General features: G+C 69.1%; 102 protein-coding genes and 3 tRNA genes (2 of these 105 running past the window's edge). 59 read left to right on the forward strand and 46 right to left on the reverse strand.

Annotated elements, in window-relative coordinates:
* Positions 1-587, forward strand: partial view of a TonB-dependent receptor gene (locus tag PBN85_RS06485; RefSeq protein WP_271300498.1) — the 3' portion only. Its footprint begins 1,933 nt before the window's first position; 587 of the gene's 2,520 nt are visible here — the last part of the coding sequence; its start codon lies beyond the left edge, outside the window; its stop codon occupies positions 585-587.
* Between the two features lie 65 nt (positions 588-652).
* Here PBN85_RS06485 and rpsI read toward each other — a convergent pair whose 3' ends face one another.
* The 3 genes from rpsI to PBN85_RS06500 all read right to left on the reverse strand — a co-directional run bounded on the left by rpsI (position 653) and on the right by PBN85_RS06500 (position 2,851).
* Positions 653-1,198 (reverse strand): 30S ribosomal protein S9, encoded by a 546-nt coding sequence (rpsI, locus tag PBN85_RS06490; protein ID WP_037530471.1) that lies wholly within the window; start codon positions 1,196-1,198, stop codon positions 653-655.
* A complete protein-coding gene (gene rplM / locus PBN85_RS06495) occupies positions 1,198-1,677 on the reverse strand; it encodes a 50S ribosomal protein L13 (RefSeq protein ID WP_037530473.1) in 480 nt (159 codons plus the stop codon). The genes rpsI and rplM overlap by 1 nt, the downstream gene beginning before the upstream one ends.
* A 136-nt stretch (positions 1,678-1,813) precedes the next feature.
* Complete coding sequence (locus PBN85_RS06500) at positions 1,814-2,851, reverse strand: COX15/CtaA family protein (protein ID WP_271300499.1); 1,038 nt, start codon at positions 2,849-2,851, stop codon at positions 1,814-1,816.
* 432 nt (positions 2,852-3,283) lie between these two features.
* Here PBN85_RS06500 and PBN85_RS06505 point away from each other — a divergent pair, with 432 nt between their 5' ends.
* The 9 genes from PBN85_RS06505 (at position 3,284) to PBN85_RS06545 (ending at position 17,987) form a co-directional block, all read left to right on the forward strand.
* Complete coding sequence (locus PBN85_RS06505; protein WP_271300500.1) at positions 3,284-4,351, forward strand: NAD(P)H-dependent flavin oxidoreductase; 1,068 nt, start codon at positions 3,284-3,286, stop codon at positions 4,349-4,351.
* A 114-nt stretch (positions 4,352-4,465) separates the two neighbouring features.
* Positions 4,466-7,573, forward strand: a complete 3,108-nt coding sequence (locus PBN85_RS06510) for a TonB-dependent receptor domain-containing protein (protein ID WP_271300501.1) — start codon at positions 4,466-4,468, stop codon at positions 7,571-7,573.
* A gap of 194 nt (positions 7,574-7,767) precedes the next feature.
* A complete protein-coding gene (locus tag PBN85_RS06515; protein WP_271300502.1) occupies positions 7,768-10,257 on the forward strand; it encodes a glycoside hydrolase family 9 protein in 2,490 nt (829 codons plus the stop codon).
* Positions 10,257-12,353, forward strand: a complete 2,097-nt coding sequence (locus PBN85_RS06520) for a right-handed parallel beta-helix repeat-containing protein (RefSeq protein ID WP_271300503.1) — start codon at positions 10,257-10,259, stop codon at positions 12,351-12,353. The genes PBN85_RS06515 and PBN85_RS06520 overlap by 1 nt, the downstream gene beginning before the upstream one ends.
* Before the next feature lie 74 nt (positions 12,354-12,427).
* A complete protein-coding gene (locus PBN85_RS06525) occupies positions 12,428-13,543 on the forward strand; it encodes a Gfo/Idh/MocA family protein (RefSeq protein ID WP_271300504.1) in 1,116 nt (371 codons plus the stop codon).
* 111 nt (positions 13,544-13,654) lie between these two features.
* A complete protein-coding gene (locus tag PBN85_RS06530) occupies positions 13,655-14,299 on the forward strand; it encodes an energy transducer TonB (RefSeq protein ID WP_271300505.1) in 645 nt (214 codons plus the stop codon).
* A gap of 106 nt (positions 14,300-14,405) precedes the next feature.
* Positions 14,406-16,712, forward strand: coding sequence for a GH92 family glycosyl hydrolase (locus tag PBN85_RS06535; RefSeq protein WP_271300506.1), 2,307 nt, complete (start codon positions 14,406-14,408; stop codon positions 16,710-16,712).
* Between the two features lie 89 nt (positions 16,713-16,801).
* Complete coding sequence (locus PBN85_RS06540; RefSeq protein WP_037530485.1) at positions 16,802-17,269, forward strand: sterol desaturase family protein; 468 nt, start codon at positions 16,802-16,804, stop codon at positions 17,267-17,269.
* 7 nt (positions 17,270-17,276) lie between these two features.
* Positions 17,277-17,987 (forward strand): fatty acid desaturase, encoded by a 711-nt coding sequence (locus PBN85_RS06545; protein WP_037530486.1) that lies wholly within the window; start codon positions 17,277-17,279, stop codon positions 17,985-17,987.
* A 6-nt stretch (positions 17,988-17,993) separates the two neighbouring features.
* On the opposite strand, the gene PBN85_RS06550 is transcribed toward PBN85_RS06545, so the two are convergent.
* From PBN85_RS06550 to PBN85_RS06560, 3 genes are all read right to left on the reverse strand, one after another.
* Complete coding sequence (locus PBN85_RS06550; RefSeq protein ID WP_271300507.1) at positions 17,994-19,010, reverse strand: MlaA family lipoprotein; 1,017 nt, start codon at positions 19,008-19,010, stop codon at positions 17,994-17,996.
* Positions 19,011-19,142: 132 nt separating this feature from the next.
* Positions 19,143-19,772: a hypothetical protein gene (locus PBN85_RS06555; protein ID WP_037530488.1), complete on the reverse strand. Its 630-nt coding sequence runs from the start codon at positions 19,770-19,772 to the stop codon at positions 19,143-19,145.
* 29 nt (positions 19,773-19,801) lie between these two features.
* Positions 19,802-20,107 carry a hypothetical protein gene (locus PBN85_RS06560; protein ID WP_037530491.1) on the reverse strand — a complete coding sequence of 102 codons (306 nt, stop codon included), beginning with the start codon at positions 20,105-20,107 and terminating at the stop codon, positions 19,802-19,804.
* Positions 20,108-20,259: 152 nt separating this feature from the next.
* Between PBN85_RS06560 and PBN85_RS06565 the strand changes: the two genes are divergently transcribed.
* Complete coding sequence (locus PBN85_RS06565) at positions 20,260-21,453, forward strand: DUF2252 family protein (protein WP_271300508.1); 1,194 nt, start codon at positions 20,260-20,262, stop codon at positions 21,451-21,453.
* 3 nt (positions 21,454-21,456) lie between these two features.
* Here PBN85_RS06565 and PBN85_RS06570 read toward each other — a convergent pair whose 3' ends face one another.
* The 3 genes from PBN85_RS06570 to PBN85_RS06580 all read right to left on the reverse strand — a co-directional run bounded on the left by PBN85_RS06570 (position 21,457) and on the right by PBN85_RS06580 (position 28,256).
* Positions 21,457-21,807, reverse strand: a complete 351-nt coding sequence (locus PBN85_RS06570) for a thiol-disulfide oxidoreductase DCC family protein (RefSeq protein WP_271300509.1) — start codon at positions 21,805-21,807, stop codon at positions 21,457-21,459.
* Between the two features lie 100 nt (positions 21,808-21,907).
* Positions 21,908-24,946 (reverse strand): TonB-dependent receptor plug domain-containing protein, encoded by a 3,039-nt coding sequence (locus PBN85_RS06575; protein WP_271300510.1) that lies wholly within the window; start codon positions 24,944-24,946, stop codon positions 21,908-21,910.
* Positions 24,947-25,205: 259 nt separating this feature from the next.
* Positions 25,206-28,256 (reverse strand): glycosyl hydrolase family 28-related protein, encoded by a 3,051-nt coding sequence (locus PBN85_RS06580; protein WP_271300511.1) that lies wholly within the window; start codon positions 28,254-28,256, stop codon positions 25,206-25,208.
* Between the two features lie 212 nt (positions 28,257-28,468).
* Between PBN85_RS06580 and PBN85_RS06585 the strand changes: the two genes are divergently transcribed.
* The gene (locus PBN85_RS06585) at positions 28,469-29,005 is read left to right on the forward strand and encodes a gluconokinase (protein WP_081792822.1); all 537 of its coding nucleotides are present in this window, start codon (positions 28,469-28,471) and stop codon (positions 29,003-29,005) included.
* 98 nt (positions 29,006-29,103) lie between these two features.
* Here the strand turns inward: PBN85_RS06585 and PBN85_RS06590 are convergent, their stop codons facing one another.
* Together PBN85_RS06590 and PBN85_RS06595 are read right to left on the reverse strand one after the other, a co-directional pair.
* Complete coding sequence (locus PBN85_RS06590) at positions 29,104-29,781, reverse strand: FadR/GntR family transcriptional regulator (RefSeq protein ID WP_271300512.1); 678 nt, start codon at positions 29,779-29,781, stop codon at positions 29,104-29,106.
* A gap of 21 nt (positions 29,782-29,802) precedes the next feature.
* The gene (locus PBN85_RS06595; RefSeq protein WP_271300513.1) at positions 29,803-31,149 is read right to left on the reverse strand and encodes a GntT/GntP/DsdX family permease; all 1,347 of its coding nucleotides are present in this window, start codon (positions 31,147-31,149) and stop codon (positions 29,803-29,805) included.
* Positions 31,150-31,481: 332 nt separating this feature from the next.
* On the opposite strand from PBN85_RS06595, the gene PBN85_RS06600 reads away from it, so the two are divergent.
* The 5 genes from PBN85_RS06600 to PBN85_RS06620 all read left to right on the forward strand — a co-directional run bounded on the left by PBN85_RS06600 (position 31,482) and on the right by PBN85_RS06620 (position 37,523).
* On the forward strand, positions 31,482-31,754 hold the full coding sequence (locus PBN85_RS06600; protein WP_081792838.1) for a response regulator transcription factor: 273 nt from the start codon (positions 31,482-31,484) through the stop codon (positions 31,752-31,754).
* Positions 31,755-31,812: 58 nt separating this feature from the next.
* Positions 31,813-34,812, forward strand: coding sequence for a glycosyl hydrolase family 28-related protein (locus tag PBN85_RS06605; RefSeq protein ID WP_271300514.1), 3,000 nt, complete (start codon positions 31,813-31,815; stop codon positions 34,810-34,812).
* A gap of 193 nt (positions 34,813-35,005) precedes the next feature.
* On the forward strand, positions 35,006-36,088 hold the full coding sequence (locus PBN85_RS06610; protein WP_271300515.1) for a catalase family protein: 1,083 nt from the start codon (positions 35,006-35,008) through the stop codon (positions 36,086-36,088).
* Positions 36,089-36,192: 104 nt separating this feature from the next.
* Complete coding sequence (locus tag PBN85_RS06615; protein WP_271300516.1) at positions 36,193-36,762, forward strand: type 1 glutamine amidotransferase domain-containing protein; 570 nt, start codon at positions 36,193-36,195, stop codon at positions 36,760-36,762.
* Positions 36,762-37,523 (forward strand): SDR family NAD(P)-dependent oxidoreductase, encoded by a 762-nt coding sequence (locus PBN85_RS06620; RefSeq protein WP_271300517.1) that lies wholly within the window; start codon positions 36,762-36,764, stop codon positions 37,521-37,523. Before PBN85_RS06615 ends, PBN85_RS06620 begins: the two co-directional genes overlap by 1 nt.
* Before the next feature lie 29 nt (positions 37,524-37,552).
* Here PBN85_RS06620 and PBN85_RS06625 read toward each other — a convergent pair.
* A tRNA-Glu gene (locus tag PBN85_RS06625) sits at positions 37,553-37,627 on the reverse strand.
* A 71-nt stretch (positions 37,628-37,698) separates the two neighbouring features.
* On the reverse strand, positions 37,699-39,072 hold the full coding sequence (locus PBN85_RS06630) for a class II 3-deoxy-7-phosphoheptulonate synthase (RefSeq protein ID WP_271300518.1): 1,374 nt from the start codon (positions 39,070-39,072) through the stop codon (positions 37,699-37,701).
* A 168-nt stretch (positions 39,073-39,240) separates the two neighbouring features.
* On the opposite strand from PBN85_RS06630, the gene PBN85_RS06635 reads away from it, so the two are divergent.
* Both PBN85_RS06635 and PBN85_RS06640 read left to right on the forward strand, forming a co-directional pair.
* Positions 39,241-40,251 carry a hypothetical protein gene (locus tag PBN85_RS06635; protein WP_271300519.1) on the forward strand — a complete coding sequence of 337 codons (1,011 nt, stop codon included), beginning with the start codon at positions 39,241-39,243 and terminating at the stop codon, positions 40,249-40,251.
* Positions 40,252-40,298: 47 nt separating this feature from the next.
* Positions 40,299-41,279, forward strand: a complete 981-nt coding sequence (locus PBN85_RS06640) for a M48 family metallopeptidase (protein WP_271300520.1) — start codon at positions 40,299-40,301, stop codon at positions 41,277-41,279.
* Here the strand turns inward: PBN85_RS06640 and cysS are convergent.
* Together cysS and PBN85_RS06650 are read right to left on the reverse strand one after the other, a co-directional pair.
* On the reverse strand, positions 41,276-42,715 hold the full coding sequence (cysS, locus tag PBN85_RS06645) for a cysteine--tRNA ligase (RefSeq protein ID WP_271300521.1): 1,440 nt from the start codon (positions 42,713-42,715) through the stop codon (positions 41,276-41,278). The two genes, PBN85_RS06640 and cysS, sit on opposite strands and share 4 nt — an antisense overlap.
* A 43-nt stretch (positions 42,716-42,758) precedes the next feature.
* Positions 42,759-44,195 (reverse strand): hypothetical protein, encoded by a 1,437-nt coding sequence (locus PBN85_RS06650; protein ID WP_271300522.1) that lies wholly within the window; start codon positions 44,193-44,195, stop codon positions 42,759-42,761.
* A 285-nt stretch (positions 44,196-44,480) separates the two neighbouring features.
* Between PBN85_RS06650 and PBN85_RS06655 the strand changes: the two genes are divergently transcribed.
* The 6 genes from PBN85_RS06655 to PBN85_RS06680 all read left to right on the forward strand — a co-directional run bounded on the left by PBN85_RS06655 (position 44,481) and on the right by PBN85_RS06680 (position 50,456).
* The gene (locus PBN85_RS06655) at positions 44,481-45,359 is read left to right on the forward strand and encodes a glycosyltransferase family 2 protein (protein WP_081792827.1); all 879 of its coding nucleotides are present in this window, start codon (positions 44,481-44,483) and stop codon (positions 45,357-45,359) included.
* Positions 45,352-46,155 (forward strand): ChbG/HpnK family deacetylase, encoded by an 804-nt coding sequence (locus PBN85_RS06660; RefSeq protein WP_037530601.1) that lies wholly within the window; start codon positions 45,352-45,354, stop codon positions 46,153-46,155. Before PBN85_RS06655 ends, PBN85_RS06660 begins: the two co-directional genes overlap by 8 nt.
* Positions 46,156-46,218: 63 nt before the next feature.
* Complete coding sequence (locus PBN85_RS06665; RefSeq protein WP_271300852.1) at positions 46,219-46,725, forward strand: RNA polymerase sigma factor; 507 nt, start codon at positions 46,219-46,221, stop codon at positions 46,723-46,725.
* A complete protein-coding gene (locus PBN85_RS06670; RefSeq protein WP_037530604.1) occupies positions 46,722-47,675 on the forward strand; it encodes a FecR family protein in 954 nt (317 codons plus the stop codon). The genes PBN85_RS06665 and PBN85_RS06670 overlap by 4 nt, the downstream gene beginning before the upstream one ends.
* Positions 47,629-50,010, forward strand: a complete 2,382-nt coding sequence (locus tag PBN85_RS06675; protein WP_271300523.1) for a TonB-dependent receptor domain-containing protein — start codon at positions 47,629-47,631, stop codon at positions 50,008-50,010. The genes PBN85_RS06670 and PBN85_RS06675 overlap by 47 nt, the downstream gene beginning before the upstream one ends.
* Before the next feature lie 134 nt (positions 50,011-50,144).
* The gene (locus PBN85_RS06680) at positions 50,145-50,456 is read left to right on the forward strand and encodes a (R)-mandelonitrile lyase (RefSeq protein WP_271300524.1); all 312 of its coding nucleotides are present in this window, start codon (positions 50,145-50,147) and stop codon (positions 50,454-50,456) included.
* A gap of 39 nt (positions 50,457-50,495) precedes the next feature.
* Here PBN85_RS06680 and PBN85_RS06685 read toward each other — a convergent pair whose 3' ends face one another.
* From PBN85_RS06685 to PBN85_RS06735, 11 genes are all read right to left on the reverse strand, one after another.
* Complete coding sequence (locus PBN85_RS06685) at positions 50,496-51,356, reverse strand: HpcH/HpaI aldolase/citrate lyase family protein (protein WP_037530605.1); 861 nt, start codon at positions 51,354-51,356, stop codon at positions 50,496-50,498.
* Positions 51,353-51,805, reverse strand: coding sequence for a MaoC family dehydratase (locus PBN85_RS06690; protein WP_037530607.1), 453 nt, complete (start codon positions 51,803-51,805; stop codon positions 51,353-51,355). The genes PBN85_RS06685 and PBN85_RS06690 overlap by 4 nt, the downstream gene beginning before the upstream one ends.
* Positions 51,805-53,652 carry an acetyl/propionyl/methylcrotonyl-CoA carboxylase subunit alpha gene (locus PBN85_RS06695; RefSeq protein WP_271300853.1) on the reverse strand — a complete coding sequence of 616 codons (1,848 nt, stop codon included), beginning with the start codon at positions 53,650-53,652 and terminating at the stop codon, positions 51,805-51,807. Before PBN85_RS06695 ends, PBN85_RS06690 begins: the two co-directional genes overlap by 1 nt.
* 5 nt (positions 53,653-53,657) lie before the next feature.
* A complete protein-coding gene (locus PBN85_RS06700) occupies positions 53,658-55,253 on the reverse strand; it encodes a carboxyl transferase domain-containing protein (protein WP_271300525.1) in 1,596 nt (531 codons plus the stop codon).
* Entirely contained in the window at positions 55,250-56,419 is a 1,170-nt protein-coding gene (locus tag PBN85_RS06705) for an acyl-CoA dehydrogenase family protein (RefSeq protein ID WP_037530609.1), read from the reverse strand. Before PBN85_RS06705 ends, PBN85_RS06700 begins: the two co-directional genes overlap by 4 nt.
* Before the next feature lie 131 nt (positions 56,420-56,550).
* Entirely contained in the window at positions 56,551-57,426 is an 876-nt protein-coding gene (locus PBN85_RS06710; protein ID WP_037530610.1) for an SDR family oxidoreductase, read from the reverse strand.
* A 66-nt stretch (positions 57,427-57,492) separates the two neighbouring features.
* Positions 57,493-58,917 carry an efflux transporter outer membrane subunit gene (locus PBN85_RS06715; RefSeq protein WP_037530611.1) on the reverse strand — a complete coding sequence of 475 codons (1,425 nt, stop codon included), beginning with the start codon at positions 58,915-58,917 and terminating at the stop codon, positions 57,493-57,495.
* Positions 58,914-59,813 (reverse strand): efflux RND transporter periplasmic adaptor subunit, encoded by a 900-nt coding sequence (locus PBN85_RS06720; RefSeq protein WP_271300526.1) that lies wholly within the window; start codon positions 59,811-59,813, stop codon positions 58,914-58,916. The genes PBN85_RS06715 and PBN85_RS06720 overlap by 4 nt, the downstream gene beginning before the upstream one ends.
* A 7-nt stretch (positions 59,814-59,820) precedes the next feature.
* Entirely contained in the window at positions 59,821-60,060 is a 240-nt protein-coding gene (locus PBN85_RS06725) for a DUF1656 domain-containing protein (RefSeq protein WP_037530614.1), read from the reverse strand.
* On the reverse strand, positions 60,057-62,036 hold the full coding sequence (locus PBN85_RS06730; protein ID WP_271300527.1) for an FUSC family protein: 1,980 nt from the start codon (positions 62,034-62,036) through the stop codon (positions 60,057-60,059). The genes PBN85_RS06725 and PBN85_RS06730 overlap by 4 nt, the downstream gene beginning before the upstream one ends.
* 9 nt (positions 62,037-62,045) lie before the next feature.
* Entirely contained in the window at positions 62,046-62,501 is a 456-nt protein-coding gene (locus tag PBN85_RS06735; RefSeq protein WP_037530616.1) for a MarR family winged helix-turn-helix transcriptional regulator, read from the reverse strand.
* Positions 62,502-62,608: 107 nt separating this feature from the next.
* Between PBN85_RS06735 and PBN85_RS06740 the strand changes: the two genes are divergently transcribed.
* The gene (locus tag PBN85_RS06740) at positions 62,609-64,231 is read left to right on the forward strand and encodes an alkaline phosphatase D family protein (RefSeq protein ID WP_271300528.1); all 1,623 of its coding nucleotides are present in this window, start codon (positions 62,609-62,611) and stop codon (positions 64,229-64,231) included.
* Between the two features lie 253 nt (positions 64,232-64,484).
* Positions 64,485-66,779 (forward strand): TonB-dependent receptor, encoded by a 2,295-nt coding sequence (locus tag PBN85_RS06745; protein ID WP_271300529.1) that lies wholly within the window; start codon positions 64,485-64,487, stop codon positions 66,777-66,779.
* Positions 66,780-66,812: 33 nt separating this feature from the next.
* Here the strand turns inward: PBN85_RS06745 and PBN85_RS06750 are convergent, their stop codons facing one another.
* The 6 genes from PBN85_RS06750 to PBN85_RS06775 form a co-directional block, all read right to left on the reverse strand.
* The gene (locus PBN85_RS06750) at positions 66,813-68,282 is read right to left on the reverse strand and encodes a phospholipase D-like domain-containing protein (protein ID WP_271300530.1); all 1,470 of its coding nucleotides are present in this window, start codon (positions 68,280-68,282) and stop codon (positions 66,813-66,815) included.
* A gap of 19 nt (positions 68,283-68,301) precedes the next feature.
* Positions 68,302-69,279 (reverse strand): Gfo/Idh/MocA family protein, encoded by a 978-nt coding sequence (locus PBN85_RS06755; protein WP_271300531.1) that lies wholly within the window; start codon positions 69,277-69,279, stop codon positions 68,302-68,304.
* A 211-nt stretch (positions 69,280-69,490) separates the two neighbouring features.
* Complete coding sequence (locus tag PBN85_RS06760; protein WP_271300532.1) at positions 69,491-70,462, reverse strand: MDR/zinc-dependent alcohol dehydrogenase-like family protein; 972 nt, start codon at positions 70,460-70,462, stop codon at positions 69,491-69,493.
* Between the two features lie 133 nt (positions 70,463-70,595).
* Positions 70,596-71,513, reverse strand: coding sequence for a glycosyl hydrolase (locus PBN85_RS06765; protein WP_037530622.1), 918 nt, complete (start codon positions 71,511-71,513; stop codon positions 70,596-70,598).
* Complete coding sequence (locus tag PBN85_RS06770) at positions 71,510-72,295, reverse strand: TIGR04290 family methyltransferase (protein WP_037530623.1); 786 nt, start codon at positions 72,293-72,295, stop codon at positions 71,510-71,512. The genes PBN85_RS06765 and PBN85_RS06770 overlap by 4 nt, the downstream gene beginning before the upstream one ends.
* The gene (locus tag PBN85_RS06775; protein WP_271300533.1) at positions 72,292-72,903 is read right to left on the reverse strand and encodes a histidine phosphatase family protein; all 612 of its coding nucleotides are present in this window, start codon (positions 72,901-72,903) and stop codon (positions 72,292-72,294) included. The genes PBN85_RS06770 and PBN85_RS06775 overlap by 4 nt, the downstream gene beginning before the upstream one ends.
* Positions 72,904-73,120: 217 nt before the next feature.
* Between PBN85_RS06775 and PBN85_RS06780 the strand changes: the two genes are divergently transcribed.
* The 10 genes from PBN85_RS06780 to PBN85_RS06825 all read left to right on the forward strand — a co-directional run bounded on the left by PBN85_RS06780 (position 73,121) and on the right by PBN85_RS06825 (position 84,197).
* The gene (locus tag PBN85_RS06780; protein ID WP_037530626.1) at positions 73,121-74,236 is read left to right on the forward strand and encodes an NAD-dependent epimerase/dehydratase family protein; all 1,116 of its coding nucleotides are present in this window, start codon (positions 73,121-73,123) and stop codon (positions 74,234-74,236) included.
* A 42-nt stretch (positions 74,237-74,278) separates the two neighbouring features.
* Positions 74,279-75,346 (forward strand): SDR family NAD(P)-dependent oxidoreductase, encoded by a 1,068-nt coding sequence (locus PBN85_RS06785; RefSeq protein ID WP_271300534.1) that lies wholly within the window; start codon positions 74,279-74,281, stop codon positions 75,344-75,346.
* A complete protein-coding gene (locus PBN85_RS06790; RefSeq protein WP_271300535.1) occupies positions 75,343-76,443 on the forward strand; it encodes a glycosyltransferase family 4 protein in 1,101 nt (366 codons plus the stop codon). Before PBN85_RS06785 ends, PBN85_RS06790 begins: the two co-directional genes overlap by 4 nt.
* Positions 76,440-77,546 (forward strand): CgeB family protein, encoded by a 1,107-nt coding sequence (locus tag PBN85_RS06795; protein WP_271300536.1) that lies wholly within the window; start codon positions 76,440-76,442, stop codon positions 77,544-77,546. The genes PBN85_RS06790 and PBN85_RS06795 overlap by 4 nt, the downstream gene beginning before the upstream one ends.
* Positions 77,543-78,625 carry a CgeB family protein gene (locus PBN85_RS06800; protein ID WP_271300537.1) on the forward strand — a complete coding sequence of 361 codons (1,083 nt, stop codon included), beginning with the start codon at positions 77,543-77,545 and terminating at the stop codon, positions 78,623-78,625. Before PBN85_RS06795 ends, PBN85_RS06800 begins: the two co-directional genes overlap by 4 nt.
* A complete protein-coding gene (locus PBN85_RS06805) occupies positions 78,622-79,683 on the forward strand; it encodes a CgeB family protein (protein ID WP_271300538.1) in 1,062 nt (353 codons plus the stop codon). Before PBN85_RS06800 ends, PBN85_RS06805 begins: the two co-directional genes overlap by 4 nt.
* Positions 79,684-79,768: 85 nt before the next feature.
* On the forward strand, positions 79,769-80,551 hold the full coding sequence (locus tag PBN85_RS06810; RefSeq protein WP_037530645.1) for a Crp/Fnr family transcriptional regulator: 783 nt from the start codon (positions 79,769-79,771) through the stop codon (positions 80,549-80,551).
* A 2-nt stretch (positions 80,552-80,553) separates the two neighbouring features.
* Positions 80,554-80,736 (forward strand): hypothetical protein, encoded by a 183-nt coding sequence (locus tag PBN85_RS06815; RefSeq protein WP_271300539.1) that lies wholly within the window; start codon positions 80,554-80,556, stop codon positions 80,734-80,736.
* A gap of 51 nt (positions 80,737-80,787) precedes the next feature.
* Complete coding sequence (locus PBN85_RS06820) at positions 80,788-82,920, forward strand: M3 family metallopeptidase (protein WP_271300540.1); 2,133 nt, start codon at positions 80,788-80,790, stop codon at positions 82,918-82,920.
* Positions 82,917-84,197, forward strand: coding sequence for an MFS transporter (locus PBN85_RS06825; RefSeq protein ID WP_271300541.1), 1,281 nt, complete (start codon positions 82,917-82,919; stop codon positions 84,195-84,197). Before PBN85_RS06820 ends, PBN85_RS06825 begins: the two co-directional genes overlap by 4 nt.
* A 3-nt stretch (positions 84,198-84,200) precedes the next feature.
* On the opposite strand, the gene PBN85_RS06830 is transcribed toward PBN85_RS06825, so the two are convergent.
* The 4 genes from PBN85_RS06830 to PBN85_RS06845 all read right to left on the reverse strand — a co-directional run bounded on the left by PBN85_RS06830 (position 84,201) and on the right by PBN85_RS06845 (position 88,233).
* Positions 84,201-85,535, reverse strand: coding sequence for a sensor histidine kinase (locus PBN85_RS06830; RefSeq protein ID WP_271300854.1), 1,335 nt, complete (start codon positions 85,533-85,535; stop codon positions 84,201-84,203).
* Between the two features lie 29 nt (positions 85,536-85,564).
* Positions 85,565-86,284 (reverse strand): response regulator, encoded by a 720-nt coding sequence (locus PBN85_RS06835; RefSeq protein WP_037530652.1) that lies wholly within the window; start codon positions 86,282-86,284, stop codon positions 85,565-85,567.
* Between the two features lie 72 nt (positions 86,285-86,356).
* Positions 86,357-86,857, reverse strand: coding sequence for a hypothetical protein (locus tag PBN85_RS06840; RefSeq protein WP_271300542.1), 501 nt, complete (start codon positions 86,855-86,857; stop codon positions 86,357-86,359).
* Positions 86,858-86,976: 119 nt separating this feature from the next.
* Positions 86,977-88,233, reverse strand: coding sequence for a TetR/AcrR family transcriptional regulator (locus PBN85_RS06845; RefSeq protein WP_037530653.1), 1,257 nt, complete (start codon positions 88,231-88,233; stop codon positions 86,977-86,979).
* Positions 88,234-88,385: 152 nt separating this feature from the next.
* Here PBN85_RS06845 and PBN85_RS06850 point away from each other — a divergent pair, with 152 nt between their 5' ends.
* The 5 genes from PBN85_RS06850 to PBN85_RS06870 are packed head-to-tail and all read left to right on the forward strand — an operon-like array spanning position 88,386 to position 93,732.
* Positions 88,386-89,651 carry an acyl-CoA dehydrogenase family protein gene (locus tag PBN85_RS06850; protein ID WP_271300543.1) on the forward strand — a complete coding sequence of 422 codons (1,266 nt, stop codon included), beginning with the start codon at positions 88,386-88,388 and terminating at the stop codon, positions 89,649-89,651.
* Positions 89,648-90,730 carry a Zn-dependent alcohol dehydrogenase gene (locus PBN85_RS06855; RefSeq protein ID WP_037530656.1) on the forward strand — a complete coding sequence of 361 codons (1,083 nt, stop codon included), beginning with the start codon at positions 89,648-89,650 and terminating at the stop codon, positions 90,728-90,730. Before PBN85_RS06850 ends, PBN85_RS06855 begins: the two co-directional genes overlap by 4 nt.
* Positions 90,727-91,770 carry a phosphotransferase family protein gene (locus tag PBN85_RS06860; protein WP_271300544.1) on the forward strand — a complete coding sequence of 348 codons (1,044 nt, stop codon included), beginning with the start codon at positions 90,727-90,729 and terminating at the stop codon, positions 91,768-91,770. The genes PBN85_RS06855 and PBN85_RS06860 overlap by 4 nt, the downstream gene beginning before the upstream one ends.
* 14 nt (positions 91,771-91,784) lie before the next feature.
* Positions 91,785-92,585 (forward strand): SDR family NAD(P)-dependent oxidoreductase, encoded by an 801-nt coding sequence (locus PBN85_RS06865; protein WP_271300545.1) that lies wholly within the window; start codon positions 91,785-91,787, stop codon positions 92,583-92,585.
* A 55-nt stretch (positions 92,586-92,640) separates the two neighbouring features.
* On the forward strand, positions 92,641-93,732 hold the full coding sequence (locus PBN85_RS06870) for an energy transducer TonB (RefSeq protein ID WP_271300546.1): 1,092 nt from the start codon (positions 92,641-92,643) through the stop codon (positions 93,730-93,732).
* On the opposite strand, the gene PBN85_RS06875 is transcribed toward PBN85_RS06870, so the two are convergent.
* From PBN85_RS06875 to PBN85_RS06895, 5 genes are all read right to left on the reverse strand, one after another.
* Complete coding sequence (locus tag PBN85_RS06875) at positions 93,729-94,571, reverse strand: acyl-CoA thioesterase (protein WP_235199459.1); 843 nt, start codon at positions 94,569-94,571, stop codon at positions 93,729-93,731. The genes PBN85_RS06870 and PBN85_RS06875 overlap by 4 nt on opposite strands.
* 62 nt (positions 94,572-94,633) lie before the next feature.
* Complete coding sequence (locus PBN85_RS06880; RefSeq protein ID WP_037530665.1) at positions 94,634-95,761, reverse strand: acyl-CoA dehydrogenase family protein; 1,128 nt, start codon at positions 95,759-95,761, stop codon at positions 94,634-94,636.
* 99 nt (positions 95,762-95,860) lie between these two features.
* Positions 95,861-97,051 (reverse strand): acyl-CoA dehydrogenase family protein, encoded by a 1,191-nt coding sequence (locus PBN85_RS06885; RefSeq protein ID WP_271300855.1) that lies wholly within the window; start codon positions 97,049-97,051, stop codon positions 95,861-95,863.
* A 37-nt stretch (positions 97,052-97,088) separates the two neighbouring features.
* Entirely contained in the window at positions 97,089-99,101 is a 2,013-nt protein-coding gene (locus PBN85_RS06890) for a 3-hydroxyacyl-CoA dehydrogenase NAD-binding domain-containing protein (RefSeq protein WP_271300547.1), read from the reverse strand.
* 20 nt (positions 99,102-99,121) lie between these two features.
* Positions 99,122-100,342, reverse strand: a complete 1,221-nt coding sequence (locus tag PBN85_RS06895) for a serine hydrolase domain-containing protein (protein ID WP_271300548.1) — start codon at positions 100,340-100,342, stop codon at positions 99,122-99,124.
* Between the two features lie 126 nt (positions 100,343-100,468).
* Here PBN85_RS06895 and PBN85_RS06900 point away from each other — a divergent pair, with 126 nt between their 5' ends.
* The 4 genes from PBN85_RS06900 (at position 100,469) to PBN85_RS06915 (ending at position 103,787) form a co-directional block, all read left to right on the forward strand.
* On the forward strand, positions 100,469-102,199 hold the full coding sequence (locus PBN85_RS06900) for a class I adenylate-forming enzyme family protein (protein WP_271300549.1): 1,731 nt from the start codon (positions 100,469-100,471) through the stop codon (positions 102,197-102,199).
* A gap of 53 nt (positions 102,200-102,252) precedes the next feature.
* Positions 102,253-103,488, forward strand: coding sequence for an AI-2E family transporter (locus PBN85_RS06905; RefSeq protein ID WP_037530671.1), 1,236 nt, complete (start codon positions 102,253-102,255; stop codon positions 103,486-103,488).
* 52 nt (positions 103,489-103,540) lie between these two features.
* Positions 103,541-103,617, forward strand: a tRNA-Asp gene (locus tag PBN85_RS06910).
* A gap of 93 nt (positions 103,618-103,710) precedes the next feature.
* A tRNA-Asp gene (locus PBN85_RS06915) sits at positions 103,711-103,787 on the forward strand.
* A 32-nt stretch (positions 103,788-103,819) separates the two neighbouring features.
* Here the strand turns inward: PBN85_RS06915 and PBN85_RS06920 are convergent.
* The 4 genes from PBN85_RS06920 to PBN85_RS06935 all read right to left on the reverse strand — a co-directional run bounded on the left by PBN85_RS06920 (position 103,820) and on the right by PBN85_RS06935 (position 105,289).
* On the reverse strand, positions 103,820-104,026 hold the full coding sequence (locus tag PBN85_RS06920) for a DUF2842 domain-containing protein (RefSeq protein ID WP_037530672.1): 207 nt from the start codon (positions 104,024-104,026) through the stop codon (positions 103,820-103,822).
* Entirely contained in the window at positions 104,023-104,559 is a 537-nt protein-coding gene (locus tag PBN85_RS06925) for a 5-formyltetrahydrofolate cyclo-ligase (RefSeq protein WP_271300550.1), read from the reverse strand. The genes PBN85_RS06920 and PBN85_RS06925 overlap by 4 nt, the downstream gene beginning before the upstream one ends.
* Positions 104,560-104,798: 239 nt before the next feature.
* Positions 104,799-105,107 carry a cell division protein ZapA gene (locus PBN85_RS06930; protein ID WP_037530676.1) on the reverse strand — a complete coding sequence of 103 codons (309 nt, stop codon included), beginning with the start codon at positions 105,105-105,107 and terminating at the stop codon, positions 104,799-104,801.
* Positions 105,107-105,289, reverse strand: coding sequence for a hypothetical protein (locus PBN85_RS06935; RefSeq protein ID WP_037530911.1), 183 nt, complete (start codon positions 105,287-105,289; stop codon positions 105,107-105,109). Before PBN85_RS06935 ends, PBN85_RS06930 begins: the two co-directional genes overlap by 1 nt.
* 176 nt (positions 105,290-105,465) lie before the next feature.
* On the opposite strand from PBN85_RS06935, the gene gap reads away from it, so the two are divergent.
* The 3 genes from gap to PBN85_RS06950 are packed head-to-tail and all read left to right on the forward strand — an operon-like array spanning position 105,466 to position 108,177.
* On the forward strand, positions 105,466-106,476 hold the full coding sequence (gap, locus tag PBN85_RS06940; protein WP_271300551.1) for a type I glyceraldehyde-3-phosphate dehydrogenase: 1,011 nt from the start codon (positions 105,466-105,468) through the stop codon (positions 106,474-106,476).
* 4 nt (positions 106,477-106,480) lie between these two features.
* Positions 106,481-106,954 carry an MOSC domain-containing protein gene (locus tag PBN85_RS06945; RefSeq protein ID WP_271300552.1) on the forward strand — a complete coding sequence of 158 codons (474 nt, stop codon included), beginning with the start codon at positions 106,481-106,483 and terminating at the stop codon, positions 106,952-106,954.
* A gap of 29 nt (positions 106,955-106,983) precedes the next feature.
* The gene (locus PBN85_RS06950) at positions 106,984-108,177 is read left to right on the forward strand and encodes a phosphoglycerate kinase (protein WP_271300553.1); all 1,194 of its coding nucleotides are present in this window, start codon (positions 106,984-106,986) and stop codon (positions 108,175-108,177) included.
* Positions 108,178-108,193: 16 nt separating this feature from the next.
* On the opposite strand, the gene PBN85_RS06955 is transcribed toward PBN85_RS06950, so the two are convergent.
* Positions 108,194-108,700: a TlpA family protein disulfide reductase gene (locus PBN85_RS06955; protein ID WP_037530686.1), complete on the reverse strand. Its 507-nt coding sequence runs from the start codon at positions 108,698-108,700 to the stop codon at positions 108,194-108,196.
* A 121-nt stretch (positions 108,701-108,821) separates the two neighbouring features.
* Here PBN85_RS06955 and PBN85_RS06960 point away from each other — a divergent pair, with 121 nt between their 5' ends.
* From PBN85_RS06960 to PBN85_RS07005, 10 genes are all read left to right on the forward strand, one after another.
* A complete protein-coding gene (locus tag PBN85_RS06960; RefSeq protein ID WP_271300554.1) occupies positions 108,822-109,046 on the forward strand; it encodes a ribbon-helix-helix protein, CopG family in 225 nt (74 codons plus the stop codon).
* Positions 109,037-109,363 carry a type II toxin-antitoxin system PemK/MazF family toxin gene (locus PBN85_RS06965; RefSeq protein ID WP_235199461.1) on the forward strand — a complete coding sequence of 109 codons (327 nt, stop codon included), beginning with the start codon at positions 109,037-109,039 and terminating at the stop codon, positions 109,361-109,363. The genes PBN85_RS06960 and PBN85_RS06965 overlap by 10 nt, the downstream gene beginning before the upstream one ends.
* A 26-nt stretch (positions 109,364-109,389) precedes the next feature.
* Entirely contained in the window at positions 109,390-110,313 is a 924-nt protein-coding gene (locus tag PBN85_RS06970; protein ID WP_037530689.1) for a class I fructose-bisphosphate aldolase, read from the forward strand.
* A gap of 4 nt (positions 110,314-110,317) precedes the next feature.
* Entirely contained in the window at positions 110,318-110,860 is a 543-nt protein-coding gene (locus tag PBN85_RS06975; protein WP_051583178.1) for a hypothetical protein, read from the forward strand.
* A complete protein-coding gene (thiE, locus tag PBN85_RS06980) occupies positions 110,857-111,540 on the forward strand; it encodes a thiamine phosphate synthase (RefSeq protein WP_037530690.1) in 684 nt (227 codons plus the stop codon). The genes PBN85_RS06975 and thiE overlap by 4 nt, the downstream gene beginning before the upstream one ends.
* Positions 111,541-111,685: 145 nt before the next feature.
* The gene (locus PBN85_RS06985) at positions 111,686-111,985 is read left to right on the forward strand and encodes a hypothetical protein (protein ID WP_271300555.1); all 300 of its coding nucleotides are present in this window, start codon (positions 111,686-111,688) and stop codon (positions 111,983-111,985) included.
* 77 nt (positions 111,986-112,062) lie between these two features.
* Positions 112,063-113,067, forward strand: a complete 1,005-nt coding sequence (locus PBN85_RS06990; RefSeq protein WP_443026782.1) for a L,D-transpeptidase family protein — start codon at positions 112,063-112,065, stop codon at positions 113,065-113,067.
* A 157-nt stretch (positions 113,068-113,224) separates the two neighbouring features.
* Positions 113,225-113,818 (forward strand): M23 family metallopeptidase, encoded by a 594-nt coding sequence (locus tag PBN85_RS06995; protein WP_271300557.1) that lies wholly within the window; start codon positions 113,225-113,227, stop codon positions 113,816-113,818.
* 63 nt (positions 113,819-113,881) lie between these two features.
* Entirely contained in the window at positions 113,882-114,445 is a 564-nt protein-coding gene (efp, locus tag PBN85_RS07000; protein WP_037530700.1) for an elongation factor P, read from the forward strand.
* A gap of 207 nt (positions 114,446-114,652) precedes the next feature.
* Positions 114,653-114,822, forward strand: partial view of an inositol monophosphatase family protein gene (locus tag PBN85_RS07005; protein WP_037530702.1) — the 5' end (the start) only. Its footprint extends 643 nt past the window's final position; only the first 170 of its 813 coding nucleotides appear in the window; its start codon is at positions 114,653-114,655; its stop codon lies off the right edge, out of view.

The following is a 114,822-nucleotide window of genomic DNA, read 5'->3' on the forward strand; positions in this document are numbered from 1 at the left end:
GCGAGCGCGAGCGCAAGCTGCAGGCGCGCGTCTCGCTGTGGACGATGCTTGGGGCGAAGCCGCCCGAGCCACCGCCGCCCGCCAAGGAAGCGCCACCGCCTCCGCCGCCCAAGCCGCGACCGTCGCTCTATACGTTCGTCACTGCCACCGCCCGGATCGATGATCGCCTACTGCCCCGGGTGGGACAGCCTGAGCTCGATCTGCTCGCGGGGGAGTCGGTCACCGGCAACGGCGGACGAACGCGCTACGAGGTGCAGGGCACGCTCGGTGGCTCGGTGGGTGCGGTCAACGGCGGCGTGTTCGGCATGTGGCAGGGGGCGACGCGCATCCGCAGCCCGATCGCCGCGTCGGACCTGTCCTTTTCGGGACGGACCTTCCTGGCCCTCTACAGCACGATCGATGCGCAGAAGATCGCGAACGGCGCGGCCTGGGCGAAGAGCCTGAGCTTCCAGTTCAACGTCAACAACCTGCTCAACACGCGCACCGTCGTGCGCGATCGCAACGGCATGACGCCCTATCGCTATCAGCGCGCCTTCCTCGATCCCTATGGCCGGATGGTCAAGCTGACGGTGCGCAAGCTGTTCTGAGCGGCCACGAAAAAGGGCGGCCCGTTGCCGGACCGCCCCCTTCGAACCCCAAAGGGCCGGATCGCTTAGCGCTTCGAGAACTGGAAGCTGCGACGCGCCTTGGCGCGGCCGTACTTCTTGCGCTCGACGGTGCGGCTGTCGCGGGTCAGGAAGCCTGCCGCCTTGACCGGCGCACGCAGCACCGGTTCGAAGCGGGTCAGCGCCTGGCTGATGCCGTGCTTGACCGCGCCGGCCTGGCCCGACAGGCCGCCGCCCTTGACGGTGCAGACCACGTCATACTGGCCCTCGCGCTCGGTGATGCCGAACACCTGGTTGATGACGAGGCGCAGCGTCGGCCGTGCGAAATAGACCTCCTGATCGCGACCGTTGATCGTGATCTTGCCCGAACCCGGCTTGAGCCAGACACGTGCGACGGCGTCCTTGCGGCGGCCGGTCGCATAGGCGCGGCCGTATTTGTCGAGCATCTGCTCACGCAGCGGCGTGACGGGCAGCACCTGCGTCGGCGCGGCGGGGGCGTCGCCCTCAGCAGCGGCGGCGGGCGCACCGGTGGTCGCCGGAGCGGCCTGGGTCAGCGACGCGAGGTCGGAAAGCGACTGGCGATTGTCGGTCATTACGCGCCCACCTTGTTCTTGCGGTTCATGCCCGCGATATCGAGAACGTCCGGGTTCTGAGCTTCGTGCGGATGCTCGCTGCCCTTGAAGATGCGCAGGTTGCGCATCTGCTCACGGCCGAGCGGGCCGCGCGGGATCATGCGCTCGACGGCCTTTTCGAGCACGCGCTCCGGGAAGCGGCCGTCGAGGACCTTGGCGGCGGTGACGCCCTTGATGCCGCCGGCATAGCCGGTGTGCTTGTAATAGACCTTCTTCGCGGCCTTGTTGCCGGTGAAGCGGATCTTGTCGGCGTTGATGACGATGACATTGTCACCGCAGTCGACGTGCGGGGTGAACGACGTCTTGTGCTTGCCGCGCAGGACGTTGGCGATGATCGTCGCCGCGCGACCGACCACCAGGCCGTCGGCATCGACGATATGCCACTTCTTCTCCACCTCGTGCGGCTTGGCCGACTTGGTGGTCTTCATGAGCGCCTTCATGGCGTTGGACCTTTCGGTTTGAAACGAGGCACGCCGCCCGTCGCCGGGCGGCGTGATTGGTCGCGCTACTGCTGGAACGACCCCCAAAAGTCAAGCAAAGCGCGGCTTTGCTGACGGGTAAAATGATACCTGAGGGTCAGGCGGGGCGGCGGCCGACCGCGTGGGCGGCGCAGACGGTGGCGATCAGCAGCAGTGCGGCATTGGCCTGATGCGCGACGGCGAGGTCGATCTGCACGCCGCTGAGCAGGGTCGCGATGCCGAGCCCGATCTGCAACGCGACGAGGCCGATCACCCAGCGTCCCGCACCCGCGCCCATCCGGATCGCGCGCACCGCGAGCCAGACCAGCCCGGCGGCGGCAGCGAACGCCCACCAGCGATGGATGAACTGGACGACGACCGGATTGTCGACCGCGTTGCGCCAGCCGGGATCGACCATCGGCACGCCGGCCGGGAACAGCGCGTCGCCCATCAGCGGCCAGCTTGCGAAGGCATAGCCGGCGTCGAGCCCGGCGGTGAAGGCGCCGTAGATCAGCTGGACGACGAGCAGCGCAAGCGCGACCGCCGCGATCCGCGTCAGCCGGGCCGGTCGGGCGAGCGGGTTGTGGTGCAGCGCGATGAGGTCGAGCGCGGTCCACACGATCCCGGCGAGGATGGTGAGCGCGGTGAGCAGGTGCACCGCGAGGCGGACGTGGCTGACGTCGGTCCGCACCGACAGGCCCGAGGCGACCATCCACCAGCCGATCGCCCCCTGCAAGCCGCCGAGCGCGAGCAGCGCGACCAGCCGCCAGCCGTAACCGGCGGGGATGCGCCGTCGGATCGCGAACCACAGCAACGGCAGGCCGAAGGCGGCACCAATCACCCGGCCGAGCAGGCGATGCGTATATTCCCAGAAGAAGATGCGCTTGAACCCGTCGAGCGTCATCCCCTGGTTGAAGGCGGCATATTCGGGAATGCGCTTGTAGCCGTCGAACTCGGCCTGCCATTGCGCCTGCGTCAGCGGCGGGATGATGCCGCTGATCGGCTTCCACTGGGTGATCGACAGGCCGGATTCGGTCAGGCGGGTGATGCCGCCGACGACGACCATGGCGACGATCAGCGCGGCGACGACGATCAGCCAGCGCGCGACGCTGCGCGGCCGGACAGGCGAGAGGAAGGCGGCGCTGGGTTGAAGCATGGCAGCGTCATACGCCTTTTGGCGGCGGCTCGCCAGCAGCGCGATCGGATTGATCGCGCGCGATCGGAGCAGGCCTTCAGACCCGAGCGGTGCTTCCCCCGGCGATGGCATGCTGTAAGACAATCGTCCGCATCCTGGCGGTGGCGGCCGTGGGTCAGCGGGGTGCCCGTTGCAGATTGGTACGTGGCCACGGCGGCGCTCCCTCGTCATGCCGGAGCCGTTCCCGCATCCACGGTTCGGCAAAAGCACAAGCCGTTGATTGCGCGGCGCAGTGGACCCCGGAACACGCCCGGGGTGACGATTGGTCGAGGGGCGCGCACACGTCGTTGAGATTCCCATGGTGGCAGACGGTTGGCACCGCACCCGCGTCGATGCATGGCGCTAGCGCACCCGCGATGATAACCGCGACCGGCAAGTGCGGGAGGACGAGCGATGACGTGGTTCGATCGGTTCGGCTGCTCGGTGCCGCTGATCCAGGCACCGATGGCGGGGGTGGCGACGCCCGCGCTCGCCGCCGCGGTAAGCGAGGCGGGTGCGCTGGGATCGATCGGCGTCGGCGCGACCGATGCCGCCGGGGCCCGCGCGATGATCGACGCGATACGCGCCGCGACCGATCGGCCGTTCACCGTCAATCTGTTCGTCCACCGCACGCCCGACGCGGCTGCGGCCCGCGAGGCGGCGTGGCTCGCCGCGCTGGCGCCGGTCTTCGCCGCATATGACGCCGAGCCGCCCGTGCGCTTGCACGCACCATATCGCAGCTTCGCCGATGATGCGGAGATGCTCGCGATGCTGGTCGAGACCGCGCCGCCGGTGGTCAGCTTCCATTTCGGCCTGCCGCCCGCGGCGGCGATCGCGGCGTTGCGCGCGGCGGGCAGCGTGCTGCTCGCCACCGCGACCAGCCTTGCCGAAGCGCGCGCGATCGAGGCGGCGGGAATCGACGCCGTCGTCGCGCAGGGGATCGAGGCGGGCGGCCATCGCGGCAGCTTCGATCCCGCCGCGCCGGACGATGCGCTCGGCACCGTCGCGCTGACCCGGTTGCTGGTCCGCGACGGCGGGCTGCCGGTGATCGCCGCCGGCGGTCTGATGGACGGCGCGGGCATCGCCGCCGCCTGTGCGCTCGGCGCGGTGGCGGCACAGCTCGGCACCGCCTTCGTCGCCTGTCCGGAATCGGCGGCGGACGAGGGCTATCGCGCCGCACTGGCGGGCGAGGGGGCGTGGCATACGCGGCTGACGACGCACATCTCGGGCCGGCCGGCACGCGCGCTGGCCAATCGGTTCACCGCGTTCGAGCCGGACGTCGCGCCGCCCGACTATCCGATCGCTTATGCCGCCGGGAAGGCGCTCCACGCAGTCGCCCGGGCCCGCGGCGAGCATGGTTATGGCGCGCATTGGGCGGGGCAGGGTGCGCCGCTCGCGCGGGCGATGCCGGCCGCCGACCTGGTCGCGACGCTACGGCGGGAATGGCATGCGGCCGGCGCGGGACGTGAGTCGCCTGCATAGGACAATGTCAATGTCACTTCTTTGCAACATACCGCAACATTTTGAAACGCGCTGACATTTACGATTACATCAGGCGCCCTGGCCGGTTAGCTGCGCGGCAGCAGGACAGACTCGTTGTCCTTCCAGTGCACAGGGTATCTCATGTTAGCAGCGTATCGTCACCGCCTCCTTGCCACCACTTTGCTCGTCGGCGCCGTATTCGCCGTGCCGGCCCAGGCGCAGGATAGCGCGCTGCCGACGCAGGGCACCCCCGCCGACACCACCAACGATCAGGCGGCGAGCCCCGCCGCGACCGGCGTCACCCCCGCCGGCGACGATGCGACCGCGCCGGGCGCGCCGGCGCCGGGCGGCGACATCGTCGTCACCGGCTCGCGCATCGCCTCGCCCGCCGCCGCCAGCGCCTCGCCGTTGCAGGTGATCGGCGCCGAGCAGATCCAGCAGCAGGGCGCGATCAACGTCCAGGAAGTGCTGTTGCAGAATCCGGCGTTCGGCACGCCCGGCATCAGCCGCACCAATTCGTCGTTCGCGACGCAGGGCGCCGGCGCCGCGACGGTCAATTTGCGCAACCTCGGCGAGGATCGCACGCTGGTGCTGGTCAACGGCCGCCGCTTCGTCTCGGGCCAGCCGGGCAGCCAGGCGGTCGACCTCAACGTCATCCCGACGCAGTTCATCGACCGCGTCGACGTGCTCACCGGCGGCGCCTCCGCGGTCTACGGCTCGGACGCGGTCGCGGGCGTGGTCAACATCATCTACAAAAAGAATTACGAAGGCCTCCAGGCGGATGGTCAGGTCGGCATCTCGCAGCGCGGTGATGGCTTCGACCGTCAGATCAGCCTGCTCGGCGGCAAGAATTTCGCCGACGGCCGCGGCAACATCATGCTGTTCGGCAGCTATTCGAAGCAGGGCACGGTGCTGAAGCGCGACCGGTCGACCGAGGCGGGGTCCAGCGCGGTCGATTCGACCAGCACCGCCAATCTGACCGGTGACCTCGCAGATCTCTTCGTGCCGACGCGCCCGTATCTGTCGGGCTATGCACCTCAGGGTCGAATCACCGCCGGCAATCAGAACTTTACGTATGGCCAAGACGGCGCGCTGCGGAATTGCTTTAGCGCAAACGGAACCGGCGGCTGTGTCAACGCAAATGGTACAGCAGCGGGCCCGGACGGGTTCAACCGCTCCGACTATCGCTACCTTGCCGTGCCCGTCGAGCGCTACGTCGCCGCAGGACGAGCGAATTTCGACGTCTCGCCGGCGGCCAATCTGTGGGTCGAGGGCAATTATGCCAAGACCAAGGTGCAGTCGGTGATCGAAGCCTTTCCGCTCGACTCGACCTTCGGTGATCCGCGTCGCAACGCGCAGATCCCCATCGAGACGATTGTCGGCGGCGTGACTTATCGCAATCCGTTTGTCCCGGATGCGATCTACAACGCTGCGATTGATTCCCCAATCGGTAATACTGGCGTCGGTGACGGCCTCCGTGACGTTTCGTTCACTCGCCGCCTGTCGGATTTCGGCCAGCGTACATTCGCCGCAGATCGCGACCTGTTCCGCATCGCCGGCGGCGTCAACGGCAGCTTTGCCGGCGATCGCTGGAGCTACGAACTGTATGGCATCTACGGCCAGTCGAAGGAGCATCAGGACGGCACGGGCCAGTTCAACACGCTGAACTTCATCCAGGCGCTCAACGCCTATCGCGATCCCACCACCGGTCAGGTCGTCTGCGCCGACCCGGCGGCGCGCGCGGCAGGTTGTATCCCTGCGAACGTTTATGGCGGTGCGGGCACGCTGGCGCCAGCCGCGAGCTATCTCGCGGTCGACACGACGCTCGATGCGAAGGTGACGCAGACGGTCTTCGGGGGCAACGTTACCGGCAAGCTGTTCTCGCTGTTCGGCGCCGATCCGATCGGCGTCAACGTCGGCACCGAATATCGTCGTGAGACGAGCAGCAACACCTTCGATCTGCTCACCCAACAAGGCCTCAACGGCAATAACGCGCTGCCCGCCACCTCCGGTCGTTTCCACGTCTGGGAGGGCTTCGGCGAAGCGATCGTGCCGCTGATCCAGGACAAGCCGTTCTTCCACTCGCTCAGCGTGCGCGGCGCAGTTCGCGTGTCGGACTATTCGACGGTCGGCACGACCGTGAGCTACAATTACGGTGGTGAATGGGCGCCGGTGGAGGACATTCGCTTCCGCGTCATCAAGGCACGATCCGTGCGGGCGCCGAACATCAACGAGCTGTTTTCTGCGCCGCAGCAGAACTTCCCGCAGATCGTCGATCCGTGCGTTGGCGTCACGCTTACCTCGACCACGTCGGTCTCCGCCAACTGCCGCGCGGCACCGGGTGTGCTCGCCAACATTGCCGCGAATGGTGGAGCCTTCACCATCAATCAAAGCGATATCCAGGGGGTTACCAGCTTCGAGAGCGGCAATCCGCAGCTGCAGGAAGAAAAAGGCGACAGCTTCACGGCGGGCGTGGTCATCAATCCGCGCTCGGTACGTGCACTGCGCAACTTCGTCATCACGGTGGATTACTTCAACGTCCGCATCCGTGATGCGATCGTGCAGACCCCGCTCCAGTACATCGTCAATCAATGCTACGACGGCGGCGCCACCGACTATTGTGACCGGATCACCCGTCGCCCGGCGATCAACGGTGCCAACAGTGCCGGTTCTATCCAGCAGCTGACGACCTCCTATCTTAACAGCGGCGGCGTGAAGACGTCCGGGATCGATACCACGGTCACGTGGCGCCAGAACCTGTCGGATTGGGGCCTGGACGGGACGCTCGGCCTGCGTGGTTCGTACACGCATCTGATTTCGGGCTACATCGTGCCGCTGCCCGGCGCCGATCGGGATTATTTCGCCGGGGAAATCGGTGCGCCGCGTGACAAATTCACCGTCAACGGCTCTTGGGATTTGAAGGGCGTCGGCCTGACGGTGACCGGGACCTGGCTCAGCCAGTCGAGCGTCGACGATCAGTTGACGGGCGAGCGGCCGGGGTCCGACCCGGCGGTCCGCGTCCGCCCGCAATTCTACCTCGATTCGCAGCTGCGCTTCCGCACCAACGACAAGTTCGAGTTCTTCGTCGGCGGCGACAATCTGCTCGACAACAAGCCGCCGTACCTCGCCGACATCGGCAGCTCGGCGGGACAGGATACCGATGCGGGCACCTACGACCCGCTCGGCCGCCGTTACTATGCGGGTGTGCGCATCGCCTATTGAGCGAGATCATTAACCTGCCACGCAAAGGGGGCGGTCGCTGCGGCGGCCGCCCTTTTTTGTCGCCCGGCATCGGGGCGAGGGCGCAATCACCGGTTGTCGGATGGTAGCGCTATCGATAAGCTTCGGGAAAACAAGGGCTTGGGGATACTCCCCGGCTCGCACCGCCGGCGGCAGACCGGCACCCAGTGGAGACGATGCCTGTGACCCGATGGAACCGGACCCTGTTGCTTGGCGTGGCGAGCGCCGCGATGCTCGTCGGCATCGGCCATGCCCAGACGCTGACCGTCACGCCGGCGGAGACGCTCGAGACGCAGGGCCTCACCGTCATCGTCGACCAGAATCACTTCAGCCCGATCTTCTTCGACGAGAAGAATGCCGGCATCCAGATGGTGCTGCACGGCGAGCGGATCGCCACCGACGGCGCGGTGCGGCTCGACCGCACGCCCGAACAATGGGCGCCGGTGCCCGAATTCGTCAGCCGCAGCCTCGGCAACGAACCCAATCAGGTCGTCGTCCGCTCGGCGTTCAAGCAGCAGCAGCTCGCCTATAGCGTCAAGGTCACCGCCGAGCCGGGCGGCTTCCGCATCGCCGTCGACCTCGATCAGCCGCTGCCTGCGGCGCTGGCCGGCAAGGCGGGCTTCAACCTCGATTTCCTGCCCTCCGCCTATTTCGGCAAGACTTATCTGACCGATACGGCGCCGGGGCTGTTCCCGCGCCACCCGACCGGGCCGATGGCCAAGGACGGATCGGGCGATCCGCTGCCGCTGGGGAGCGCTACCAAGACGATCACGCTGTCGCCCGAGGACCCGCTGACCCGCGTCAGCATCACCTCCGACACCGGCCGGCTCGACCTCTATGATGCACGGGCGCGGGCGCAGAACGGCTGGTTCGTCGTCCGATCGCTGATCGCGCCGGGCGCGCAGAAGGATGCGGTGGTCTGGCACGTCCGGCCCAATGTCGTGAAGAACTGGACGCGCGATCCGGTCGTTTCGTTCAACCAGGCGGGCTATACGCCCGGCCGCGCCAAGGTCGCGCTGATCGAGCTCGACCCGAACTTCAAGGCGCCGGCCGAGGCGGAGCTGGTCCGCCTCACCGCCGACGGCACGCAGTCGGTGCTGCGCGCGCGCACCCAGACGCGCGGCCATTGGACGCGCTACGACTATGCCGCCTTCGACTTTTCGTCGGTGCGCGAGCCGGGCCTCTATGCGATACGCTATGCCGGCCGCACCACCAACCCGTTCCGCATCGCGCCCGACGCCTATCAGCGGCTGTGGCAGACCTCGCTCGACACGTTCATCGCCGAACAGATGGATCACGTCGGCATCCGCGAACAATATCGCGTCTGGTCGTCGCCCTCGCATCTCGACGACGCGCGGCAGGCGCCGCCCAACATCACCCATTTCGACGGTTACAAGATGGGGCCGAACCTCGATTCGCCGTTCAAGGCGGGCGAGCATATCCCCGGCCTCGCGGTCGGCGGCTGGCAGGACGCCGGCGATTACGACATCCAGACGCCCGAGAATGCCGCGGTGACGCGCGATCTGGTCTGGGCGCGCGAATTGTTCGGGCTCGACTGGGACGAGACGAGCATCGACGAGGCGGCGCGCAAGGTCGAGATCCGCCGGCCCGACGGCATCGAGGATGCGGTCCAGCAGATCCGCCACGGCACGCTGCAATTGCTCGCGCAATACAAGGTGTTCGGACACGCCATCGTCGGCATCGTCGATCCGTCGCTGCGCCAGTACGCGCATCTCGGCGATGCCGGGTCGCAGACCGACAACCGGCTCTATGACGCGAAGCTCGGCAAGGACGAGATCAGGGGCAATGCCTCGGGCACGCCCGACGATCGCTGGGCCTTCACCACCGATCTGCCCGCCAACAACCTCGCCGTCGCGGGCGGGCTTGCCGCCGCCAGCCGGGCGCTCGCCGGCAGCGACCCCAAGATGGCGGGCGAGGCGCTCGCCGCGGCCAAGGTGCTGTGGAGCAAGCAGCAGGGCGGGGTGGTCAAGGCCGGCGACGGCCGCGACGATTCCTCGTCGCCGCGCTCGGCGGAGGCGGCCAATGTCGTCGCGACGGTCGAGCTGCTGCTCACCACGCGCGATCGCGTCTATGCCGATCGCCTGCGCCAGTTGCAGCCGGTGATCGCGCAGAACTTCCCGTGGCTCGCCGGTGCGGCGGTGCGGGCGATCCCGCTGATGGACGCAAACTATCGCGCCGCGCTGGTACCGCTGGTGCAGGACATGAAGGCCAAGGCGGACGGGCCGATGACCGCCAATCCGTTCGGCGTGCCGATCAGCGACGGATCGTGGGCGGGATCGAACCAGGTGGTCAGCTTCGGCACCACCATGTACCTGCTGCACAAGGCGTTTCCGGAGATCGTCGGCACCGCCTACACGCTCAACGCGATCGACTATGTGCTGGGGCGCCACCCCGCCAACAACCTGTCGCTGGTCTCGACCGTCGGCACCGCGTCGAAGCTGATCGGCTATGGCCATAACCGCGCCGATTACAGCTTCATCCCGGGCGGGATGGTGCCGGGCGTGCTGATCGTCAAACCCGATTATCCGGAGGCGAAGACCGACTGGCCGTTCCTGTGGTTCGAGAACGAATATACCGTCAGCACCACCTCCGCCTATATCCTCGCCGCGCGGGCGGCGGCGGCGGTGACGGCCGAGACGCAGTGATGCGGCGCCGCGGTGGCGGACTGGTCGCGGCGGTGGGAATCGCGCTCGCACCCGCCGCCGCCGCGCAGCTGCCTGTCGGGCCGGTGCTGCCGCGGGTGGCGCCCCCAATCCCCTCCGACGCGCCGCACCGCATCGTCATCCCCAACCGGCCCGATCCGGTGCCGGTCGTCCTCCACGTCGCCGGCACCGGCAGCGACGACGGCGACGGTTCGGCCGCGCATCCCTTCGCGACGCTGCTGCGCGCGCAGGCGGCGGTGCGGCGGCTCAACCGCGATCACGATGTCACCGTGCGGATCGCCGCCGGTGCCTACCGGCTCGCCGCGCCGTTGCGCTTCACCGCCGATGACGGCGGGCAGAACGGCTATACCGTGCGCTGGGAAGGCGCGGCGGGCGCCTATCCGACCGTGTCGGGCGGCGTGCCGGTCACCGGCTGGACGCGCGCCGACCGCGGTCGCGACATCTGGGTCGCGGCGATCCCGCGCGGCAGCGATCCCTTGCAGCTCAGCGTCGCGGGCCGGCTCGCCAGCCGCGCCGCGATCGAGATCCCGCGCGCCGCAGTCGCCTTCACGCCGGCCGGGCTGACGATCACCGATCCGGCGTGGCGGGCGCTCGCGCAACTGCCCGATCAGCGCCGGATCGCGGTCGAGGGGATGAGCTGGTTCACGCATCGCCATGCGATGGTCGAGCGGATCGAGGGCGACCGCATCGTCATGCAGCAGCCCGGCTGGCGCAACAATCTGGTCGGCTATGACACGCTGGCGCGGCCGGTGTCGGCCGAGGTGGCGCGGCTGTTCCTGGTCAATGCGCTCGCCTTCCTGCGCGAGCCCGGCCAATTCTACGCCGACCCCGCCGCCGGTCGCCTCTATTACAAGCCGCGCGCCGGTGAGGCGATGGCGCGCACCGCGGTGGTGATGCCGCGGCTCGAATCCCTGCTGTCGATCGCCGGGAGCCACGACCGTCCCGTCGCCGACCTGCAATTCCGCGGCCTTTCATTCAGCGATACGAGCTGGCTGCAACCGGCGAGTGCCGAGGGCTATGCCAGCCAGCAGAGCGGATCCTATCTGTCCGGCGAGCTGCCCGACTATCCCGCCGATCCGATCCGCGACTGCAGCTGGGGCTGCCGCCCGTTCGAGGCGATGCGTAACCGCTTCCGCCAGCAGCCCGCCGCGGTACAGGTCGCGGCGGCGCGGCGCATCGTCTTCGACGACGACCGGTTCGCGCAGCTCGGCCAGGTCGCGCTCGGCATCGGCAACAATCCCGACGCCAACGATGCCGGCATCGGCCTCGGCGCCAGCGCGATCGAGGTGACGCGCAGCGCCTTCACCGATCTCGCCGGCGGCGCGATCATGGTCGGCGGGGTGCAGCCCGATGCGCATCACCCGCAGCGGCCCGAGATGGGGCTGCGCGATATCGTCATCCGCAACAACCGGATCAGCCACGTCTCGCGCGATTACAAGGAACAGTCGGCGATCCTGGTGACCTATGCCTCGGGCACGATCATCATGAACAACGACGTGTCCGACGCCCCCTATGACGGCATCGACGTCGGCTGGGGCTGGGGGACCAACGATCCCGGCGGCAGCGCCGAATACTGGCGCGGCCAGCGCGGCTATTACGACGCGCCGGGCAATCGGGTCTATGACACGCCGACGACGTTGCGCGACACGGTGATCGTCGGCAACCGCGTCGCCCGCGTCAAACAATGGTTTCCCGACGGCGGCGCGATCTACCATCTGTCCGCCGATCCCGGCGCGCTGATCGCCGAGAATTACGTCGCCGATGTCGCCGGATCGGGCGGCATCGCCATCTATCTCGACGAAGGCTCGCGCTACGTCACCGTCCGCAACAACGTCATCGATCGCGTCGGCGGCGTCTGGCTGACGCTCAATTCGCAGGACCATATCGCGCCGCGGCGCACCGCGATGGACAATCGCGCCACCGGCAATTGGTATAATTCGGGCCGTTTGCAGGGCGGCTGGACCGACTATCTCGACAATCGCGCCGAGGCGAATGTCGCGGTGACCGGCGACGCCTGGCCGGCCGCGGCGAAGGCGGTGATCGACAGGAGCGGCGTCCAGCCGGCGGCGGCGCGATAACGACAGGGGGTGCAACAATCGCGCGGACGCTTCGTTCGTCGCGCATCCCCCCTGATCGATACGAAAGGCCGATTATGTTCGGACTCACCAAGAAGGTGCGCTACGCCGTCGTCGCCGGCGGCCAGATCTCGCAGCAGGCATTCATGCCCGGCGTCGCGCGCACCAACAATTCGGAGATGGTCGCGCTGGTCACCGGCGATCCGGTCAAGGCCGACAAGCTCGCCAAACAGTATAAGCTCAAAGCCTATACCTACGAGCAATATGACGAACTGCTGCGGTCGGGCGAGATCGACGCCGTCTATGTCGCGACGCCCAACTTCCTCCACATGCAATATGCGGTGCCGGCGCTGGAAGCGGGCATCCACGTGCTGCTCGAAAAGCCGATGGCATCGAGCGTCGAGGAGGCCGAGCAGATCCTCGCCGCGCAGAAGAAGAGCGGCGCCAAGCTGATGATCGCCTATCGCCTGCACCACGAGCCCGGCACGGTCGAGATGGTCGCGCGCGCGCGCGGCAAGGAATTCGGCGAGCTGCGCAGCTTCGTTTCGGCCTTCTGCCAGAATGTCGCCGAGGCCAATTCGCGCGGCCACAACGGCTATTGGGGCGGGCCGGTGCCCGACATGGGCACCTATCCGCTCAACGCCGCGCGCAACCTCTTCTCGCTCGAGCCGATCGCGGTCCATGCCGTCGGCACCAAGACGCCCAACCGCGGCTTCAACTTCCACGATACCGTCGCGGTGACGCTGACCTTCCCCGGTGAACGGCTCGCGCAATTCACCGTCAGCTACGCCACCGCCTCCGCCGAATTCTTCGAGCTGGTCGGCACGCGCGCGAGCATCTACGCCTCGCCCGCCTTCATGTTCGGTCCCAAGGTCGGCATCCGCTATGTCGAGAAGACCGAGGATGGCGAGAAGACGCACAGCTTCGATCCGGTCGAGCAGTTCGGCAACGAGACGCAATATTTCTCCGACTGTATCCTCAATGATCGCGAACCAGAGGCGAACGGGGAGGAAGGCTTGCTCGACATGCACGTCCTCGCCGCGGTTGAACGCTCGCTCGAGACGGGCGAGACGGTGACGCTGCCGCCGCGCACCCGCGATCGCCGCATCGACCCGAAGCAGGCGCTGACGCTCAAGCCGGCGAAGGAACCGGGCGAGGACGAGCTGATCAGCGTGATACCCCAGTCGGCGTAACGGGGCAGGGCTCCGGTCCCCTTGGATCGGTGGGCGACCCGCCATCGGGCCGCCCGGATTGCATGCACCTCCGTGTTGGGGCACATCGTTCCCCACGGGGGTGCGCGCGCGTTGATCGAGCTTCTTTTCGCCGCGGGGTCGATGGTTGCCCAATCCGTCTCACCCGCCACCGCGGCTGTGGCGCCACAATTGCGCAATGCCGAGGATGTCATCACATATTCGGATTATCCCGAAGAGGCGTTGCGTCGGCGCGAATATGGCATCACCTCGATCGTCCTGCAGGTGACGGCACAAGGTAGCATTTCTGGCTGCGCCGTTACGGAAAGCAGCGGATCACCAACACTCGATAGGAAGACCTGCGCCGTCTACGTCAAGCGGGCGCGGTTCACTCCGGCAACCGATGCGACCGGCCAGCCGATCGCTGCCGAGTTCCGGGCCGGAACGAGTTGGGGTGTCGAAGACCATCAGCCCAGTACGTTGATGTCCGTGCCGCTGCTGGTGAAGACGCTGCCACCCGAGTATCGTGATCCGGTCAAGGCGCGATTGCTGTTCGACGCGAGCGGGCGTGTTGCGCGCTGCGATGTCACTACGACGAGCGGCAGCGGCGCGGCGGATCGCGCGGCGTGCACCTATATCAGGACCATCCTGTCCGTGACCCCGCCGAAGGCCGCAACGTCGGACGTGGCGCCGGTGGCCGTCCGCTATCTGACGGCAAGCTATCTCGTCCAGCCGGGCGAGACGACCGCGCCGCGGTGATCGTCTGCCACCGCCGCACGCTGTCGGGCGGACGGTGGCGCGTCGATCAGAGGCGCTGACGATCGGAGGGCTTCCGCCGCGCCACCGCACCTGCTTAAATCACGCGATGCGTTACCTTTTATCCATCGCCATGCTCGCCGCCGCGCCCGCTTTCGCGCAGACCGCCGGCGCACCGGTCGACGCGGTCGATCCGCTGATCGGCACCGCGGGGGAAGGGCATACCTTTCCCGGCGCCACCGCGCCGTTCGGCATGGTGCAGCTGTCGCCCGATACCGATACCGGCTGCGAGATCCGCGCCTGCTACGGCCATGCCGCCGGCTATCGCTATGAGGACCCGACGATCCAGGGGTTCAGCCACACCCACTTCTCGGGTGCCGGCCATTCCGATCTCGGCGACGTGCTGGTGATGCCGATGGCGGGGACGGTGCGGCTCGATCCCGGCGATCCGGCGCGGCCGGGATCGGGTTATCGGTCGCGCTTCGATCACGCCAGCGAGACGGCGCGGCCCGGCTATTATGCGGTGACGCTCGCCGACAGCGGTATCCGCGCCGAGCTGACCGCGGGGACGCGGATCGGCGTGCATCGCTATCGCTTCCCGGCGGGCAGCGCCGCGCATCTCGTCATCGACCTGCGCTCGTCGCTCTACAATTATCCGGGCAAGATCCTGTGGTCGGGGCTGCACCTGCGCGGCGACGGCATCCTCACCGGCTTTCGCGAGACGCGCGGCTGGGCGCCGGGGCGCAAGCTCTTCTTCGCGATGCATTTCTCCGCACCGCTCACCGACCATGCCTTCGTCGATCGTGATACCGCCGTGCCGTACAAGGGCTTCCAGGGGCCGGGGCGGGGCAGCGAGGCACTCGCGGAAAAGCTGGGGCGGGCGCTCGAGGCGCGGCTCGATTTCGGTTCGCTTGCCGCGCCGCTCGAGGTCAGGGTCGCCTTATCTGGTGTCGACGAGGATGCCGCGGTCGCCAATCTCGCCGCCGAGCCGGGGGATTTCGACGCGATCCGCGCCGCCACGACCGCGGCGTGGAACGACGCGCTCGGCGCGGTGGCGATCGACGCGCCCGCGCCGATGCGCCGCACCGTCTATACCGCGCTCTACCATGCCCTGCTCGCGCCGAGCGTGTGGAGCGATGCGGACGGCCGGTATCGCGGGCCGGACGATCAGGTGCACAAGGCGGAGGGCTTCACCTTCCGCTCGACCTTCTCGCTATGGGATACGTTTCGCGCCGAACATCCGCTGCAGACGCTGATCCAGCCGGCGCAGACCACGGTCGATGTCGTCCGCTCGCTCGTCGCCAGCCGCGAGCATAGCCCTGACGGCATCCTACCGGTGTGGCAGTTCGCCGGGCGCGAGACCTGGACGATGATCGGCTATCATGCCGCGCCGGTGATCGCCGACGCCTATCTGAAGGGTATCCGCGGCTTCGATGCCGATGCGGCGCTCGACGCGATGGTCGCGAGCGCGACCTATGCGCCCTATGGCGGGCTCGGCGACTATATGGCGCATGGCTATGTCCCGATCGACAAGGAGCCGGAAGCGGCGTCGAAGACGGTCGAATATGCCTATGACGACTGGACGATCGCGCGGATGGCGCGGGCGATGGGGCGGACCGCGATCGCCGACCGGTTCGACGCGCGCGCCGGCAACTGGCGCAACAGTTTCGACGCCAGGACCGGCTGGCTGCGCGCGCGCCTGTCGAGCGGCGCGTTCCGCACGCCGTTCGATCCGACCGCGATCAACTACGGATCGGATTATACCGAGGGCAATGCCTGGCAATATAGCTGGTTCATGCCGCAGGATCAGGCCGGCCTGTTCCGCCTGCTCGGCGGCGACGCCAAAGCGATTGCCAAGCTCGATGCGATGTTCGACTATGACACGAGCAAGCTCGACTATAGCCATGCCGAGGATATCGCCGGGCTGATCGGCCAATATATCCATGGCAACGAACCGAGCCATCACGTCGCCTATCTCTACAATTATGCCGGCGCGCCGTGGCGGACGCAGGAGCGGCTCGCGCAGATCGTCGCCTCGCAATACAGGCCGACGCCGGACGGGCTCGCCGGCAACGACGATCTGGGGCAGATGTCGGCATGGCTGGTGTTTACCGCGCTCGGTTTCTATCCGGTCGCACCGGGATCGAACGAATATGTCATCGGTCGCCCGTTCGTCGACCGCGCGGTGATGCGCCTGCCCGACGGCAAGAGCTTCACCGTCGTCGCCGATGGCCTGTCGCCGACGAACCGCTATGTCGCGGCGGTGACGCTCAATGGCAAGGCGCTGACCCGCAGCTTTCTGCGCGATGCCGAGCTGCGCGCGGGCGGCGAATTGCGCTTCCGCATGGCGGCGACGCCCGACCGCAGCTGGGGCCGGAGCCGTGCCGCGCGCCCCTATTCGCTCTCGACGCGATGACCGCGCGCCCTTGTCTGCCGGCGCATATCGCATAGATAGGAGCGAGCGTCGCAGCCCGCGCGATGATCGGCTGCGACAGGGAGTGGGCGATGGCCTGGTATGAGAAGCTGGCCATAGTCGTCGGCATGGTGCTGTTCATGGAGTGTTTCGCCTGGGCGACGCACAAATATGTAATGCACGGCTGGGGCTGGGGCTGGCACAAATCGCATCATGAGCCGCATCAGGGCGCGTTCGAGAAGAACGATCTGTATGCGATCACCTTTGCGGTCATCGTGCTGGTGCTGTTCGTCGTCGGGCTGCGCTGGCCGCCCCTGTGGTGGGCGGCGCTCGGCATCACCGTCTATGGCGGCATCTACGCCTTCGTCCACGACATGATGGTGCATCAGCGTTTCGGCATGCGCTGGGTGCCGCGCCGCGGCTATTCGAAGCGCCTGCTGCAGGCCCATCGGCTGCACCATGCGGTCAAGGGCAAGGAGGGCGGGGTGAGCTTCGGCTTCCTGCTCGCGCCCGATCCGGTGAAGCTCAAGCGCAAGCTCGCCGAACGTCATTCGCGATGAGCGGGCGATGACCCGCGCCGCGACGACGCGGACCAGCCTGCTGCTGGCGCTGGCGATCGCCGGCGGCTGGCTGGCGATCCATATCGGCGGCATTTTCTTCTGGCGCTGGCAGCCCGCGACGCTGCCGGTCGCGGCGCTGCTCATCCTGGTGCAGGCATGGCTGAGCACCGGCCTGTTCATCATCGCGCATGACTGTATGCACGGATCCTTCGCGCCGGGGCGGCGGCGGTGGAATGCACTGGTCGGCACCGCCTGCCTCGGCGCCTATGCCGGCCTGTCGTATCGCGCGCTCTACCCGATGCATCACCGGCATCACGCCGCACCCGGCACCGAGCACGATCCCGATTTCCACGCCGGCGCGCCGCGGCGTGCGCTGCCGTGGTTCGTCCATTTCTTCCGCGGCTATTACACGCACGGCCAGATTCTGCGGATCACCGTCGCGGCAATCGTCTACATGCTGCTCGGTGCGTCGCTGCTCAATATCGTGGTCTTCTGGGCGCTGCCGGCCCTGCTCGCGCTGGCGCAGCTCTTCCTGTTCGGCACCTATCTGCCGCACCGCCATGCCGATACGCCCTTTGCCGATGCCCATAATGCGCGCAGCAACGGCCTGTCGCCGCTCGCCTCGCTCGCCACCTGCTTCCACTTCGGTGCCTATCACCACGAACATCACCTCAGCCCGCAGACGCCGTGGTGGCAATTGCCGCGGGTGCGGCGCTAGGCGGCGTCAGGGCGCGGTCTTCACCTCGCGGCCGTGGTCGTCGATCGCCGCCTTGGGGGCTTCGGACATCGGGCTCGAACTGCCGGTGCCGCGGCCGCGCAGATGATCGATCTCCGCCTGACGGCGCTGGAGATAGAAGGTGCGCGTATTGGCATAGGGGTCGGCGGCATTGTCGTGCAGCTCGTGCAGCGTGTCGTCGAATTCGGCGCGATGGTCGAGCACGCCGAGCACCGCCGCGGGGACGACGAAGGCGGGCTTCGTCACCACGCGCCCGGCGGCGAGCGGCAGCACCAGCCGGTCGACCGCGCCGCCGAACAGGTCGCGCACCGTCGTCGGCCCGACCAGCGGCAGGAACATGAACGGCCCCGGCTTCACGCCGTAGAAGCCGAGCGTATCGGCGAAGCCATTGCCGCGGCGCGGCAGGCGGAAGGGTTTGCGCTTGGCGATGTCGAACGCGCCGAGCAGGCCGACGGTGGTATTGATCCCGAACCGGCCGACCGTCTCGATCGCCTTGCCGATCTTGTGCTGGAGCAGGAAGTTGAGGAAGACGACCGGCTCGCGCAGATTGTAGAGGACGTTGTGGACGCCATCGCGGAACGGCTTGGGCGCGGTCTTCTTATACGCGCGCGCGACCGGCGCGATCAGCGCCTTGTCGACGGCCTCGGTCGCCTCGAACGAGCGTTCGTTGACGGCGCGGAAGGGATCGATCTTCGCATCGCTGCGCCCGGTGATGACGATATCGGCCGGTTCGGTGATCGGTCCGGCAGGCAGCGGCTGCACCGTCTGCGGCAGGGCCGGCGGCGGCGTCTCCGGCGCAGCCATGGGCACCGGAACGGCGGGTGCGGCCTGATCGGCGGGTGCAACCTGATCGGGGGTCGGCGGAGCGGCCTGCGGCGCGACCGGCACGAGGACGGGCGCGGTGTCGGTCGGGACGGTGGCGGGCGGGACTTGTGCCGGCGGTGTCTGCTGGGCGGGCGCAGAGGCGAGCGCCGAAACCGTCGTCCACACCACCCAATTCAGCATAAAACCCCATCAGCCGCGTTCGTGACTTTATAGCGGACGCGGGCCGATCAACCACAATTGCGCTTAACAAGCCACCAAGAAGCTGAGGACAGGGGCAAAAAGCGCCCGCCGACGGGCGGGCGCTTTTCCGGATCAGAGTCGCGACGCAGTGGTGTAGCGGGTGCGCTCGTTTTCAACCTGATCGGCGGTATAGGCCGGGGCGGCCTCGTCGAAGCCGGTCCAGCCGCTGTCGCGATAGGCAGCGCCGCGGGTCTGCGCGTCAACCGAGCGGTTGCGCTGGAGCACCGCCTCGGCCTCGCTCACCATATCATCCGGGACCCGCGCGCTGACCAGCGAGCCGCCGCGGCGGACGCCTTCGGCATAGACGTGCGCGTCGGCATCGTCATGGCCCGCATTCTTGAGCGCGCCGACGATGCCGCCGGTCGCCGCGCCGCCGGCCGCACCGATGCCGGCACCCGCTGCGGTCGCTGCGAGCCAGCCGGCGGCGACGATCGGGCCGAGACCCGGAATGGCGAGCAGGCCGAGTCCGGCAAGCAGGCCGCCGGCACCGCCGACGACCGCACCGGTCGACACGCCGCGGCTGACGTCGCCGTGATCGTCGACACCGTCATGATCCTGTTCGACATGCTCGCCGTGGCGCTTGTCGGCGTTGCTCGCGACGATGCTGATGTCGTCGTGCGACACGCCGAGCGATTCGAGTTCGCGTACCGCGGTGGTCGCATCGGCATAATCGTCGAACAGGCGGGTGATGGTCTGGGTCATGGTGTCTCTCCTGAAGGGTAGCGCGTCGGTCAGCGGGCGGTGATGTTGCCCTTGTAGTCGAGCATCACGGTGGCGCGCTTGCCGCCTTTCATCGCGCTGCCCTGCCACAGGCCGTCGCGCTTGGTCAGCTTGGTGACACCGGTATAGCCCGCCTTCGCGAAGCGGCCGCGCGCCTGGTCTTCGGTGAAGGAATTGGCGCCCTTGGCCGGCGCGGCGATGGTGTGCGGCGCACCGTTCTTGACCGCCGGATTGTGCGATCCTGCCTGATGGGACTGGGCCATCGCGCCACCGGCGCACAGGGTCATGGCGGCTGCCGCGATCACAAAGCGTTTCATGCAAACTCTCCTCTTCCGATCGGCGCCCAACGCGCGGCTTGGCGAAATGGAAGCAAGCTACTGAAAAGGTTTGGCAGTCAGGCCGGTCGGGTAGCTTTGTACCCAAGGCCGCGACACATGCGTTACAGACTATTGCTGATCAAAGGACCGCGATGCGCATTCCCCAGCCCGCCGAGCGCGGTGGCATTCTGAACGCCAAGCGCCAGCTCAAGATGGCGCGATCGACCCACGCCTATGTTCGCGGCAATACCGTGAAATTCTACGACTGGCTGGCGGAGTCGGCGGCGGCCAGACGGGTGCCGGCGGGGCCGGCGATCTGGATCTGCGGCGATTGCCATCTCGGCAATCTCGGCCCGATCAACGATGGCGACGGGCGCATCGCGATCCAGATCCGCGACCTCGACCAGGCGGTGATCGGCAATCCGGCGCATGACCTGATCCGGCTGGGCCTGTCGCTCGCCACCGCGGCGCGCGGCTCGGACCTGCCCGGCGTCACCACCGCGCATATGATCGAGGAGATGGCCGAGGGCTATGCACGGGCGATGCAGGACCCGGCGAGCGGCGACAGCGGCCCGGAACCCGACGTGGTGCGCAGCGTCCGCCGCCGCGCGCTCGGCCGGCGCTGGCGGCACCTCGCCAAGGAGCGGCTGCGCACCACCGAGCCGACGATCCCGCTCGGCCGCAAGTTCTGGCCGCTCGAGCCCGCCGAACGCGCCGCGCTCGCCGAGACGCTCGCCGCGCCCGAGGTGTCGGCGATGGTGCTCGCGCTCGATGACAAGGACCGCGACCGCACCGTCCGGCTGGTCGACGCGGCCTATTGGATGAAGGGGTGCAGCTCGCTCGGCCTGCTGCGCTTCGCCGCGCTCGCCGGACTCAAGAACGCCAAGGGCCGCTCGGATTATGCGCTGATCGACCTCAAGGAGGCGACGACGCCGATCGCGCCCGCCGCACGCGGTGCGCGCATGCCCGCCGATCAGGCGGAGCGCGTCGTCGCCGCGGCGCGCGCGCTGTCGCCGCACCTCGGCAGCCGGATGGTCGCGACGCGGCTGCTCGACCGCTCCTTGTTCGTGCGCGAATTGTCGCCGCAGGACCTCAAGATCGAGGTCGAGCAGTTCAGTGCGGGCGAGGCGGTCAAGGCGGCGCGCTATCTCGCCTTCGTCGTCGGCAAGGCGCATGCCCGCCAGCTCGATGCGGACGGCCGCGCCGCCTGGGCAGAGGTGATCGGCGCGGATCGCCGCGGGCGTATCGATGCGCCGGGCTGGCTGTGGGAGAGCGTCGTCGCCCTCGCCGGGCGGCATGAGGCGGGCTATCTCGACCATTGCCGCGACTATGCGCTGGCGAGCTGACGATCAGCCGAGCCAGCGTTGCAGGCGGGGGCGATAGCGCAGGAAGCGACGATAGCCGCGCTCCAGCCAGCGCAGCGCTATCGGATGGCGGGCGACGAGGCCGAGCGGGCGAAGCAGCGGGATCGCGCGCCACATCGCCGCAAAGGCGGCGGCGCCCGACAGCAGCACGCCATCCTCGCGGGCATGGAACCGGTCGAGCAGGGCGGCGCGATCGATCGGGCAGGCGGTGTCGGGGTCGGTCGCGTCGACGAAGCGGATCGCGCCGCGCGTATCGAGCCGCCGCATGAGGGCGATCTCGCGTCGGCACAACGGGCAGGCGCCGTCATGCCAGACGGTGAGGCGGGATACGGTCATCCGCTTCCAATGAACGGCGGGCCGTTCCGGTTGCTCCGGCACAAATTCCCCGCCACGCCGGACCGGCGTGACGGGGCAGGTTGGGGGCAGGGGAAACGGCTTAGAAGCGCGCGCGGACGCCGAGACGATAGAAGCGGCCGAGCGTGTCGTAGAGCGCCGGATTGACGTCGAGCCCGGTGTTGGTCTGCGGCGAGGCTTCCGGATCATGATCGAACAGATTGTCGACCTTGAAGAACATGCTGACCTGCTTGGTCACGTTGAGCGAGCCGCCGATGTCGAAATAGAAGGCGCCCTTCATCTTGTTGTAGTCGATGGTCGGATTGTTGGCGGTCGAGACCGGGCAGTTGGTCGAGCAGACGATATATTGATTGCCGAAGACGCCGTCGCTGAACCAGCGCTCCTGGAGCAGCAGGCTGAACCGGTCATTGTCGTAGGTCTGGACCGCCAGCCACTTCCAGCTCGGCGTCGCCCCCGAATTGGCGCCGGCGCTGTCGACCGGGATGGTGCCGGGCAGGCCGGGATCGGTGATGAAGTTGATGACATGGGTGCCAAGGCCACGCAGCGTGAAATTGCCGCCGAGGCCGAGCGGATTGCGCCACTGGTAGCTCGCCTCGATGTCGAAGCCCTCGGTCTTGATCGAGGCGAGGTTGAACGACTGGACGTTGACGAACGCGGTCTGGTTGCTGCCGACCGGCACGTCGAGATTGAATGCGCCGCAGGTGTCCGGCAGGTTGGAGATATAGCAGAGGTTGACGATCTGCTGCGCCGACAGGCTGGAGACGACGTCGCTGACCTTGATCTTGTAATAGTCGAACGACAGGCTGAGCCCCGGCAGCCACGACGGCCGCGCATAGACGATGCCGGCCTCGGTGCTGCGCGCGGTTTCGGGGCGCAGATTGGGGTTGCCGATCGTATTCTGGATGATCAGCAGCTGGCGCCCGTTGGGATTGGCCGTCGTCTTGCGCGGATCGGTGAAATTGGGAACGGTGGTGGTCGTCGGTGCGGCGAACAGTTCGGACAGGTTCGGCGCGCGCACGTCGCGCGACGTCACCGCGCGCAGGCGCAGGCCGTCGAGCGGCGTGTCCCAGGTGCCGCCGACCTTCCACGCGTAGATCACGCCCGAGGTCGAATATTTGGTCGCGCGGCCCGCGCCGTTGATGCTCGCCTTGCCCAGCGCCGCCGAGTCGAGGATCGGCAGGTTGAGTTCGAGGAAGCTTTCGTAGACGTGATACTTGCCCGAGCCGTTCTTGTAATTGCCGGCATACCAGTTGCTGCCGACCGTCGAATTGAGGATCGGATCGGCGGGATAATCGGCCGAATTGGGGCTGATATCCGAGACGCCGGCGCCGTACGGATCGGCATTCACGCGATAGGCCTCACGCCGGTATTCGACACCCATCGCGATGGCGAGCGGACCAGCCCACAGGTCGATCGGCGTGCCCGAGATGCTGGCGGCGGCGGCATCCTGCGTCTGGCGGGTATGCTGGAACGGCCCGTTTTCCGGCACGATATAGGCGAGCGCCGCGGCGGACGGCGTCGCACCGCCGAAGATGTTGATCGGCTGGCAGCCGTTGGCGCGCGCCGTCGCATTGGCGCAGACGATCTGGCCGTTGAGCGTCGTTGCGTTGATCGCCTGGTTGTACCGGCCGTTCAGGCTGATGTTGTCGACATTGATGTCGGTGATGTTGATGCCGTGCTCGTAATAGATGTCATAGGTCCAGCTGGACCCGACCAGATCGGCCTTGCCCTTCAGACCGCCGACGAAGCGATACTGGCGGCGATCGGTGTTGACCTTGATGTTCGGCAGGATCGCGTTGCTGAGGCCATAGCCGAAGGTGGTGATGCCGTTGGCGGCGCAGGCGGCGCTGATCGACGCGGGCAGATAGGGATTGGAGCATTGGATGGTCAGCCCGGTCTTCGAGGCGCCGGGGTTGGGCTGGTTGTTGGTCTTGACCTGCGCGATATTGGCGGTGACGTACAGCTCGGTGTCCGGCGCGATGTCATAGCCGACGCGGGTATAGCCGTTGATCCGCTGCAACGCCGATTGCAGCGACGTGCCCGAGCCGACGTGGCCCGACTGATCGCCGCCGACGCAGAAGCCGACATAGCAGCCGATGACGTTGCCGCCCGCGGTCTTCGACGGCACGCCGTTCGATCCGTACTGGAACGGGAAGGGGTTGCCGTTGACGTCGAACGCCGTGCCCTGGAGCGGGCCGCTGCTGATCAGGCCGTATTTCGTATATTGATAGGCCTGTGCATGGTCGCGATAGAGGAATTGCGGCGTGCCGCCGGCGCGGTTGCCGGTGTCGACCAGGGTCGAGGCGCGATACCAGTCGCGGCTGCCGGCGAGGTCCTCGCCGAAATTGCCCGGGCCGACGCCCTGATCCTTGGCATATTCGCCGCTGAGGATGACGTGGAGCCTGTCGCCTGCGAACGCCTTGCCGACTGCGAGCTGCGCCAGCACCTGACCATCGTCGCCATAGGTCGTCACGCCGGTCTGCAGATTGCCCTTGACGCCGGTGAAGCGGGTGTCGGTGATGAAGTTGACGACACCGCCGACCGCATCCGATCCGTAGGAGGCGGAGGCGCCGCCGGTGACGATGTCGACGCGCTTGATCAGCAATTGCGGGAACTGGCTGATGTCCGTCACGCCGGTGACGTTGGCGCCGATGACACGCTGGCCGTCGAGCAGGGTGAGGGTGCGGATCGTGCCGAGGCCGCGCAGCGACAGCGAGCTGAGACCCTGCTGGCCGCTCGAGGTGCTGAACGTCCCCGTCGTCGCGCCGGTCGATCCCTGCAGCGAGGGCAATTGGACGACGGTGTTGAAGATGTTCGACTGGGCGTTCTGCTGAATCTGCTGTTCGCCGATCACCGTCGTCGGGGTCGGCGCGCTGAAGCCGTTGGCGGTGATGCGCGTCCCGGTGACGACGATGTCGCTCGCCGGCGTCTCGACCTGCGGTGCGTCGGCGGTGCCGTCGGTGGTGGTGGTCGGCTTGGTCAGCTGGTCGGGCGCGGCGGGGTCGGCGGAGCGGGTCGAATCGGGCACCGCCGACTGGTCCTGCACCAGCGGCTGCGCGATCGCCGGCATCGCGATCAGCATCGCCGCGAGCGCCATCGCGCTGGTAGCGCTACCCGACATTGCCGTGAAACGCCGTCGCGTGCGCGAGACCTTGCTCATCATCCATCCCCTTGTTGACAGGCTAGTGCCGACCGTTCCGGCCTGATCCCTGATCTTGGCTTCTGCTTACGCAAAGACGGGGGCGACGGCATCTACGACCAAAGTCGATCAAGCCGGCAGGGACATATGGTAGCGCCGTCGCCCGAGACGCGCAGATGCACGTTTCGCGGGCAGGACCCGCCCCCGACATGCGCGCTGCCGCGCATGTCGGCAACAAACGCTAGGGACGCGCGGTGTAGAGCGCGTGGTGGGTGACGATCAGCAGCGTCCGCCCGTCCGCGCCGCCGAACAGCAATTGCAGCGGCCGGTCGGGCACGTCGATCCGCCCCGTCTCGCGGCCATCGGCGGCATAGACGAAGATCTGTCCGTTGGCGACGTAGACGCGGCCGTCGGGGCCGGCGACGACGCTCTCGCCGCCGCGCGGCGCGAACGGCTTGAGGCCGGTGATCGCGCCGCCGGCGCCGACGAGGCCGCTGTAGGTGCGGTCTTCCGAACCGTTGGGCACATAGAGTCGCTCACCGGGTTTGGCGGTGACGAGGCCATAGGTGTCGAGCGTATCGGAGAAGCGCCAGCCGCGATGATCCGCCGGCCCCTGCTGCCAGACGCGGAACGCCGGCAGCGCGAGGCTGCCGTCGGGCGAGACATATTCCCGCGCCTTGGGCTCGGCGACGTCGCGCGCGAACATTTCGGCGAGCGTGGTGAAATGGTCGGTCGCGGGGTCATATTGATCGCGGAACTCGCCGTTGACCCACAGGCTGGCGGGCAGGGCGAGGCGCGGATGCGGCCTGGTCGGCGTCGCGGGCAGCACGGTGATCGCGGCGGGGTGGGCGGGATCGAGGCTGTAGACGGTGCCCGCAGCACCGGCCGAGGACAGGACCATCAGCTTGCCCGACCGGTCGACCGCGAGGTTGACCGCGTCGAGCGGCGCATCGGCGACCACCGACAGCCCGTCGCCGGCGGTCCAGCGGTGGATCCGCTGCATCGGCCGATCGACGAAGTAGAGCGCGCCCGCGGCATCGACCGCGCCGCCGCCGAGAGCGTGAAAGCCCTCGGCGACCCTGGTCACCGCGACGCCGGCCGACGGTGGGGCGACCGGCGCGTCGCCGACATCGAGTACGGCGAATTCGCGCTCGCGGACCTCGGCGCCGCGGGTGATGTCGCGGATCGCGTTTTCGTACGGATATTTGCTCGCGCGCAGATAGGTGCCGCAGCCGGCTTCGTCGCAGGTCGCAAAGCCGCTTTCCGCATTCACATGCACGTTGCGGAAGCGGATGTTGCTCGATCCGGTCAGCGTGATCGCGTTTGGTGCGGCTTGCAGCGAGCGGGTGACGCGATAGGCGTGGAGATTGGCGAACAGGATGTCGCGCGAGTTGCGGATCTCGAACGCCACCGTATCGCGGCTCTCGCCCGCTTCCTCCTCGGTCTGCGGCGCGAGGAACTCCCAGTTGCGCACATGGTCGAGGACGATCTCGGCGCGGCGATGATGCTCCGCCGACATCTGGTAGACGTGACCCGGCGTGGCGGTGTCGGTGACGAGCAGGCCCGCCGAGGCATAGGTGCTCGGCGTCCACAGCCCGTTGAACGTGCCGCCGCCGCCGTCGGTCACCCACAGGCTGGCGTTCTGCCCGTCCCAGCGCTGGAGCGGATCGGGGTCGCCGCTGTGATCGGCGTTATAGGGATCGAAGCGGCTGCCGTCGGCGCGGAAGGTGCCGTGCCCGCCCTGGAACTTGACGTCGTCGACCAGCGAGCGTTCGCCCGCTCGCCACAACAGGGCGGTGGCGCGCGGATTGCGTCCGCCGGTGGCGAGGCCGAGGCCGGAGACGATCGCGTCGCCACCGCGCGCGCTTGCGATCAGGGCATGCGGCGCGCCGATGCCGCGATAGGCGGGGCTGTCGTCGGCGAGCACGATCTGGGTGAGGCTGGGGTGGAGGCCGATCAGCACGCTGTCGGGACGCAGCGTCAGCGTGTCGCTGACCCGATAGAAGCCGGCGGGGAAATAGAGCACCTTGCGGCTCGCTATGGCCTTGCGCAGCGCCTCGGTATCGTCGGTGCTGCCGTCGCCGGTGACGCCGAGATCGCGGACGTTGGTCCAACTCGCGACCGGCGGCAGCGCGCGGATCGCCGGCGCCGGCCGTTTGGCGCCACCGGTCAGCGGCACCGCATCCATTCGTGTCGCGAACGTCCCCATCGCGCCGAGCGCCGGCAGCGTCAGGCCGTAGGTGAAGGCGCGCACCCGATAGCGCGCCGCCGGGCCTGCCACCGTCCGGCCGCTGTCGCGGAAGCGCGCGAACACCGGCGTTCCGGTGGCGGTCGCATCCTCGAAGCCGATCTGCGTATAGGCATTGCCTTCGTTGCTGATGATGACGCCGGCCTTGGCGACATTCTCGAACCGGACCTGCTTGCCCCACAGCCAGTCGCCATAGCCGCGGTCGATCTCGATCCCGACGGGCACGTTGCGGAAGACGGTGTTGACCAATGTCAGCCCCGCCTCATGCTCGCGGATCGCCGCGTCGCGCTGACCCTCGAAGGTCGCGTCGAGCAAGGTGTACGGCCAGGCGGGGGAGGGCTTTTCGGTGAGGATGCCATAGCGGCCGCCGAAGAAGCGCAGGTCCTGCCCGACGTTGCCGACCTGATAGATGCCGGCAAGCGCGGAGCCGAGGTGGAAGTCGATATGCGACAGATAGGCGTGCTGCGCGGCGTGGAAGCGGACCGCGGTCGCCGCCGGATTGCCCTCGCCGATGACGAAGTCGACGTTGGCCATCGACGAATAGAAGGTGCCGGAATTGGCGTCGGCGATGGCGGGATCGAACGGCACGCTGGTCGGCGGCGGCACCGGCACCACGCGCGGCGTCTCACCCGGCTTGGTCGGCAGCGTGCCGGTGAAGAACACCATGCTGCCGACCCCGGTCTGGAAGCCGGGCGTGTTCGCCGCGAGCAGGATCACCGGCCGCCGCTTGCCGACGCCGAACAGCCGCACACCCGGTCGCATGAACAGCGTGCGGGTGATCCGGTAGCGCCCTTCCGGCAGGAAGACGATGCCGCCGCCACCCTGCGCGGCGACCGAGTCGATCGCGCGCTGGATCGTCGCGCCGTCGTCGGCGATGCCGTCGCCCGTCGCGGCGACGGTGACGGCGCGCGGATCGGCCGGCGCGGCGGTCAGGCTCGACACCGATGGCGTCGGCGCGGCGGCGAACAGCGGCGCGGCGGTGCCGGCGAGCAGCAGCATGGCGACGGGGGGAAGGCGGCGCGCCGCGCGGGGCCTGATCGTCATCACGGCGAATTCCTTGTCAAAACGGGGCCGGAGCGCCGGTGCGTCCGAAGTAGGAGCGGCTGCGGCAGGCGACGATTGCGACAAAGGTCGTAATGGTCAGCCGGGCACGGACGCGGGATAGCAGCGTTATCCGCACGCCGGCGCTCAGCCGGCGTCGAACGCAAAGGTAGCCGGTGCAAAGGCAAGCAGGGCGGACATATGCCGTCGTCGTCATGGGCGTGAGCGGCAGCGGCAAGTCGACCCTGTCGACGCGGCTCGGCTGCGCGCTCGCCTGCCCGGTGCTCGAAGGCGATGCCTTCCACTCCGCCGCCAGCGTCGCCAAGATGCAGGCGGGCCATCCGCTCACCGACGACGATCGCTGGCCGTGGCTCGACCGGCTCGGCGCGGCGCTCGGCGAGGCGGCGCTGGCAAGCGCGGGCGGCGTCGCGGTCGCGGCCTGTTCGGCGCTCAAGCGCAGCTATCGCGAACGCCTGTCCGCCGCCTCGGCGGTGCCGTTGCTGTTCGTGCTGCTCGACACCGGCGCCGCGGAGATCGCGCGGCGGATGGAGACGCGCTCGGGCCATTACATGCCGCCCAGCCTGCTCGGCAGCCAGCTCGCCACGCTCGAAAAGCCGACCAGCGACGAGGCGGCGGTGACGCTCGATGCGGCGCGGCCGGTCGAGACCTTGGCCGCCGAGGCGCTGACGTGGATCGATGCGCAGCACGGTGCGATCCTCGGAGCCGATCCGATATCCCGCCGGTCGCACTAGGACTGTCGAAGGGCGGTGAGTCTCGGGCCCCTCGACAGGGTCAGACCAAGCGGCTGAAACAGGGGAGTCTGCGCCGATTTCGGTCGGTCCGGCCCGGCTCACGGCATCAGCCGCTTGCGCCCCTGCGACAGGTGCCAGCGCATCGCCAGCGCCGCGCCGTCGGCATCGCGCGCGCGGATCGCATCGACGATCGCGTCATGTTCGTCCATCATCGCGCCGATCACCTCGGGCGGGCGCGAGCGCGAGATGTCGACGCCGGCGCGCAGGATGCGCATCACCTCGTCCTGCAGATGGTCGAACACCGGCACGAAGGCGGAATTGCCCGTCGCCTCGACGATCGCGCGGTGGAGCAGCCAGTCCTCGTCATGCGCCGGCGCGTTCGACAGCAGCGCGCTGCGCAGCGCCGCCAGCGCCTGTTCGATCACGTCGAGCTGGTCGGGCGAGCGCCGCTGCGCCGCGAGCCGTGCCGCCTCCGATTCCAACACGAAGCGGACCTCATAGGTGCCGAGCGTCTTGGCGAGCGCGTCCATCGGCATATGCGTGCTCAGCCGCTCGGACGGGCGGCGCTGCACATAGGAGCCGGCGCCGCGCCGCGCCGCGGTGATCCCGTCCGAGGCGAGGCGGGCGAGCGCCTCGCGCACGATCGTCCGCGACACGCCGAACGATTCGGCGAGCCGCGCTTCGGAGGGCAGCCGATCGCCGATCGCCAGGCCATCGTCGTTGATGATCGCGACGATCGCCGTATAGGCGCGGTCGACCAGCCGTACTTCGCTCATTCTGGCTCCTTTTCCCGCCGGTCAGACGACATAACTGAGCGCGACGACCAGCGCGAGGCCGACCACCGAGATCACCGTCTCGAGCAGGGACCAGGTCTTGAACGTGTCCGCGGTGCTGGTGCCGACATAGCTCTTGACCAGCCAGAAGCCGGGATCGTTGACGTGGCTGAAGAACACCGACCCGGCGCCGATCGCCAGTACCACCAGTTCGGGCGACACGCCCGACCCGGCGACGACGCCGGGCATGATGCCGACCGCGGTGATCGTCGCCACCGTCGCCGATCCCGCGGCGAGACGGATGCCGACCGCGACCAGCCAGCCGAGCAGCAGCGGCGACACCGCATACATCAGCACCAGCCGGGCGAGCAGGTCGGACAGGCCGGCGCTGACCAGCACCTGCTTGAGCGCGCCGCCCGCGCCGATCGCGAGCAGGATCGCGCCGGCCGCGGCCATCGTCTCGTGCCACACCGCGTCCTGGATCTTCGCCTCGCGCAGCCGCCGGCCGAACAGGAGGGGGAGGGCGAGCAGGTTGGTGACGAGCAGCGCGATCACCGGATTGCTCGCCGCGACCAGCCAGCCCGCGCCCTTCAGCCCCGGCGCCATCTGGCCGAGTTCGCCGGTGGCGATCAGCAGCACCGGCAGCAGCACGATGACGAGCGAGGCGAACCGGTTCGGTGTGGCGAGATCGAGACGGTGATCGTGGAGCAGCGGCGGCGCGAGCCGGACGCCGGGCGTGACGAAGCGCGCCAGCACCGGCCCGGCGAGGATCGCGGTCGGAATGGCGACGAGGATGCCGTAGACCATCGTCTTGCCGAGGTTCGCGCCGAGCGCCTCGACCGCGAGCAACGGCCCGGGATGCGGTGGCACCAGCGCATGGACGACGCCGAGCCCGGCGAGTGCCGGCATGATCAGCCGCAGCTTGGCGCCGTCGCGCGCCGCCGGATCGTCCCCCGCCATCGCCTCCGCCGCGGCGACGACGATCGGCAGCAGCAGCACGAGGCCGGTTTCGAAGAACAGCGGCAGGCCGATGACGATGGCGATGCCGAGTGTCGCCCACGGCGCTGCCCGCGCGCCGGTCAACCGCAACGCGCCCTGCGCCAGTGCCGCCGCGGCGCCCGACAAATGCAGCATCGCGCCGAGCGACAGGCCGAGGGCGACGACGAGGCCGGTGCCGCCGATGATGTCGCCGACACCCTTCTGCACCGCCTTGGCGATCTCGGGCAACGGCAGGCCGGCGAACAGCCCGACCGCAAACGCGCCGCACAACAGGCCGATGAAGGGATGGAGCCGCCCGCGCACGATCATCGCCACCGCCAGCAGGATCCCGGCGAGCGCCGCGGCGATCAGGCGGATGTCGGCGGCACTCATGTCGGCGTGCCCACCGCGCGGTGACGGTCGCATGCGCCGATTCGATCGGAACCGCGCCCTGCCGGTCGTGGCGCTGCGCCGCTTGCCGCGCTGCCCTGCCTGTGCCGCATCGACACCCTCCCTCCTGTGCGGCGACGCCTTCGCCTGCCGTTTCTAAGCTATCTGTAGGACAGGTTTTTACGGATCGGCAAGAAAAAAGGCTTGATCCCATCGTATTAGCTGGATCATACAAGAAACCTGTCTAACCGAATCCATGCAAATGGTTCGCAAGACCAAGATGGAGCGTCCGCCATGGACGTCCGCCGGCCGTTGGCCGTTTAGGGAGGATGACGATGGAAGGGACTTCCACACTCGCTCGCCAGACCGCGCCGCGCACTGCCGCTGCGCCGGGGGTGACGCCGACGCTCGAGTCGCTGACGCCGACGCAGATGAAGGTGCTGCACGGCGTCCATTCCGGGCTGCTCAACAAGCAGATCGCTTATGATCTCGGCATCGCCGAAGCGACGGTGAAGGCGCATATGACCGCGCTGATGCGCAAGCTCAACGTGCGCAACCGCACGCAGGTCGCGCTCGCCGCGCAGACGCTGGCGCGCCGCGCCTCCTGACCCTTTCACGCGGCCCGCCGGGTCGCGCCGCACGATCGAACCCCCGGGGAGACTGGCCTTGAAGCATATCTGGCTGCTTGGCGCGGCGGCGCTGATCGCGCCCGCGCCTGCGGTGGCGGCGACGACCTCCGTCTATCTCACCGCGCCCAAGGACGAGCGGGCGATCACCGTGCGTGGCGTCGGCGACGGCCGCGCCGACGACAGCGCCGCGATCCAGCAGGCGATCGACGCGGCTGCGGAAGGCGGCAAGGGCGGCGTCGTCTTCCTGCCCTCGGGCCGCTACCGGGTCAGCCGGACGATCTTCGTCCGCTCGGCGGTGCGTATCTTCGGCGTCGGCGCGACCCGGCCGGAGATCGTGCTCGGCGACAATAGCGCCGGCTTCGGCGAGGGCGTCGCGGCGGTGCTCGCCTTCACCGGCGAGGATCAGTATCGCGTCGGCAAGGCGCCGGTGCCGCCGCGGACCAGCGTGCCGTTCGATCCCGCGATCTTCGACGCGACCTCCAGCACCTTCTATTCGGCGATCAGCAACGTCGATTTCCGCATCGGGGCCGGCAATGCCGGCGCGGTCGCGGTCCGCTTCCGCGTCGCGCAGCACGGCTATATCCGCCATGCCGACTTCCATATCGGATCGGGGCTCGCCGGCGTCTATCAGGCTGGCAACGAGTTCGAGGACCTGCGCTTCTTTGGCGGCCGCTACGGCATCATGTCGGAAAAGACCTCGCCCGCCTGGCAGTTCACGCTGATCGACAGCGATTTCAGCGGCCAGCGCGATGCTGCGATCCGCGAGCATGAGGTCGATCTGACTTTGGTCAACGTCGCGATCCGCGACACGCCAGTCGGTATCGAGATCGACCGCGGCTATTCGGATTCGCTGTGGGGCAAGGACGTCCGCTTCGAGAACGTCTCGCAGACCGCGGTGCTGATCTCGGAAGAGAAGAGCGTGTTCACCCAGATCGGCTTCGACAATGCGATCGGCATTAACACGCCGACCTTCGCCCGCTTCCGCGACAGCGGCGCGACGGTGGCGGGCAAGGGTGCCCGCTATCGGGTCAGCGACTTTTCCTATGGGCTGAAGCTCGCCGGGCTCGGCACGATCGGCGATTATGCGACCGACGTGACGATGGCGCCGCTGGCGCGGGTGCCGGCCCGGCCCAGGCCGGCGATCGCGGCGCTGCCGCCGGTCAAGGCCTGGGCGAATGCGCACGACCTCGGCGTCAGGGGCGACGACACCACCGACGACACCGCCGCGCTGCAACGCGCGATCGACACGCATCGCGTCGTCTACCTGCCGATGGGCCGCTATCGCGTCACCGATACGATCAGGCTGCGCCCCGACAGCGTGCTGATCGCGCTCCACCCGAGCCTCACCCACGTCTATCTGCCCGACGAGACGCCCGCCTTCATGGGCGTCGGCAGCGCCAAGGCGCTGATCGAAAGCGCGAAGGGCGGCAATGCGATCGTCCACGGCCTCGGCCTGTGGACCGGCGGCGTCAATCCGCGCGCCACCGCCTTGCTGTGGAAGGCGGGCGAGCGGTCGATGGTCAACGACGTCAAGATCCAGGGCGGCGGCGGCACCGTGCTGACCAAGGGCAGCCCGATCGGCTTCGGCGATCCGCGCGCGCGCTTCGACGGCCAATATCCCAGCATCTGGGTGACCGACGGCGGCGGCGGCACCTTCGCCGCGCTCTGGTCGCCCAACACGCTGGCCTCCGCGGGATTCTACGTCTCCAACACCAAGACGCCGGGCCATGTCTACGAACTGTCGGCCGAGCATCACTATCGCCACGAGATCGTCCTCGACCATGTCGAGAATTGGGAGTTCCTTGCGCCGCAGACCGAGCAGGAGGTCCGCGACGGCGTCAATGCGGTGTCGACCGAGTTCCGCAACTCGCGCAACATCCTGTTCGCCAATTACCACGGCTATCGCGTCACCCGCACGATCAAGCCGATGGACACCGCGGTGCGGCTGTACAATTCGGGCGAGATCCGCTTCCGCAACGTCCATGTGAATGCGGAGAGCGGCTTTGCGAGCTGCGATGCCAAGGGCTGCGGCACCTATACGCGTGCGAGCAAATTCCCCTTCGAGAATGCGATCAAGGACATGACGCGCCAGCAGGAGGTGCGCGAACGCGAATTCGCCCGGCTCGACGTGCCGGCCGCGCCGGCCAGCGCCGCGACCGCACCGGCGATCCCCGTCTCCGCGGGGGTGCGCAAGCTCGCGGACGGCTTCTATTCGATTGCCGGCGCGGCGACCGATGCCAACGGCAAGCTCTATTTCATCGATCGCTTCTTCCAGCGCATCCATGGCTGGTCGGCGGGCGAGGGGCTGACGACGGTGTCCGACGCGCCGCTCGATCCGGTCAATCTCGCGGTCGACCGGTCGGGATCGTTGCTCGTCCTGTCGTCGGCGGGGCGAGACGGCAGCGTCTACAGCATCGATCCGCGCGATCCGGCCGCGGTCCGCGTCATCCCGCCGACGCCGGTGCGCGCCGGGCGCAAGGCGGCGACGCTGCTGCCGGTCAACGTCTGGGCGAACGGTGAATTCGCCGACCGGATCGACCCCAAGACCTATAGCTACCCGCCGCTCAGCGCCTTCTTCACCGGCAAGATGGGCGAGGCGAAGGCGCAGGAATATGTCTCGCCCGACGGATCGCTGGTGCTGCCGGCGTTCCGCGTCTGGAACCAGGGGCCGGACGATCATCAGGGCTGGCGCTGGTCCGACACGCTCGATTCCTACGGCTTCGTCGCGGCGCCGCAGGGCGGCCGGGTGACGCTGACCAACGGATCGGAGAACCGCACCTACAGCGGTCTCGTCGGCGAGGGCGGCCAGGTCACCGACCTCAAGGTGGTCGCCGATCGCGGCGGCGAGAGCGTTGCGCGCGATGCGGCGGGCAACCTCTACGTCGCCAACGGGCAGGTGTTCGTCTACGCGCCCGACGGCACGCAGACGCGGCGCATCGACGTGCCCGAACGGCCGCTGCAACTGGTGATCGGCGGGGCGGGGCAGAAGACGCTGTTCATCCTTACCCACCATGCGCTCTACGCGGTGGATCTGTAGGGCGGGCCGTCGCCGGGCCCCGATCCGGTGCGATCGATAAGCGGCGCCCGCCCCCTGCCGGCCTGATCGCGGGCAGGGGGCGGGCCGCCGCCGCTGCCACGCGCATCGGTCCGGAACCGTACCGCAACAATCGCGGCGTCCCGGGGGTTTGACGAAAGGACCTTGTCCCTCAACGCCCGCAGCGAGATGCCCGATGACCGACGCCCCGATCCGTTACCGTCCCGACGTCGAAGAGGTGAAGCCTGACGAGGCCGAGACGATCGCCGGCCTCAACCAGACGTTCGATGTCATCCTCAAACGGACCGCGGAAGATTACGGCCACGCCGTCCGCTCGGTTCACGCCAAGGCGCATGCGCTGCTCGAAGGTGAGATGACCATCGACGCCGACCTGCCGCCCGAGGTGGCGCAGGGTCTGTTCGCGACGCCCGGCCGGCACAAGCTGCTGATGCGCATCTCGACCAACGCCGGCGACATCCTGCCCGACGCGATCAGCCTGCCGCGCGGCCTCGCGATCAAGGTGTTCGACGTCGCGGGCGAGCGCCTGCCCGGCGCCGAGGGCGAGACGCAGGATTTCGTGCTCAACAACGGCAAGGTGTTCCAGGCGAAGGACGCCGCCGCCTTCCTGTCCAACCTCAAGCTGCTCGCCAAGACCACCGACCGGCTGGAAGGCACGAAGACCGTGCTGTCGACGGTGCTGCGCGGCGTGCATAACGCGCTGGACGCGGTCGGTGCGCAGATCCCCGCAGTCGATACGCTCGGCGGCGCGCCCAATGTCGATCCGCTGGGAGAGACCTATTATTCGGTGACGCCGTATCGCTGGGGTGATTACATCGCCAAGTTCCGCATCGTCCCGGTCGCGCCGGCCCTGACCGCGCTCACCGGCCGCATCATCGACGCGAACGGCCGCGAGGATGCGATCCGCAGCGAGGTGCGCGAGGAAATGGCGCGGATCGACGGCGAATGGGAATTCCAGGTCCAGCTCTGCCGCGATCTCGATCGCCAGCCGGTTGAGGACCCGACGGTCGAATGGCAGGAAGAGGAAGCGCCGTTCCAGCGCGTCGCGACGATCCGCGCCGCGGCGCAGGACAGCTACAGCGACGCCCACGTCCAGCAGATTAACGAGCAGAGCCGCTTCAGCATCTGGACCGGACTTGCCGCGCACCAGCCACTCGGCAACGTCAACCGCGCGCGCAACGCGACCTATCGCCATTCGGCCGATTTCCGCGCCCGCGTCAACGGCTGCCCCTATCACGAGGCGATGCGCGCCGCCGAGTGAGCGGCGCCGACCGCATCGATCTGACGGACATCCTCCCGCGGCCTTCGATACGCCGTGCACCCCGACCGTTCGGGAATACCAATAGCCATTTTAGGAGAATCATCATGACCCTGTCGGGCAAGACCATCGCCATCCTGATCGCGCCGCGTGGCACCGAGGATCCCGAATTCGCCAAGCCCAAGGCGGCGGTCGAGGCGGCCGGCGGTACCGTCACCGTGATCAGCCTGAAGACGGGCGAGGCGCAGACCGTCAATAACGATCTCGATCCGGGCAGCAGCTATACCGTCGACAAGGCGATCGGCGACGTCGCCGCCGCCGATTTCGACGGGCTGGTCATCCCCGGCGGTACGGTCGGCGCCGACAAGCTGCGCGGTTCGGACGCGGTGGTCGCCTTCGTCCGTGACTTCTTCGCGGCGGGTAAGCCGGTCGCGGCGATCTGCCACGCGCCGTGGACGCTGATCGAGGCCGACCAGCTTCAGGGCCGCACGCTCACCTCCTATCCGACGCTGGCGACCGACATCCGCAACGCCGGCGGAAACTGGGTCGATCAGGAGGTGGTGGTCGATAAAGGCCTCGTCACCAGCCGCAATCCCGACGATCTGCCCGCTTTCTGCGCCAAGCTCGTCGAGGAATTCGCCGAGGGTCGCCATCCGGCGCAGGCGGAGAATGCGTGATGGCGCGCTTCGCCGATACGGTCGTGCTGATCACCGGTGCCGCGTCCGGCATCGGTGAGGGGGCGGCGCGCCGCTTCGCCGAGGAAGGGGCGACGCTGATGCTCGGCGACATCGATGCGGCGGCGCTCGGTCGCCTCGCCGACGAGCTGCCCGGCACGGTGGCGGTGCAGACCACCGACGTCTCCGACCGCGCCGCCTCCGAAGCGCTCGTCCAGGCGACGATCGATCGCTTCGGGCGGATCGACGTGCTCGTCAACGACGCCGGCGTCGATCATCTCGGCAAGCTCGACGAGGGCGAGTTCAGCGCCTTCACCAAGGTGATCGAGACCGATCTCTACGGCGTCGTCCAGATGAGCCGCGCGGCGATCCGGCATCTGCGCACGTCGAAGGGCTGCATCGTCAACATCTCGTCGGTATCGGGTCTGGGTGGCGATTGGAACCACAGTTTCTATTGTGCGGCAAAGGGCGCGGTGAGCAATTTCACGCGGGCGCTGGCGATGGACGAGGCGCAGCATGGCGTCCGCGTCAATGCGGTCAATCCGTCGCTCACCTATACCGCGCTGACCGCGGGGATGAAGGAGCAGCCCGAGCTGATCGCCAAGTTCGAGGAGCGGATCCCGCTCGGTCGCGGCGCCGAGCCGGCCGACATCGCCGGCGCGATCGCCTTCCTCGCCAGCGAGGACGCGCATTATGTCACCGGGGTCAACCTGCCGGTCGACGGCGGCCTGACCGCGTCGAATGGCCAGCCACCGCTGTCGTGACATTGGAAACAGTAGAGCGGGAAGACCGCTGGTGACCCCTACGAGAATCGAACTCGTGCTTTCGCCGTGAGAGGGCGACGTCCTGACCGCTAGACGAAGGGGCCGTGCGGTGAGCCAGCGCCTCTAGGCGCTGGGGCAGGGGGCGTCAAGCGGGTTTCGCCGACGCCCCCGTTTATCAGGCGGCGACCTTGCGCCGCTCGGCCATTTCCGCGTTGAGCATCTCGGCGAGCAGGAAGGCGAGTTCGAGGCTCTGCCCGGCGTTGAGACGCGGGTCGCAATGCGTGTGATAGCGATCGGCGAGGCTCTGTTCGGTCACGTCGATCGCGCCTCCGGTGCATTCGGTGACGTTCTGGCCGGTCATCTCCGCATGGATGCCGCCGGCGTGCGTGCCCTCGGCGCGGTGGACGGCGAAGAAGCCGCGCACCTCGGCGAGGATGCGGTCGAACGGGCGCGTCTTGTAGCCGGTCACCGCCTTGACGGTATTGCCGTGCATCGGGTCGCAGCTCCACACCACCGGATGCCCCTCGCGCGTCACCGCGCGGACCAGCTTGGGCAACGCCGCCTCGATCTTGTCGAAGCCATAGCGGGTGATCAGCGTCATCCGCCCCGGCACGCGGCCGGGGTTGAGCGTGTCGAGCATGCGCAGCAGCGCGTCGGGTTCGAGGCTCGGCCCGCATTTGACGCCGATCGGATTGCCGATGCCGCGCAGGAACTCGACATGCGCCGAGCCTTCGAATCGGGTGCGGTCGCCGATCCACAGGAAATGCGCCGAGGTGTCGTACCAGTCGCCGGTCAGCGAATCCTGCCGGGTCAGCGCCTGTTCGAACGGCAGCAGCAGGGCTTCATGGCTGGTATAGAAAGCGGTCTGCGCCAGTTGCGGCACGGTCTCGGGATCGATGCCGCACGCCGCCATGAATTCGAGCGCCTCGCCGATCCGGTCGGCGGTCTCGGCATATTTGCGCGACCACGGGCTGCGGCCCATGAAATCGTGCGTCCAGCGATGCACCTGGTGCAGATTGGCATAGCCGCCCTGTGCGAAGGCGCGCAGCAGGTTGAGCGTCGCCGCCGACTGCGAATAGGCGCGGATCATCCGCTGCGGATCGGGGATGCGGCTTTCGGGCGTGAAGGCGATGTCGTTGACGTTGTCGCCGCGATAGCTCGGCAGCTCGACGCCATCGATCACCTCGGTCGGCGCGGAGCGCGGCTTGGCGAACTGGCCCGCCATGCGGCCGAGCTTCACCACCGGCAGCTTCGACGCATAGGTCAGCACCACCGCCATCTGCAGGATGACGCGGAAGGTGTCGCGGATGTTGTTCGCGCTGTGCTCGGCGAAGGATTCGGCGCAATCGCCGCCCTGCAACAGGAACGCCTTGCCGGCGGCGACCTCGGCCAGTTCGGCGGTCAGATTGCGCGCCTCGCCGGCGAAGACCAGCGGCGGGAAAGTGGCGAGCGTGTCGGTCGCCTGGGTGAGCGCGGCGGCGTCGGGATAGTCGGGAAGCTGGCGGGCATCGGCCTTGGTCCAGCTGTCGGGGGCCCAGTTCGCGGCCATGATCGGTGTGTCCTTCGGGTCTAAACGCCTCGCGACATGCGCCCAAAACGGCTTTGACGCAACGAAGGAACGCTTGGGGCAGTCACCGCGACGTCTTTGCGGGCAACCCCGCATTGCCGGTCATCGCTGCAATCCTCTAGGATGAAGGTAAAGACAGGGGGACGGGGCATGCGGTGGTCGATCATGGGGCTTGCTCTCGCCGTCGCCAGACCGCTGGCGGCGCGCGATCTGCCGGTGCCGGCGGACAAGGGGTGGCAGCATGCGCAGACCGGATTGGTGCTGACCGCACAGATCGACGGGATGCGCCGTACCGCGCTGACCGATGCGACGGCGTCCGAGCATGACGTGATGGCACAATATCAGGCGGCCGACGGCAGCGTCAGCGCGACGATCTATCTCTTCCATCCCGCGGCCGACGATGTCGCCCTCTGGTTCGACCGGTCGCGCACCACGCTCGAGCAGCGCGATCTGTTCCGCAACGCCGCCCCGGCCAGCGCCGATCCGGTCGCCTTCGCTGCGCCGGGCGCGTCGACGCCGTCCGCGCTGCGGCAGGTCTACGGTATCGCGGGCGGCGCAATCCGCAGTACCGCGCTGGCGGCGATCCCGGTCGGTGACTGGATCGTTGTCATCCGGATGACCGCACCGACGCTGACCGCGACGCAGCTCGACGCGCGGCTCCAGGCCGTCATCGGCGGGATACGCTGGCCGAAGCCGGCGGGAATGCCGGCCCCGGCGGCGGTGCCGATCGTCGCCTGCACCACCGCCTTGCACTTCGCCAAGGCGCAACCGATCAAGACGCCCGATATCCTGTCGATGCTGAGCGGAAGCATCGCTGCCTCCGCGGCCAAGTCCGAGCCCGCCGGCCCGCGCCCCGTCTGGTGCCGCGACGGCGAGCCGCGCGTCGAATATGGCGTCTACCGGACGGACGAGCGGAGCTATGTCATGGCGCTGTACGACGCGGGCCGCACCGTCTCCGTCTTCCCGTCGATCATGGGGCAGATCGAGAAGAGCGGCAGCTATGCGGTCTCGCTCACCGATGTCGACGGGACGACGAGCGCCTTTCCGACCTTCGATCATATGCCGTCGCCGAAACAGGTCTGGAGCCTCGTCGGCAGCGGCAAGCGCGTCGCGGTCTCCACCGGCAATCGGGTGACCATCGACGCCAACGCGGTCAAATGACCGGATCGGCGGTTCCGCTGGCGCCGCCGCTCGCCTAGAAGCGGCGGATGATCAAGGCTCTGTTCTGCGTCGCGCTCGGATTGTCGCTGCCTTCGGCGGCCATGGCGCAGGATGCTGCGGCGACCTTTGCGGCGATCCGCGCGGTCGACGGGCGGATGGCGGGGATCGCCTATCGGCTGACCACCGCCAATGCCGCGCTGTGCCGCGAGCTGGCACCGACGCCGGGCTGGGCGATCCATGCGATCGACCAATATGACGCGCCCTTGCGCGACGCGGCGCGGGTCAGCTTCGGGTTCGAGGCGCCGGTCGCGGTCGAGGCGGTGGTGCCGGGCGCGCCCGCGGCGTCGGCGGCGGTCCAGCCGGGCGATTCGATCACCGCCATCGACGGCAAGCCGCTCGCCGCCGTCGCCGGCAAGACGACGTCGAGCGCCACCCGCGACGCCGCGCTCGCGACGATCGCTTCACTGCCCGCCGACCGGCCGCTGCGCGTCGCGCTGGTCCGCGGCGGGCAGGCGCGCAGCGTCACCATCGCCGCCTCGCCGGGCTGTCGCAGCGCGTTCGAGGTGCTGCTCGGGCCGGGCATGGAGGCCTCGGCGGACGGGCGGATCGTGCAGATCGCGGTGCGCTTCTTCGAACGCTATAGCGACGACGAGGTGGCGGTGGTGGTCGCGCACGAGCTGGCGCACAACATCCTCCACCATGCGCGGCGGCTCGATGCCGCGGGGGTGAAGCGCGGGCTGCTCGCCGAGGTCGGGCGCAACGGCCGGCTGTTCCGGCTGACCGAGGATCAGGCCGATCTGCTCGGCATGTATCTGCTGCGCAACGCCGGCTATGATCCGCAGAGCGCAGTGCGCTTCTGGCGCGACCATGGCGGCGACGTCGACGGCGGCCTGTTCCGCAGCCGCACGCATCCGTCCTCGGCGGCGCGGGCCAAGGCGATCGAGGCGGAGATCGCACGCATCCCCGCCGACGCGCCGCGCCCCTATGTGCCGCCGATCATCGCCACCGCCGACCAGCCGCTCGGCTAGGCGGCGGGCGGGACCGCGATCGCCCAGTCCCAGCCGAGCGGATCGCCGTCCATCACCTCGACCCCCAATGCGGCGAGTTCGTCGCGGATCGCGTCCGAGCGCGGGAAGTCCTTGGCCGCCCGCGCCTCGCGTCGTTCGGCGAGCCGCGCGGCGACCCCGGCGGCGTCGATCCCGGCGCTCGCCGGCCGGACGCGCAGATCCTCGCGCGCCAGCGTCGTCAGCCCGAGGCCGAATACCGCGTCGAAATCGGCGAGCGCCGCCAGCCGGTCGGCCGGGCTGATCCTCTTGTCGGCGAGCAGTTCGTCGAGCACCGGCAGCGCGCGCGGCGTGTTGAGATCGTCGGACAGCGCCGCATCGAGCCGTTCGCGATAGGGTGTCGCGGCGGCGGCGCCCTTCGCCTCGCCGCGGGCGCGCAGCGCCGCCACGGTCTGGACGTAGCGTTTGAGCCGGGTCTGCGCGGCGGCGAGATTCTCCCAGGAGAATTCGAGCTCGCTGCGATAGTGCGCCTGCAGGCACATCAGCCGATAGGCGAGCGGATGGAAGCCGCGCTCGACCAGTGCCGGCAGGATCAGCGCGTCGCCCGCCGATTTGGAGACCTTGCCGGTGCGGTTGACGAGGAAATTGTTGTGCATCCACACGGTCGCGCCGGTGTCGGCGGTGCCGGAAAAGGCCTGGTTCTGCGCGATCTCGTTGGGATGATGGATCTCGCGATGATCGATGCCGCCGGTGTGGATATCGAAATGCGCGCCCAGATACTGGCGGCTCATCACCGAACATTCGAGGTGCCAGCCCGGCGCGCCGCGGCCCCACGGGCTGTCCCACTCCATCTGGCGGTTCTCGCCCGGCGCGCTGGTCCGCCAGATCGCGAAGTCGGCCGGGTGGCGCTTGCCCGCGACCGTCTCGATCCGCCCCTCGACCGGGCCCTCGTCGCGGAGGCCGGCGAGCCGGCCGTAATCCGGCACGGTGCTGGTGTCGAAATAGAGGCCGTCGGCGAGCTGGTAGCAATGCCGCTCGGCGATCGCCTCGCCGAAGGCGATCATCGGCCCGACGTGATCGGTGGCGAGCGGGAAGCGGGCCGGGTCGCGGACGTTGAGGTCCTTGAGGTTCGCCTTGAACGCCGCGGTATAATGCGCCGCGATCGCCCAGATGTCCTGCCCGCTGGCGCGTGCCGCCGCCTCCATCTTGTCGTCACCGGCATCGGCGTCGCTGGTCAGATGGCCGACGTCGGTGATGTTGATGACATGGGTGAGGCCATAGCCCTTCCAGGTCAGCACCCGGCCGAGCGTGTCGGTGAACAGATAGGCGCGCAGATTGCCGATATGCGCATAATGATAGACCGTCGGCCCGCACGAATAGATGCGGACATCGGCGGGGTCGGCGGGCTCGAACAGCTCGGTGGTGCGGGTCAGGCTGTTGTACAGCGTCAGCGGCGTCATGCCGCCGCTCTAGCCCGGTCGCCCCGCCGCCGCCAAGGGGCGGTTACCGGCGCAGCGGCAGATCGTCGCGCAGATAGACGAGCAGATGCGCCCCCTCGCGCGGGACGCGCGACACCAGGCGATAGTGGGCGGCGAGGGTGCGGGCCATGATCCGCTCGCTGGCGCGGTTCCACGGCGCCATCGGCACGTCCATCGTCACGATCACCGGTGGCCGCCGCGACAGGATGCGTGCAACCTCGCGCGCCTCGTCGATCCCGGTCGCGCCCTGTTCCGCCTCATAGGCGAGCGTCGAGGGGAAGGCGTAGGCGGTCGGGATGCAGGCCTTGGCCAGATGGTAGAGGATCGCGTCGCCGGCGAAGACATAGGGGCAGCCGCCGCGGTCGTTCGCCGCCATCACCCGGGCGACGGTGCGCGCCGAGTCCGCCTCGGTCGGCACCAGGGCGACGCGCGCGACGAACAGCGCCAGCCCATAGCCGAGCAGCAGCCAGGGCGCGGCGCGCCAGCGGCCGAGCGCGACGCCGGTGAGCATCGCCATCGGCACGAGCAGCGGCAGCGCATAATGATCGAAGAAGGCGCCGATCATCGCAAAGGCGACGAGCGCGGCGGCGAGCCAGCCGAAGGCGATCCACCGCTCCGGGGATCGCGGCCGCATCCGCCAGACCGCGGCGATGGCGATCAGCAGCGGCAGCAATTGCGCGGTCGTGCCGGCGAGCCGCGCGGCGATCTTGGCGGCGGGATAGCCCTTGCGCAGCGCGACCGAGGCGAAATTGGCGAACCAGAAGGCGTCGAACACCGCCGGCCCGCGCATCCAGTAGAAACCGACGATTAGCAGCGTCGGCAGCAGTCCGAGCAGCGCCCAGACCGCCGCCGCCGCGATCACTGCCGGCGCGGAGGCGCGCGCGCGATAAAGATACCAGAGGTGCGCAAGGCCGAAGAAGGCGCCTTCGACGACCGGCGTATATTTGGTCTGGATCGCCAGCCCGGCGAGCAGGCAGGCGACGCAGCCGCTAGCGACGATCGCGCCGACCGCCTGCGCCGCGGCGAGCCGCGGCAGGCGCAACGTCAGCACCGCCGCGCCGCCTACGAACAGATTGTAGAAGACCGGCGACTGCCCGCCGCGCCCGCTGAGCAACGACAGCCACAGCACATAGGCGAGCCCCGCGACGAACCCGCCCGTCGCCGTCGCCCCGAGCCGCCGGCTGCCGCGCATCACCAGCCAGCCGGTCGCCGCCGCGAACAGCGTCGCGACCAGCTGATAGGCGAGGATGCCGTCGCCGGGCAGCAGCCGCATCGCCGCGAAGATCAGGAACAGGCCGGGCGGCTTGCGATCCCACAGATCGACATAGGGCAGGGCACCGTGCAGCAGGCGGTCGCCGACCAGCAGATAATATTGCTCGTCGACATGGATGATCGGATTGCCAAAATCGCGGCAGCGCAGGATCACCGCCCACAGCAGCAACGCCGCGCCTTGCCCGAACATCGACAGCTCGAATGCGGGCCGCCGGAGCGCGGGCGATCGGCCGGCTACCGCGGCTGCGGCCGGGAAACGGGCCATATGGGTCATCGGTCCTTGATAATCCGTGACCGGCACAGCGTCATGCGGAACTTTTTTGCATAGGCCGGTGTGGCTTGGGCGGATCGGTGTCGTCTGTCATCGGGGCATCGCAGCGACCGACGCGCGGCGCCGACGTGGTCTGCGGGGGGTGGACCACGTCGGCATGCGTCGCGGTCCGCGATGCCGCCAGACACGTCCGCCGGGGGCATCATGTTTCTGCTCAACGACCATGATACGATGCTACGCAGCGCGGCGGGATCGTCGATCGCCGCGCGGCGGCTCGATCGGCGGCCGACGCCGCTGTGGACGGTGCTGATCCCGTTCTTCAACGAGCGCGATTATCTCGCCGCGACGATCGCCAGCCTCGCCGCGCAGACCGTGCCGGTGATCATGATCCTCGTCGACAATGGCTCGACCGACGGCAGCGCCGATGTCGCCCGCGCCGCGGTGCGCGCGCACGGGCTCGACGCGCTGGTCATCACCGAACCGACGCCGGGCAAGGTCACCGCGCTGCGCACCGGGCTCGGCTGGGTACGGACGCGCTATGTCGCGACCTGCGACGCCGATACGCTCTATCCGCCGCATTATCTCGCCGAGGCCGAGCGGCTGTTGCAGCGCGACCGCTGCGTCGTCGCCGGCGCCTATTTCGTCCCGCCGGGCGCGGAACAGCCGGCGCGCGATGCCGAGGCGCGGCGCATCCTGTCGGCGGCACGGCTGCTGCCCCGCCAATGCCATGCCGGCGGTGCGGGCCAGTGTTTCGACGTCGCCGCCCTGCGTGCGGCGGGCGGCTTCGACGCCGCGATCTGGGGCTTCATCCTCGAGGATCATGAGGTGATCCACCGGACGATGCGGCAGGGGCGGATGCTCTATTCGCGCGACCTGTGGTGCATGCCCTCGCCGCGCGAGCGCGACCGGGAGTCGATCCGCTGGACGCTGCTGGAACGGCTCGTCTATTCGGCCGCCGCCCCGGTCGCGGGCAGCTGGTTCTTCTATCGCTTCCTGGCGCGCCGGTTGCAGCGCCGCAAGTTGCTCAGCGTACAGATGCGCGAGCGTGCGTTCCAGGATCTGGAGGGAACGGTCCTTGCCTAATTTGATTCTCTGCGCCGATGATTTCGCCTATTCGCGTGGCGTCAGCGAGACGATCGCCGAGCTTGCCGCTTTGGGCAAGCTCAACGCGACGAGCTGCATGACGCTGATGCCCGGCTGGGCAGAGGATGCCGCGCTGCTTCGCGACCTGCCCGCGCACGTTTCGATCGGCCTCCACCTGACGCTGACGCAGGAGCGGCCGCTCACCGATATGCCGCGGCTCGCCCCCGACGGTCGCCTGCCCGAGATCGATCCGCTCGCGCGCCGCGCGGCGCGGCGCAACCTGCCGCTCGACGAGATCGCCGCGGAGATCGCCGCGCAATTCGACGCCTTCACCGCGGCGATGGGCCGCGCCCCCGACTTCGTCGACGGCCACCAGCATAGCCATGCGCTGCCCGGCATCCGCGACATCGTCCTGTTCGAAACCGCGAGCCGCGCGCCCGATGCCTGGCTGCGCGACTGTACCGATCGCGTCGACGCGATGCTGGCGCGCCCCTTCGTCGGCAAGGCGATCGGCAGCGCCTATCATTCGCGCGGACTGCGCCGGGCGGCGGCGCGCTACCGGCTGCGCTGCAACGACAGTTTCGCCGGCCATTATGACTTTTCGAGCGACTACAAGACGCTCTTCCCGCGCTTCCTGCGCCGGGCCGCGGGCATGCATCTGGTGATGTGCCATCCCGGCGCGGGCAAGCGCGACGGCGATTCGATCGCGGCGGCACGGCCGCGCGAAGCAGATGCCTTGCGGAGATGGTCGATTGCGGACATGGCGGCGGCGGAAGGGCTGGCGTTTCCAGCCTGACGGGAGCGTGGACGCAGATTGGGCGAGGCTGGACTTCGCGCCATCTTCCTCGAACAGCGGACGATGCTGGCGCGGCTGCTGACCGCGCGGCTCGGCAGCCGCGACGAAGCGGAAGATGCGCTGCAAGACATGTGGTTACGGATCGACCAGCTCGCCGATCAGCCGATCGCGCAGCCGGTCGCCTTCCTGTGCCGCGTCGCCAGCAACCTCGCCACCGACCGGCGGATCGCGGCGGCACGGCGGGGCGCGCGCGAGGCGGCATGGCTGGAGGATCAGCCGGCTGCGGACGATCTGCCCGATGCCGAACGCACGCTGGTGATGCGCGACCAGCTGCGCGCGATCGAGGCGGCGATCGCGGCGATGCCCGAGCGGATGGCGACGGCATTGCGGCTCTATCGGATCGAAAACCGGCCGCAGCGCGCGATCGCCGAGGAATTGGGGATCAGCGTCAGCGGCGTCGAAAAGCTGTTGCAGCGCGCCTATCGGATTATTCATGCGCAGGCGGACGCGATTGCTGCGGATATGCCGGTCGCGCATCGTCATGATGATGGAAGGGGGCAGCGCCTGTGAGCCGTGACGCACCGAACATCATCGATCAGGCGATCGCCTGGCATCTGCGCCAAGCCGATATGGCGGCGACGGAGTGGGAGGCGTTCGTCGCCTGGCTCGAGGTCCCCGCGCATGCCGAGGCCTATGATCGGGTCACCCTGCTCGACCGGCAGATCGCCGAGGTCCGCTTTCCCGATCCGGCGCCGCTCCCGGTCGCGGCGAACGACGACGCGCCTCGTCACCGCCGCTGGTGGCCGCTCGCCGGGGGCGGCGCGATCGCCGCGGCGCTCGTGCTCGGGCTGACGATGCCGTCGGTGTTCGCGCCGGCCGCCGCCGACCACGTCTACGCCACCCGCGACGGCGAGCGCCGCGACGTCCGCCTCGCCGACGGCACGCAGGTCGCGCTCAACGGCGGCAGCCTGCTGCGCGTCAGCGGCGACGATCCGCGCCGGGTCGCGCTCGATTCGGGCGAGGCGCTGTTCCACGTCGTCCACGATGCCGCGCATCCCTTCGAACTGCGCGCCGGCGACCAAGTGGTGCGCGATCTCGGCACGACCTTCAACGTCGTCCACAGCGGTGCGCGAATCGCGGTCGCGGTCGCCGAGGGATCGGTGCTCTTCCAGCCGGACGGGGCGCAGCTGCGGCTGGGGGCCGGGCAGGCGGTGACGATGGCCGCGGACCACCGGCTGGTCCGCTCGACCCTGCCGACCGCGGTGATCGGCGGCTGGCGCACCGGCGATCTCAGCTTCGACGGCACCCCGGTCGGCGAGGTCGCCGCCAGCCTGCGCCGCGCGCTTGGCATCGATCTGCGCATCATCGGTGACTTGTCGAAACGGCCGTTTACCGGCATGATCCACGTTACAGGCGCTGCCGATCGCGACGTTCCGCATCTGGCCGATCTGATCGGGGCAACATGGCGGCGTAATGGCGAAGGCTGGGTTTTGGCGCAGCGCGACACCGCAACGCCCTGAACTGTTACGAGCGCTGATCCTTGTCGCCGTCTGCCTGCCGGCGGCGGCGCAGGCGCGCGACCGGGTGATCGCCGTCACCATCCCCGCCACCACGCTCGACGCCGCCCTGCTGACGCTGGCGCGGACCAGCGGGGTGGAGATCGCCAGCACCGAAAGCGGCTTGCGCGCCGTCCGCTCCCGCCCGCTGCGCGGCACGATGACGGTCGCCGCCGCGCTCGACACCTTGCTCGCCGGCAGCGGCTATCGCGCGATCGCCTTCGCGCACGGCGGCTATCGCATCGTCGCCGCGCCGCGCAAACGCCTGCCGCCGCCGCACCCGCGGGCCGCGCCGCCGCCACGTGCCGAGGCCGCCCCGGCGGATATCATCGTCACTGCGAGCAAGCAGCGCGTGCCGCTGCTCCGCTATCCCGGAAGCCTGACGCTGATCGGCAAGACGACGCAGGCCAACGGCAGTGCCGCGGCGATCAGCGATCTCGCCGCCGCCGATCCGATCCTGCAGAGCACGCAGCTCGGCGCGGGGCGCAACAAGGTGTTCATCCGCGGCATCGCCGACAGCAGCTTCAACGGCACGACGCAATCGACCGCGAGCGTCTATCTCGACGACGTCCAGCTCAACGCCTCCGGGCCGGACCCCGGCCTGCGCCTCTACGACATGCAGGCGATCGAGGTGATGGAGGGACCGCAGGGTACGCTGTACGGCGCCGGCGCGATCGGCGGCGTGCTGCGGCTGACCTCGAACGCGCCGGTGTTCGATCGCGTCGCGGCGGCGGCGGGCGGCGGCGTCACCGCGACGCAGGGCGGTGCGGCGGGTTTCGACCTGTCGGGGATGCTCAACCTGCCGCTGCTCGACGAGCGGCTGGCGCTGCGCGGCGTCGCCTATGGCGTGCGCGACGGCGGCTATATCGACGATCCGGTGCGTGGGAGAGCGGTCAATCGCGTCGATACGATCGGCGGGCGCGTCGCGCTGCGGGTGCAGCCCGGCCCCGGCTGGCGGATCGACGTCAGCGGCGCCGGCCAGCGGATCGAAGCCGCCGACGGCCAATATGCCGAGACGCGCGACAGCTACCGGCGCAGCAGCCGGCTGGCGCAGCCCTATCGCAACCGCTTCCTGTTCGGCCGCGTCGTCGTCAGCAAGGATTGGGACAGCGGCCTGCGGCTCGTCTCGGCGACCGGGGTGGCGGATTACCATACCCGCGAACTGTTCGATGCCACGCCGCGGGGCAGCAGCCGGCCGGCGATCTATACGGTCGACAACGACAAGCTGCTGCTGTCGCAGGAATTGCGCCTGTCGCGATCGATACCGGGCGGTCCGTCCTGGCTTGCCGGGGTGACGTTGGTCAGCGACAATTCGGTCCTGTCGCGCGCGCTCGGCGGTCCGGGCAATCCGATGGATATCGTCGGCGTCACCAACGTCACCCGCGCCGCCTCGGCATTCGGCGAGACGACGCTGGCGGTAGCCCCGGCGCTATCGATGACGGTGGGCGGCCGTTTCACCAGCGCGCGCGTCGATGGCGAACCCTCGGCGACGCGGCGGCCGAACGCGTACATCAAGGGGCGTTCGACCCAGCGGATCGATCCGACGCTGGCGTTATCCTATCGCCTCGCGCCCGATGTCGCGCTGTTCGCGCGCTATCAGACCGGTTTCCGGACCGGCGGCCTCGCGGTCGCGCAGGGGATCGGCCGCGTCGCCAATTTCGCCCCCGATTCGATCGCGGTGGGCGAGGTCGGCCTGCGCCGCCTGCGCAGCGGCACGACCGGGCTCGGCCTGTCGATGAGCGCCGCGACCGCGCGATGGCGCGGCATCCAGGCCGATCTGCTCAACCGGCGCGGGCAGCCGTTCACCACCAATCTCGGCGACGCCAATATCCAGACGCTGGAGGCGGCGATCGACTGGGTGCCGGTGGTCGGGCTCAGCGTCGCGGCATCGGCGCTCTATACCTACAACCGCGTGCGCGGACCGGTCGCCGACCAGTCGCGCGAGGACAATCGCCGCCTGCCCGAAACCCCGCCCTTCGCCGGCCATGCCGCGGTCGATTATGGCTGGGCAAGCGGCCGGCCGGTCGAGCCGCGCGTCGGCGTGACGTTCGACTATATCGGGCGCTCGGTGCTCGGCACCGGCGACCTGCTCGACGTCAGCCAGGGACGCTATGTGACGCTCGGCGCCTCGGCGGGGCTGCGCTGGCGCAGGGTCGACGTGACGCTGGGGCTCGACAATGTGACCAACGCCGCCGCCAACCGCTTCGCCTTCGGCAATCCGTTCGGCCTCGCCGCGCGCAACCAAGTAACGCCGCTGCGGCCGCGCAATGCCCGGCTCGGCGTGTCGGTGGCGTGGTGATACGCGAGCTTCCGCACCCGCTGGGCGCTGGCGGACACGAGGAGATGTGGCGATGACGATCATCCGCAATGCGACCACGCCGGCGATGCCCGGCAAGACGCCGGGATGATTCACCGGCGACGTGCGCCTCGACAATGTCGTCGCGGCCAATCGGCCGGGCCGGCTCCGCGCTCGTCACCTTCGCGCCCGGCGCGCGCACCGTCTGGCACACACATCCCGCCGGCCAGACGATCATCGTCACCGCGGGCAGGGGCTGGGCGCAGCGCGAGGGCAGTCCACGTGAAGAGATCCTGCCGGGCGATACGATCGTCTTCGACGCTGGCGAGCGCCACTGGCACGGCACCACCGCGACGACGGGGATGAGCCATGTCGCGATGACCGAAAGCGTCGATGGCTCCGCAGTGACGTGGCTCGATCCGGTCACCGATACGGACTATCGCGATTGATCGTTCGCCTTGCCGCCGGAGGATCTTCGCCGGCAGCCTCTAGTCTGCCGCGGCATCTGCTCCGGCACGGGCGATGAGCCGCTGCGCCTGTTTCAGATGAGGCGCATCCACCATCCGGCCGTCGACCTGGAGTGCGCCGGCGTCGGGCGCCGCGGCGAAGGCGGCAGTGATGCGGCGGGCCGCGGCGATCTGCGTTTCGGTCGGGGTGAAGGCGGCGTTGATCGCGGCGACCTGCGCCGGGTGGATCGCCATCATCCCGGTGAAGCCGTCGCGCGCCGCGCGGGCGGCATAAGCGGCGAGCCCGTCGAGGTCGCGGAACGCGGGATAGACGGTGTCGATCGCCGCCACCCCCGCGGCATGCGCGGCGAACAGGGTCAGGGATCGCGCCATCTCATAGGGCGGCGTGTAGCGGCCGTCGTCCTCGCGGCTGGTCGTCGCGCCGATCGCCGCAGGCAGGTCTTCCGCTCCCCAGGTGAGGCCGGCGAGCGGGACCTCTGCCTGCGCGTAACTCCCGAGCGCGAAGATCGCCGCGGGGGTTTCGGTGGCGATCGGCAGCACCGGTGCGGCGATCCCGACCGCGGCCAGCCGTTGCGCAAGCTCGGTCAGGCTCGCAGCGCCCTCCGCCTTGGGCAGGACGATCGCATCGGGGGCGAGGCCGCGCAGGGCGGCGAGATCGTCGGCGACGAAGCCGCCATCGAGCGGGTTGATCCGGACGAACAGCCTTACCGATCCGCGCGGCTCGCGCAGCCGCGCCGCCACCGCCGCGCGCGCCGCGGGCTTGGCCGCCGCCGCCACCGCATCTTCGAGGTCGAGGATCAGCGCGTCGGCGCCGCTCGCCTCGGCCTTGGCGAACCGCTCCGGCCGGTCGCCCGGCACGAACAGCAGCGAGCGCAGCCTCATGCCGCCGACCGTTTGAGCAGGGCGGTGCGCAGGCATTCGCAGACGATCTCATCGCGCTGGTTGCGCATCCGGTGCGCGAAGGTGACGATCCCGGCATCGGGCCGCGAGCGGCTGTCCTTGAGCGCCACCACCTCGGTCTCGGCGCGCAGCGTGTCGCCGAGGAAGACCGGCTTCGGCATCACCAGTCTGTCATAGCCAAGATTGGCGACGAGCGTGCCGAGCGTTGTGTCGCCGACCGACAGGCCGATCATCAGCGCGAAGGTGAAGGTGCCGTTGACGAGGATCTGGCCGAACTCGCTCGCCCGCGCCGCCTCGGCATCGATGTGCAGCGGCTGCGGATTGTGCGTCATCGTCGAGAAGAGCAGATTGTCCGTCTCGGTGACGGTACGGCGGATGTCGTGGGCGATCCGGTCGCCGACCTGCCAGGCGTCGTAGGCGCGTCCTGCCATCATTCCTCTCCCGTCGCGATGCGGGCGAGCAGGGTGCCTTCGGGCACCTGCGCGCCCTCGGCGACCTTGAGTTCGGCGACGCGGCCGTCGAACGGCGCGACCAGTGCCTGCTCCATCTTCATCGCCTCGAGCACCAGCAGCCGTTCACCGCGCGTCACCGCCTGACCGGGGGCGATGAGCACCGCGATCACCCGGCCCGGCATCGGCGAGAGGATCGCGCCGTCGCCCTCGCTGCCGCCGGCGAGCAGATCGGCGCGGGGCAGGCCGAACGGCCATGCCTCGCCGTCGAGGAACAGCACGCCGTCCTGATTGTGGCCCGCGGCGCGCGGCTGCGCGACGAGATGCGTGCGGCCCGCCACCGCGACCGCGACCGATGTCACCGGCGTCCGGTTGACCCGGAAGCCGCGCAGCCCGACCCACGGATCGCGTCCCTCGGGCAGCAGCGCCGCCGCCGCTGCGGCGAGCACGGCGGGCGAGGGGTCGGCAGCGGGGATCAGATCGTCGCCGTGGCGTTCGATGAAGCCGGTATCGACCGCGCCGGCGACGAAGGCGGGATGCGCCGCCGCGCGGGCGAGGAAGGCGGCGTTGGTCTTCACCGGCCATACCTGCGTATCCCGTGCCGCCGCGGCAAGCTTCGCCGCCGCCTCGCGCCGGGTGGTGCCGTGGACGATCAGCTTGGCGATCATCGGGTCGTAATAAGGCGTCACCGCGCCGCCCTGCTCGACGCCGCTGTCGACCCGCACCCCGGGCGGGAAGTGCAGCCGGTCGAGCGGGCCGGTCGAGGGGAGGAAGCCGCTCGCCGGATTTTCGGCATAGAGCCGCGCCTCCATCGCCCAGCCGTGGATGGCGAGATCCTCCTGCCGGCGCGGCAGCGGCTCGCCCGCGGCGACGCGCAACTGCCATTCGACCAGATCCTGTCCGGTGATCGCTTCGGTGACGGGATGCTCGACCTGCAGCCGGGTGTTCATCTCCATGAACCAGATGCGATCGGCGCGCAGCCCATCGGAGCCGTCGGCGATGAACTCGATCGTCCCCGCGCCGACATAGTCGACCGCGCGCGCCGCCTTGACCGCGGCGTCGCACACCGCGGCGCGCGTCGCGGCGTCCATGCCGGGGGCAGGGGCCTCCTCGATCACCTTCTGGTGGCGGCGCTGGAGCGAGCAATCACGCTCGAACAGATGGACGACCTGGCCGTGGCGGTCGCCGAACACCTGCACCTCGATATGGCGCGGAGACAGGATGTATTTCTCGATCAGCACCTGCGTGTTGCCGAACGAGGCGGCGGCCTCGCGCTGGCAACTGGCGAGCAGCTCGGCGAACTCCTCGCGCGCATCGACCTTGCGCATGCCCTTGCCGCCGCCGCCGGCGACCGCCTTGATGAGCACGGGATAGCCGATCGCATCGGCCTCCGCCTGCAGCCGGGCGGGGGATTGATCGTCGCCGAGATAACCGGGGGTGACCGGTACGCCCGCGGCGATCATCCGCTGCTTGGCGGCGTCCTTGAGGCCCATCGCGCGGATGCTCGCCGGCGGCGCGCCGACCCAGATCAGCCCGGCGGCGATCACCGCCTCGGCGAAGTCGGCGTTCTCCGACAGGAAGCCGTAGCCGGGGTGGATCGCGCTTGCGCCCGTCTCGCGCGCCGCGGCGAGGATGCGGTCCTGGCGCAGATAGCTGTCGGCGGCGGGCGCGGTGCCGATGCACACCGCCGCGTCGGCCTCACGGACGAAGGGCATGGCGGCGTCGACATCGGAATGGACCGCGATGGTGCGGATGCCGAGCGCCCGCGCGGTGCGGATGATGCGGCGGGCGATCTCGCCGCGATTGGCGATGAGCAGGCTGTCGATCATGGCCATCACATCCGGAACACGCCGAACGACGGCGACTGGGGGATCGGCGCGTTGAGCGCCGCGGAGAAGGCGAGGCCGAGCACGTCGCGTGTCTGCACCGGGTCGATGATGCCATCGTCCCACAGCCGCGCGGTCGCGTAATAGGGATTGCCCTCGTCTTCGTATTTCTGGCGGATCGGCGCCTTGAACGCCTCGGCCTGTTCGGGCGTCCAGCCGTCGGCGTCGCGGTGGACGGTGGCGAGCACGCTCGCCGCCTGTTCGCCGCCCATCACCGAGATGCGCGCATTGGGCCAGCTGAACAGGAAGCGCGGCGAATAGGCGCGGCCGCACATGCCGTAATTGCCCGCGCCGAAGCTGCCGCCGATCAACAACGTGATCTTCGGCACCGAGGCGGTGGCGACCGCGGTGACGAGCTTGGCGCCGTTCTTGGCGATCCCCTCCGCCTCATATCGGCCGCCGACCATGAAGCCCGAGATATTCTGGAGAAACAGCAGCGGGACTCGGCGCTGGCAGGCGAGCTCGATGAAATGCGCGCCCTTGAGCGCGCTCTCCGAGAAGAGCACGCCGTTATTGGCGAGGATCGCCACCGGCATGCCCCAGATGCGCGCGAAGCCGCAGACGAGCGTGGTGCCGTACAGTGGCTTGAATTCGTGGAAGTCGGAGCCGTCGACGATCCGCCCGATCACCTCATGCACGTCATAGGGCGCGCGCACGTCCTGCGGCACGAGTCCGTAGAGGTCCTGCGCGTCGAGCAGCGGCGGGCGGGGATCGGTGACTTCGATGTCGACCGCCTTGGGCCGGTTGAGCGTCGCGACGATGTCCCGGACGATCAGCAGCGCGTGTTCGTCGTTCTCCGCGACGTGATCGACCACGCCCGACTTGCGCGCATGCGTCTCGGCGCCGCCCAGTTCCTCCGCCGAGATCACCTCGCCGGTCGCGGCCTTGACCAGCGGCGGGCCGGCGAGGAAGATCGTGCCCTGGTTGCGGACGATCACCGTCTCGTCCGACATGGCGGGAACATAGGCGCCGCCGGCGGTGCAGCTGCCCATCACGCAGGCGATCTGCGCGATCCCCTCCGCCGACATCTGCGCCTGGTTGAAGAAGATGCGGCCGAAATGATCGCGGTCGGGGAAGACTTCCGCCTGATGCGGCAGATTGGCACCGCCCGAATCGACCAGATAGATGCACGGCAAGCGGTTCTCGCGCGCGATCTCCTGCGCGCGCAGGTGCTTCTTGACCGTCATCGGGAAATAGGCGCCGCCCTTCACCGTCGGATCGTTGGCGATGATCAGGCATTCGCGGCCCGAGACGCGGCCGATGCCGGCGATCATCCCGGCGCCGGGCGCGGCATCGTCGTACATGCCGTTCGCCGCCAGCGCGCCGATCTCGAGGAACGGCGAGCCGGGATCGAGCAGCCGCTCGACGCGATCGCGCGGCAGCAGCTTGCCGCGCGCGACATGGCGGGCGCGATGCTGCTCCGATCCGCCGAGCGCGCTCGCCGCGATCCGGTCGCGCAGCGTGTCGGCGAGTGCGCGATTGTGCGCGGCGTTGGCGGTGAACTCGGCCGAGGTCGCGTCGATCGCGGTACGCAGCGTCGTCATTGCGCGCGCGGCGCGTCATGGCCGATCAGCTCGCGGCCGATCAGCATGCGGCGCACCTCGTTGGTGCCGGCGCCGATGTCGAGCAACTTGGCGTCGCGCCAATAGCGTTCGACCGGCCAGTCCTTGGTATAGCCCGCGCCGCCCAGCGCCTGGATCGCCTCGCCGGCCACCTTCACCGCGCTTTCCGAGGCGAGCAGGATGCAGCCCGCCGCGTCGAAGCGCGTCGTCTGCCCCGCGTCGCACGCCTTGGCGACGGCATAGACATAGGCGCGCGCCGCGTTGAGCGCGACATACATGTCGGCGACCTTGGCCTGCATCAGCTGGAACTCGCCGATCGGCCGGCCGAACTGCCGGCGTTCGCGGACATAGGGCAATACGACGTCGAGGCACGCCTGCATGATGCCGAGCTGGATGCCCGACAGCACGACGCGCTCGTAATCGAGTCCCGACATCAGCACCTTCACGCCGCCATTGAGCGGCCCCATCACCTGCGCGTCGGGCACGAAGCAATCGTCGAACACCAGTTCGGCGGTGGGCGAGCCGCGCATGCCGACCTTGTCGATCTTCTGCCCGATGGAAAAGCCGGCGAAGTCCTTCTCGATCAGGAAGGCGGTAATGCCCTTCGACCCGCCGTCGGGGATCGTCTTGGCGTAGACGACCAGCGTATCCGCATAAGCGGCGTTGGTGATCCAGAATTTGGTGCCGTTGAGCCGCCAGCCGCCATCGACCTTGTCGGCGCGCAGCTTCATCGACACGACGTCCGATCCTGCGCCCGCCTCCGACATGGCGAGGCTGCCGACATGGTCGCCGGAGATGAGCTTGGGCAGATACTTCGCCTTCTGCTCGGCATTGCCCCAGCGGCGGATCTGGTTGACGCAGAGATTGGAGTGCGCGCCATAGCTGAGCCCGATCGCGGCGGAAACGCGGCTGATCTCCTCGCAGGCGACGAGATGTTCGAGATAGCCGAGGCCGAGCCCGCCGTCCGCTTCCTCGACGGTGATGCCGTGCAGGCCGAGCGCACCCATCTCGGGCCACAGTTCGCGTGCGAAGCGATCCTCGGCATCGACCGCGGCAGCGATCGGCGCGATCCGGTCGAGCGCGAAGCGGCGCGTCGTCTCACGAATCGTATCGGCCATCTCGCCCAGGGCGAAATCCAGCTCAGCCATCCTGCTCTCCAACATGTTTTGCTGGTCTTTTAGGCATTCGGATCGAGGATGGAAATTTCAAAGTCAGCGGCGGCAAGGCGCGCTATCACGCCTGCCGCCGCCGCCTCTCGCAACATTCCGCGTCAGCGGGATCAGTACATCGGCCCGCCGCCGGTCACCGGCACCACCGCGCCGGTCATGTAGCTTCCCTCCGCCGAGGCGAGCAGGACATAGGCGGGGGCGAGTTCGCCGGGCTGGCCGGCGCGGCCGAGCGGGGTCGACTGGCCGAGCGTCTTCAATTCGTCGGTCGGTTTGGCGATCGGCTGGATCGGCGTCCACACCGGCCCCGGTGCGACCGCGTTGACGCGGATGCCCTTGGGTGCGAGCAGGTTCGACAGGCCGATCGTCAGGCTGGCGATCGCTCCCTTGGTGGTGGCATAGACGATCATATTCTCGGTCGCGACCTTGGCCTGGATGCTCGTCGTGTTGACGATCGCCGATCCCGGCTTGAGGTGTGGCGCGGCGGCCTTGGCGAGGCGGATCATCGCGAAGACGTTAGCGGCGAAGGCGCCCTCCATCTCTGCATCGTCGATACTGGCGAGATCCTCGTTCATCGTCTGCGCGGCGGCGTTGTTGACGAGGATGTCGAGCTTGCCGAGCTCGCCGACGGTGCGCTCGACCAGCGCGTTGCATTGCGCGACGCTGCGGATGTCGCCGGGCAGCAGCAGGCAGCGCCTGCCCGCCTTCTCGACCCACGATTTGGTGTCCTCGGCATCGACCTGCTCGTCGGCGAGGTATGAGATGGCGACGTCGGCGCCTTCACGCGCATAAGCGATCGCCACCGCCTTGCCGATGCCGGAGTCGCCGCCGGTGATCAGCGCGACGCGGCCGTCGAGCAGGCCCTTGCCGCGATAGCTGTCCTCGCCATGATCGGGGCGGGTGCGCATCTTGTCTTCGAGGCCGGGGCGCGGCTGTTCGGGTTCGTTCGGGAATTCGGTCGGCGCGCTGGTGCGGGGATCGTCGGTCATGGCATGTCCTGTCCGAAAGGGGGCGCGACAGGAACGACGCAGGCGGCGGATCGCTCCGCCGCATGATCACGCCTGCCAGCCGCCGCCGAGCGCGAGGAACAGCTGCACCTGATCGCCGGCGAGCCGGCTTTCCGCCGCGGCGAGCGTCTGGTCGGCGCCGATCGCGGTGCGCTGCGCGTCGAGCACCGGCAGGAAGCCGGTCCGCCCGGCGCGGAACAGCGTCTCGGCATCGCGTGCCGCTTTGCCCGCCTGCCGGCTGGCATCGCGCAGGGCGGCGACGCGGTCGAGGTCGCGGGCGTAGACGGTGAGGCCGCTTTCCGTCTCGCGCAGCGCGGTGAGCACCGCGCCGTCGAAACGTGCGTAAGCGGCGTCGCTGTCGGCCTGCGCCGCGGCGATCCGCGCGCGCACCCGCGTGCGGTTGGGGAATTGCCAGCTGATCAGCGGCCCCAGCGAGAATTTGTAGGTGTCGCTGCCGAAGGCGTTCTCGGCGAGGCCGACGGAGCCGATCGACGCGCCGAGCGCGATGCGCGGATAGAGGTCGGCGGTGGCGACGCCGATCCGGGCGGTGGCGGCACGCAGCTCCCATTCGGCGCGGCGCACGTCAGGGCGGCGGCGGAGCAAGGCGGCACCGTCGCCGATCGGGATCGGCCGGTCGAGATGCGGCTCGCCGGTGCAGGCGGCGACGTCGCGGTCGAACTCGGCGGGCGGGCGGCCGGTCAGCGTCGCGAGCCGGTAGAGCGCGAGCCGCTGCGTCGCCTGCAAGCCGGGCAGCGTCGCGCGGACCTGCGCCTCCTGCGCGGTCGAACGGGTCGCGTCGAGCGAACCGCTGCGCCCGGCGCGCACCAGCCGCTGCGTCAATTGCGTCGTCCGCCGTTGCAGGTCGAGCGCGCGCTGCGCGACGGCGATCTCGCGCGCCGAGGCGCAGGCATCGAGATAGGCGCGCGTCGTATCCGCGGCGACGGTGATGCGGACGCTGTCATAGGCGGCGCGCGTCGCGGCGACATCCGCATCGGCGGCCTCGATCGCGCGGCGCACCTGCCCGGCGAGGTCGAGCTGGTAGGAAATGCCCGCACTCGCCGCATAGACGAACGACCGCGGCAGCGCGGCGCCGGGCCGCAATTCCTCCTCGGCCGAACGCTGGCCGTAGCCGGGCGCCGCCTGCAACGCGGTCTGCACGCGGCGGCCATCCTCGGCGACGTCGAGCGAGGCCTGCGCCCGCGCGATATTGGCGGTGGCGACGCGCAGATCGGTGTTGGCGGCGAGCGCCTGTTCGACCAGCCGGTCGAGCAGCGGATCGCGATAGAGCTGCCACCAGCGATCGGGCACCGGCGCCAGCGCGGCAAAAGCGGCCTCGTTGCCGCCGACGAACGGCGCCGCCGCGGCCGGGCGGTCGATCACCGCCGCCGCAGGCCGGTGATAGTCGGGGCCGGCGGTGGAGCAGCCGGCGAGCAGTGCGGCGGTGGCGGCGGCGAGGCCGAGGCGGCGGGTCATGCCGTCGCCCCCTTGTCGTGCGGCGTCCGCGGCATCACCTCGACCGTCGCGGTGCGGCCGACGACGAGCATCGCGCCGCGCGGCAGCCGGTCGATCGCCACCCGCACCGGGATGCGCTGCGCGAGCCGCACCCAGCTGAAGGTCGGATTGACGTTGGCGAGCAGATTGGCGCCGGCGCTGCGGTCGCGATCCTCGATACCGCCGGCGATGCTCTGGACATGGCCGGTGATTGCCTGATCGTCGCCCATCAGCCGCACCCGCACCGGGTCACCGACATGGACGCGCGGCAGCTTGGTCTCTTCGAAATAGCCGATGATATGCAGCGAGCCGCGGTCGATGATCGCGAATTCCGGATGACCGGCGGTGGCATAGTCGCCGGGCCGCAGGTCGAGATTGCTGACCGTACCGGCGACGCTCGCCCGCACCTCGGTCCGGGCGAGGTTGAGCCGCGCGGTGGCGAGCGCGATCTGCGCCTGCGACAAGGCGGTGGCGAGCTGCGCGACCTTGGCGTCGCCCTGCTCGCGCACCTCGCCGGCGACGAGGTCGCCGAGCGTGCGGTTGCGCTGCGCCTCGCGCCGTGCCTGCGCAAGCAGCACGCGCTGCGCCGCGACCGCCGTTTCCGCCTGCGCCACCGCCAGCCGGTAGCGCGGCCGGTCGACGCGGAACAGCGGCGTTCCCGCCGCGACCGGCTGGTTGTCGCGGACGAGCACCTCGGTGACGAGGCCGGAGACGTCGGGCGTGACCTGGACGATATCCGCGCGGACGCGGCCGTCGCGCGTCCACGGCTCGGTCTCGTAATGGTCCCAGAGACGGCGGCCGGCGACGACCGCCAGCAGGACGAGGGCGAGGGTGACGCCGATCCGTAAGGTGACGCGCAACGAAGGATGGAGGGTCATAAGCTTTCTAGCCGAACGGGCTCGGGCCGAGCAGGCTGGCGGGGTCGCCGCCGGTGATCAGGCCGGCGATGCCGGCCCACAGGATGACGGTCAGCGCGACATCGAACAGGCCGCGATGCCAGACAAAACGATAGAGGTGCGCGCGGGCGAGCGCCCAGCCGATCAGCTCGGCAGCGGCGAAGGCGAGGATCGCGGCGAGCAGCAGCGGGTGGACGAAGACCCCGGCGATATCGATGTCGCCGGTCATGCCGCCGCCCTCGCATCCTGCCAGTCGTTCGCCGCCGGAAAGACGTTGCGGCGCAGGCCGACGAGATTGACCATCGCGTCGCGCCGCTGCGCCGGATCGGCGATGGCCTGGCCCGCCGCCAGCGCCTCGTCGATCTGCGCCAGAAGCTCCGCCGACGGCGTCGCCTCGTCGCCGCGGGCAAGATCGCGGAAGTGCCGGGCGAGCGCGCTGCGCAACGGCGCCTGATCGGCGAGCGGCGCGATCTGCGCGATGCTGAGCCCGACGCGCAATTCGCGCAGCGTCGCCGCGGCGGCGTCGCGCTCCTCGTCCTCGACCTCGCCGATGCGGCTGGCGAGCAGGCCGACGCGGTCGAGCATGCGGCTGCGCCACGCGGTGACCTGCCCCGCGGCGGTGTCGACCGGGCGTTCGGCGAGCTGCGCGAGGTCGCGCCAGCCGGCGCGGCGCAGGCGGCGGATCGCGGTGCCCGCGCCGATGCTGCGCACCAGCCGCGTCGTCATCATCGCCGCGGCGATGCCGATGACCTGCGCGACATTGCCGTTGAAGAAGCTCGCCGCATCGACGGTGAAGCGATTGGTGAGCGCGAGGCCGCCGGCGAATCCGATCAGCATCGGCACCATCCGACCGTACCAGCTCGGCAGCGCCATCACCGCCCCCATGGCGAGCAGCGGCGGCGCCATCGCCAGCGTCAGCATCGCAAAACCGTCGATCGCCGGCAGGATCGCGAAGAGATAGAGTGCGGCGAGCGGCAGCGAGGCGATCGTCCAGATCAGGAAGCCGCGCTGCGCCGGCACCGGATCGTCGAGCGTCGCGAAGAAGCAGCAGACCACCGCCGCGATCATCGCCGCCACCGCGCCCTCCGGCCAGCCGGTGGCGATCCAGAACAGGCAGCAGCCGAGTACGCAGAGCAACGTCGCGAAGGCCGACAGCGCCGCGAGACCATAATCGCGGTGCAGCGGGCGGGTGACGCTCGCCACGGACACCGGCGGGCGGCTGCCCGGCTGCGCCACCGCGGCGGCGAGCGCACGGGTCTCGCCCAGTGCCAGCACCAGCTCCTCGAGCCGGGCGAGCAGGTTGAGCGCGAGCAGGTCGCGCCAGGTCGTGGTGTCCGCCGCCGTGCGGGCGGCGTGCAGTTCGGCGAGCACGGGTTCGGCGGAGAGGGCAGAGTCGCTCACCCAGCCACGCACCGACGCGACCGCCGCGGCGACCTCCATGGGCGTCTGCTCGCGCAACTGGCGCCAGCGGTCCTCGATTGCCGAGACGAGCGGGATCAGCAGCACGAGCCGGTCCTGCATCGCGGTCAGCACCGCGCGGGTCGGGCGCAGCCGGGCGGTATCGAACGGAATGTGCGTCGCGGTGACGTGAAGGTCGGTGATATCGCCGGCGAGCTTGCGCCGCGCGCGGGCGGTGCCGGATGCGGGGACGGGGGCGAGCACGTCGCCGATCCACTGCTCCGCTTCACCAAGCACGACGCGGACGCGCGCGCCGAACACCTGGCCGACGCTGCGTGGCCAGACGACGGCGTGGATCATCGCGGCGCTGAGCACGCCGATGCCGATCTCCTGCACGCGCAGGATCGCGGTGTCGAAGATCATCTCCGGATGCGTCACCGACGGGAAGCCGATCAGCGCGGCCGTATAGCCCGCGAGCATGAAGACGTAGGAGCGCGGCGTGCGATCGAGCAGCGAGACGAACTGGCACAGCGCGACCCAGCCGGCGAGCGCCAGCGACAGCAGCAGCGGCGCGTCGACCAGCGCCGGCACCAGCAGCACCGCGACGCTGCCGCCGACGATCGTGCCGATCAGCCGGAACACCGCCTTCGATCGCACCGCGCCACTGAGGGGCTGGCTGGTGATATAGACGGTCGCCATCGCCCAGAACGGCCGCTCCAGCCCGAGCGAGAAGGAGACGAACAGCGCCAGCATCGCCGCGGCGAAGCAATTGGCGGAGAACACCGTCTCGCGCAGGCCGATCCGCATCGTCGTTGCTCAGCCCTGCGCGTCGAGACGCGCCATCGTCGCGTGCAGCCGGTCGAGCACGCGCGTCGCGATGACGAGCTCCTCCGCCTCGATACAGGCGAGCAGCGTCTGGCGGATCTCGGCGGTGCGTTCCTCGACCTGCGCGGCGAGCGTCGTCCCGGCCGGGGTGAGGTGGAGCAGCCGCGCGCGCTTGTCGGTGCTGTCGACGCGCCGCTCGACGAAGCCGCTGCGTTCGAGCTGGTCGATCAGCGGCACCACCGACGGCGCCTCGACCCCGAGCTGGTCGGCGAGCGCGCCCTGGCGCAGGCCTTCCCTGGCGCGGCCGATCAGCATCACCGCCAGCGCCGGCGTATGCGACAGCGACAGGCCGGCGAGCCCGTTGTCGAGCGCGCGTCGGTAGCGCCGGCCGAGCGGGACGAGGTGGGCGGAGAAAGCGCGCATCTGGGCAGGGGTGGGGGAGGTCACGGCCGCTAGATAGTTAGGTAACTAATCATCTGCAACCGAAAAGCACTGGCGTCGCGCGGCTTTCACAATCGCGCGGCATGGCGGCCAAGCTTTTGGAGGAGCCCGCTATGATTCTCGACCGCCGCCTGCTGATCAAGACCGCGATGATCGGACTGGGCGCGACCGCCTTGCCGGGCGGCGCGTTCGCCGTGCAGGCGATGGGCGCGGCGCGCGGCTTCACCCATGCGGTGGCGAGCGGCGAGCCCGCCGCCGATTCGATGCTGCTGTGGACGCGCTACGTCCCCGCCGACGGCGGCGCGGTCGAGTTGCGCGTCGAGGTCGCCGAGACGCCGGATTTCGCGCGCATCGTCGCCGGCGGCGCGCAGATCACCGGGCCATGGCGCGATCATACCGCCAAGATCACCGTCGACGGCTTGCAGCCCGGCCGCCGCTATCATTACCGCTTCGTCGCCCCCGACGGCAGCCGCTCGCCGGTCGGCCGGACCGCGACCCTGCCCGAAGACGGCATGACGCCGTGGCGCGCGGCGATCTTCTCCTGCTCGAACATCGGCTTCGGCTGGTTCAACGCTTATGCGCATGCGGTCGCCCAGGGCGATTTCGACTGCGCCATCCACCTCGGCGACTATTTCTACGAATATGCGCCGGCGCATTATCCGCTGCCCGCCGACGCGGTGCCCGGCCGCACGCCGGCGCCGCTCGCCGAGACGATCCACCTCGCCGATTACCGGCTGCGCTACGGCAGCTATCGCGCCGATCCCGATCTCCAGGCGCTGCACGCGGCGATGCCGATGATCGTCCAGTGGGACGATCACGAGAGCGCCAACGACAGCTGGGAGGGCGGCGCCGAGAACCACGATCCCGCCACCGAAGGCGATTGGAACGCCCGCCGTGCCGCCTCGATCCAGGCCTATCGCGAATGGATGCCGGTGTCCGACGAGCCGTGGCGGGCCTATGATATCGGCGGCCTCGCGACGCTGTTCCGCACCGAGACGCGGCTGCTCGCGCGCACGCGCCAGCCCGATATCGCGCCGCTGTTCCGCGCCGCCGATCCGGCAACGGCGCTCAAGGCGTTCCGCGACGGCGCATGGCAGGACCCGGCTGCGACGATGATGGGCAGCCAGCAGGAGGTGTGGCTCGCGCATGCGATGCGCGCCTCGGTGCGCAGCGGCCGGCCGTGGCAGATCGTCGGCTTCGGCACGATCATGGGCGCGACGGTGATGCCGGCGGAGACGGAGCGATGGCTCGCCGACATGACGCCGGCGGCGCAGGGCTATGTCCACGCCGGCGTCGTCGCGGGGCAGCTCGGCCTGCCGTTCAATTACGACAATTGGGGCGGCTATCCCGCCGCCCGCGCGCGCTTCCTCAGGTCGGTGCAGCAGCTTGGCGGCAATACCGTGGTGATCTCCGGCGACAGCCACAACGCCTGGGCCTATGATCTCGCGCAGGACGGCCGCCCCGCCGCGGTCGAGTTCGCCGGGCATAGCGTCACCTCGCCGGGGTTCGAGAGCAGCCTCAAGACCGATCCGGCGCGCGTCGCCGCCGCGCTGGTCCGCGCCAACCCGGAGCTGAAATGGTGCGACACGTCGCGGCGCGGCTATATGGCGATGACGGTCGCCGCCGATCGCGTCACCAACGACTGGATCATGGTCGACGGGATCAAGACGCGCACGCCGCGTGCCGCGCCCGGCCACCGCGCCACGGTGTTGCGCGATCGCCACGTCATGGCGTGAAACGCCGGTTTGCCGCAACACTTTGGCGTTCGACTTGGTAGCGCAATCAATCCGACCGGGAACCGTCACATAGCGTCCGTAACGGCCCCGATCACGCCGCGGTGATGCGGCGGATTTGGGGATCATTATGTCACGGATGTTCAACGCGGTGCATCGGCGCCGCGGCGCTTTGCTGCTGGCGGTTTCGCTGGCCACGCTCGGTCAGGCTTCGGCTGCGGCGGCACAGGCGGCTGCCGCAGCTGAACCGGCCGCCGTGACCCCTGCGCCGCAGGAGGACGATGCCAACGGCGTCGTCGTCGTCACCGCGACGCGGACGACGCGATCGGCGGTGACGCTCGACGGCGCCGAGATCCAGAAGGTGCTGCCCGGCGTCAATCCGGTGAAGGCGATCCAGACGCTGCCCGGCGTCCAGTTCGAAACCGCCGATCCGTGGGGGAATAACGAGCAGAACATCTCGCTGATCGTCCACGGCTTCAACCAGAACCAGCTCGGCTTCACGCTCGACGGGGTGCCGCTCGGCGACCAGTCCTACGGCAATTACAACGGCCTCTCGCCGCAGCGTGCGGTGATCAGCGAGGATGTCGGCTCGGTCCGGCTGGCCTCGGGCGCCGCCGACCTCGCCACCGCCTCGGCGAGCAATCTCGGCGGCGGGCTGGAGACCTATACCAGCGCCCCTGCCGCCCGCGCCGGCGTCCGCTTCGCGCAGACGCTCGGCAGCTATGACGCGCAGCGAACCTATCTGCGCATCGACAGCGGCGCGGCGGAGGCGCTCGGCGGCACCAACAGCGGCTATCTGTCGATCGTCCGCCAGAAGGCGCGCGCCTGGGAATTTCGCGCCAACCAGGGCGGCTGGCAGGGCAATGCCAAATTCGTCCACAAGGGCGAGCATGGCACGCTGACCGGCTATGCGGCATTCTCCGACAAGGCGGAGCCCAATCAGGATTCGGTCGCGCACAATGCCGGCGGGATCGAGCCCTATTTCCGCACCGTCCTCTATCCGGACTGGCAGGCCGCGCTCGCCTATGTCGATGCCAACGGCAAGCCGCCGGCCAACAACCCCAATAACTACAGCAATTATTACGGCGATGCGCAGCGCACCGATTATCTGTTCTACGTCAAATACGATTATCGCTTCAGCGACGCGGTGACCTTCTCCAATCAGGTCTATGGTCATCATGACGAAGGGCAGGGGCAGATCGTCGGGCCAGTGTCGGCGGCGGGGCTGCCGGGGCTGTTCGCCGTCTATTTTCCCGGCCAGAACCTGAAGTCGGTGTTCGGCGGTTCGGGTTATGCGCTGCGCACCACCGAATATGGCATCGACCGCCGGGGCTGGCTCTCGTCGCTGGCGATCACCGCGGGCGACCACGAGATCGGCCTCGGCGGCTGGTATGAGCATAACCGCAACACAATCTTCCGCCGCTGGTATGCGGTGCCGGTCGATGCCGCGCCGCCGTCGCCCTATGAATGGGCCGATCCCGCGCTGCGCAAGCTGACGCAATATGCCAGCGTCGTCAGCTATGACGTGGTGCAGCTGCATCTGCAGGACCGCTGGCACGTCACCCCCAATCTTGCGGTCGAGGCCGGATTTAAGTCGAGCCTGCAATTCGCCGACGGCCGCGTCCCGACCCAGCCGCTGCCCAACGCGATGCCGCTGCCCGGCGGCGCGTCGACCCGCTACCCGGAAGGCAAGCTCAACACGCGCAAATGGTTCCTGCCGGCGATCGGCGCGGTGTGGGACGTGACCGCCGACGATCAGGTGTTCGGCCATATCCAGCAGAACGTCCGCCAGTTCCAGGCGTCGATCGCCGCCGGCCTGTCGCCCTATAACGTCGGCAGCCAGGACCTGTTTGAAGCGATCAAGGCCAATACCCAGCCGGAGAGCGCCTGGACCTATGAGGCCGGCGTCCGCACCCGGCGGCGGGTTCAGGCCGGCCCGCTCACCGCGATCGAGGCGCAGGTCAGCGCCTATCACGTCGATTTCAGCAACCGCCTGTTGCAGATCAGCTCGACGCAGGTGATCGGATCGGTGCTCGGCGGTGCGAGCATCCTCCAGAACGTCGGCGCGGTGCGCACCAACGGCATCGACGCGGCGGCGACGCTGCGCTTCGGGCCGGCGGTGTCGCTGTACAATGCGCTGTCGTACAACCGGTCGCGCTATGCCGATGATTATACCAGCGGCAGCAGCATCATCCGCACCGCGGGCAAGGACGTGCCGAACGTCGCGCGCTGGCTCAACAAGACGGTGCTGACACTCGCCGACGGGCCGTTCGAGACGCAAGTGATCGGCGATTACGTCGGTCGCCGCTTCGCCACCTATACCAACGACCAGTCGGTGCCGGGGCGGTTTCTGCTCAATCTCCAGGCGGCCTATACGCTGCCGCAGGATCGCATCGCCGGGCTGCACAACCTGCGCTTCGCGGTCAACATCACCAACCTGACCGCGCGTCGCGGCATCTATGAGATCGGCGGGGTGGGGATCACGAAGACCTACAACACCTATGCGCAGCCGCCGCGGATGGCGTTCTTCACGCTCTCCGGCGGCTTCTGACCGGGCGGCGGGGCGGGGGCTGCGGCCCCCGCCTCACGACCGGCGGAGGCGACCGCGGAACAGGCCGCGGTGCGCGACCGCCTCGAACATCTCACCCGGCCCCTCGGGGTCGAGCACCTCATTGTCGGCGAGCCATTCCTCCAGCCCGTCGAGGTCGGGCACGCTATAGGGCCGCAGCGAGCGGCCGGGACCGCGCAATCGCTCGATCGTCTCGATCAGCGAGCCGGTCTGTTCGAGCAACTGGTCGACGCGTTCGGCGGGCACGTCGAGATGCTCGGCGATCAGGTCGCTGCGCACCGCGAGGATCTTGGCTTCGAGCCCGGCATCGGGATGGCGCGCCGCGTCGAGGATCACGTCGCATTCGGTATCGAGGCGCAGCGAGCGGTTGTTGATGTTGGCGGAGCCGACGCGCAACTGCTGGTCATCGATAATGGTGATCTTGGCGTGGCAGTAGATCGCGGTGCCGCCGCGCGTGAAGGGATGGTAGAGGCGCAGCCGCCCGTGGGTGTCGCGCCGCCGCAGCGTCTCGACCAGCCGCGCGCGCGCGGTGTCCATCGCCAGCGGTTCGAGCCAGCCTTGCGCGGTGAGCGGGTTGACGATGACGATCTCCGGCCCGTCCACCTCGTCGAGCCGCGCGGCGATCGCCTCGGCGATGCGACGCGAGGCGAAATACTGGCTTTCGCAATAGATATGGCGTTTGGCCGAACGGATCTGGTCGAGGAACAGCGCCTCGACCTCGGTCACCGCGGGCGAATCGGGCATCTCGGGCTGGCTGCGCGCGATGCCGAGATCGACGTCCTCGAACATCGTGTCGAGCGACGGCGGCCAGCAGCTCCCCGCGACCTCGACCGCCGGCAGGCTCGCGCCGGTCGCGAGCTGCCAGCGCGCACGGCACAATTCGGCGAGCGCGGCGGCGGCCTTGCCGGTGATGGCGGTGGTCGCGTCATGCCACGGCTTGTAGGGCTTGCCGCCGGGCAGCTTGCGACCCGGATCGTCGTCACGATGCGCGCGCGTGTCCCAGCGTTCGGCGGTCATGTCGATGCCGCCGCAAAAGGCGAGGCAATCGTCGATCGAGACGATCTTCTGATGGTGCGACGAGGCGGTCGGGTGATGGTGATCGAGCTTGACGTGGATGCGCGGGTGGCGCGCCCATTTGAGCACGGTGAACATCGTCTTGCCGCGCAGCACCGATTTGAGCGCGCCGACATCCCAGCGCAGCAGATAGAGTTCCAGCTCGGGATTGCGCTCGACCAGCCAGTAGAGGAAGTCGCCGACCGTTTCCGGCCCTTCGGTGCTGACCGTGCTGCCGACCAGCCGGATTCGCGCGTCAAAGTCCCAGCCGACCAGCATGATCCGCCGCTTGGCTTGCAGGAAGGCCTCGCGCGCGACGCCGAAATAGCGGTCTGCGTCGACGATCACCGACAGGCGGTCGGCGTGGGCGATACGCCAGACGTTGCGGTCGCATACGAGCAACCCGGATCGGTCGGTGCCTGAATCGCCCATAGGCCTGCGTCTGTCCTTCCTATCGGCCGTAGATGCGATCGAGCACCTCGGCGCTGCGCGCGAACCGGGCCGCGGCAGGATCGAATGCGGGCGAGGCAGCGAGCTGCTCCGCCCAAACGGCAGCCGACCGCGCACCCCAGGCATCGGGCGGCGTGGTCAGCGTGGTCGCGTGCGTACCGGCGAAATGCTGCGCCGTGAAGTCATAGAAGGAGCCATCGACGTTGCGCAGCGCCGCCCCGCCGCGGCTGCCGTAGAAGGCCGCCTCGATCACCGCGTCGCGGCCGGCGTGGAGATTCCACGAACAGGCGAGGCGAACGATGGCCGTGCCCGCGGTGAACTGCGCGACGGCATAATCCTCGACACCGCCGGGGGCGAGCGGCCTGCCGCCGGCACGCAGCTGCGCCGTCACGTCCGATACCGGTGGGAAATCGAGCGTCCACAAGGCGAGGTCGACGAGGTGGACGCCGAGGTCGATGACGCAGCCGCCGCCCGACTGCGCCGCATCGAAGAACCATGGCTTGCCCGGGCCGTAAGCGTTGTGGAAGGTGAGATCGATCGCGAAGACGTCGCCGAGCGTACCGTCGCGGACGAGGCCGGCGATCGCGCGCATCGCCTCGGTATGGCGGTAGGACAGGTCGACGCCGAGCAGCCGGTCGGCGGCGCGCGCCGCGTCGATCACCACCTGCGCTTCGGTGGCGGAACGGCCGAGCGGCTTCTGGCAGAACACCGACGCGCCGGCGGACAAAGCGGCGACCGCCTGATCGGCATGCAGCGCCGAGGGCGTCGCGATCACCACCCCGTCGAGCCCGAGCGACAGCATTGCGTCGAGCGATTCGACCACCGCTGCCTCGGGGGCGACGGCGCGGGCCTCGGCGACGCAGTCCGCCGACGGGTCGCAGATCGCCGCGACCTCGATCGCGCCCGTCTCGGCCATCGCCGCCATGCGATGGCGCCCGATCCATCCTGTCCCCAGAAATCCCACGCGTGGCTTAGTCATCACCCGTCCTTGTACGTAATTCCTCCCCGGGACGGGGCCAGCGGCTTGAGCATGCCCCGCATGCTCAAGGATCCGTCCGGGGGACGATCCGACCCGATGCCGGGGACCGCCGCGTAGCGGTGGTGGAGGGGGCTCGCCGCAAGCGATATCGTTTGTGGAGGCCCCCCTCCACCAGCTGCGCTGGTCCCCCTCCCCGTGCCGGGGAGGATTGCTATTCCAGTTCCACCAGCGCCTTGACGAAGCCGGCCGGCTTGTCGCGCGTCGCATCCAGTGCCTCGGCCAATTGCCCCAGCGGATAGCGATGCGTGTAGAGCGGCGTCGGATCGAACCGCGCGCTCGCCACCGCGTCGATCGCCTCGCGCAGACCCTGCATCTGCACCGCCGGATCGCGCTCGTGCGCGTTGACCACGTCGATGCCCTTCCAGTTCCATTCCTGCATGTTGACCTGGCGCGGCCCGTCCTGGTGATAGCCGGCGACGACCAGCCGCCCGCCGAAGCCGATCAGCGCGGTGGCGAGGTCGAGCGGCCAGGATTTGCCGACCGCCTCGATCACCCGCTCGCACAATCGCGGTTCGCCGTCGTCACCGGGGGTGAGCGCCTTGACCGTTTCGATGATCCGCCAGTGATCGTCCATCACGATCGTCTCGGCGGCGCCGTAATGGCGGGCGAGGTCGAGGCTTTCCTGCCGGCGCGAGATGGCGATGACGCGTGCGCCGGCATCGCTGGCGAGCTTGGTCAGCACCGCGCCGAGAAAGCCGATGCCGATGATCGCCACCGTCTGTCCGGCACGGATGTCGCTGCGGCGGAAGATGTTGAACGCGCAGCCGAGCGGCTCGCCCGGAAAGGGCTGCCCGTCGAGTGCGGCGGGCAGCGGCGCGACCCGGTCGGCCGGCGCGACGTCATAGCCGGCGAAGCTGCGATAGGAGAGCGCCGCGACCCGGTCTCCGACCGCCAATCCGCTGACGCCCGCGCCGAGCGCGTCGATCCGGCCCCAGCCTTCGTGGCCGAGCCCGCCCGGCTCGCCGGGATAGGTCAGCCACGGCAGACCCGCCCAGGGCTCGAGGTTCGAGGCGCAGACGCCGCAGCCTTCGAGCTTGAGCCGGATTTCGCCGGGGCCGGGCTGCGGCAGCGGCGCCTCGGTCAGCGTGATCTGCCCCGGCGCGGTCAGCACGGCCGCTGGCATGCGCTCTGCACCCAATTGGTTCTGCAACGATCTATCCTTCATGAACGAGCCCGGCATGGCGTCGACGCTGCATGGCAATATCGCCCGGCCGAGCGAACGCGGAGCGCGATCGCGCCGCCGCCGCGCGCGACGCTCATTCCGCCGCCACGGCGGAGGGGCGCGCCGGCGCATAGCGGTCGATCATCCAGGCGCAGAAATCGGCGAATTGCTGCGGGTCGCGCGCCGCGCTGCTGTGATGCGGCTGGACGCCGAGATGCTCGGGCGTGAAGCAGAAGGTCACCGTCACGTCGAAATCGGCGAGCGCCTCCATCTGCCGGTCGAACCAGTCGATCGCGTCCGGGCGGAAGCTGTCCGCCCAGCTGAGGCCGGTGCGCAGCCGCTTGGTGCCGAGCCGCTTCATCCACGCCACCGCCTCGTCGAGCCGCGGGTCCTGATAATGGAACCATTGCATCAGGCCCATCCGGTCGGCGACCGCGGCATAATCGTCGAGGCCGGGCTTGGCCGTGCCGTCCTCGCGGATCAGGCCCATGTAGAAGTGGCGGTAATAGCTCGACCCTTCCGCCTCGCGGTGCCGCGTCGTCGCGCCCCAGCTCTGCGGCAGGTCGAACAGCGAATACCAGAAGACGCGCGGCACGCGGTCGAGCAGCAGCTCGGCGGTGCGGCGCACGCCGAATTGCTGCACCTCTTCCGCGCCGAAGCTGCCGACGCCGACCTCGGTCGCCCAGATCGGCTTGTCGGGCACCACCGCCTCGATCTCGGCGATCTTGTCGGGCCAGGCGTGGATCGGCCACAGGTTCCAGTCGAGCGGAAAGCCGTGCACCGCGACGACGTCGACCGCGTCGAGTGCGCCGTAGCCGCGCATCCGCCGCACCCAGTCGGGATCGATCGGGCTCATCCCGCCGAGCACGCGCGTCACCGCCGGGTTGACCGCATGGATCGCCTGTCCGGCGCGGATCACCGTATCGGCGAAGATCGACCAGTCGGGATCGACCTCGACATCCCAATGCGACTTGTTGTTGGGCTCGTTCCAGATCATCGCGGCTTCGATCATGCCTGCCTCCCTTTCGCCGGATAGACCGCGGCCGGTCCGTATGCCTGATAGGGGACGGCGGCGATGCGGCACAGATAGACTTCGGCCTCCGGCTGCTGCTCGATCCGGAAGCCCGCCGCGCGCAACATCGCCGCGCTTCCCGCGGCATTGGGCGCCCACCAGTTGGTCCAGTCTCCGGCAAAGCGCTGCTCGATGAAGTGCAGCTTCGGATAGCCGGGTTCGTCGAACAGCGGCGGAGGCGTGTGCGTGCCGGGGACGAAGAAGGGATGGTCCTCCGGCACCGGGGCGATCTCGGTCGAACCTTGCTGCATCGTCTGGAACAGCATCAGGTCGCCGGCGACATGCTCGCGGATCAGGTCGAGCGCGAGCAACGGGTGGCGCAGATGGTAGAGCACGCCCATGAAGATGACGAGATCGAACCGCTCGCCGAGCGCAGCGACGTCATAGACGGAGAGGTTGCGGAACTCGATCCCCTCCTGGCCGAGTGCCGCGCTCGCCAGCCGTGCCTGGTCCAGATAGCGTTCGTCGCTGTCGATGCCGACGACCCGCGCGGCGCCGCGCCGCTTCATCTCGACCGAATAGAAACCGGCGTTGCAGCCGATGTCGAGCACCGACCGGCCGGTGAGGTCGGCGGGCAGCGCATCGGCGAAGCGCCGGTACTTGAAGCGGGGATAGTCGCCGAGGAAATGATCGGGCGCGGTGTGGATGCCGTGGCCGAGGTCGATGTTGTGGAACCAGGGGGCGAGGCGATCGACCTCGGCTTGCAGCGTTTCGGGTGTCATGCAGCGACCTGTTCGTTGAGGCTGATGAGCCTGGCGCCCCAGTCGCCGACGACGATGCGGCTGACCGAGGCGGGGCCGACGTCGAAGCGGAGCAGCCGGTCGAGCGGCAGGCCGAGCGCGAAGGCGACCGCGCCGCGGATCATGTCGGAATGGCTGACCAGCGTGATATGCGCGCCGTCCTGCTGCGTCGCGGCGGTGGTGATATAGCCGACGATCCGCGCCTGCGCCTCCGCCATCGTCTCGCCGCCGGGGACGCGGGCGGTGTCGCGATGATCGTTCCACGCCTGCCAGGCCGGTCCGCCGAGATCGGCGAAGGCGATGCCCGTCCAGTCGCCGAGGTCGATTTCGGTGAGCGCGTCGACCGGTTCGGGCGCCGGCAGGCCACAGGCGGCGGCGATCGCGGCGGCGGTTTCGCGCGTGCGGTCGAGCGGGCTGCATACGATCCGCTCGATCGGCATGTCGGCGCGTCGCGCTGCCAGGCCGCGGCCGAGCGCCGCCGCCTGCGCGCGTCCGGCCTCGCTCAGCGGTACACCGGCGCGACGACCCGACAGCCGCTGGTCGAGATCGATATGGGCCGCGTGGCGGATCAGGAGAAAGGTCGCCGTCACTGTCCCGCCATTCCGCCGCCATCCCCCATGCCGCCCGGTCATCCCCAACAACGGATTGATCTCGGTTAACGAGATTACCGCATAACCCCGTAGGAACAAAGAAGAAGAACCTTCGTTCCACAACCGTAGCGAATAATCGCCAATTGGGGGCGGGTCGGCGGTTGAACAGAAAAGACAGCAATACAGCGGTGGTGTCGTTGATCCGGATCAATAGACTATGACCGAAACGGTATTGATCACGGGTGGGGCGGGCTTCATAGGCCGCTTCGTTGGAGAAGAATTGCTGCGCCGCGGCAATCACGTGCGCGTTCTCGACAGTCTCATTCCGCAGGTGCACGGCGAGGTCGACCGGCCGCCGCTGCTCTCTGACGACATCGAGCTGATCCGCGGCGACGTGCGCGACGGTGCCGCCGTGACCCGCGCGCTCGACGGCGTCGACAGCGTCATCCACCTCGCCGCCGAAGTCGGTGTCGGCCAGTCGATGTACGAGGTCGAGCGCTATACCTCGACCAACGATGTCGGCACCGCGGTGCTGTTCGAGAAACTGATCGACCAGCCGGTGCGGCGCGTCGTCACCGCCTCGTCGATGTCGATCTACGGCGAGGGCCTGTATCGCGACGCCGACGGCCGTACGATCGAGGATGCCGAGCGCGGCGCGGTGCGCGACGGCATGGCGAACTGGGACCCGACCGACGCGCAGGGCCGCCCGCTGACCCCGATCGCGACGCCGGAATGGAAGCGGCCGAGCCTCGCCTCGATCTACGCGCTCAACAAATATGTGCAGGAGCGCACCACCCATATCATGGCCAAGCCCTATGGGATCGAGGGGGTCTGCCTGCGCCTGTTCAACGTCTATGGTCCGGGTCAGGCGCTGTCCAACCCCTATACCGGCGTACTGGCGATCTTCGCCTCGCGCCTGCTCAACGGCCAGCAGCCGATGATCTTCGAGGACGGCGAGCAGCGCCGCGACTTCGTCCACGTCAGCGACGTGGCGCGCGCCTTCGCCGATGCCCTGGTGCTGCCCGAGGCGGTCGGCGAGACGTTCAACATCGGTTCGGGCCAGGACCGGTCGGTGACGCAGGTCGCCGAGGCGCTGGCGAAGGCGATGAACAAGAACGACATCCGCCCCGAGATCGTTGGCAAGGCGCGGATCGGCGACATCCGCCATTGCTTCTGCGACACCAGCCTCGCCGAACGCCGGCTCGGCTTCACCGCGCGACAGGATTTCATCGAAGGGCTCGCCGAACTCGCCGAATGGGTCGGCGAACAGCGCGCCGAGGACAATGTCGCGCAGGCGCGGGCGGAGCTCGAACAGCGGGGGCTGGTCGCATGACGGCCGGTCTCGCAGAGCGATCCGGCGAAGCGGGAGCGTTCCGTGGCTGCTGAGGCGCCGATCCTCGTCACCGGCGGCGCCGGCTTCATCGGCTCGAACATCGCCGACCGGTTGGCAGGCGAGGGGCATGACGTCATCGTCTATGACGCGCTCAGCCGGCCGGGTGTCGAGCGCAATCTGCGCTGGTTGCAGGAGCGGCACGGCGCCCGGATCACCGCGATCCGGGCCGACGTCCGCGAGCGCGACGCGCTCGATCGCGCGGTCGCGCCGGCGCAGGCGGTGTTTCACATGGCGGCGCAGGTCGCGGTGACAACCAGCATGGACGATCCGCGCGACGATCTCGAGATCAACATCCTCGGCACGTTCAACCTGCTCGAGGCGGTGCGCCGCAAGCCCGGCACGCCGGTGATCTTCGCCTCGACCAACAAGGTCTATGGCGATCTCGCCGACCTCGAATTCGAACGGCAGGGCGAGGCCTATCAGCCGGTCGATGCCGGCGTCCGCCGTCACGGCATCGGCGAGGATCGGCCGCTCGACTTCCACACGCCCTATGGCGTGTCGAAGGGGGCCGCCGACCAATATGTGCTGGATTACGCGCGCAGCTTCGGCGTGCCTGCCGCGGTGCTGCGGATGAGCTGCATCTACGGCCAGCGCCAGATGGGCACCGAGGATCAGGGCTGGGTCGCCCATTTCCTGATCCGCGCACTCGAAGGCCAGCCGATCACGCTCTACGGCGACGGCTATCAGGTCCGCGACATCCTCGACGTCGCCAATGCGGTTGAGGCCTATCTGCAGGCGTGGCGGCGGATCGATACCGTCAAGGGACGGGCGTTCAACCTTGGCGGCGGGCCGGACAATGCGATCTCGCTGCGCGTGCTGCTCGCCCATATCAGCCGATTGATCGGGCGCGAGGTGGCGATCCATGCCGCCGACTGGCGCGCCGGCGATCAGCGCTATTTCGTCGCCGACACGCGCGCCGCGGAGGCTGCCTTGGGCCTGTCGGCGCGGGTCGGCTGGCGGGAGGGCGTCGCGGCGCTGGCACGCTGGCTCGCCGCCGAACGCGGCTTCGACATCGCCATCGCCGATCCGCAGCCGATGGCGGCGGAATGAGGCTGCTGCTGACCACCGATGCGGTCGGCGGCGTCTGGCAGTATACGGCGGAGCTGGCGGTGGCGCTCGCCGCACGCGGCGTGACCAGCGTCGTCGCGGTGCTCGGGCCGCCGCCCAATGCCGACCAGCGCGCGATGCTCGATGCGGCGGGCCGGGCAGTGACGCTCGTCGGCACCGGCCTGCCGCTCGACTGGACCTGTTACGAGGCCGCGCCGGTCGAGGCCGCGAGCGCGGCGATCGCCGCGCTGGCAGTCGCGCAGGGCGTCGACCTCATCCACTATAATATGCCGACGCTTGCTGCGGCGGGAGCGCCGCTGCCGTCGATCGCGGTGGCGCATGGCTGTGTCGCGACCTGGTGGCAGGCGGCGCGGGACGTACCGCTCGCCGCGGATTATCGCTGGCACCGCGCGCTCACCGCCGCGGGGCTGCGCGCGGTCGACCGGGTGGTCGCGCCGAGCGCCGCTTATGCCGAGGTCGTCGCGCGCCATTATGCGCTCGCCCGACCGGTGCTCGCGATCCACAATGGCCGCAGCCTGCCGGAGGTCGCGCCTGCCGGCGCGCCCGCCGATGTCGCGCTGACGGTCGGGCGATTGTGGGACGACGTCAAGAACGCCGCTCTGCTCGATCGCGCTGCGGCACGGCTGCCGATCCCCTTCCTCGCCGCCGGCGCGACGCGCGGGCCGCATGGCGAGACGATCCAGCTCGAGCATCTGCATAGGCTCGGCGAGGTGTCGGGCGCGCAATTGGCGCGGCATCTCGCGCGGCGCCCGATCTTCGTCTCCGCCGCGCGGTTCGAGCCGTTCGGGCTGGCGGTGCTCGAAGCGGCGCAGGCGGGATGTGCGCTCGTCCTCGCCGACATTCCGACGTTCCGCGAGCTGTGGGAGGGGGTCGCGCTGTTCGTGCCGGCCGACGGCCATGACCACGGCTGGTGCCGCGCGATCGAGGCGCTGGCGCTAGACGGTCCGCGTCGCGCCGCGCTCGGCGAGGCGGCGCGGCTGCGTGCCGCGCGCTACACACCGGCCGCGACCGCCGACCAGATGCTCGCGCTGTATCGCGCGACGCTCACCCGACCGACCATTCGAAGAGCCGCCGCATGAAGATCGTCTATTTCACCCACAGCCTCGTCTCCTGCTGGAACCACGGCAATGCGCATTTCCTCCGCGGCGTGCTCAGCGAGCTGCTTGCGCGCGGCCACGACGTCCGCGTCTATGCGCCCGAACACGCCTGGAGCCTTGCCAATCTCGTCGCCGATCACGGGCCGGACGGGCTCGACGCCTATCGCGCCGCCTATCCCGAACTCGGCTCGGTCAGCTATCCGCTCGGCGCGGATGTCGCGGCGATGGTCGACGGGGCCGATCTCGTCATCGTCCACGAATGGAACGACCATGATCTGGTCGCGGCGCTCGGCGGGCTGCGGCGGCGGGGCGCGCCCTGGACGTTGCTGTTCCACGACACGCATCATCGCGCGGTCAGCGAGCCCGATCAGATGCGCGCCTATGACCTGTCCGGCTATGACGGCGTGCTCGCCTTCGGTGAGGCGCTGAGCGAGGTCTATCGCGGCTGGGGCTGGGGCGATCGGGTATGGACCTGGCACGAGGCGGCCGATGTCCGTCGCTTCCATCCGCCGGCCGAGGAGGGCCCGTGCGACGGCCTCGTCTGGATCGGCAATTGGGGCGACGGCGAACGGACCGAGGAGCTGGAGACCTTCCTGTTCGAACCCGCGCGGGAGGCAGGACTGTCGCTCGACATCTACGGCGTCCGCTACCCGCAACCGGCGCGCGAGACGCTCGCCCGCTATGGCGCGCGCTATCACGGCTGGGCACCGAATGCCGCCGCGCCGGGGCTGTTCGCGCGCGCGCTGGCGACGGTGCACGTGCCGCGGCGCTATTATGCGACGATCCTCCCCGGCATCCCGACGATCCGCGTCTTCGAGGCGCTCGCCTGCGGCATCCCGCTCGTCTCGGCCCCGTGGCAGGACAGCGAGCGGCTGTTCCGCGACGGTGATTTCCTGATGGTATCATCGGGCGATGCGATGACCCAGGCGTTGCGCGACCTGCACGAGGATGCGGATCTGCGCGCCGCGCTCGTCGCCTCGGGGCGCGAGACGATCCTCGCCCGCCATACCTGCGCGCATCGCGTCGACGAGCTGCTCGCCATCGTCGCGCGGATCGCGCCCCACGCCCGCAAGGACGCTGCATGAAGATCGCCTTTTACGGCTCCAGCCTGGTATCGAGCTACTGGAACGGTGCCGCCACTTATTATCGCGGGATCCTCAAGGCGCTGCACGCCCGCGGCTATGACATCACCTTCTACGAACCCGATGCGTTCGATCGGCAGCAGCACCGCGACATCGACCCGCCGCCCTATGCCCGGTCGGTGGTCTATCCCGCCACGGTCGAGGCGCTGAACGGCGTGCTGGCCGAGGCGGCGGCGGCGGATATCGTCGTCAAGGCGAATGGCGTCGGCGTGTTCGATGCGGAGCTGCTCGACGGCATCGTCCGCCATGCGCGCGGCGACGCGCTGACCGTCTTCTGGGACGTCGACGCCGCCGCGACGCTCGACGAGATGCGCGCCGATGCGAGCCATCCGGTGCTGCGCGCGCTGCCGGCGCTCGACATGGTGCTGACCTATGGCGGCGGCCCGCCGGTGGTCGACGCCTATACCGGCTTCGGCGCGCGGCATTGCATCCCGGTCTACAATGCGCTCGATCCGGAGACGCATCATCCGGTGCCGCGCGACGAGCGCTTCGCCTGTGATCTCGCCTTCCTCGGCAACCGGCTGCCCGATCGCGAGGCGCGGGTCGAGGAATTCTTCCTCCGCCCCGCCGCCGCGCTGCCCAGGCAACGCTTTCTGATCGGCGGCAACGGCTGGGAGAGCAAGGCGATGCCGGACAACGTCCGGCACCGCGGCCACGTCTATACCGCCGAGCATAACGCCTTCAACTGCACGCCGCGCGCGGTGCTCAACGTCGCGCGCGACAGCATGGCGCATATCGGGTTCTCCCCGGCGACGCGGGTGTTCGAGGCGGCGGGCGCCGCCGCCTGCCTGATCACCGACGCATGGGAGGGGATCGAGCAGTTCCTGATCCCCGACGTCGAGGTGCTGGTCGCCCGCGACGGGCAGGACGTCGCCGATCATCTCGCGGCTCTGACCCCCGACCGCGCCGCCGCGATCGGCGAGGCGGCGCGCCGGCGCGTCCTGGCGGAGCACACCTACGATTTGCGCGCCGAGCAGGTCGACGCTCTGTTCCGGGCGCATCGCGCGCAGGCGGCGGCATGAGGCTCGTCGTCCTCGGCCTCAGCCTTGGATCGTCCTGGGGCAATGGCCATGCCACCACCTTCCGTGCCTTGCTCAAGGCGTTCGCCGCGCGGGGGCACGACATCCTGTTCCTCGAACGGGAGGTGCCCTGGTATGCCGGCGATCATCGCGATCTGATCGATCCCGAATATTGCGAGCTCGCCTATTACCGCGACCTCGCCGATCTCGGACGCTGGCGGGGCAGGGTGGCGCAGGCCGATGCGGTAATCGTCGGCTCCTACGTGCCCGACGGCGTCGCGGTCGGGCGCTGGGTGCAGGCAGAGGCATGCGGCGTCACCGCCTTCTACGACATCGATACGCCGGTGACGCTCGCCAAGCTGGCGCGCGGCGATTTCGAATATCTCTCGCCGGCGATCATCCCCGGCTACGACCTGTATCTCAGCTTCACCGGCGGGCCGACGCTCGACCGGCTCGAACGCGAATTCAAGGCGCCCGCGGCGCGCGCGCTCTATTGCTCGGTCGACACCGCCGCCTATCGGCCGCTCGACGTGCCCAAACGCTGGGACCTCAGCTATCTCGGCACCTATAGCGATGATCGCCAGCCGACGCTGACCCGGCTGCTGATCGACGTCGCCCGCGCCGAGCCGCAGCGCCGGTTCGCGGTCGCCGGCCCGCAATATCCCGCCGGCATCGACTGGCCGGACAATGTCGAGCGGATCGAGCATCTGCCGCCCGCCGGTCATGCCGCTTTCTATTCGGCGTCGCGCTTCACGCTCAACGTCACCCGCGCCGATATGATCGCGGCGGGCTGGTCGCCCTCGGTCCGCCTGTTCGAGGCGGCGGCGTGCGGCACGCCGATCATCTCGGATCGCTGGGACGGGCTCGACGCGATCCTCGCCGACGACGCGGAGATCATCCTGGCCGACACCGGCGACGACGTCCGCACGGCGCTGACGCGCGACGCCGCCGCGATCGGCGCCGCCGCGCGCCGCCGCGTCCTCGCCGCGCACGGCGCGGATACGCGCGCCGCCGAGCTAGAGGCCTATCTGGCCGATCGCATCACGGCGTGCGCGGCGTGACGGCGGCGACAGACGAACGCGCTTGCCTGGCGGAGCAAGCCCGGCAATGGAACGTTCCGGTAACGATCCTTGTTCGAGCAGGCTGATGAGAGACGATCCGACGCAAAGCGATCAAACCGACGGCGAGGTGGCGCGCTATCCGCAGACCGGGCGCTTCCTGATGGGGCGCGGCCGGACGCGGATGACGCCCGAGGAACGCCGCGTGCTGGAAGATACGGCGATGGCGGTGAAGGACTATCCCGCCCGTCATCATCTCGTCCGCCGTGGCGAGCCGGTCGACAGCAGCATGATGCTGATCGAAGGCTATGTGACGCGCTATATGGACGATCGCGAGGGCTATCGGCAGCTCGTCTCGGTCCACGTGCCGGGCGATTTCGTCGATCTGCACGGCTTTCCGACCGGGCGGCTCGATCATGACATCGGCACGCTCGGGCCGGTCAAGGTGGCGTTGTTCGATCATCAGGCGCTGGTCGGCATCACCGAACGCCATCCGACGCTGACCCGCTTCCTGTGGTTCGCGACGCTGATCGACGCGGCGATGCACCGCGAATGGATCTTCCGGCTCGGCCGGCTCGGCGCCGAGGGGCGGCTCGCGCATCTCTTCTGCGAATTGTATGCGCGGCTCGAGATGGTCGGGCTGGCGCAGGACGGACAGTTCGACCTGCCGCTGACCCAGCCCGATCTCGCCGAGGCGTGCGGGCTGACCGGCGTCCACGTCAATCGTACCTTGCGCACCTTGCGCGAGCGCGGCCTGCTCACCTTCAAGAACGGGCGGGTCGAGATTCTCGATCACCGTGGCCTGTGCACCACCGCTGAATTCAACAGCGATTATCTCTACTCGGACTGCGGCGTCTGGAAAACCTCGTGAGCATGGATGGCGGACATCCCCGTTCGGTCCAGACGGTGGCGGGGGAGGTATCGATCGAGGCCGGGCAGGTGCTGCTCGACGGTCCGGGCGGTATCGCGGTGACGATGACGCCGGCCGCCGCGGCGGAGACCGGGCGGCGGCTGCTCGCGGCGGCGGACCGTATCGCGACGCAATCGGCGGGGTGACGTGGAGGGATCAGCGGCTATGCTGGCCCGCCGACCCATCCGGAGATCGCCGTGTTCCCCCTGATCCTTGCCGCTGCCGTCAGCCTGCCGCTCGCCGCCGGTGCGCTGGTCGCCGGCGACACCGCCGTCGCCGAGGCGCGCCCCGGCGCGACCAATCCGCTGCTCGCCGACTGGACCGGCCCTTATGGCGGCGTGCCGCCGTGGGACAAGGTGACGCCCGAGCTGTTCCCCGAGGCGTTCACCGTCGGCCTTGCCGAGCGCGCCGCCGAATATCGCCGCATCGCCGACAATCCGGCGGCACCGACCTTCGCCAACACCTTCGTGCCGATGCAGCTCGCCGGGCAGCGGTTCGGCCGGGTGATGACGCTGTTCGGCGTGATGACCGGCAATCGCAACACGCCGGCCTATCAGGCGCTCGACCGCGAATGGTCGCCTAAGATCGCCGCCGCCTCCGACGCGATCACCTTCGATGCCAAGCTGTTCGCCCGGATCGCAGCGATATATGCGGCGCGCGCGCAGCTCGACCCGCAGCAGCAGCGGCTGGTGACGCGCACCTATGACAGTTTCGTGCGACAGGGCGCGAAGCTCAATGCCGCGCAGAAGGCGCGGCTGTCGCAGTACAACCAGCAGCTCGCCAGCGCGTTCAGCGAATTCTCGCGGCGGTTGCTCGCCGACGAATCGACCGCGATCGCGGTGACGGACGAGGCGATGCTTGCCGGCGTGCCGGACAGCGTCAAGGCGGTGGCGAAGGCGGCGGCGACCGAACGCGGCCAGGCGGGCTGGGCGATCGTCAACACCCGCTCGGCGGTCGACCCGGTGCTGACCTTTGCGCAGAACCGCGCGTTGCGTGAACAGGTGTGGCGCGCCTTCACCAACCGCGGCGACAATGGCGACGCCAACGACACGAATGCGGTGATCGCGCAGATCGTCAAGCTGCGCGCCGACCGTGCGCATCTGCTCGGCTTCGCGACGCATGCCGACTGGCGGATGCAGGATACGATGGCCAAGACGCCGGCGGCGGCGATGGCGCTGATGCTGCGCGTCTGGCCGGCGGCGACCGCGCGCGTCGCCGAAGAGGTGCGCGACATGCAGGCGATCGCCGACCAGAGCGGCGCCAAGCTCACCATCGCGCCGTGGGATTACCGCTTCTACCAGGAACAGGTGCGCAAGCGCCGCTACGACCTCGATCAGGCGGAACTCAAACCCTATTTCGAACTCAACAACATCATCCAGGGGTCGCTCTATGCCGCCAACCGGCTGTACGGGCTGACCTTCAAGGAGATCACCGGCACGGTACCGGTGTTCGATCCCGACATGCGCATCTGGCACGTCACCAATCGCAACGGCCGTGAGGTCGGCCTGTTCTATCGCGACGATTTCGCCCGCACCGGCAAACGCTCGGGTGCCTGGGCGAATACCTATCGCGGCCAGCGTCGCCTCGCGCCGGCACAGACGGTGCTGTCCTCGAACAACAACAATTTCGCCAAGGGCGCCAAGGGGGCGCCGGTGCTGATCAGCCTCGACGATGCGCAGACGCTGTTCCACGAATTCGGCCATGCGATCCATGCGATGCTGCAGGACGTCACCTATCCCGGCCTCGCCGGAACGCCGCGCGACTTCGTCGAATTCCCCAGCCAGGTGAACGAGCATTGGCTGCTGACCCGCGACGTCCTCGACAAATATGCCCGGCATTACCAGACCGGCGCGGCGATGCCGCAGGCGCTGCTCGACAAGATCGATGCCTCGAAGACGTTCAACCAGGGCTTTGCCACCACCGAATATCTCGCCTCGGCGATCGTCGACATGAAGCTGCACACGGTGGCGGACGGCGTCGTCGATCCGGATGCATTCGAGCGGACGACGCTGGCCGCGATCGGCATGCCGAACGCGCTGGTGATGCGGCACCGCCTGCCGCAGTTCAATCACCTGTTCGCGTCCGACAGCTATTCGGCGGGCTATTACAGCTACCTCTGGTCGGAGACGATGGACGCCGACACCTTCGCGGCGTTCGAAGAGGCGGGCAGTCCGTGGGACAAGGCGACCGCCGACCGGTTCGCGCGCATCCTGCTGTCGACCGGCAACGAGACCGACCGCGCCGAGGCCTATCGCGCCTTCCGCGGCCGCGATCCCGATGTCGGCGCGCTGCTGCGCAAGCGCGGCTTTGCGGCGGCGGCGGCACGGTGAGCAGCGCGGGCGCGCCGGCGGGGCGGCTCCGCTCGATCCTCGGCGGGTCGGCGGGCAATCTGGTCGAATGGTTCGACTGGTACGTCTATTCGGCGTTCGGCCTCTATTTCGCTCCGCACTTCTTCCCCAAGGGCGATCCGACCGCGCAATTGCTCAACACCGCGGCGGTGTTCGCGGTCGGCTTCGTGATGCGGCCGATCGGCGCGTGGATCATGGGCATCTATGCCGACCGGCGCGGGCGAAAGGCGGGGCTGACGCTGTCGGTGGCGCTGATGTGCGCGGGCGCGCTGCTGATCGCCATCTGTCCGGGCTATGATTCGATCCGCTGGGGGGCGCCGGCGCTGCTCGTCGTCGCGCGGTTGATGCAGGGCCTGTCGGTCGGTGGCGAATATGGCGCGAGCGCGGTCTATCTGTCGGAAATGGCGGGGCGCAACCGGCGCGGCTTCTTCTCGTCCTTCCAATATGTCACGCTGATCGCCGGGCAGTTGCTCGCGCTGTTCACGCTGCTGCTGCTCCAGACGGTGCTGAGCGAGGCGCAGCTCGAAAGCTGGGGCTGGCGCATTCCGTTCGCGCTCGGCGGGCTGCTCGCGATCGCGGTCTTCTTCATCCGCCGCGGCCTGATGGAGACCGAGGCCTTTGCCAATGCGCAGGACAAGCCCAAATCGAGCGGCTGGCTGCTGTTCACCACCCACCCGCGCGAGGCGGCGACGGTGGTGCTGCTCACCGCCGGCGGCACGCTCGCCTTCTATGCCTATACCACGTACATGCAGAAGTTCCTGGTCAACACCAGCGGCTTCAGCCGCGAAACCGCGACCTGGGTGATGACCGGCGCGCTGGCGCTCTACGCGCTGATCCAGCCGCTCGCCGGCGCCCTGTCGGACCGGATCGGGCGGCGGCCGCTGATGATCGGCTTCGGCGTCGCCGGCGTGCTGGCGACGGTGCCGATCTTCCGCGCGCTGGAGACGGTGCGCGATCCGCTCGCCGCCTTCGCGCTCGTCATGGCGGCGCTGGTGATCGTCACCGGCTATACCGCGATCAATGCGGTGGTGAAGGCGGAGCTGTTCCCGGCGCATATCCGCGCGCTCGGCGTCGCGCTCCCCTATGCGATCGCCAATACCGTGTTCGGCGGCACCGCCGAATATGTCGCGCTCTGGCTGAAGAGCGCGCAGATGGAGCGGGCCTTCTACTGGTATGTCACGGCCATGATCGCGGTGTCGCTGGTCACCTATTGGCGGATGCGCGATACGCAGGCGCACAGCCGGATCGTCGAGGACTGACGGTCAGGCGGCGCGCGGCAGTTCGATCGTCGCGCACAGCCCGCCGTCGCTGCGGTTGGCGAGCCGCACGTCGCCGCCCGCCTCGCGCACGATCGTCCGCGCCAGCGCGAGGCCGAGGCCGATGCCGCCGGTGTCGCGATTGCGCGACGTCTCCAGCCGGGTGAACGCCTCGAACACGTCGGAAAGCCGGTCGTCGGGGATGCCTGGCCCGCGATCGGCGACCTCGATACACACGCTGGCGGGCTCGGCGATCAGCCGCACCTCGGCGCTGCCGCCATATTTGACCGCATTCTCGATAAGGTTGCGGATCGCGCGGCGGATCAGCGACGGGCGCAGCCGCATGCGCAGCCGTGCCGCTTCCTCGAAGGCGACGTCCTGGCCGAGATCGCGGAAATCCTCGACCACCGCATCGACCAGGGCGGCAAGGTCGACTTCGGTCAGCGGTTCGCTCGGCCGCCCCATCCGTGCGAGCGACAGGATATCGTCGAGCGTGCGGTTCATCTCGGCGATCGTCTCCGCCATGCGCGCGCGGTCGGTATCGTCGTCGACCGATTCGATGCGGACGCGCAAGGCGGCGAGCGGCGTGCGCAGATCGTGGCCGATCGCGCCGAGCATCCGGTCCTTCTCGTCGAGCATCGCGGTGACGCGCCATTGCAACGCGTTGAACGAGCGGACGAGCAGGATGATATCGGCCGGGCCACGCTCGACCACGGCGACCGGCGGCTCGCCGCCGCCGCGTCCGAAGCGTTGCGCCGCCGCGGTCAGCTCGCGCAGCGGCCGCGCGATATGCCGTGCGATCCACAGCACCGGCAGCAGCACGACGCCGTAGAGGATCAGCGTCTGCAGGAACAGGCGCCAGAACAGCCGCACGCCGCCGTCGTCGTCCCATGGCACGATCACCGTCAGCCAGCCGTGTCGCGGCTGTTCGATCGCGATCAGCAGCATCTGTTCGGGATGGTCGCGCTCGCGCCGGACCCGTTCGCCGCGTGAGGCGTCGCGCCGCTGCGTCGCATCGTCGACCTCGGCCCAGTCGCGCAGGCCTGTGTCGATCCGCCCGACGTCGACGCCCTGTTCGCGCAGCTGCGTCCGCAGTTCGGCGGCGAGTTCGGGCAGGCGCGGCAGGCCGGCGGGGATCACCGCGCGGGTGGCGCGGCGGATGCGGCCATGGTCCGGCGCGATTGGTCGGCCGCCCTGCGCCTCGCGCTCGAGCGCGTCGGCGATGCGGATCGCCACCGGCCGCGTCGCCTGTGCGAGGCGGAAGGCGGCGCGCTCGCGCAGCGCCAGCCCGAAATTGACCGCCTGCGCGACGAACAGCGCGAGCGCGATCAGCACCGCCATCTGGCCGGCAAGGCTGCGCGGCCACCATCTCACAGCCGCGTCACCTCCGCCGCCAGCGTATAGCCGCCGCCCCATACCGTCTTGATGATCTCGGGCAGCTTGGCGTCGGTTTCGATCTTGCGGCGCAGGCGGCTGATCTGATTGTCGATCGCGCGATCGAACGCCGCCGCCTCGCGCCCCTGCGTCAGGTCGAGCAACTGGTCGCGGGTCAGCACCTGCCGCGGCCGCGTCACCAGCGCGAGCAGCAGGTTATATTCGCCGGTCGACAGCGGCACCGACACGCCCTCACGATCCACCAGGGCCCGCTCGCCGGTCTTGAGCACCCAGCCGGCGAAGGCATAGGAGCCGCTTTCCGGCGCATGCTGGCGCGCGCCGCCGGCGGTGAGGCGGCGCAGCACCACCTTGACCCGCGTCGCCAGTTCGCGCGGGGAGAAGGGCTTCACGACATAATCGTCGGCGCCCATCTCCAGCCCGACGATCCGGTCGGTCTCCTCCGCCTTGGCGGTGAGCAGGATCACCGGCGTGTCGCTGGTCGCGGCGATATGGCGGCAGAGCGACAGGCCGTCCTCGCCCGGCATCATCACGTCGAGGATGACGAGATCGATCGCATAAGCGGCAAGCCGCATCCGCGCGCTTTCCGCATCCGCCGACTGGGTGACGCGGAATCCCTGTTTGGTGAGATATTGCGCGAGCGGCTCGCGGATCGAACGCTCGTCGTCGACGAGCAGCAGGTGCGGCATGTCTCCCATCGCTTCGGCATTAGCCACGGCGCACCTCTCCTGCAAAGGCCGGACGGACCGAAGGCCCGTCCGATCCGTATCTTATTGCTCCGGCGGGGCGGGCGGCATGCCATTGTCGCGGGGGCCGCGCATCGGCCGCGCCGCGGCGAGTTCGGTCGCGTCGAGCCTGCCGTCATGGTTGGTGTCGAGCCGGTCGAAGCGTCGCCCGGCATGGTCGAGCGCTTGCGCACGGGTCATCGCCTCGGCGCCCTCGCGGGGCGGGCGGGCGCCGTCGCGCGGCGGCGGCGGCGCGTCACCGGCGCGGCGATCCCGGCCGCGCCATTGCGCCCGCATCGCGGCGCGGGCGGCCTCGCGTTCGTCCGGCGTCACCGTGCCGTCCTTGTTGGTGTCCATCGCGGTGAAGCGCGCATCCGCCTCCGCGAGCATCTCGGCCCGCGTGATGCCGCCGTCGTGATCCGCGTCGAGCCGCATCATCCCGCCGCCTGCGCCGGGCGGGGGTGGCGGCGGCGGCGGCGTCTGCGCGCCCGCCGCGCCCGCGATCATGCCCGCGGCCATCATCGCCGCCAAAGTCCTGCGTATCACCTGCACCTCCACCCCGGCGGGGCCGATCCCCGTCCATCCGGTCTTGCCTATCGTAGGCGGGTGTCGCCGGCGTGTGTCGGCACGGGAGAAAAGTGTAACAAGCTGTCGCGGGCGGTCGGTCAGCCGCGGATCGCGCGATCGTCGAACAGACCGAACAGCAGCGTCGAGGCGTAGATGGCGACGGCGCGATCGCGCGGCATCGCCGCCGCCCATTTGCGCATGTCGAACGCGGCATTCTGCAACGCCATCAGCGCCTGCGCCGCGATCAGCGCATCGACCGCGCGGATCGATCCTTCGGCGATGCCGTCCATCATCGTGCCGGCGAAACGGCGCGCGATCCGGTTGGAGCGATCGACCATCGCGCTGCGCACCTCGCCCGGCAGGCCTGACAGCGCCGTCGTGCGGAGCAGCGGCGTACGCTCGGCGAACTGGACGTCGAGCAGCGTCGCGATCGTGCTGACCAGCCGCTGCCAGTGCGATCCGCCCGCGGCATCGGCCTGCCGCTGCGTGTCGGAGATGGTGTCGAAGCTGCGCCGGTAGCAGGCGATCACCAGATCGTCCTTGGCATCGAGATGATGGTAGAAGCTGCCCTTGGTGACGTTGAGCTCGGCGGCGATCCGCTGCACCGAGGCGCCGCGATAGCCGAGTTCGTTGATCAGCCGCGTCGCCGCGAGCAGGAAGGCGGCGCGGCCCGGCTCGCCCTCGTCGTGCGTCAGGTCGATCGGCTGCGGCGTCCAGGCCACGTCCGCGGCGGCGATGCCGGATTCGAACACGTCCATCAGCCGCGCCTCGACGCGGGCATATTCGTCGGGCTCGTAGCGGACCAGCCAGACCGGCAGCCAGAAGGTGTTTTCGAGCAGCACGTGCGCGCGGGCGCCGAACAGGTCGGTCTCGGCACGATTGGCCGGCGGGCCCCACAGGCCGCGCGTTCGCCGGAACACCTCGCGCCAGCGATTCAGCAATCGGGTACGGTTGGGTTCCTCGGTCGCGCGCAGATCGGACAGCACCGCCATGGCGCGTTCCTCGCCCCGCTGGACGCGCGTCAACCGTTCCATGTTGAGCGACAGATAGCGTCGGACGCGCTCGCGCGGCGTCGCGGCGGCATGCGCCTCGTCGATCATCGCGAGCAACTGATCGAGCGTATGCTCGAACGCGGCGGCGGCGAGATCTTCCTTGCGCTTGAAGTAATAAGTGACGCTGGTGGTGTTGAGGCCGACGCGGCGGGCGACGTCGGCGAAGGTCATGCCTTTGGCGCTCTGTTCGTTGATCGCCTCGGCGGCGGCGGCCAGGATCGCGTCGCGCTTGGCGCGGAAGCGCTTCGTGCCCGTCTCCTCATCATTGGTGACGCCGGTGGCGTCCGCCTCGCGTTGCTCCATGCCGCCCGTCTACCAATGCTGGTTTCGAAGAAACAGTGTTTTCTACATGCCTTGCCGATCCTCGCCCGGCGGGGCGAGGGGGCGCTGGTCGGCGCTTTACCGAATGTGCGGTATGGCCTAGACAATGGCGAGAGAACGGCTGGAGAGGTTGGATGGATTTCACGCTGAGCCAACGCGAGACCGAATTTCGCGACCGCGTGCGCGCCTTCATCGACGCCGAGATCCGCCCGCGCCGCGCCGAGCATGACGCCGAGGCGGCGAGCGGCGAGCGGTGGAAGGTGATCCCGACGATCGAGGCGTGCAAGGCCATGGCCAGGGCGGCGGGGTTGTGGAACCTGTTCATGCCACCGCATTCGGGGCAGGCGCATGTCGACGACCGCTTCGTGTTCGAAGGCACGCAGCTCACCAACCTCGAATATGCCCTGTGCGCGGAAGAGATGGGGCGGATCGACTGGGCGGCGGAGGTGTTCAACTGCTCCGCGCCCGACACCGGCAATATGGAGGTGCTGCACCGCTACGGCACGCTGGCGCAGAAACAGCGCTGGCTCGCGCCGCTGATGCACGGCGAGATCCGCTCGGCCTTCCTGATGACCGAGCCGGCGGTCGCCTCGTCCGACGCGACCAACATCGAAACCTCGATGGTCCGCGACGGCGATCACTACGTCATCAACGGCTGCAAATGGTGGTCGAGCGGGGTCGGCGATCCGCGGTGCCGCATCGCGATCGTCATGGGCAAGACCGATCCCGACGCGCCGCGCCACGCGCAGCAGAGCATGATCCTGGTGCCGATGGACACGCCCGGCGTGACGATCGAGCGGATGCTCAGCGTCTACGGCTATGACCATGCGCCGCACGGCCATGGCGAGGTGGTGTTGCGCGACGTGCGCGTGCCGGTCGATCACATGCTGCTTGGCGAGGGGCGGGGGTTCGAGATCGCGCAGGGGCGGCTGGGGCCGGGCCGCATCCATCATTGCATGCGGACGATCGGCGTCGCTGAAACCGCGATCGAGGCGATGGCGCGGCGGCTGCTCGGCCGCGTCGCCTTCGGCAAGCGGATCGCCGATCAGTCGGTGTGGGAGCAGCGCATCGCCAAGGCGCGGATCGATATCGAGATGACGCGGCTGCTCTGCCTCAAGGCGGCGGACATGATGGACCGCGCCGGCAACAAATCGGCGCAGCTCGAAATCGCGATGATCAAGGTCGCCGCACCGACCATGGCCTTGCAGATCCTCGACGACGCGATCCAGGCGCATGGCGGCGGCGGCGTGTCGCAGGACTTCCACCTCGCCCATGCCTGGGCGGCGATGCGGACGCTGCGCTTCGCTGACGGCCCCGACGAGGTGCACAATCGCGCGATCGCCCGCGCCGAATTCGGCCGCCACGCCGATGCCGCCGCACCGCGGCCCGACCGGCGATGAAGGCGGCGGTGCTCCACGCGGCGGGCGCGCCGCTGACGATCGAGGACGTCACCGTTGCCGATCCGCTGCCGCACGAGGTGCTGATCCGTACCTGCGCGGTCGGCGTCTGCCGGTCCGACCTGCATTTCGTCGACGGCGTCTATCCGCATGCGCTGCCGACGATTCCCGGCCACGAGGCGGCGGGGATCGTCGAGGCGGTCGGCAGCGAGGTGCGCACGGTCAAGGTCGGCGATCCGGTCGTCACCTGCCTGTCCGCCTATTGCGGGCAATGCGAATTCTGCGTCACCGGGCGGATGGCGCTGTGCGTCGATGCCGCGGTGCGCCGGCCGAAGGGCGCGCCGCCGCGGCTGATGCTCGGCGACAGACCGGTCGCGCAGATGCTCAACCTGTCCGCCTATGCCGAGCTGATGCTCGTCCACGACCATGCCTGCGTCGCGATCGATCCGGCGATGCCGCTCGACCGCGCCGCGCTGCTCGGCTGCGCGGTGACGACCGGCGCGGGCGCGGTGTTCAACACCAGCGACGTGACGCCCGGCGAGACGGTGTGCGTGATCGGCTGCGGCGGCATCGGCCTCGCCGCGGTCAATGCCGCGCGGATCGCCGGCGCCGGACGGATCATCGCGCTCGATCCGGTCGCGGAGAAGCGCGCGCTCGCCGAGCAGCTGGGCGCGACGCACAGCCTGGACGCGGCCGATCCGACCGCGGCGGATGCGGTGATCGCGCTGACCCGCGGCGGTGTCCATCATGCCATCGAGGCGGTCGGCCGCACCGACAGTGCCGCGACCGCGGTCAAGGTGCTGCGCCGCGGCGGTACCGCGACGATCCTCGGCATGCTGCCGCCGGGCGAGCGGGTCGGCCTGTCCGCGATCGACCTGCTGTCGGGCAAGCGGTTGCAGGGCGGGCTGATGGGCAGCAACCGCTTTCCGGTCGATATCCCGCGGCTGGTCGATTTCTATCTGCGCGGCCTGCTCGACCTCGATACGATCATCGCCGAACGGCTGCCGCTGGCGCGGATCAACGATGCGTTCGCGACGCTGCGGCAGGGCGATGCGACGCGCACCGTGATCACCTTCGCATGACCGACACCATCCCAGTCGCCGGCAAGGATCGGCTCGACCTCGCCCGGCTCACCCCCTGGCTGGAGGCGAACGTCGCCGACTTCGCCGGGCCGATCCGCTATGCCAAATTCGCCGGCGGCCAGTCCAACCCGACCTATCGGATCGACAGCCCGTCGGGCGCCTATGTGCTGCGGCGCAAGCCGTTCGGGTCGCTGCTGCCCTCCGCCCATGCGGTCGATCGCGAATTCCGGTTGATCGCCGGCCTGCATCCGACCGGCTTCCCGGTCGCGCGACCCTATGCCCTGTGCCACGACGAAGGCGTGATCGGCGCGGTCTTCTACGTCATGGCGCTGGTCGATGGCCGATCGCTGTGGGACGGCACGTTGCCGGACCATGCGCCGGCCGAGCGCACGGCGCTCTACGAGGCGATGGTCGATACGCTCGCCGACCTGCACGCCGTCGACTATGTCGCGGCGGGGCTCGGCGATTACGGACGGCCGGGCAATTATTTCGCGCGCCAGGTCGAGCGCTGGACGCGGCAGTATCGCGCCAGCGAGACCGAGCCGATGCCGGAGGTGGAGCGGCTGATCGACTTCCTGCCGCGCACCGTGCCCGAACAGACACGCACCGCGATTGTCCATGGCGACTATCGCATCGACAATATGATCTTCGCCCCCGCCGAACCGCGGGTGACGGCGGTGCTCGACTGGGAATTGTCGACGCTCGGCGATCCGCTCGCCGATTTCTCCTACTTCCTGATGAGCTGGGTGACCGAGCCGGAGGGACGGTCGGGGGTGAAGGGGCAGACCGGTGCCGCCACCGGCATCCCGACCATGGAGCAGGTGGTGGCGCGCTATTGCGCGCGGACCGGTCGTGACGGGATGCCCGACCTCAACTGGTATTTCGCCTATAATCTGTTCCGGCTGACCGGCATCGTCCAGGGCATCAAGAAGCGCATCGTCGACGGCACCGCATCGAGCGCGCAGGCGGAACGGTCCGCGGCGCAGGTCCATCGGCTCGCCGCGGCGAGCTGGCAGTTCGCGCAGGCGGCCGGCGCGTGACTTCGGGAGGACAGATGGCACGCTTCGACGGCAGATCGATCCTCGTCACCGGCGCCGGCAGCGGCATCGGCCGCGCCGCCGCGCTCGCCTTCGCCGCCGAGGGGGGACAGGTGATCGTCGCCGATCGCAGCGACGCGGGCGAGGCGGTCGCCGCCGCGATCGCCGACGCCGGCGGCATCGCGCGCGCGATCCGCATCGACGCGGGTGACGAGGGTGACGTGCAGCGCGCGATGGCACGTGCCGACAGCGCGTTCGGCGGGCTCGACATCGTCTTCGCCAATGCCGGTATCTCGGGCGGCATGGCGAATATCTTCGATACCGATGTCGCGCTGATCGGCGAGGTGCTGCGCGTCAACCTGATCGGGCCGTTCCTCGCGATCAAGCATGGCGCGCCGCGGATCGCCGCGCGCGGCGGCGGCGCGATCGTGCTGACCGCGAGCGTCGCCGGCTTGCGCTCGGGCGCGGGATCGCCGGCCTATTCGGCGTCCAAGGCGGGGGTGATCAACCTCGCCGCGGTCGCCGCGCAGCAATTGTCGGGGAGCAACGTGCGCGTCAACGCGCTCTGCCCCGGCCTGACCGAGACCGGCATGACCCGGCCGGTGTTCGACTTCGCGCGTGACGCCGGCAAGGGCGACCGGCTCGGCCGGCTCAATCCGCTGCGCCGCGGCGCGCAGCCGGAGGAGCTGGCGCGGGTCGCGCTGTTCCTCGCCTCCGACGAGGCGAGCTACGTCAACGGCCAGGCGATCGTGGTGGACGGCGGACTGTCGTCGAGCCACCCGGTGACGCGCCAGGACTATGGCAAGACCGCGGTCTGACAGGTGCTTACGGGGGTGACTTGTTACCGTCACGATTACGGGGCAGCCTGCGCCCATGATGTTGCTGCTCGCCGCCGCCCTCCTGCCCACCGTTCCGCCGGCGCCGCCGGCCGAGCCGAGTCGACAGGCGCTGCTGCGCTGGACGATGAGCCCGGTCCTCTGCCGCGGCGGTGAGCGGGTCGCCGCCGAGCGGGTGGTGCGTCCCGCCGATCCGCAGGGTACGATGGTCTGGAACGGCATGTCGAACCTGACCCCGTTGGCGATCGATTTCCGCATCGATGCGACCGGCCGGCCGCTGTCGATCAGCCCGGTCCGCACCGGCTACCGTCCCTATGCGGATGATATCGTCCCCGCGCTGGCCGCGGCGCGCTTCGCGGCCGGCGGGGAACGCGCGGGCTGCACCGTCACCTTCACGCCCCATGTCGTGCCGCTGGCAACGGCATCGATCGCCGATCTTGCCAGTTATGCCGCGACCAGCCCGACCATGCCGCACGAAATCTGGGTCAAGCTGCTGCCCGCCGGGGAGGATTGCAGCAATCCCGAGCCGGAGGTGTCGCTGCGCGCCTTTCCGCCGTTCAAATCACTGCCCGCGCAGCCCGGATATCTCAGTACAACGATGGTCGGCTATAACGTTGCCGCGAACGGCAAGCCGGTGCGGCCGCACACCATCGCCTCAAGCGAATCGCCGGCGCTCGACGCGGCGGCGCGGGCGGCGGTGGCGCGGTCACGGTTCGAACGCGGCGTGCGGCACGGCTGCGCCTTCCGTTATTGGAAGGGCGCGACGACGCTGGCGGCGCCGCCTACACCTGAGGAAGCGAGCGTCCGGCCGGCGGACGCCACCTGTCCGCTGACGCACGACTATGATCGCAAGCCCGACCTGCGCTATCCTGCCGCCTATAGCCGCCGCAACATCGAAGGCTGGGCGATCATCGCCTTCGATGTCGCCTCGTGGGGACAGACAGGCAATATCCGTGTGCTGGCCGCCGAACCGGCAAGCGATTTCGGCGAGGCGGCGACCAGCATGGTCAGGGCGGTGACGATGCCACCGTCACCGCATGGCTATACCGGCTGTATCGAGCGCGTCTTCTACCGGATCGGCAAACCCGGCATGAAGGTGCTCCCGCCACAGCCGCCCTTCATCGACTAGCCGCGCCGGCGCATCAGCCCTTCCTGCGCGACGCTCGCGACCAGCCGGCCGTCGCGGGTGAAGATGCTGCCGCGGTTCATGCCGCGGGCGTGGCCCGCCCAGGGGCTGTCGGTGGTGTAGAGCAGCCATTCATCGGCGCGAAACGGTTCGTGCAGCCATAGCGCATGGTCGAGGCTGGCGCATTGCATCTCCGGCATCAGCCAGTTGACGCCGTGCGGCATCATCGCCGTCGCCATCAGCGCCATGTCCGAGGCGTAGGCGAGCGCGGCCCGGTGCAATTGCGGGTCGTCGCCGATCGGTGCGGCGACGCGGAACCAGGCGGCGTTGCTCGGCTCGCGTTTGACCGGCTGGAACCAGCTGCGCGGATAGAGCGGCCGCATCTCGATCGCATTCTGGCGGCGCAGGAAGAAGGCGCGAACCTTCTCGGGCACCTGATCGGCGATGGCGAGGCGCAGCTCCTGTTCCGACTTGAGCGCCTCGGGCGGCGGCACGTCGGGCATCGCATTCTGATGGTGGAAGCCGTCTTCGGGCAGCTGGAAGGAGGCGGCGAGGTTGAGGATCGGCTGCCCCTTCTGCAACGCGACGACGCGCCGGGTCGCGAAGCTGCGCCCTTCGAAGTCGCGGATGACGCGGAAGACGATCGGGAAATCCTCGTCGCCCGCGCGCATGAAATAGGCGTGGAGCGAATGTGCGGCCTTGTCCTCGACCGACCGCTGTGCCGCCTGCAACGCCTGTGCGATCACCTGACCGCCGAACACCCGCCCGCGGCCGCCCGGCTGGCGCGCGCCGCGATACAGGTCGGTGTCGATTTCCTCGACATCGAGCAGCGTCACCAGCATCGCCGCCAGCTCGTCCGGCGTTTTCCGGGGCGGTCCCGAGTGTGAAGAAGCCGTTTCGTCCATCAATATCCCGCATGCCTCGCCAGACGATCGGCGTGGAAGCCGACGTCGCCGAACAGTTCCGCGAGCACCCGCGCCCGCTTCATGTAGAAGCCGACGTCATACTCATCCGTCATGCCGATGCCACCATGCATCTGAATGGCTTCCTGTACCGACAGCGTCGTCGCCATGCCGGTCATCGCCTTGGCGACCGACACCGCCTCGTCGGCGCGATCGCTGCCCGCATCGAGCAATTGCTGCGCCTTGAGCACCGCGGCGCGCGCCACCTCCATCTCGCTGTACAGATGCGCGGCGCGATGCTGCAGCGCCTGGAAGCTGCCGATCGTCGTGCCGAACTGCTTGCGCTCCTTCAGATAGCCGACGGTCATGTCCATCGCGCCGCCGCCGACGCCGACCAGTTCCGCCGCCGCGCCCGTCCGACCGGCGCGGAGCAGGCGGCCGAGCGGGTCACGGCCGGCGTCGACCTCGCCGATCACCGCATCGGCATCGACCTCGACGCCCTCGAAGCGCAGGCGCGCGGCGAGGCTGGCGTCGGCGAGCCGCTCGGGCGTCGCGGTCAGTCCGGCCGCATCGCGCGGGACCGCGAACAGCGTGACGCCGTCCTGATCGTCCTCGCCGCCGGCGGTGCGTGCCGCGACGATCAGCAGGTCGGCGACATGGCCGTGGGCGACGAACTGTTTGGCACCGGTGAGGCGGAAGCCGTTGCCGGCCCGTTCGGCGGTCATCGCGATCCGGTCGCGATGCTTCGGCCCCTCGTCGATCGCCAGCGCCGCGATCGCGTCGCCGGCCGCGATCCGCGGCAGCCATTCGCCCGCCTGCGCGCTGCCCTGCAAGGCCGCCACCGCCGCCACCGCGGTCGACAGGAAGGGCGATGGGGAAAGGTTGCGGCCGATCTCCTCCAGCACCACGCCCGCCTCGACATGGCCGAGGCCGAGGCCGCCATGCGCCTCGTCGATCAGGATGCCGGTGAAGCCCATCTCGGCGAACTGCTTCCACAGGTCGCGCGAGAAGCCGGTCGGGTCGTTGGCGTCACGCAGGCCACGCAGATGCGCGACCGGGGCATGTTCGGCGACGAAGTCCTTGGCGGTGTCGCGGAGCATCGTCTGTTCGTCGTTGAGGTAGAGAGGCATGGTTGCATTCCCGTGTTCCGGCGGAGGCCGGAACCCAGGGTTCCGGGCGTGCCGCTTCATGGCCCTGGGCTCCTGCTTCCGCAGGAGCCCGATCTCGCTCTAGGTGCCCGGCAGCTCGAGGATGCGCTTGGCGATGATGTTGAGCTGGATCTCGCTGGTTCCGCCCTCGATCGAATTGGCCTTGGTGCGCAGCCAGGCGCGCGGCATCGCCCCGGTGCGCGAGCGTTCGCTCTCCCACTCCAGGGCGTCCGAGCCGCCCGCCGCCATCATCAGCTCGTGGCGGTCCTTGTTCAGCTCGGTGCCGACATATTTCATCATGCTCGGCTGGGCGGGATGGGCGAGCCCGGCCTTGAGTTCGTCGATGAACCGCTCGCTCATCGCACCGAACGCCTTGGCGCGCACCTCGAACAGCGCGATCTGCGTACGCAGCACCGGATCGGCGAGGCGGCCGTCAGCATCGACGCCGATGGTGGCGATCGCCCCCTCGACCAGCGGATTGCGCCCGCCGCCGCCGAGGCCCATGCCGCTGATCATCTCGCGCTCGTGGCCGAGGAGGTATTTGGCGACGTCCCAGCCCTTGTTCTCGTCGTGGATGCGATTGGCCTTGGGCACCTTCACGTCGTCGAAGAAGGTCTCGCAGAAAGGCGAATAGCCGCTGATCAGCAGGATCGGCTTGGTCGAGACGCCGGGCGTCGCCATGTCGAACAGCACGAAGCTGATCCCGCCCTGCTTCGATTCCTTGCTGGTGCGCACCAGGCAGAAGATCCAGTCGGCCTTGTCGGCATAGCTGGTCCACACCTTCTGGCCGTTGACGATATAATGGTCGCCGCCGTCCTCCGCGCTGGTGGCGAGGCCGGCGAGATCGCTGCCGGCATTGGGTTCGGAATAGCCCTGGCACCAGCGGATCTCGCCGCGCGCGATCTTGGGGAGGTGCTCCAGCTTCTGCGCCTCGGTGCCGTATTTGAGCAGCGCCGGCCCAAGCATCGAGATGCCGAACGAGTTGAGCGGATTGCGCGCGCGGATCGCCGCCATTTCCTCGCGCAGCACCTTGGTCTCCGCCGCGGACAGGCCGCCGCCGCCATAGGCCGCCGGCCAGTCGGGCACGGTCCAGCCGCGCTCCGCCATCGCCTTCAGCCAACGCGCCTGCGGCGGGTTGGCGGCGGGATCGTAGCGCCGCCCACCCCAGCAGATGTCGGCGTCGGAGCGCACCGGCTCGCGCATCTCGGGCGGGCAATGGTCCGCCAGCCAGGCTCGGGTCTGGGTGCGGAAGGTGTCGAGGTCGGTCATAATGTCCTCTCCCTGCGGATCGCTGGCGCGATCGCGATCGTTACTTGATGCTGCCGCTCTTCAGGCTCTGCGCGACCGTGAAGCCATGCTTCTCCAGCCCGGCGACGACCTTGTCGTAACCCTCGGTCTTCGCCCAGAACATCGGGCCGCCGCGATAGACCGGCCAGCCATAGCCGTAGATCCACACGACATCGACGTCCGACGCCCGCTGCGCCTTGCCTTCCTCCAGGATCAGCGCGCCTTCGTTGACCATCGGGTAGAGCGTGCGTTCGACGATCTCCTCGTCGGTCACCTCGTGCTGCGGCGTGCCGGTCTTGTCGCGCCAGTCCTGGATGATCTCGGCGACGCGCGGCGAGGGGGACGGATTGCGCTTCTCGTCATAGTCGTAGAAGCCGGCTTGGCGTTTCTGGCCCCAGCGCCCTTCGGCGGCGAGCGCGTCGCGGACGTTCTCGATCCGGTTCGGGTCGCGATGCCAGCCGATGTCGACGCCGGCGAGGTCGGCCATCTGGAACGGCCCCATCGGCATGCCGAAGGCGACGTGGACGCGGTCGATCTGCTCGGGCGTCGCGCCTTCGAGCAGCAGCTTGTTGGCCTCGACCTGCCGCGGCATCAGCATGCGGTTGCCGATGAAGCCATAAGTGACGCCCGCGACCACCGCGACCTTGCGGATCGTCTTGGCGAGCGCCATCACCGTCGCGAGCACGTCCGGCGCGGTCTTGGCGCCGCGCACTACCTCGAGCAGCTTCATCACATTGGCGGGCGAGAAGAAATGCATGCCGAGCACGTCCTGCGGCCGGCTGGTGCAGGCGGCGATCGCGTCGATGTCGAGATAGGAGGTGTTCGAGGCAAGGATCGCGCCCGGCTTGGCGATGCCGTCGAGCCGGCCGAAGATCTCCTGCTTGACCGCCATCGTCTCATACACCGCCTCGATCACCAGATCGCAGTCGGCGAGCGCATCGAAGTCGAGCGTCGGGGTCAGCGCCGCCATCGCGGTGTCGACCTGTCCCGACGTCATCCGCCCCTTGGCGGCGGTCGCCTCGTAATTCTTGCGGATCACGCCGGTGCCGCGGTCGAGCGCCTCCTGCGCCATCTCGACGATCGTCACCGGAATGCCCGCCGACAGGAAGTTCATCGCGATGCCGCCGCCCATCGTGCCCGCGCCGATCACGCCGACGCGCCTGATCGGGCGCAGCGGCGTGTCGGCCGGCACGTCGTCGATCTTCGCGGCCTGCCGTTCGGCGAAGAAGATATGGCGCTGGGCGGCCGACTGGTTGCCGGTCATCAGCCGCAGGAATTCCTTCCGTTCGAAGGCGATGCCTTCCGCGAACGGCAGCTCGGTGGCCTTGACGACGCAGGCGATGCTGGCGGCGGGCGCGTCGAAGCTGCGGAAGCGGCGGGCATTCTCCTTCTGGAAGGCGGCGACCGCCTCGGGATCGGGCTGCACCGTGCGTTCTGAGGCGCGCGGGATCGGCCGCACCGCCTTCACCTCGCCGGCGAAGGCGACTGCGTCGGCGGCGAGGCTGTCCTCGCCGACGATCCGGTCGATCAGGCCCGCCTCCTGCGCCCGCTTGGCGGAGATCGGGTCGCCCTTGGCGGTCATCTCCAGCGCCAGCCGCACGCCGGCGAGCCGCGGCAGCCGCTGCGTACCGCCCGCGCCGGGCAGCAGGCCGAGCTTGACCTCCGGCGTGCCGATCTTGGCGGAGGGCACGGCGACCCGGTAATGGCAGCCGAGCGCGACCTCGCAGCCGCCGCCCAAGGCGGTGCCGTGGATCGCCGCGACGACGGGCTTGCTGCTCGCCTCGATCCGGTCGACGACGGTGGGCAGCATCGGCTCGACCGGGGGCTTGCCGAATTCGGTGATGTCGGCGCCGGCGAAGAAGGTGCGGCCGTCGCAGCGGATCACCATCGCGGCGATCGCGCCGTCCGCCTCGCCCTCCTCGATCGCCGCTTCGAGACCCTGGCGGACCGCGGCGCCGAGCGCGTTGACCGGCGGATTGTCGGCGATGATGACGAGCACGTCGCCATGGCGTTCGGTGCGGATCGGCGAGGTCATTCGGGCATCCTTCCTAAGGGTCAATCGAGCGCCGCGTAGAGCATCGTCTTGAGCTCACGGCGGATCGGATAGAGGCTCGACGGCGTGAACTGCGACATGAACACCATGTGCAGCCGCTCGACGGGATCGATGAAGAAGGCGGTGGAGAAGATGCCGCCCCAATAATATTCGCCGACGCTGCCGGGGAGCATCGATCGCGCCACGTCCTGCGTCACCGCAAAGCCGAGCCCGAAGCCGGTGCCGGCATTGTGCGCCTCGCTGAACAGCGAGCGCGACAGGCTGGCGAGATCGCCGCCGCCGGGCAGATGGTTCATCCGCATCAGCTCCAGCGTCTTGCGGCCGAGGATGCGCGCGCCGTCGAGCGTGCCGCCCTGTTCGCACATCCGGCAGAAGCGGTGATAGTCGAGCGCGGTCGAGACGAGGCCGCCGCCGCCCGACAGCAGGCGCGGCGGCTTCGCCCAGGCGCTCTGCGCGCCGCGATCGTAGAGGACGCGCTCGCCGTCGGCGTCGAGGGCATAGCAATCGGTGAGCCGGTCGATCTTGTCGGGCGGCACGTGGAAGCCGGTATCGTCCATGCCGAGCGGCGCGAAGATCCGCTCGCGCAGCACGACGTCGAGCGTCTGCCCGGTCAGCCGCTCGATGACCGCGCCGAGCACGTCGGTGGCGACCGAATAATTCCATCCCTCGCCGGGCGGGAATTCGAGCGGCAGCCGGGCGAGCGCGGCGACGAAGCCGTCGAGGTCCTGTTCGCCGTGCCAGCGCTCCAGCCGCTGCGCGCGATAGGCGGCGTCGATGTTGGAACGGTTCTGGAAGCCGTAGGTCAGGCCCGCGGTATGGCGCAGCAGATCGAGCATGCGCATCGGCGTGGCGGGCGGACGGGTGACGAAGGGCATGCCGCCGCCGCCGCTCTGATAGACGCCGGTGTCGGCGAAGGCGGGCAGCACATCGTGCACCGGCGTATCGAGCGCGACCAGCCCCGATTCGACCAGCGTCATGAACGCCACCGAGGTGATCGGCTTGGTCATCGAGGCGATGCGGAACAGCGACCCCTCGTTCACCGCCGCGCCGCCCTCGCGCGCCGCACCCTGGTGCGAAAAATGGACGATCCCGCCGTCACGCGCGACGAGCAGCTGCGCGTGCGGCAGCAGACCAGTGTCGAGGTACCGCGCCTTTACAAAGGCATCGATCGCGGCGAGGCGTGCCGCCGATAGGCCGTGCCGGCGATGTGACGGCGCTGTCATGTGGTTGCCATACCCCATTTTCTAACTCGTGTTCCATATCGCCTTGAGTGAAGCCGGAATCAACAGTAACCTTTCGTCGAATTCGAACAGGGGCCGGCGTTTCGCGGCCGACCGAAGGGACGTGGCATGGCGGCGGGAGCGGGGCAGGGCTGGCCGGCGATGACGATGGCGGAGGTGCGCGATGCGCTCACCGCGCCGGGCGCGCGCTTCGAGATGGAGGAGGTGGCGATCGACGGCATCGCGACCCGGACATGGAAGAACGCACCCGCCTCGCTCGCCGCGCTGCTCGCCGCGAGCCGGGGGCAGGGCGAGCGGACCTTCCTCGTGCTCGACGACGATCGCGTCAGCTATGCGGCGCATCACCGCGCGGTGGCGGCGCTGGCCGGGCATCTCGTCGCGCTCGGCATCGGCCGCGGCGATCGCGTCGCGCTGGCGATGCGCAACCTGCCCGAATGGCCGATGGTGTTCTTCGCGATCGGCGCGATCGGCGCGATCGTCGTTCCGCTCAACGCCTGGTGGAGCGCGGACGAGCTCGATTTCGCCCTGCGCGACTCGGGCGCACGCCTGCTGATCTGCGACGGCGAACGATTGGCGCGGCTCGCCACGCCCCTGTCGGCCTTGCCGGAGCTGCCGGTCATCGTGACGCGATCGGCGGCGCCGGGGCGGGCGGTGCGGCTCGAATCGCTGATCGGCGCTCCGGCGGACTGGGCCGGTCTTGCCGATGCCGACCTGCCGCAGGTGGGAATCGCGCCCGACGATGCCGCAGCGATCTTCTACACCAGCGGCACCACCGGGCGGCCCAAGGGCGCGGTGCTCAGCCATCGCAATCTCGCCAGCAACGTCCTGTCGAACGGCTATGCCGCGGCGCGCGTCTGCCTGCGCCGGGGGGAGATCCCGCCCGAGCCGGCGCCGCGCGTCGCGCTGATGGTCATCCCCTTCTTCCACGTCACCGGCTGTTCGGCGTCGCTGCTGCCGCTGGTGGCGACGGGATCGACGATCGTGCTGATGCCGAAGTGGGACGCGACCCAGGCGCTCGGCCTGATTGAGCGCGAGCGCGTCACCACTACCGGCGGCGTGCCGACGATCGCCTGGCAGTTGCTCGAACATCCCGACCGGGCGCGCTACGATCTCTCCTCGCTGGAGGCGATCGCTTATGGCGGCGCGCCGTCGGCGCCCGACCTCGTCCGCCGCATCCGCAGCGATCTTAGCGCGGCGCCGGGAAACGGCTGGGGGATGACCGAGACGACCGCGACGGTCACCTCGCTCGCGGCGGAGGATTATCTGCATCGGCCCGACAGCGCGGGCGCGCCGGTCGCCGTCGCCGATCTGGCCATCCGCGACGCGGACGGGATCGCCGACCTGCCGCCGGGCACGCTCGGCGAATTGTGGGCGCGCGGGCCGATGGTGGTGCGCGGCTATTGGAACCGCCCGGAGGAGAGCGCCGCGACCTTCGTCGACGGCTGGGTGCGGACCGGCGATATCGCCCGAATCGATACGGAGGGCTTTCTGTTCATCGCCGACCGCGCCAAGGACGTGATCATCCGCGGCGGCGAGAACATCTATTCGATCGAGGTCGAGAATGTCCTCTATGCGCATCCGTCGGTCACCGACGCGGCGCTGATCGGGGTGCCGCACCGGACGCTCGGCGAGGAGCCGGTCGCGGTGGTGCATCTCTGCCCCGGCTGCACCGCCGATGCAGCGGAATTGCAGGCGTTCGTCCGCGCCCGGCTCGCCGGCTTCAAGGTGCCGGTGGCGATCCGCTTCATGACCACGCCGCTGCCGCGCAATGCCAGCGGCAAGATCCTGAAAAGCGAACTCAAGCATTGCTTCGTCACGGAGCAGGCGGACACCGCCTGACGATGCGGCAAGAAGCAGGATGGCGCCCGCAAAAAATACGCTAGAGCGGTGGGATGGCCGACGCTCCCGCTCCCGATCCGACCCCGATGACACCCGAGGATCAGGTCGCGCTCGGCGCGCCGCTGCTGCCCGGCGGGCGGTCGGAGATCGGGCGGATCGCGCAGCGGCGTGACCGGCTGCTCGCCGCGCTGACGCTGATCGCCGGCATCGGCCTGACGCTCGGCACGCCGTTCGCGCTCAAGTCGGGTGCGGAATTCTTCATGCCGCTCACCGCGGCGCTGGTGATCGCCATCGCGCTGGTGCCGGTGCTCGAATGGCTGGAGCGGCGGCGGATGCCCTCGGCGCTCGCCGCGCTGCTGTGCGTGCTCGTCTTCCTGATCATCGCCAATATCGCGATCGCCGCGATCGTCGTGCCGGCGACCGACTTCTTCCAGCTGCTGCCGAGCCGGATCAGCCGCATCCAGCACAATCTGTCGCCGCTGCTCGATCTCTATTCGACGCTGGAGAAGTCGGTGAACAAGATGTTCCGGCAGATCGCGTCGACGCCGGTGCGGCAGCCGCAGACCGCCGCGGTGGCGCCGCCCAGCTCGATCCTCGAACTCGCCGCGACCTCGGCGCCGACGGTGATCGTCCAGTTCTTCTTCGGCATCCTGATCGTCTTCTTCTTCCTGTCCGGCTGGACCGGGATGCGCAAGAAGACGATCACCCGCCGCAACAGCTTCGACGGCGCGATGGCGACCGCGCGCGTCATCCAGGATGTCGTCGACGACGTGTCCGCCTATCTCGGCACGATCACGCTGATCAACCTGACGCTCGGAGGCGTGGTCGCCGGCGTGCTCTATTTCATCGGCATGCCGTCGCCGCTGATGTGGGGCGGGATCGTCGCGCTGCTCAACTACATTCCGTATTTCGGGCCGATCATCGCCGCCTTCCTGCTCGCGATCGGCGGCATGATGACCTTTACCGACATCTGGGTGGCGATGCTGCCGCCGGCGGTGATGATCGGCTGTCATCTGCTCGAGGCGAATGCGATCACGCCGCTGATCGTCGGGCATCGGCTGACGATCAGCCCGCTGATGATCCTCGTCTCGATCAGCTTCTGGGGCTGGGTATGGGGGACGGCGGGGGCGTTGCTCGCGGTGCCGCTGCTGATCATCATCCAGACCGTGCTGGGCGCGGCGGGCAAGCCCGACATCGCCGGATTCCTGTTCGAACACGGCACGCTGGTGCAGCAGGAACGGCTGCGCCGGCGCCGCGGCGACGACGATGGCGAGCGGCCGAACGAATAGGCCGTTGACACCCCCCGATCGCTCGCCTAGTTGGCGCGCCTCAACGCTTTCAGCGGGTGTAGCTCAGTTGGTTAGAGCGCCGGCCTGTCACGCCGGAGGTCGCGGGTTCGAGCCCCGTCACTCGCGCCATTCCCTTCGTGGGATTGGGGAAGACTATCGGAACATGCGGGAGTATGTCGCGTCGCTCAGCCGGGCGGACGATCTGCTCCGACCGCGTATCACGCGGGTGTAGCTCAGTTGGTTAGAGCGCCGGCCTGTCACGCCGGAGGTCGCGGGTTCGAGCCCCGTCACTCGCGCCATCCGCTTTCGCGGATGAGCGTTCCCGCCGCGGCTAGCGCCAGCGGCCCGTCTCCATCCACAGCAGCAGCGGCTTCATCGGCACGATCCAGACGATCCCGGCGATGAGGTAGAAGGGCAATTGCAGCCACCACGCCCAGCCGCCGACGACGCCCGATGCGCTGACGATGATCGCCGACCACAGGCCGATCAGCGCGATGATGAGCAGCACGCCCGCGGGCTTGCGCCAACTCGGGGTCATGGGACGATCCAATCCGATTCGGTGACGATGGCATGCAGCGGTACGTCCCACGGATCGGCGGGGCAATGATCGACCTGCTGCACCGACCAGGCGACACCGACCCGCCACGCGAACGGCAGCTGCGCGAAGGCGCGATCGTAGAAGCCCGCGCCCTGACCCAGTCGATGCCCGTCGGCGTCGAAGCCGAGCAGCGGAGTGAGGATGATGTCCGGCACGACCTCGGGGGCGTCGGCGTCGGGCTGGCGCAGCCGGTAGAGCCCCTCGCTAAGATCGTCGCCGCACCGCCACGCCAGGAAGCGCATCGGCCGATCGCGCCGCGTGACGTGCGGCAGCGCCAGACGGCACCCGGCGTCGGCGGCGGCGGCGAGCAGCGGGGCGGGATCGGCCTCGCTGCCGAACGGCGCATAGCCGGCGACGACCGTCCCCGCGGTCAGGCGATCGGTGAACGCCGGCGGCACGCGCATCGGCCGGTCGCGCGCGGTACCGTCGCGGACGGCACGCAGGCGGGCGCGGAGGGCTGGCTTGTCGATCATCGCTCCGGTCGCGGCGCGGAAGAGAAAGGCGGGTGGCGGGACCGCCGTGGCCGTGTGCCAAAATATCCACCGACGCCCAGTAACGTCAGGTGGGGACCATGTGCGTCGGACCAGGGTCCGGGCAGGGACAGCCCCCTTGGATGATGAATAGCCTCAGGGATAAAGTAAGGCTCGTACCGGGCAGAACCCGCCGCTGCCTGATTTAGGATGTCGCGACGCCGGTGGCAATGGGGGGAAGGCTAACCCGCGACCGGATCGCGCTCCAGCGCATTGGCCAGTGCCTCCAGCCGGTCGGCGATGCGGGCGAGCGCCGGCTCGCTGACCGCGGCGCCCTCGGGCGGCCGGTGCTGGATCTCGTCGAGCGCGTCCGCCAGCATCAGCGCGACGAACAGCATCGCGCGCTCCCCGGGCACGTTGCCCGCGGCGCGCAGCGCGCCCGGCCAGCGTTCGTCGAGCATCCGGCCGAGCTGTTGCAGCCGCGCTTCCTCGCCGTCGCGGCAGGCGACGGTAAACGGCCGGGTGCCGATCGTCAGCGTCACGTTCGCCATCAGGATGCGGAGCCGCGGGCGATGACGTCGTCGAGCGCGCTCACCGCCTCGGCCATCCGCGCCTTCAGCGCGGCGTGGCGACGCGCGAGGGCGTCGCCGGCCCGGGCGCGCGCATCAATCGCGGATTCGATTCGGGCGATCGCAGCGTCGATGCGATCGACCGCACTAAGAGTATCGGGCATGCGGAGGGACGTAGGCGCGGCCGTGGCGAGCGGCAAGCCGGCAAAGTCCGTCCCGCAATCGGCCCGGCGCACGCCACGCGCGGTTGACAGACCGGGGGGCAGACTCGCAAAGGCTGGCGCGCCCGGCGCGGCCCCTGTGTCGCCGCGCAGCTCATGCATTAGCGAGGAGAGCCCAGATGACGGTGAAGGTTGCGATCAACGGCTTCGGACGGATCGGACGTCTGGTGGCGCGGGCGATCATCGAACGGAACGCCGGCGATCTCGAACTGGTGGCGATCAACGATCTCGCCGATGCCAAGTCGAACGCCTGGCTGTTCAGCCGCGACAGCGTCCACGGCAAATATCCCGGCACCGTCGCCGCGGAAGGCAATGACCTCGTCATCGATGGCAAGCGCATCCGCGTCACCGCCGAGCGCGATCCCGCCAATCTGCCGCACAAGGACCTGGGCGTCGAGCTGGTGCTCGAATGCACCGGCTTCTTCACCGATCAGGCGTCGTGCCAGAAGCATATCGATGCCGGCGCCAAGAAGGTGCTGATCTCGGCGCCGGGTAAGGGCGTCGACCTGACCGTCGTCTATGGCGTCAACCACGACAAGCTGACCGCCGAGCACACGATCGTGTCGAACGCGTCGTGCACCACCAACTGCCTCGCGCCCGTCGCCAAGGTGCTCAACGATGCGATCGGCATCGAGCGCGGCCTGATGACGACGGTGCACGCCTATACCAACGATCAGAAGATCCTCGACCAGATCCACCCCGACCTGCGTCGGGCGCGCGCCGCGGCGATGTCGATGATCCCGACCACCACCGGCGCGGCGCGCGCGGTCGGCGAGGTGCTGCCCGAGCTCAAGGGCCGGCTCGACGGGTCGGCGATCCGCGTGCCGGTGCCCGACGTCAGCCTGGTCGACCTGACCTTCACCCCCAAGCGCGACACGACCAAGGACGAGGTCAATGCGATCCTCAAGGCGGCGTCGGAAGATGGTCCGCTCAAGGGCGTGCTGGTCTTCTCGGACGAACCGCTTGTCTCGATCGACCTGATGCACACGCCGCAATCCTCGACCGTCGACAGCCTCGAAACCGCGGTGATCGACGGCAAGCTGGTCCGTGTGGTCAGCTGGTACGACAATGAATGGGGCTTTTCCAACCGCATGGTCGACACCGCGATCGTGATGGCGAGCTTCCTCTAAGCCGATGGGCGCCTCGGGCGGCGTGCTCGCCGGCATTGCCCGGCACGCCCGGCCCAAGGGGCCGATGGAGCTGCTCGATGCGATCGAGGTGACCGTCGGGGGCGGGCTGCACGGCGACTTTCGCGGTGCGGTCAAGCCCGGCGGTCGCGGCCGGCGGCAGGTGACGATGATGGAGCGGCGCGACTGGGACGCGGCGATGGCCGAACTCGGCCACGTCCTCCCCTGGCAGGAGCGGCGCGCCAATCTGCTGCTCGACGGCATCGACATCCCGCAGGTACCGGGCGCGGTTCTCCGGATCGGCACGGTCGAGCTGGAGATTTCGTTCGAATGCGATCCGTGCAGCCGCATGGAGACGATCGCTGAGGGACTGAAGGCGGCGCTGACGCCCGACTGGCGCGGCGGCGCCTGTGCGCGGGTGCGGCGCGGCGGCCGGATCGCGGTCGGCGATGCGGTGACGGTGATCGAGGCGGGTCGCTGACCCGATGGCATGACATGAAGGAAGATGCGATGACCAAGGCCTTCAAGACGCTCGACGACATGGGTGAAGTTTCGGGCAAGCGCGTGCTCGTCCGCGAGGATCTCAACGTGCCGATGGCGGATGGCGCGGTGACCGACGATACGCGGCTGCGCGCGACGCTGCCGACCGTCACCGAACTCGCCGATCGCGGCGCGATCGTGCTGATCCTTGCCCATTATGGCCGCCCCAAGGGCGTGCCGAGCCCCGACATGTCGCTGGCGATGCTGGCGCGGCCGTATAGCCACGTGCTCGGCCGCGAGGTGCGCTACATCGACTGGGAGGGGGCCGAGGAGGCGGTGGCGACGCTGCAGCCCGGCGATATCGCGATCCTCGAAAATACCCGGTTCTTCGGCGGCGAGGAGAAGAACGACGCTGCCGTGGTCGAGCGCTTCGCCCGGCTCGGCGATCTCTACGTCAACGATGCCTTCTCCGCCGCGCACCGCGCGCATGCCTCGACCGAGGGTCTGGCGCATGTGCTGCCCGCCTTCGCCGGCCGGGCGATGGAAGCGGAACTCGATGCGCTGGAAAAGGCGCTCGGCAAGCCCGAGCATCCGGTCGCGGCGGTGGTCGGCGGCGCGAAGGTGTCGACCAAGCTCGACGTGCTCAAGCATCTCGTCACCCGCGTCGATCATCTGATCATCGGTGGCGGCATGGCCAATACCTTCCTCGCCGCGCGCGGCGTCAACGTCGGCAAGTCGCTGTGCGAGCACGACCTCACCGGCACCGCCGACGAGATCCTCGACGCCGCGGATCGCGCCAATTGCACCGTCCATCTGCCCTATGACGTGGTGGTCGCGAAGGAATTCCGCGCCAATCCGCCGGTCCGCACGATCAACGTCCATGAGGTCGCGGCGGACGAGATGATCCTCGACGTCGGGCCGAGCGCGGTCGAGGCGCTGGGCGACGTGCTCAAGAACTGCCGCACTCTGGTGTGGAACGGCCCGCTCGGCGCGTTCGAGACCGCGCCGTTCGACGTCGCCACCGTCAGCCTCGCGCGCACCGCGGCGGCGCTGACGCAGGACGGCAGCCTCGTCTCGGTCGCCGGCGGCGGCGATACCGTCGCCGCGCTCAACCAGGCGGGGGTGGCGGATCGCTTCACCTTCGTCTCGACCGCGGGCGGCGCCTTCCTCGAATGGATGGAAGGCAAGGACCTGCCCGGCGTCGCCGCGCTGATCCGCGGTTGATCGGACGGGGCGCCGCTCAGGCGGGCGGCGCCTCGGCGAGCAGCGGCGCGAGGATCGTGTTGAGATCGTCGAGTTCGAACGCCGCCGCCTTGGCGTAGCGGACGACGCCGGCGCGATCGATGACGTAATTGGTCGGCAGCGCGTTGCCGATCAGCGGATAGGCGCCCTTCACCCGTCGCGCCGGGGTGATCGCCAGCGCCGCGAACAGCGGCTTCATCCGGAAGGCCGGCACCGAATCCTCGGTCGCGATCGCGAAGACACGCAGGCCATGGCGCTTCTGCATGCGATAATAGCCGTCGAGCAGCGGCAGTTCGTGGCGACACGGCCCGCACCAGGTCGCCCAGAAATTGAGCACCACCACCTCGCCGCGCAGGTCGGCGAGCTTGACCTTGCTGCCGTCGATCAGCGTCAGCTCGGCCGGTGGCGCCGGCCGCCCGACCACCGAGGCCGGCGGATCGGCGCGGGTTGCCGGCGCGGCGACGCAGAAGGCGACGGCGGCGGCCGCATATCGAAAAGCCCGCATGATGATCTCCCCCCGCGACCATCTGATCACGCCCGCGGCGGACCGGTCAAGCCGGGCCGGCTAAACGGTTGATCAAAGTCCCCGTCCGCAGTAGGTTAAACGCGTTAAACAGGCAGGTGGCATGCTCGGCGTTCGACTCGACACGGAATTGGAGGAGCGGCTCGCCGCCGTCGCGCGCACGCAGGGGCGCAGCAAGAGCGATATCGCACGCGAGGCGGTGCGCCGCTACGTCGATCTGCACGACGAGGCCTATCGGCGCGAGGCACGCCGCCAGTCGACCCGCGCCTCGGCGCGCATTTCGGTCGCCGACGGCGTCTTCTGGCAGGATGGCGCGGCGTGGAGATAAGCCATGGCGCGATCGTGCTGGCCGACGGCCCGGCAGGCGAGCCGCAGCGGCCCTGCGTCGTCGTCCAGTCGGATCTGTTTAATGCGACGCATGCGACGATCACCGTCTGCCCGCTGACCAACGTCATCGGCGGCGAGGCGCTGTTCCGCGTCGTCATGTCGCCGCGCGAGCACAATGGCCTCACCGCCGAATGCGAAGTGCAGATCGACCGTATTTCGAGCATCGCGCGCGAGCGGATCACGCAGGTGATCGGCCATGCCAGTCCCACCCGCATGGAGCAGATCGACCAGGCGTTGCGCCGCTGGCTGATGCTCTGACCCTATCCGTCCCAAGGAGCCGACCCATGACCACCAACGTCACGCCCGCCGTCAAGGCGATCCTCGACAAATATGAAGCGACCAGCCCGGCGGTGAAGGCGAACCTCGCCCGCATCCTGATGCACGGCAAATTGGGCGGCACCGGCAAGCTGGTGATCCTGCCGGTCGACCAGGGGTTCGAGCACGGGCCGGCACGCTCCTTCGCGGTCAACCCGCCCGCCTATGATCCGCACTATCATTACCAGATCGCGGTCGACGCCGGCCTGTCGGCCTATGCCGCGCCGCTCGGCCCGCTCGAGGCGGGGGCGGATACCTTCGCCGGGCAGATCCCGACCATCCTCAAGATGAACAGCTCGAACAGCTGGGCGACGAGCATCGATCAGGCGGTGACGGCGAGCGTCTCGGATGCGCTGCGGCTCGGTTGCGCGGCGATCGGCTTCACCATCTATCCGGGATCGGACGCGATCTTCGAGCAGATGGAGGAGATCCGCGAGCTGAGCGAGGAGGCCAAGTCGGTCGGCATCGCCACGGTGATCTGGAGCTATCCGCGCGGCGGCAAGCTCAGCAAGGACGGCGAGCTCGCGCTCGATGTCGGCGCCTATGCCGCGCATATGGCGGCGCTGCTTGGCGCGCATATCATCAAGGTCAAGCTGCCCTCCGCGCATATCGAGCAGGAAGAGGCCAAGCGTGTCTACGAAGGCACCGACTGGTCGAACCAGGCCGATCGCGTCCGTCACGTCGTCCAGGCGAGCTTCGCCGGCCGGCGCATCGTCGTCTTCTCGGGCGGCGCGGCGAAGGGGGCGGATGCCGTCTATCAGGACGCGCGCGACATCCTCGCCGGCGGCGGCAACGGTTCGATCATCGGCCGCAACACCTTCCAGCGCAGCCGCGAGGATGCGCTCGACATGCTCGGCAAGCTGATCGCCATCTACAAGGGCGAGGCGGCCTGACGCGATGACGTACGCCGCGTCGGAGCCGGATCACGATCCGCCCGGCGCGGCTGCGACCGCAGCTGTACTCGACCTGCCGCAGCGCTTCGCCTATCATCGCTCGGTGGCGCCCTTGTTGTGGATGCTGGTTGTGATTGGTTCGATCGAGCTCGCGGTCACGCATCTGCTCGTCGCGCTGTGGAGCCGTCCGGTGGCGCTGGCCGTGTCCGCCGTCACGCTGGCGGCGCTGGCCTGGCTGGTGCGCGCCTTGCTGATGATGAAGCGTCGCCCCGTGCTGCTCGATCACGCGCGGCTGGTGATGCAGGTGGGCACGATCCGGCGTGTCGATATCCCCCGCGACGCCATCGCCGGACTGAGGCCGTCGCTGCCCGCGGCGGCGCTGAAGCAGCGTTCGACGCTGAACCTCGCGCTGCTCGCCTATCCCAACGTCGTCGTCGATCTGCGCCGGCCGCTGCCGGGACGTCGCGGCATCGTCACGATCGCGCACCGGCTCGATGATCCTGCCGCTTTCGTCGCGGCGTGGAAGGCGCTAGGCGCTCAGCGATGACCGAAGACGATCCGCTGGGCCCGCTCGACCCTGATTTCGCCGCGCATTTCGAGCGTGCCGACCGCCGGCCGCCGTGCCAGCTCTATCTGATCTCGCCGCTCGACGTCACCGGCGGCTTCGCCGACCGGCTCGCGCGCGCGCTCGACGCCGGGCCGGTCGCGGCCTTCCAGCTGCGCATCAAGGATGTCGACCAGCATAGTGCCGCCAAGCTGGCCGAGCCGCTGCAGCGGATCTGCGCCGATCGCGAGGTTGCGTTCATCGTCAACGACAGTATCGCGCTGGCCAAGCGGCTCGGCGCCGACGGCGTGCATCTCGGCCAGGAGGACGGCGATCCGCGCGAGGCGCGCGACGCGCTCGGGCCGACCGTGCAGATCGGCGTGACCTGCCACGACAGCCGTCATCTCGCGATGGAGGCGGGCGAGGCCGGCGCGGATTATGTCGCCTTCGGTGCCTTCTTCCCGACGACGACCAAGACGGTCGAGCATCATGCCGATCCGTCGATCCTGTCGTGGTGGGCGTCGATGTTCGAACTGCCGAGCGTCGCGATCGGCGGCATCACCCCGGTCAACGCACCCGCGCTGGTGACGGCGGGCGCCGATTTCCTCGCCGTGTCGGGCGCGGTCTGGGGCGGTGACGAGGCGGCGGCGGTGCGCGCTTTCGCGGCGGTGCTGGCGGGCTGACGCCGACAGTCTTGCGGCGACGCCGCGGCAGATTGTACAATCCTCCCCGGGGAAACGGGTGGGGTTTTGTAAAGTGTTGAAAGTATTGGTGTGGGCCGCGGTCGGTTGGCTGGTTGCGGCGGGCGTCCTCACGACCTCGAAGGCGGTGGCGCAACAACGGCGTGACTATGTGACGCCGAGCATCGCCGCGCATGCCGGTCTCGCCGCCTTGTCGCAAGCCTGCACGATGCGCGTCCCGCCGCCGTTGATCGCGGCGAAGACCCGGTTGCAGTCGCTGGCGGTGCGCAACGGCTGGCCGGTGCCGCGCTTCGAGGCGACCTATGCCGCCGCGCTCGCGCTCGCCGTGCGGCGGATCGCCACCACGCAGCCGGGACAGCGCGCGCAGGCCTGCGGGCGGTTGCGGGCGATGGCGGGGGAGCCTGCGCACCCGGCTCCGGTGGGATAGGGCGCGGCAGGCAACCCGCCGGCGCTTCGGCCGTTTGATCCACCAGCGTAACGGTCGGAAAGGACGGCGGCATGAGGATGGCAATGGCAGCGGCCTGGCTCGCAGGCATGGCGATCGCCGCGCCGACGGCGGCGCAGCAGCGGCCGGCCGTACAGAGCGCGCCGGCGATCGACCGCACCATCCTCCACGTCCAGGTCATCCTCGACTCGCTCGGCTTCGGCCCCGGGGTGATCGACGGCAAGGGCGGACAGTCGCTCGCCGCGGCGCTCAAGGGCTTCCAGGAGGCGAAGGGCCTGCCGCGTACCGGCAAGCCCGACGCGGCGACCTTGCAGGCGCTCTATCCCTATCGCGCCAAGCGCCCGACCGCGCGCTTCGTGGTGACGCGCGAGGCGCTCGCCGGTCCCTATTACAATCCGCTGCCGAGGGATTATGGCGAACAGGCGAAGCTGCCGGGCATCGGCTATGCGACGCCGATGGAGAAGCTGGCGGAGATGTTCCACACCCAGCCGGCGGTGCTGATCGCGCTCAACTCGCCCGACACCCGGCTCAAGGTCGGCGATGCGATCATCGTCCCCAATGTGCTGCCCGCGAGCCGCGCCTATGACCCCAAGCTGCCCGATCACTGGCGGCAGACGCTCGCTATGCTCAACGTCGACGCGCGTCAGCCGACCGCCGACCACATCATCGTCGACAAGTCGGACAAGGTGCTGCGCGTCCTCGACAAGGACGATCGTCTGATCGCGCAGTTCAGCGCGACGATGGGGTCGCAGCACGATCCGCTGCCGCTCGGCCGCTGGACGATCAACGGCGCCGACTATAACCCCAAATTCCACTATAATCCGGCGCTGTTCTGGGATGCCAAGACGGGCGACGAGAAGGAGATGCTGCCGCCGGGGCCGAATGGACCGGTCGGCGTCGTCTGGCTCGACCTGTCGAAGGAGCATTACGGCATCCACGGCACGCCGCATCCCGAACTGATCGGCCGAACCGAGAGCCATGGCTGCATCCGCCTGACCAACTGGGATGCGGCGCGGCTCGCACAGATGGTCAGGCCGGGCACCAAGGCGGTGTTCAAGGCGTGAGCGGGCGCCGGTATGGCGGCGGCTATAATGAGGGCAGGCGGTTGTCGCGACGATACCGGCCGCGACGGGCAGGGGATGATATGACGGATCGCGGGATGCGCGCTGGATCGTGGTCGGAAGCTAGCCGCCCGCCGCGACGCGCCCCGGGGTCCGTGGCATGACCCGTTTCGGCTGGATCGTCCTCACGGTCTTCGTCCTCGTTGCCGCGGGGTTCGCCGCGATGACCAGCTTCGGCACCGCCCGTCATCGCCGCCTCGACACGGCGGTGACGCAGCCTTTGCCATCGTCGCCGCCTGCCGCCAGCGCCGCGCTGCTCACCGTGCCGGTGAAGGGCGTGCGGCGCGAGGCGATCGTCGACAGCTGGAACGACGCACGCGGCGGCGGCACGCGCGGGCATCACGGAACGGATATTCCCGCCGCCGCCGGCACGCCCGTCGTCGCCGCGGCGGCAGGGACGGTCGAGAAGCTGTTCCAGTCGAATCTCGGCGGCACCACCGCCTATGTCCGTTCGCTGGACCGGCGCTGGATCTATTATTACGCGCACCTCTCCGGTTATGCGCCGGGCCTGCACGAGGGGCAGGGGGTGCGGGCGGGCGAGCCGATCGGTTTCGTCGGCGACACCGGCGACGCCGGACCCGGCAATTATCATCTTCATTTCGGCCTGCAGCGGATGCGGCCGGACGAACGCTGGCACCAGGGCATAGACGTCAATCCCTTTCCGCTGCTTGCCGCGCGCGGGCAGGGACGGTAAGGAGCGCGACCGGGCGTGCGCCGGACGCGCGCCTCTCTCGCTCTTTCCAATAGGTTCAGATCCATGAAGATCAGCGGCGTGGACATCCGTCCCGGCAACATCATCGAATATGAGGGCGGCATCTGGCGCGCCGTCAAGATCCAGCATACGCAGCCCGGCAAGGGTGGCGCCTATATGCAGGTCGAGATGAAGAACCTGATCGACGGCCGCAAGAACAACGTCCGCTTCCGCTCCGCCGAAACGGTCGAGCGCGTCCGCCTCGACACCAAGGACTTCCAGTTCCTGTTCCGCGACGGCGATGCGCTGACCTTCATGGACAAGGACAATTACGAGCAGATCACGCTCGATGCCGGTATCCTCGGCGATGCTGCGGCCTTCCTGCAGGACGGCATGGACGTGGTGCTCGAACTCTATGACGAAAAGCCGATTTCGGTCGAACTGCCGAGCACGATCGAGGCGATGATCGTCGAGGCCGATGCGGTGGTGAAGGGCCAGACCGCATCGTCGTCGTACAAGCCGGCGATCCTCGACAATGGCGTGCGCGTGATGGTGCCGCCGCATATCGGCGCGGGCACGCGCATCGTCGTCGACGTCTACGAACAGACCTACGTCCGCCGGGCGGACTGACGACCTATCCCTTTCCCTGCGGGAGAGGGTGGCCGAATGTTACGAGGTCGGGTGAGGGCAGGTCCTTCTTCCGGCCTCACCCTCCCACCGCCTGCGGCGGCGGGCCCAGCTGCGGGGTGGACTACGCCCCGCGTGATTCAGGTCATGCCCGGGGCATGACCTACCCCGCAACTCTCTCCCGGTGGGAGAGGGGTATAGAGAAGACTTATGCCCTCCCATTCCGGCCTCTTCACCGTCATCGAACGCGCCGCGCGCAAGGCCGGCACGGCGCTGCGCCGCGACTTCAACGAGGTCCAGCACCTCCAGGTCAGCCGCAAGGGGCCTGCCGACTTCGTGTCGATCGCCGACAAGCGCGCCGAACAGACGCTGTTCGACGA

Origin of the sequence: Sphingomonas sp. CV7422 (assembly GCF_027945725.1) — a bacterium.
GTDB classification, from domain to species: Bacteria; Pseudomonadota; Alphaproteobacteria; order Sphingomonadales; family Sphingomonadaceae; genus Sphingomonas; species Sphingomonas kyungheensis.

Bases quoted from the DNA above. Each gene is read 5' to 3' on its own strand.
- rpsI (WP_037530471.1), bottom strand. From the start codon at position 1,198: ATGACCGACAATCGCCAGTCGCTTTCCGACCTCGCGTCGCTGACCCAG.
- rplM (WP_037530473.1), bottom strand. From the start codon at position 1,677: ATGAAGGCGCTCATGAAGACCACCAAGTCGGCCAAGCCGCACGAGGTG.
- PBN85_RS06500 (WP_271300499.1), bottom strand. From the start codon at position 2,851: ATGCTTCAACCCAGCGCCGCCTTCCTCTCGCCTGTCCGGCCGCGCAGC.
- PBN85_RS06505 (WP_271300500.1), top strand. From the start codon at position 3,284: ATGACGTGGTTCGATCGGTTCGGCTGCTCGGTGCCGCTGATCCAGGCA.
- PBN85_RS06515 (WP_271300502.1), top strand. From the start codon at position 7,768: ATGCCTGTGACCCGATGGAACCGGACCCTGTTGCTTGGCGTGGCGAGC.
- PBN85_RS06520 (WP_271300503.1), top strand. From the start codon at position 10,257: ATGCGGCGCCGCGGTGGCGGACTGGTCGCGGCGGTGGGAATCGCGCTC.
- PBN85_RS06525 (WP_271300504.1), top strand. From the start codon at position 12,428: ATGTTCGGACTCACCAAGAAGGTGCGCTACGCCGTCGTCGCCGGCGGC.
- PBN85_RS06535 (WP_271300506.1), top strand. From the start codon at position 14,406: ATGCGTTACCTTTTATCCATCGCCATGCTCGCCGCCGCGCCCGCTTTC.
- PBN85_RS06540 (WP_037530485.1), top strand. From the start codon at position 16,802: ATGGCCTGGTATGAGAAGCTGGCCATAGTCGTCGGCATGGTGCTGTTC.
- PBN85_RS06545 (WP_037530486.1), top strand. From the start codon at position 17,277: ATGACCCGCGCCGCGACGACGCGGACCAGCCTGCTGCTGGCGCTGGCG.
- PBN85_RS06550 (WP_271300507.1), bottom strand. From the start codon at position 19,010: ATGCTGAATTGGGTGGTGTGGACGACGGTTTCGGCGCTCGCCTCTGCG.
- PBN85_RS06555 (WP_037530488.1), bottom strand. From the start codon at position 19,772: ATGACCCAGACCATCACCCGCCTGTTCGACGATTATGCCGATGCGACC.
- PBN85_RS06560 (WP_037530491.1), bottom strand. From the start codon at position 20,107: ATGAAACGCTTTGTGATCGCGGCAGCCGCCATGACCCTGTGCGCCGGT.
- PBN85_RS06565 (WP_271300508.1), top strand. From the start codon at position 20,260: ATGCGCATTCCCCAGCCCGCCGAGCGCGGTGGCATTCTGAACGCCAAG.
- PBN85_RS06570 (WP_271300509.1), bottom strand. From the start codon at position 21,807: ATGACCGTATCCCGCCTCACCGTCTGGCATGACGGCGCCTGCCCGTTG.
- PBN85_RS06575 (WP_271300510.1), bottom strand. From the start codon at position 24,946: ATGTCGGGTAGCGCTACCAGCGCGATGGCGCTCGCGGCGATGCTGATC.
- PBN85_RS06580 (WP_271300511.1), bottom strand. From the start codon at position 28,256: ATGACGATCAGGCCCCGCGCGGCGCGCCGCCTTCCCCCCGTCGCCATG.
- PBN85_RS06585 (WP_081792822.1), top strand. From the start codon at position 28,469: ATGGGCGTGAGCGGCAGCGGCAAGTCGACCCTGTCGACGCGGCTCGGC.
- PBN85_RS06590 (WP_271300512.1), bottom strand. From the start codon at position 29,781: ATGAGCGAAGTACGGCTGGTCGACCGCGCCTATACGGCGATCGTCGCG.
- PBN85_RS06595 (WP_271300513.1), bottom strand. From the start codon at position 31,149: ATGAGTGCCGCCGACATCCGCCTGATCGCCGCGGCGCTCGCCGGGATC.
- PBN85_RS06600 (WP_081792838.1), top strand. From the start codon at position 31,482: ATGGAAGGGACTTCCACACTCGCTCGCCAGACCGCGCCGCGCACTGCC.
- PBN85_RS06610 (WP_271300515.1), top strand. From the start codon at position 35,006: ATGACCGACGCCCCGATCCGTTACCGTCCCGACGTCGAAGAGGTGAAG.
- PBN85_RS06615 (WP_271300516.1), top strand. From the start codon at position 36,193: ATGACCCTGTCGGGCAAGACCATCGCCATCCTGATCGCGCCGCGTGGC.
- PBN85_RS06620 (WP_271300517.1), top strand. From the start codon at position 36,762: ATGGCGCGCTTCGCCGATACGGTCGTGCTGATCACCGGTGCCGCGTCC.
- PBN85_RS06630 (WP_271300518.1), bottom strand. From the start codon at position 39,072: ATGGCCGCGAACTGGGCCCCCGACAGCTGGACCAAGGCCGATGCCCGC.
- PBN85_RS06635 (WP_271300519.1), top strand. From the start codon at position 39,241: ATGCGGTGGTCGATCATGGGGCTTGCTCTCGCCGTCGCCAGACCGCTG.
- PBN85_RS06640 (WP_271300520.1), top strand. From the start codon at position 40,299: ATGATCAAGGCTCTGTTCTGCGTCGCGCTCGGATTGTCGCTGCCTTCG.
- cysS (WP_271300521.1), bottom strand. From the start codon at position 42,715: ATGACGCCGCTGACGCTGTACAACAGCCTGACCCGCACCACCGAGCTG.
- PBN85_RS06650 (WP_271300522.1), bottom strand. From the start codon at position 44,195: ATGTTCGGGCAAGGCGCGGCGTTGCTGCTGTGGGCGGTGATCCTGCGC.
- PBN85_RS06655 (WP_081792827.1), top strand. From the start codon at position 44,481: ATGTTTCTGCTCAACGACCATGATACGATGCTACGCAGCGCGGCGGGA.
- PBN85_RS06665 (WP_271300852.1), top strand. From the start codon at position 46,219: ATGCTGGCGCGGCTGCTGACCGCGCGGCTCGGCAGCCGCGACGAAGCG.
- PBN85_RS06675 (WP_271300523.1), top strand. From the start codon at position 47,629: ATGGCGAAGGCTGGGTTTTGGCGCAGCGCGACACCGCAACGCCCTGAA.
- PBN85_RS06680 (WP_271300524.1), top strand. From the start codon at position 50,145: ATGTCGTCGCGGCCAATCGGCCGGGCCGGCTCCGCGCTCGTCACCTTC.
- PBN85_RS06685 (WP_037530605.1), bottom strand. From the start codon at position 51,356: ATGAGGCTGCGCTCGCTGCTGTTCGTGCCGGGCGACCGGCCGGAGCGG.
- PBN85_RS06690 (WP_037530607.1), bottom strand. From the start codon at position 51,805: ATGGCAGGACGCGCCTACGACGCCTGGCAGGTCGGCGACCGGATCGCC.
- PBN85_RS06695 (WP_271300853.1), bottom strand. From the start codon at position 53,652: ATGATCGACAGCCTGCTCATCGCCAATCGCGGCGAGATCGCCCGCCGC.
- PBN85_RS06700 (WP_271300525.1), bottom strand. From the start codon at position 55,253: ATGACGACGCTGCGTACCGCGATCGACGCGACCTCGGCCGAGTTCACC.
- PBN85_RS06705 (WP_037530609.1), bottom strand. From the start codon at position 56,419: ATGGCTGAGCTGGATTTCGCCCTGGGCGAGATGGCCGATACGATTCGT.
- PBN85_RS06710 (WP_037530610.1), bottom strand. From the start codon at position 57,426: ATGACCGACGATCCCCGCACCAGCGCGCCGACCGAATTCCCGAACGAA.
- PBN85_RS06715 (WP_037530611.1), bottom strand. From the start codon at position 58,917: ATGACCCGCCGCCTCGGCCTCGCCGCCGCCACCGCCGCACTGCTCGCC.
- PBN85_RS06720 (WP_271300526.1), bottom strand. From the start codon at position 59,813: ATGACCCTCCATCCTTCGTTGCGCGTCACCTTACGGATCGGCGTCACC.
- PBN85_RS06725 (WP_037530614.1), bottom strand. From the start codon at position 60,060: ATGACCGGCGACATCGATATCGCCGGGGTCTTCGTCCACCCGCTGCTG.
- PBN85_RS06730 (WP_271300527.1), bottom strand. From the start codon at position 62,036: ATGCGGATCGGCCTGCGCGAGACGGTGTTCTCCGCCAATTGCTTCGCC.
- PBN85_RS06740 (WP_271300528.1), top strand. From the start codon at position 62,609: ATGATTCTCGACCGCCGCCTGCTGATCAAGACCGCGATGATCGGACTG.
- PBN85_RS06750 (WP_271300530.1), bottom strand. From the start codon at position 68,282: ATGGGCGATTCAGGCACCGACCGATCCGGGTTGCTCGTATGCGACCGC.
- PBN85_RS06755 (WP_271300531.1), bottom strand. From the start codon at position 69,279: ATGACTAAGCCACGCGTGGGATTTCTGGGGACAGGATGGATCGGGCGC.
- PBN85_RS06760 (WP_271300532.1), bottom strand. From the start codon at position 70,462: ATGCCAGCGGCCGTGCTGACCGCGCCGGGGCAGATCACGCTGACCGAG.
- PBN85_RS06765 (WP_037530622.1), bottom strand. From the start codon at position 71,513: ATGATCGAAGCCGCGATGATCTGGAACGAGCCCAACAACAAGTCGCAT.
- PBN85_RS06770 (WP_037530623.1), bottom strand. From the start codon at position 72,295: ATGACACCCGAAACGCTGCAAGCCGAGGTCGATCGCCTCGCCCCCTGG.
- PBN85_RS06780 (WP_037530626.1), top strand. From the start codon at position 73,121: ATGACCGAAACGGTATTGATCACGGGTGGGGCGGGCTTCATAGGCCGC.
- PBN85_RS06790 (WP_271300535.1), top strand. From the start codon at position 75,343: ATGAGGCTGCTGCTGACCACCGATGCGGTCGGCGGCGTCTGGCAGTAT.
- PBN85_RS06795 (WP_271300536.1), top strand. From the start codon at position 76,440: ATGAAGATCGTCTATTTCACCCACAGCCTCGTCTCCTGCTGGAACCAC.
- PBN85_RS06800 (WP_271300537.1), top strand. From the start codon at position 77,543: ATGAAGATCGCCTTTTACGGCTCCAGCCTGGTATCGAGCTACTGGAAC.
- PBN85_RS06805 (WP_271300538.1), top strand. From the start codon at position 78,622: ATGAGGCTCGTCGTCCTCGGCCTCAGCCTTGGATCGTCCTGGGGCAAT.
- PBN85_RS06810 (WP_037530645.1), top strand. From the start codon at position 79,769: ATGAGAGACGATCCGACGCAAAGCGATCAAACCGACGGCGAGGTGGCG.
- PBN85_RS06815 (WP_271300539.1), top strand. From the start codon at position 80,554: ATGGATGGCGGACATCCCCGTTCGGTCCAGACGGTGGCGGGGGAGGTA.
- PBN85_RS06830 (WP_271300854.1), bottom strand. From the start codon at position 85,535: ATGGCGGTGCTGATCGCGCTCGCGCTGTTCGTCGCGCAGGCGGTCAAT.
- PBN85_RS06835 (WP_037530652.1), bottom strand. From the start codon at position 86,284: ATGGGAGACATGCCGCACCTGCTGCTCGTCGACGACGAGCGTTCGATC.
- PBN85_RS06845 (WP_037530653.1), bottom strand. From the start codon at position 88,233: ATGGAGCAACGCGAGGCGGACGCCACCGGCGTCACCAATGATGAGGAG.
- PBN85_RS06850 (WP_271300543.1), top strand. From the start codon at position 88,386: ATGGATTTCACGCTGAGCCAACGCGAGACCGAATTTCGCGACCGCGTG.
- PBN85_RS06855 (WP_037530656.1), top strand. From the start codon at position 89,648: ATGAAGGCGGCGGTGCTCCACGCGGCGGGCGCGCCGCTGACGATCGAG.
- PBN85_RS06860 (WP_271300544.1), top strand. From the start codon at position 90,727: ATGACCGACACCATCCCAGTCGCCGGCAAGGATCGGCTCGACCTCGCC.
- PBN85_RS06865 (WP_271300545.1), top strand. From the start codon at position 91,785: ATGGCACGCTTCGACGGCAGATCGATCCTCGTCACCGGCGCCGGCAGC.
- PBN85_RS06870 (WP_271300546.1), top strand. From the start codon at position 92,641: ATGATGTTGCTGCTCGCCGCCGCCCTCCTGCCCACCGTTCCGCCGGCG.
- PBN85_RS06875 (WP_235199459.1), bottom strand. From the start codon at position 94,571: ATGCTGGTGACGCTGCTCGATGTCGAGGAAATCGACACCGACCTGTAT.
- PBN85_RS06880 (WP_037530665.1), bottom strand. From the start codon at position 95,761: ATGCCTCTCTACCTCAACGACGAACAGACGATGCTCCGCGACACCGCC.
- PBN85_RS06890 (WP_271300547.1), bottom strand. From the start codon at position 99,101: ATGACCTCGCCGATCCGCACCGAACGCCATGGCGACGTGCTCGTCATC.
- PBN85_RS06895 (WP_271300548.1), bottom strand. From the start codon at position 100,342: ATGACAGCGCCGTCACATCGCCGGCACGGCCTATCGGCGGCACGCCTC.
- PBN85_RS06900 (WP_271300549.1), top strand. From the start codon at position 100,469: ATGGCGGCGGGAGCGGGGCAGGGCTGGCCGGCGATGACGATGGCGGAG.
- PBN85_RS06905 (WP_037530671.1), top strand. From the start codon at position 102,253: ATGGCCGACGCTCCCGCTCCCGATCCGACCCCGATGACACCCGAGGAT.
- PBN85_RS06920 (WP_037530672.1), bottom strand. From the start codon at position 104,026: ATGACCCCGAGTTGGCGCAAGCCCGCGGGCGTGCTGCTCATCATCGCG.
- PBN85_RS06925 (WP_271300550.1), bottom strand. From the start codon at position 104,559: ATGATCGACAAGCCAGCCCTCCGCGCCCGCCTGCGTGCCGTCCGCGAC.
- PBN85_RS06930 (WP_037530676.1), bottom strand. From the start codon at position 105,107: ATGGCGAACGTGACGCTGACGATCGGCACCCGGCCGTTTACCGTCGCC.
- PBN85_RS06935 (WP_037530911.1), bottom strand. From the start codon at position 105,289: ATGCCCGATACTCTTAGTGCGGTCGATCGCATCGACGCTGCGATCGCC.
- gap (WP_271300551.1), top strand. From the start codon at position 105,466: ATGACGGTGAAGGTTGCGATCAACGGCTTCGGACGGATCGGACGTCTG.
- PBN85_RS06945 (WP_271300552.1), top strand. From the start codon at position 106,481: ATGGGCGCCTCGGGCGGCGTGCTCGCCGGCATTGCCCGGCACGCCCGG.
- PBN85_RS06950 (WP_271300553.1), top strand. From the start codon at position 106,984: ATGACCAAGGCCTTCAAGACGCTCGACGACATGGGTGAAGTTTCGGGC.
- PBN85_RS06955 (WP_037530686.1), bottom strand. From the start codon at position 108,700: ATGCGGGCTTTTCGATATGCGGCCGCCGCCGTCGCCTTCTGCGTCGCC.
- PBN85_RS06960 (WP_271300554.1), top strand. From the start codon at position 108,822: ATGCTCGGCGTTCGACTCGACACGGAATTGGAGGAGCGGCTCGCCGCC.
- PBN85_RS06970 (WP_037530689.1), top strand. From the start codon at position 109,390: ATGACCACCAACGTCACGCCCGCCGTCAAGGCGATCCTCGACAAATAT.
- PBN85_RS06975 (WP_051583178.1), top strand. From the start codon at position 110,318: ATGACGTACGCCGCGTCGGAGCCGGATCACGATCCGCCCGGCGCGGCT.
- thiE (WP_037530690.1), top strand. From the start codon at position 110,857: ATGACCGAAGACGATCCGCTGGGCCCGCTCGACCCTGATTTCGCCGCG.
- PBN85_RS06990 (WP_443026782.1), top strand. From the start codon at position 112,063: ATGGCAATGGCAGCGGCCTGGCTCGCAGGCATGGCGATCGCCGCGCCG.
- PBN85_RS06995 (WP_271300557.1), top strand. From the start codon at position 113,225: ATGACCCGTTTCGGCTGGATCGTCCTCACGGTCTTCGTCCTCGTTGCC.
- efp (WP_037530700.1), top strand. From the start codon at position 113,882: ATGAAGATCAGCGGCGTGGACATCCGTCCCGGCAACATCATCGAATAT.